The organism is Pseudomonas sp. yb_2, assembly GCF_043103905.1.
Lineage (GTDB): Bacteria > Pseudomonadota > Gammaproteobacteria > Pseudomonadales > Pseudomonadaceae > Aquipseudomonas > Aquipseudomonas alloputida.
Genome location: NZ_JBICKH010000052.1, coordinates 1 through 113,200, shown reverse-complemented (window position 1 = coordinate 113,200; position 113,200 = coordinate 1). Strand labels below are relative to the sequence as shown.

At 63.2% G+C, this 113,200-nt stretch carries 98 protein-coding genes, 1 tRNA gene, 2 pseudogenes and 2 riboswitches (1 of these 103 cut by a window edge); of the genes and pseudogenes, 48 read left to right on the top strand and 53 right to left on the bottom strand.

Annotated elements, in window-relative coordinates; translation table 11 throughout:
- On the top strand, window positions 1-201 hold the 3' end of the coding sequence (locus ACF8FB_RS12470; protein WP_162490568.1) for a DUF1289 domain-containing protein. Its footprint begins 282 nt before the window's first position; 201 of the gene's 483 nt are visible here — the last part of the coding sequence; its start codon lies off the left edge, out of view; the stop codon is at window positions 199-201.
- 10 nt (window positions 202-211) lie between these two features.
- On the opposite strand, the gene queD is transcribed toward ACF8FB_RS12470, so the two are convergent.
- Window positions 212-568 carry a 6-carboxytetrahydropterin synthase QueD gene (queD, locus tag ACF8FB_RS12465; protein WP_003250327.1) on the bottom strand — a complete coding sequence of 119 codons (357 nt, stop codon included), beginning with the start codon at window positions 566-568 and terminating at the stop codon, window positions 212-214.
- 53 nt (window positions 569-621) lie between these two features.
- Window positions 622-1,701 (bottom strand): patatin-like phospholipase family protein, encoded by a 1,080-nt coding sequence (locus ACF8FB_RS12460; protein WP_004573881.1) that lies wholly within the window; start codon window positions 1,699-1,701, stop codon window positions 622-624.
- Between the two features lie 237 nt (window positions 1,702-1,938).
- On the opposite strand from ACF8FB_RS12460, the gene ACF8FB_RS12455 reads away from it, so the two are divergent.
- From ACF8FB_RS12455 to ACF8FB_RS12435, 5 genes are all read left to right on the top strand, one after another.
- The gene (locus tag ACF8FB_RS12455; protein WP_010953306.1) at window positions 1,939-2,247 is read left to right on the top strand and encodes a PepSY domain-containing protein; all 309 of its coding nucleotides are present in this window, start codon (window positions 1,939-1,941) and stop codon (window positions 2,245-2,247) included.
- Window positions 2,247-2,561, top strand: a complete 315-nt coding sequence (locus tag ACF8FB_RS12450) for a PepSY domain-containing protein (RefSeq protein ID WP_003250344.1) — start codon at window positions 2,247-2,249, stop codon at window positions 2,559-2,561. The genes ACF8FB_RS12455 and ACF8FB_RS12450 overlap by 1 nt, the downstream gene beginning before the upstream one ends.
- Window positions 2,562-3,230: a response regulator transcription factor gene (locus ACF8FB_RS12445; protein WP_010953307.1), complete on the top strand. Its 669-nt coding sequence runs from the start codon at window positions 2,562-2,564 to the stop codon at window positions 3,228-3,230. It abuts the gene before it with no gap.
- Window positions 3,227-4,546: a sensor histidine kinase gene (locus ACF8FB_RS12440; protein ID WP_010953308.1), complete on the top strand. Its 1,320-nt coding sequence runs from the start codon at window positions 3,227-3,229 to the stop codon at window positions 4,544-4,546. Before ACF8FB_RS12445 ends, ACF8FB_RS12440 begins: the two co-directional genes overlap by 4 nt.
- Before the next feature lie 280 nt (window positions 4,547-4,826).
- Entirely contained in the window at window positions 4,827-5,981 is a 1,155-nt protein-coding gene (locus ACF8FB_RS12435) for an HPP family protein (RefSeq protein WP_010953309.1), read from the top strand.
- Here ACF8FB_RS12435 and ACF8FB_RS12430 read toward each other — a convergent pair.
- Window positions 5,955-6,821 (bottom strand): LysR family transcriptional regulator, encoded by an 867-nt coding sequence (locus ACF8FB_RS12430; RefSeq protein ID WP_010953310.1) that lies wholly within the window; start codon window positions 6,819-6,821, stop codon window positions 5,955-5,957. The two genes, ACF8FB_RS12435 and ACF8FB_RS12430, sit on opposite strands and share 27 nt — an antisense overlap.
- Window positions 6,822-7,001: 180 nt before the next feature.
- Between ACF8FB_RS12430 and ACF8FB_RS12425 the strand changes: the two genes are divergently transcribed.
- Complete coding sequence (locus ACF8FB_RS12425; protein ID WP_392511402.1) at window positions 7,002-8,891, top strand: propionyl-CoA synthetase; 1,890 nt, start codon at window positions 7,002-7,004, stop codon at window positions 8,889-8,891.
- 112 nt (window positions 8,892-9,003) lie between these two features.
- Here ACF8FB_RS12425 and zapE read toward each other — a convergent pair whose 3' ends face one another.
- Entirely contained in the window at window positions 9,004-10,074 is a 1,071-nt protein-coding gene (gene zapE, locus ACF8FB_RS12420; protein WP_049587571.1) for a cell division protein ZapE, read from the bottom strand.
- A 132-nt stretch (window positions 10,075-10,206) separates the two neighbouring features.
- Window positions 10,207-10,449, bottom strand: a complete 243-nt coding sequence (locus ACF8FB_RS12415) for a hypothetical protein (protein ID WP_020193386.1) — start codon at window positions 10,447-10,449, stop codon at window positions 10,207-10,209.
- Window positions 10,450-10,708: 259 nt separating this feature from the next.
- Here ACF8FB_RS12415 and ACF8FB_RS12410 point away from each other — a divergent pair.
- Window positions 10,709-10,783: transfer RNA gene (locus ACF8FB_RS12410), tRNA-Gln, on the top strand.
- 117 nt (window positions 10,784-10,900) lie between these two features.
- On the opposite strand, the gene ACF8FB_RS12405 is transcribed toward ACF8FB_RS12410, so the two are convergent.
- The 3 genes from ACF8FB_RS12405 to ACF8FB_RS12395 are packed head-to-tail and all read right to left on the bottom strand — an operon-like array spanning window position 10,901 to window position 16,025.
- Window positions 10,901-13,288, bottom strand: a complete 2,388-nt coding sequence (locus ACF8FB_RS12405; RefSeq protein WP_392511401.1) for a response regulator — start codon at window positions 13,286-13,288, stop codon at window positions 10,901-10,903.
- A 13-nt stretch (window positions 13,289-13,301) separates the two neighbouring features.
- The gene (locus ACF8FB_RS12400; RefSeq protein ID WP_003250360.1) at window positions 13,302-13,763 is read right to left on the bottom strand and encodes a response regulator; all 462 of its coding nucleotides are present in this window, start codon (window positions 13,761-13,763) and stop codon (window positions 13,302-13,304) included.
- Window positions 13,764-13,778: 15 nt separating this feature from the next.
- A complete protein-coding gene (locus tag ACF8FB_RS12395) occupies window positions 13,779-16,025 on the bottom strand; it encodes an ATP-binding protein (RefSeq protein WP_392511400.1) in 2,247 nt (748 codons plus the stop codon).
- Window positions 16,026-16,293: 268 nt separating this feature from the next.
- On the opposite strand from ACF8FB_RS12395, the gene ACF8FB_RS12390 reads away from it, so the two are divergent.
- The 7 genes from ACF8FB_RS12390 to ACF8FB_RS12360 all read left to right on the top strand — a co-directional run bounded on the left by ACF8FB_RS12390 (window position 16,294) and on the right by ACF8FB_RS12360 (window position 22,638).
- Window positions 16,294-16,821: a spore coat U domain-containing protein gene (locus ACF8FB_RS12390; protein ID WP_350297632.1), complete on the top strand. Its 528-nt coding sequence runs from the start codon at window positions 16,294-16,296 to the stop codon at window positions 16,819-16,821.
- A gap of 30 nt (window positions 16,822-16,851) precedes the next feature.
- Window positions 16,852-17,388, top strand: coding sequence for a spore coat U domain-containing protein (locus tag ACF8FB_RS12385; protein WP_010953317.1), 537 nt, complete (start codon window positions 16,852-16,854; stop codon window positions 17,386-17,388).
- 18 nt (window positions 17,389-17,406) lie between these two features.
- Window positions 17,407-17,940: a spore coat U domain-containing protein gene (locus ACF8FB_RS12380; RefSeq protein WP_010953318.1), complete on the top strand. Its 534-nt coding sequence runs from the start codon at window positions 17,407-17,409 to the stop codon at window positions 17,938-17,940.
- 3 nt (window positions 17,941-17,943) lie between these two features.
- The gene (locus tag ACF8FB_RS12375; protein WP_010953319.1) at window positions 17,944-18,447 is read left to right on the top strand and encodes a spore coat U domain-containing protein; all 504 of its coding nucleotides are present in this window, start codon (window positions 17,944-17,946) and stop codon (window positions 18,445-18,447) included.
- A 40-nt stretch (window positions 18,448-18,487) separates the two neighbouring features.
- Entirely contained in the window at window positions 18,488-19,264 is a 777-nt protein-coding gene (locus ACF8FB_RS12370) for a molecular chaperone (RefSeq protein ID WP_049587580.1), read from the top strand.
- A 108-nt stretch (window positions 19,265-19,372) separates the two neighbouring features.
- Complete coding sequence (locus tag ACF8FB_RS12365; RefSeq protein WP_350298816.1) at window positions 19,373-21,670, top strand: fimbria/pilus outer membrane usher protein; 2,298 nt, start codon at window positions 19,373-19,375, stop codon at window positions 21,668-21,670.
- Window positions 21,667-22,638 carry a spore coat protein U domain-containing protein gene (locus ACF8FB_RS12360; protein WP_392510365.1) on the top strand — a complete coding sequence of 324 codons (972 nt, stop codon included), beginning with the start codon at window positions 21,667-21,669 and terminating at the stop codon, window positions 22,636-22,638. Before ACF8FB_RS12365 ends, ACF8FB_RS12360 begins: the two co-directional genes overlap by 4 nt.
- 76 nt (window positions 22,639-22,714) lie before the next feature.
- On the opposite strand, the gene ACF8FB_RS12355 is transcribed toward ACF8FB_RS12360, so the two are convergent.
- The 5 genes from ACF8FB_RS12355 to dkgB all read right to left on the bottom strand — a co-directional run bounded on the left by ACF8FB_RS12355 (window position 22,715) and on the right by dkgB (window position 28,206).
- The gene (locus tag ACF8FB_RS12355; RefSeq protein ID WP_010953323.1) at window positions 22,715-23,863 is read right to left on the bottom strand and encodes a M14-type cytosolic carboxypeptidase; all 1,149 of its coding nucleotides are present in this window, start codon (window positions 23,861-23,863) and stop codon (window positions 22,715-22,717) included.
- Window positions 23,864-24,004: 141 nt separating this feature from the next.
- Window positions 24,005-24,778 carry an AraC family transcriptional regulator gene (locus ACF8FB_RS12350; RefSeq protein WP_392511399.1) on the bottom strand — a complete coding sequence of 258 codons (774 nt, stop codon included), beginning with the start codon at window positions 24,776-24,778 and terminating at the stop codon, window positions 24,005-24,007.
- A 36-nt stretch (window positions 24,779-24,814) separates the two neighbouring features.
- Window positions 24,815-26,047, bottom strand: a complete 1,233-nt coding sequence (locus ACF8FB_RS12345; RefSeq protein ID WP_392511398.1) for an MFS transporter — start codon at window positions 26,045-26,047, stop codon at window positions 24,815-24,817.
- 162 nt (window positions 26,048-26,209) lie between these two features.
- Window positions 26,210-27,382, bottom strand: coding sequence for an MFS transporter (locus tag ACF8FB_RS12340; RefSeq protein ID WP_049587587.1), 1,173 nt, complete (start codon window positions 27,380-27,382; stop codon window positions 26,210-26,212).
- A 20-nt stretch (window positions 27,383-27,402) separates the two neighbouring features.
- Window positions 27,403-28,206, bottom strand: a complete 804-nt coding sequence (gene dkgB, locus ACF8FB_RS12335; RefSeq protein WP_010953327.1) for a 2,5-didehydrogluconate reductase DkgB — start codon at window positions 28,204-28,206, stop codon at window positions 27,403-27,405.
- Between the two features lie 204 nt (window positions 28,207-28,410).
- Here dkgB and ACF8FB_RS12330 point away from each other — a divergent pair, with 204 nt between their 5' ends.
- A complete protein-coding gene (locus ACF8FB_RS12330; RefSeq protein ID WP_392511397.1) occupies window positions 28,411-32,598 on the top strand; it encodes an NEL-type E3 ubiquitin ligase domain-containing protein in 4,188 nt (1,395 codons plus the stop codon).
- 46 nt (window positions 32,599-32,644) lie between these two features.
- Here ACF8FB_RS12330 and ACF8FB_RS12325 read toward each other — a convergent pair whose 3' ends face one another.
- Both ACF8FB_RS12325 and ACF8FB_RS12320 read right to left on the bottom strand, forming a co-directional pair.
- Complete coding sequence (locus tag ACF8FB_RS12325; protein ID WP_003250391.1) at window positions 32,645-33,139, bottom strand: DUF934 domain-containing protein; 495 nt, start codon at window positions 33,137-33,139, stop codon at window positions 32,645-32,647.
- A complete protein-coding gene (locus ACF8FB_RS12320) occupies window positions 33,123-34,775 on the bottom strand; it encodes a nitrite/sulfite reductase (RefSeq protein ID WP_010953329.1) in 1,653 nt (550 codons plus the stop codon). Before ACF8FB_RS12320 ends, ACF8FB_RS12325 begins: the two co-directional genes overlap by 17 nt.
- A gap of 213 nt (window positions 34,776-34,988) precedes the next feature.
- Between ACF8FB_RS12320 and ACF8FB_RS12315 the strand changes: the two genes are divergently transcribed.
- On the top strand, window positions 34,989-36,065 hold the full coding sequence (locus ACF8FB_RS12315) for an ABC transporter substrate-binding protein (RefSeq protein ID WP_350297636.1): 1,077 nt from the start codon (window positions 34,989-34,991) through the stop codon (window positions 36,063-36,065).
- Between the two features lie 510 nt (window positions 36,066-36,575).
- On the opposite strand, the gene ACF8FB_RS12310 is transcribed toward ACF8FB_RS12315, so the two are convergent.
- Window positions 36,576-36,791, bottom strand: a complete 216-nt coding sequence (locus ACF8FB_RS12310; RefSeq protein ID WP_004573790.1) for a DUF2970 domain-containing protein — start codon at window positions 36,789-36,791, stop codon at window positions 36,576-36,578.
- A 169-nt stretch (window positions 36,792-36,960) separates the two neighbouring features.
- Window positions 36,961-40,668: a methionine synthase gene (metH, locus tag ACF8FB_RS12305; RefSeq protein WP_392511396.1), complete on the bottom strand. Its 3,708-nt coding sequence runs from the start codon at window positions 40,666-40,668 to the stop codon at window positions 36,961-36,963.
- Between the two features lie 182 nt (window positions 40,669-40,850).
- Here metH and ACF8FB_RS12300 point away from each other — a divergent pair, with 182 nt between their 5' ends.
- The 5 genes from ACF8FB_RS12300 (at window position 40,851) to ACF8FB_RS12280 (ending at window position 46,311) form a co-directional block, all read left to right on the top strand.
- A complete protein-coding gene (locus ACF8FB_RS12300; protein WP_010953334.1) occupies window positions 40,851-43,151 on the top strand; it encodes a fatty acid cis/trans isomerase in 2,301 nt (766 codons plus the stop codon).
- 194 nt (window positions 43,152-43,345) lie between these two features.
- Window positions 43,346-44,380: an acyltransferase gene (locus ACF8FB_RS12295; RefSeq protein ID WP_049587590.1), complete on the top strand. Its 1,035-nt coding sequence runs from the start codon at window positions 43,346-43,348 to the stop codon at window positions 44,378-44,380.
- 58 nt (window positions 44,381-44,438) lie between these two features.
- Entirely contained in the window at window positions 44,439-45,023 is a 585-nt protein-coding gene (nfuA, locus tag ACF8FB_RS12290) for a Fe-S biogenesis protein NfuA (RefSeq protein WP_003250416.1), read from the top strand.
- Window positions 45,024-45,219: 196 nt separating this feature from the next.
- Window positions 45,220-45,828: an SCO family protein gene (locus tag ACF8FB_RS12285; RefSeq protein ID WP_003250418.1), complete on the top strand. Its 609-nt coding sequence runs from the start codon at window positions 45,220-45,222 to the stop codon at window positions 45,826-45,828.
- Entirely contained in the window at window positions 45,829-46,311 is a 483-nt protein-coding gene (locus tag ACF8FB_RS12280; RefSeq protein ID WP_010953337.1) for a copper chaperone PCu(A)C, read from the top strand.
- Window positions 46,312-46,360: 49 nt separating this feature from the next.
- Here ACF8FB_RS12280 and ACF8FB_RS12275 read toward each other — a convergent pair whose 3' ends face one another.
- Complete coding sequence (locus ACF8FB_RS12275; protein WP_003250422.1) at window positions 46,361-46,588, bottom strand: hypothetical protein; 228 nt, start codon at window positions 46,586-46,588, stop codon at window positions 46,361-46,363.
- A 456-nt stretch (window positions 46,589-47,044) separates the two neighbouring features.
- On the opposite strand from ACF8FB_RS12275, the gene ACF8FB_RS12270 reads away from it, so the two are divergent.
- A complete protein-coding gene (locus ACF8FB_RS12270; RefSeq protein WP_049587591.1) occupies window positions 47,045-48,262 on the top strand; it encodes an MFS transporter in 1,218 nt (405 codons plus the stop codon).
- Window positions 48,263-48,310: 48 nt separating this feature from the next.
- On the opposite strand, the gene ACF8FB_RS12265 is transcribed toward ACF8FB_RS12270, so the two are convergent.
- From ACF8FB_RS12265 to ACF8FB_RS12235, 7 genes are all read right to left on the bottom strand, one after another.
- Entirely contained in the window at window positions 48,311-49,156 is an 846-nt protein-coding gene (locus ACF8FB_RS12265; protein WP_392511395.1) for an AraC family ligand binding domain-containing protein, read from the bottom strand.
- A complete protein-coding gene (locus ACF8FB_RS12260) occupies window positions 49,153-49,467 on the bottom strand; it encodes an AzlD domain-containing protein (RefSeq protein WP_010953340.1) in 315 nt (104 codons plus the stop codon). Before ACF8FB_RS12260 ends, ACF8FB_RS12265 begins: the two co-directional genes overlap by 4 nt.
- On the bottom strand, window positions 49,464-50,156 hold the full coding sequence (locus ACF8FB_RS12255) for an AzlC family ABC transporter permease (RefSeq protein ID WP_010953341.1): 693 nt from the start codon (window positions 50,154-50,156) through the stop codon (window positions 49,464-49,466). The genes ACF8FB_RS12260 and ACF8FB_RS12255 overlap by 4 nt, the downstream gene beginning before the upstream one ends.
- A 147-nt stretch (window positions 50,157-50,303) precedes the next feature.
- On the bottom strand, window positions 50,304-50,999 hold the full coding sequence (locus ACF8FB_RS12250) for a hypothetical protein (RefSeq protein WP_049587593.1): 696 nt from the start codon (window positions 50,997-50,999) through the stop codon (window positions 50,304-50,306).
- A 138-nt stretch (window positions 51,000-51,137) separates the two neighbouring features.
- On the bottom strand, window positions 51,138-52,220 hold the full coding sequence (locus tag ACF8FB_RS12245) for a hypothetical protein (protein WP_392511394.1): 1,083 nt from the start codon (window positions 52,218-52,220) through the stop codon (window positions 51,138-51,140).
- Between the two features lie 39 nt (window positions 52,221-52,259).
- Entirely contained in the window at window positions 52,260-52,886 is a 627-nt protein-coding gene (locus tag ACF8FB_RS12240) for a LysE family translocator (protein WP_003250434.1), read from the bottom strand.
- 2 nt (window positions 52,887-52,888) lie between these two features.
- Window positions 52,889-53,677: a YqcI/YcgG family protein gene (locus ACF8FB_RS12235; protein ID WP_392511393.1), complete on the bottom strand. Its 789-nt coding sequence runs from the start codon at window positions 53,675-53,677 to the stop codon at window positions 52,889-52,891.
- Between the two features lie 160 nt (window positions 53,678-53,837).
- On the opposite strand from ACF8FB_RS12235, the gene ACF8FB_RS12230 reads away from it, so the two are divergent.
- Window positions 53,838-54,758: a LysR substrate-binding domain-containing protein gene (locus ACF8FB_RS12230; protein WP_010953346.1), complete on the top strand. Its 921-nt coding sequence runs from the start codon at window positions 53,838-53,840 to the stop codon at window positions 54,756-54,758.
- On the opposite strand, the gene ACF8FB_RS12225 is transcribed toward ACF8FB_RS12230, so the two are convergent.
- On the bottom strand, window positions 54,739-55,029 hold the full coding sequence (locus ACF8FB_RS12225; RefSeq protein ID WP_232896363.1) for a LysR substrate-binding domain-containing protein: 291 nt from the start codon (window positions 55,027-55,029) through the stop codon (window positions 54,739-54,741). The two genes, ACF8FB_RS12230 and ACF8FB_RS12225, sit on opposite strands and share 20 nt — an antisense overlap.
- On the opposite strand from ACF8FB_RS12225, the gene ACF8FB_RS12220 reads away from it, so the two are divergent.
- The 8 genes from ACF8FB_RS12220 (at window position 54,960) to ACF8FB_RS12185 (ending at window position 70,722) form a co-directional block, all read left to right on the top strand.
- Complete coding sequence (locus tag ACF8FB_RS12220; protein WP_010953347.1) at window positions 54,960-56,162, top strand: MFS transporter; 1,203 nt, start codon at window positions 54,960-54,962, stop codon at window positions 56,160-56,162. The two genes, ACF8FB_RS12225 and ACF8FB_RS12220, sit on opposite strands and share 70 nt — an antisense overlap.
- Window positions 56,163-56,228: 66 nt before the next feature.
- Window positions 56,229-58,589, top strand: a complete 2,361-nt coding sequence (locus tag ACF8FB_RS12215; protein WP_064492426.1) for a DNA polymerase II — start codon at window positions 56,229-56,231, stop codon at window positions 58,587-58,589.
- A gap of 78 nt (window positions 58,590-58,667) precedes the next feature.
- Entirely contained in the window at window positions 58,668-63,089 is a 4,422-nt protein-coding gene (locus ACF8FB_RS12210; protein ID WP_392511392.1) for an NEL-type E3 ubiquitin ligase domain-containing protein, read from the top strand.
- 97 nt (window positions 63,090-63,186) lie between these two features.
- Entirely contained in the window at window positions 63,187-67,680 is a 4,494-nt protein-coding gene (locus tag ACF8FB_RS12205; protein ID WP_392511391.1) for an NEL-type E3 ubiquitin ligase domain-containing protein, read from the top strand.
- Window positions 67,681-67,908: 228 nt separating this feature from the next.
- Window positions 67,909-68,460, top strand: a complete 552-nt coding sequence (locus ACF8FB_RS12200) for a DUF4174 domain-containing protein (protein ID WP_049587595.1) — start codon at window positions 67,909-67,911, stop codon at window positions 68,458-68,460.
- A gap of 174 nt (window positions 68,461-68,634) precedes the next feature.
- Window positions 68,635-69,126, top strand: coding sequence for a hypothetical protein (locus ACF8FB_RS12195; protein ID WP_049587597.1), 492 nt, complete (start codon window positions 68,635-68,637; stop codon window positions 69,124-69,126).
- Window positions 69,127-69,200: 74 nt separating this feature from the next.
- Window positions 69,201-70,034, top strand: a complete 834-nt coding sequence (locus ACF8FB_RS12190) for a DUF692 domain-containing protein (protein WP_010953353.1) — start codon at window positions 69,201-69,203, stop codon at window positions 70,032-70,034.
- A complete protein-coding gene (locus ACF8FB_RS12185; RefSeq protein ID WP_392511390.1) occupies window positions 70,027-70,722 on the top strand; it encodes a DUF2063 domain-containing protein in 696 nt (231 codons plus the stop codon). Before ACF8FB_RS12190 ends, ACF8FB_RS12185 begins: the two co-directional genes overlap by 8 nt.
- 34 nt (window positions 70,723-70,756) lie before the next feature.
- Here the strand turns inward: ACF8FB_RS12185 and ACF8FB_RS12180 are convergent, their stop codons facing one another.
- From ACF8FB_RS12180 to ACF8FB_RS12165, 4 genes are all read right to left on the bottom strand, one after another.
- Window positions 70,757-71,245 (bottom strand): DoxX family protein, encoded by a 489-nt coding sequence (locus ACF8FB_RS12180; protein ID WP_350297646.1) that lies wholly within the window; start codon window positions 71,243-71,245, stop codon window positions 70,757-70,759.
- A gap of 14 nt (window positions 71,246-71,259) precedes the next feature.
- Window positions 71,260-71,877, bottom strand: coding sequence for a ferric reductase-like transmembrane domain-containing protein (locus ACF8FB_RS12175; RefSeq protein ID WP_392510378.1), 618 nt, complete (start codon window positions 71,875-71,877; stop codon window positions 71,260-71,262).
- 163 nt (window positions 71,878-72,040) lie between these two features.
- Window positions 72,041-73,327 carry a sensor histidine kinase gene (locus tag ACF8FB_RS12170; RefSeq protein ID WP_392511389.1) on the bottom strand — a complete coding sequence of 429 codons (1,287 nt, stop codon included), beginning with the start codon at window positions 73,325-73,327 and terminating at the stop codon, window positions 72,041-72,043.
- Complete coding sequence (locus ACF8FB_RS12165) at window positions 73,324-74,064, bottom strand: response regulator (RefSeq protein ID WP_014591607.1); 741 nt, start codon at window positions 74,062-74,064, stop codon at window positions 73,324-73,326. The genes ACF8FB_RS12170 and ACF8FB_RS12165 overlap by 4 nt, the downstream gene beginning before the upstream one ends.
- 220 nt (window positions 74,065-74,284) lie before the next feature.
- On the opposite strand from ACF8FB_RS12165, the gene ACF8FB_RS12160 reads away from it, so the two are divergent.
- Together ACF8FB_RS12160 and ACF8FB_RS12155 are read left to right on the top strand one after the other, a co-directional pair.
- Window positions 74,285-74,560, top strand: a complete 276-nt coding sequence (locus ACF8FB_RS12160) for a DUF2790 domain-containing protein (protein ID WP_010953358.1) — start codon at window positions 74,285-74,287, stop codon at window positions 74,558-74,560.
- Between the two features lie 10 nt (window positions 74,561-74,570).
- The gene (locus tag ACF8FB_RS12155) at window positions 74,571-75,086 is read left to right on the top strand and encodes a thioredoxin family protein (RefSeq protein ID WP_049587599.1); all 516 of its coding nucleotides are present in this window, start codon (window positions 74,571-74,573) and stop codon (window positions 75,084-75,086) included.
- A gap of 113 nt (window positions 75,087-75,199) precedes the next feature.
- On the opposite strand, the gene ACF8FB_RS12150 is transcribed toward ACF8FB_RS12155, so the two are convergent.
- Window positions 75,200-76,048, bottom strand: coding sequence for a shikimate dehydrogenase (locus ACF8FB_RS12150; RefSeq protein ID WP_010953360.1), 849 nt, complete (start codon window positions 76,046-76,048; stop codon window positions 75,200-75,202).
- Window positions 76,045-76,494 (bottom strand): type II 3-dehydroquinate dehydratase, encoded by a 450-nt coding sequence (gene aroQ, locus ACF8FB_RS12145; RefSeq protein WP_003250469.1) that lies wholly within the window; start codon window positions 76,492-76,494, stop codon window positions 76,045-76,047. Before aroQ ends, ACF8FB_RS12150 begins: the two co-directional genes overlap by 4 nt.
- A gap of 262 nt (window positions 76,495-76,756) precedes the next feature.
- Here aroQ and ACF8FB_RS12140 point away from each other — a divergent pair, with 262 nt between their 5' ends.
- The 3 genes from ACF8FB_RS12140 to ACF8FB_RS12130 are packed head-to-tail and all read left to right on the top strand — an operon-like array spanning window position 76,757 to window position 82,380.
- Window positions 76,757-78,010: a TolC family protein gene (locus ACF8FB_RS12140; RefSeq protein WP_239607863.1), complete on the top strand. Its 1,254-nt coding sequence runs from the start codon at window positions 76,757-76,759 to the stop codon at window positions 78,008-78,010.
- Window positions 78,003-79,217, top strand: a complete 1,215-nt coding sequence (locus ACF8FB_RS12135) for an efflux RND transporter periplasmic adaptor subunit (protein WP_392511388.1) — start codon at window positions 78,003-78,005, stop codon at window positions 79,215-79,217. The genes ACF8FB_RS12140 and ACF8FB_RS12135 overlap by 8 nt, the downstream gene beginning before the upstream one ends.
- A gap of 16 nt (window positions 79,218-79,233) precedes the next feature.
- Entirely contained in the window at window positions 79,234-82,380 is a 3,147-nt protein-coding gene (locus ACF8FB_RS12130; RefSeq protein WP_392511387.1) for an efflux RND transporter permease subunit, read from the top strand.
- A gap of 32 nt (window positions 82,381-82,412) precedes the next feature.
- Here ACF8FB_RS12130 and ACF8FB_RS12125 read toward each other — a convergent pair whose 3' ends face one another.
- The 4 genes from ACF8FB_RS12125 to ACF8FB_RS12110 form a co-directional block, all read right to left on the bottom strand.
- Window positions 82,413-83,750 (bottom strand): MFS transporter, encoded by a 1,338-nt coding sequence (locus ACF8FB_RS12125; RefSeq protein WP_350297651.1) that lies wholly within the window; start codon window positions 83,748-83,750, stop codon window positions 82,413-82,415.
- 180 nt (window positions 83,751-83,930) lie between these two features.
- On the bottom strand, window positions 83,931-84,707 hold the full coding sequence (locus ACF8FB_RS12120; RefSeq protein WP_049587603.1) for a ParA family protein: 777 nt from the start codon (window positions 84,705-84,707) through the stop codon (window positions 83,931-83,933).
- Between the two features lie 159 nt (window positions 84,708-84,866).
- Entirely contained in the window at window positions 84,867-86,438 is a 1,572-nt protein-coding gene (locus ACF8FB_RS12115) for a sensor domain-containing diguanylate cyclase (protein WP_350297652.1), read from the bottom strand.
- Window positions 86,439-86,497: 59 nt separating this feature from the next.
- The gene (locus tag ACF8FB_RS12110; protein WP_010953367.1) at window positions 86,498-86,977 is read right to left on the bottom strand and encodes a hypothetical protein; all 480 of its coding nucleotides are present in this window, start codon (window positions 86,975-86,977) and stop codon (window positions 86,498-86,500) included.
- A gap of 133 nt (window positions 86,978-87,110) precedes the next feature.
- Here ACF8FB_RS12110 and ACF8FB_RS12105 point away from each other — a divergent pair, with 133 nt between their 5' ends.
- Window positions 87,111-87,608, top strand: a complete 498-nt coding sequence (locus tag ACF8FB_RS12105) for a GNAT family N-acetyltransferase (RefSeq protein WP_392511386.1) — start codon at window positions 87,111-87,113, stop codon at window positions 87,606-87,608.
- A gap of 56 nt (window positions 87,609-87,664) precedes the next feature.
- On the opposite strand, the gene ACF8FB_RS12100 is transcribed toward ACF8FB_RS12105, so the two are convergent.
- The 8 genes from ACF8FB_RS12100 to lpxO all read right to left on the bottom strand — a co-directional run bounded on the left by ACF8FB_RS12100 (window position 87,665) and on the right by lpxO (window position 96,707).
- Window positions 87,665-88,453: an ABC transporter ATP-binding protein gene (locus ACF8FB_RS12100; RefSeq protein ID WP_392511385.1), complete on the bottom strand. Its 789-nt coding sequence runs from the start codon at window positions 88,451-88,453 to the stop codon at window positions 87,665-87,667.
- Entirely contained in the window at window positions 88,450-89,466 is a 1,017-nt protein-coding gene (locus tag ACF8FB_RS12095; RefSeq protein WP_392511384.1) for a FecCD family ABC transporter permease, read from the bottom strand. The genes ACF8FB_RS12100 and ACF8FB_RS12095 overlap by 4 nt, the downstream gene beginning before the upstream one ends.
- Window positions 89,466-90,476, bottom strand: coding sequence for an ABC transporter substrate-binding protein (locus ACF8FB_RS12090; protein ID WP_049587609.1), 1,011 nt, complete (start codon window positions 90,474-90,476; stop codon window positions 89,466-89,468). Before ACF8FB_RS12090 ends, ACF8FB_RS12095 begins: the two co-directional genes overlap by 1 nt.
- Window positions 90,477-90,586: 110 nt before the next feature.
- A riboswitch (cobalamin riboswitch) is annotated at window positions 90,587-90,785 on the bottom strand.
- 28 nt (window positions 90,786-90,813) lie between these two features.
- Complete coding sequence (locus tag ACF8FB_RS12085) at window positions 90,814-91,980, bottom strand: DUF1624 domain-containing protein (protein WP_060489001.1); 1,167 nt, start codon at window positions 91,978-91,980, stop codon at window positions 90,814-90,816.
- A gap of 117 nt (window positions 91,981-92,097) precedes the next feature.
- Entirely contained in the window at window positions 92,098-94,224 is a 2,127-nt protein-coding gene (locus tag ACF8FB_RS12080) for a TonB-dependent receptor (protein WP_392511383.1), read from the bottom strand.
- A gap of 108 nt (window positions 94,225-94,332) precedes the next feature.
- A riboswitch (cobalamin riboswitch) is annotated at window positions 94,333-94,541 on the bottom strand.
- Between the two features lie 156 nt (window positions 94,542-94,697).
- Window positions 94,698-95,267 carry a GNAT family N-acetyltransferase gene (locus tag ACF8FB_RS12075; RefSeq protein ID WP_049587612.1) on the bottom strand — a complete coding sequence of 190 codons (570 nt, stop codon included), beginning with the start codon at window positions 95,265-95,267 and terminating at the stop codon, window positions 94,698-94,700.
- Between the two features lie 78 nt (window positions 95,268-95,345).
- Complete coding sequence (locus tag ACF8FB_RS12070; protein ID WP_014591592.1) at window positions 95,346-95,690, bottom strand: carboxymuconolactone decarboxylase family protein; 345 nt, start codon at window positions 95,688-95,690, stop codon at window positions 95,346-95,348.
- A gap of 117 nt (window positions 95,691-95,807) precedes the next feature.
- On the bottom strand, window positions 95,808-96,707 hold the full coding sequence (lpxO, locus tag ACF8FB_RS12065) for a lipid A hydroxylase LpxO (RefSeq protein WP_004573732.1): 900 nt from the start codon (window positions 96,705-96,707) through the stop codon (window positions 95,808-95,810).
- A 158-nt stretch (window positions 96,708-96,865) separates the two neighbouring features.
- On the opposite strand from lpxO, the gene thpR reads away from it, so the two are divergent.
- A complete protein-coding gene (gene thpR / locus ACF8FB_RS12060; RefSeq protein WP_392511382.1) occupies window positions 96,866-97,411 on the top strand; it encodes an RNA 2',3'-cyclic phosphodiesterase in 546 nt (181 codons plus the stop codon).
- 7 nt (window positions 97,412-97,418) lie between these two features.
- On the opposite strand, the pseudogene ACF8FB_RS12055 reads toward thpR, so the two are convergent.
- Window positions 97,419-98,105: pseudogene (locus ACF8FB_RS12055) on the bottom strand (TonB-dependent siderophore receptor); the annotation flags it as partial.
- Between the two features lie 15 nt (window positions 98,106-98,120).
- Window positions 98,121-98,717 carry an NAD(P)H-dependent oxidoreductase gene (locus ACF8FB_RS12050; protein WP_129932516.1) on the bottom strand — a complete coding sequence of 199 codons (597 nt, stop codon included), beginning with the start codon at window positions 98,715-98,717 and terminating at the stop codon, window positions 98,121-98,123.
- Window positions 98,718-98,808: 91 nt separating this feature from the next.
- Here ACF8FB_RS12050 and ACF8FB_RS12045 point away from each other — a divergent pair, with 91 nt between their 5' ends.
- On the top strand, window positions 98,809-99,408 hold the full coding sequence (locus tag ACF8FB_RS12045; RefSeq protein ID WP_076403271.1) for a TetR/AcrR family transcriptional regulator: 600 nt from the start codon (window positions 98,809-98,811) through the stop codon (window positions 99,406-99,408).
- Between the two features lie 119 nt (window positions 99,409-99,527).
- Here ACF8FB_RS12045 and ACF8FB_RS12040 read toward each other — a convergent pair whose 3' ends face one another.
- A complete protein-coding gene (locus ACF8FB_RS12040; protein ID WP_392511381.1) occupies window positions 99,528-100,433 on the bottom strand; it encodes an AraC family transcriptional regulator N-terminal domain-containing protein in 906 nt (301 codons plus the stop codon).
- A gap of 181 nt (window positions 100,434-100,614) precedes the next feature.
- On the opposite strand from ACF8FB_RS12040, the gene calA reads away from it, so the two are divergent.
- Window positions 100,615-101,667 (top strand): vanillin reductase, encoded by a 1,053-nt coding sequence (gene calA / locus ACF8FB_RS12035; protein ID WP_010953379.1) that lies wholly within the window; start codon window positions 100,615-100,617, stop codon window positions 101,665-101,667.
- 109 nt (window positions 101,668-101,776) lie between these two features.
- Here the strand turns inward: calA and ACF8FB_RS12030 are convergent, their stop codons facing one another.
- Window positions 101,777-103,093 carry a hypothetical protein gene (locus ACF8FB_RS12030; RefSeq protein WP_392511380.1) on the bottom strand — a complete coding sequence of 439 codons (1,317 nt, stop codon included), beginning with the start codon at window positions 103,091-103,093 and terminating at the stop codon, window positions 101,777-101,779.
- A 205-nt stretch (window positions 103,094-103,298) separates the two neighbouring features.
- Here ACF8FB_RS12030 and ACF8FB_RS12025 point away from each other — a divergent pair, with 205 nt between their 5' ends.
- Window positions 103,299-104,498 (top strand): sugar transporter, encoded by a 1,200-nt coding sequence (locus ACF8FB_RS12025; protein ID WP_049587621.1) that lies wholly within the window; start codon window positions 103,299-103,301, stop codon window positions 104,496-104,498.
- A gap of 39 nt (window positions 104,499-104,537) precedes the next feature.
- On the opposite strand, the gene ACF8FB_RS12020 is transcribed toward ACF8FB_RS12025, so the two are convergent.
- Genes ACF8FB_RS12020 through ACF8FB_RS12010 form a run of 3 tightly spaced genes read right to left on the bottom strand, consistent with a single transcriptional unit; the run spans window position 104,538 to window position 106,975 of the window.
- The gene (locus ACF8FB_RS12020) at window positions 104,538-105,122 is read right to left on the bottom strand and encodes a LysE family translocator (RefSeq protein ID WP_010953382.1); all 585 of its coding nucleotides are present in this window, start codon (window positions 105,120-105,122) and stop codon (window positions 104,538-104,540) included.
- A 50-nt stretch (window positions 105,123-105,172) separates the two neighbouring features.
- A complete protein-coding gene (locus ACF8FB_RS12015; protein WP_003250518.1) occupies window positions 105,173-106,003 on the bottom strand; it encodes an AraC family transcriptional regulator in 831 nt (276 codons plus the stop codon).
- 48 nt (window positions 106,004-106,051) lie between these two features.
- A complete protein-coding gene (locus tag ACF8FB_RS12010; RefSeq protein WP_010953383.1) occupies window positions 106,052-106,975 on the bottom strand; it encodes a LysR family transcriptional regulator in 924 nt (307 codons plus the stop codon).
- Window positions 106,976-107,078: 103 nt separating this feature from the next.
- Between ACF8FB_RS12010 and nfsB the strand changes: the two genes are divergently transcribed.
- The 3 genes from nfsB to ACF8FB_RS11995 all read left to right on the top strand — a co-directional run bounded on the left by nfsB (window position 107,079) and on the right by ACF8FB_RS11995 (window position 108,758).
- A complete protein-coding gene (gene nfsB / locus ACF8FB_RS12005) occupies window positions 107,079-107,732 on the top strand; it encodes an oxygen-insensitive NAD(P)H nitroreductase (protein WP_350297660.1) in 654 nt (217 codons plus the stop codon).
- A 142-nt stretch (window positions 107,733-107,874) separates the two neighbouring features.
- Window positions 107,875-108,324 carry an antitoxin Xre/MbcA/ParS toxin-binding domain-containing protein gene (locus ACF8FB_RS12000; RefSeq protein ID WP_003250525.1) on the top strand — a complete coding sequence of 150 codons (450 nt, stop codon included), beginning with the start codon at window positions 107,875-107,877 and terminating at the stop codon, window positions 108,322-108,324.
- On the top strand, window positions 108,321-108,758 hold the full coding sequence (locus ACF8FB_RS11995; RefSeq protein WP_003250527.1) for an RES family NAD+ phosphorylase: 438 nt from the start codon (window positions 108,321-108,323) through the stop codon (window positions 108,756-108,758). Before ACF8FB_RS12000 ends, ACF8FB_RS11995 begins: the two co-directional genes overlap by 4 nt.
- A gap of 7 nt (window positions 108,759-108,765) precedes the next feature.
- Here ACF8FB_RS11995 and ACF8FB_RS11990 read toward each other — a convergent pair whose 3' ends face one another.
- Complete coding sequence (locus ACF8FB_RS11990) at window positions 108,766-109,920, bottom strand: cysteine desulfurase family protein (protein WP_049587669.1); 1,155 nt, start codon at window positions 109,918-109,920, stop codon at window positions 108,766-108,768.
- A gap of 194 nt (window positions 109,921-110,114) precedes the next feature.
- Window positions 110,115-111,041 carry a LysR family transcriptional regulator gene (locus ACF8FB_RS11985; protein WP_010953387.1) on the bottom strand — a complete coding sequence of 309 codons (927 nt, stop codon included), beginning with the start codon at window positions 111,039-111,041 and terminating at the stop codon, window positions 110,115-110,117.
- Between the two features lie 140 nt (window positions 111,042-111,181).
- Between ACF8FB_RS11985 and ACF8FB_RS11980 the strand changes: the two genes are divergently transcribed.
- The 3 genes and pseudogenes from ACF8FB_RS11980 to ACF8FB_RS11970 form a co-directional block, all read left to right on the top strand.
- Entirely contained in the window at window positions 111,182-112,411 is a 1,230-nt protein-coding gene (locus tag ACF8FB_RS11980; protein ID WP_049587623.1) for an acyl-CoA dehydrogenase, read from the top strand.
- A gap of 163 nt (window positions 112,412-112,574) precedes the next feature.
- Window positions 112,575-112,823 (top strand): annotated as a pseudogene (locus ACF8FB_RS11975) (PAAR domain-containing protein); the annotation flags it as partial.
- Between the two features lie 2 nt (window positions 112,824-112,825).
- A partial coding sequence (locus tag ACF8FB_RS11970; RefSeq protein ID WP_392511379.1) for a hypothetical protein occupies window positions 112,826-113,200 on the top strand: 375 nt, incomplete at its 3' end.

Here is a 113,200-nt window from a genome sequence, read left to right as displayed (position 1 = left end):
CTGATTGCCCGCGGGGCGCGGATGATCCGTGACCTGGAGGCCTATGGCATGGTGTTGCTGCCGGAGTTCCGTGACTGGGAACTGCCCCAATTGCGCGATGCGATCGATCGCGAGTTCTTCCTGCTTTCAGAGGCGCACTACCAGCGCTATATCGCCCCCAGCTTCCTGCGCGATGCCATGGGCAGCGCGCAGGGCCAGTGAGCCGGGCGAATCAGTCGCCGGTGTATTCGCAACCGCTGGTGCAGGTTTCGTGGATGCGAACCTTGGACAGCTCCGGCATCAGCGGCTTGACCTGGTCCCAGATCCACTTGGCGATCACTTCGCTGGTGGGGTTTTCCAGCCCGGGGATGTCGTTCAGGTAGTTGTGGTCCAGCTGATCATAGATCGGCTTGAAGATCGCCTTGACCTCGGCGAAGTCGCGGATCCAGCCCGTGTGCGGGTCGAGCGGGCCGGTCAGGTGCAGGCCGACCTTGAACGAGTGGCCATGCAAACGGCCGCATTTGTGCCCTTCAGGGACGTGGGGCAGGCGGTGGGCCGATTCGAATGTGAATTCCTTGAAAATTTCCACGCTGTCATAACTCTGTGTGAATCAATAATGCGCGCAGTCTACCAGCATGGCCGCTACAAGGCTTGCAGGCGTTCATGCAGCCGCCCGGTGGCGGTCAGTTCCAGAAGTTCATCCCCCAGGCGCTGGCTTTCGGCAATGGCTTTGTACCAATAGCGCTTGCGCCCTGGCGCATCGCCCATGAAGCGCTTGAAGTCGTTGCGGTCGGGCAGTTTGCCGTAGGGCAGGGCGGCCAGGTATTGCGGCGAAGGCGTCATCAGCAGCACGTTTTGCAGGCGGGTGGCATCGCCCTTGCGCCAGGGCAGGGCCTTGTCGAACCAGCCGGGTACGACCTTGTCGGTGAAGTGCGGGTACAGCACCAGGTCGTCGCCGCGATAGGGCAGGTCGAGGTGATAGTCGAGCAGGCCGCCGTCGCGGTAGGTGCCGGCACCGGCACCGGGGATGTCTTTCACGCCCTGCATGACCATCGGTATCGACCCGGAAGCGAGCAGGGCGTGGCGCAGGTTGGTCAAGTCCAGCGGCAGGTAGCGTGAGGGGAAGTCGGTCAGCGTGTCGAGCGGAGGCGCGGCGCGCCCATCGTGCAGAATGATGCGCTCGAAGTGACGGGCCAGGCGCGAACGGCCCAAAAGGTTACTGGCAACCACCGAGCCCAGCCCCAGCCCCAGGCGGCCGCGATGGTCGTGAGCGAGCTGGCCATGGCTTTTCACCACCAGGATGTTCAGGCGGTAGTGCGGGTTGGCCAGCAGCTGGCCGTCGCGGCCCTCCAGCAGGTCATCGAGCATGCGTTGGCAGCTGCGGCTGATTTCGGCCGGGGTGACGCCCTTGGCGAAATCCTGCTCGGTGTATAGCTCGCCCAGGCGACGGATGCCGGCGACCGGGTCGTCGAGGCAGGCGCTGGCGAAGCGCCAGGCACCGATCGATGCGCCGATCAGGGCACGCTGACGGGGTGCCGAGGGTAGCCACTCGCCGAACAGCGCCAGGTCCAGGCCCTGGATGCCCAGCGGCTTCGGCCCACCCGCCGCGCCCGGCAATACCCCGACATCGGCCGCCTGCAGGCCACGCTCGCGGATGTGTCGCAAGGCACGCTGGCCGGCCTTGAAGGTGAGGGCGGGGTATTTGATGTGGATGGCGCTCATGGCGGGTCTCTTGGGCATAGGAGCAGCCTTGTGCTGCGAGGGGCCATTACAGATAACACACCTGTAGGTGGCTGTATTGGCCCTTTCGCAGCACAAGGCCGCACCTTGCACTGGGCCGAGTCGGGTTGGCGGCGTAACTGCGCTATCATGCCGCCAGCTGTTTTCAGGTTGAATTAAGGACCGCTGGTTAATCTTAACCCCGTAGACAACTTGCACAGTTCTCAGGAGAGAAGAACGATGAAAACCATGACTGCCCTGATCACCGCCGCTGCCCTCGCCCTGGGTGCCAATGCCGCCTTCGCCAAGGACGTTCAGCCTGACGAAGTGGTCAAACTGGTCAACGCCAAGACCATCAAGTCGCTGGACGAGCTCAAGGCCGCTGCCGTGGCCAAGCACCCAGGCGCCACCGTCACTGACTCGGAACTTGAAGACGAGTACGGCCGCTACATCTACAAGGTCGAGCTGCGTGATACGCAGAACGTCGAATGGGACGTCGACATGGATGCCAAGACCGGTGAGGTGCTCAAGGACGAACGAGACAGCTGATGATCCATGTATCCCGGACGGCACGTTACCTGGCGCTCTCGCTGCTTGCCGTCTGCTCCCTGGCTGTTGCTCGCGACCTGGACCAGGATGAAGCCCTGAAGCTCCGTCAGAAGGGCATCATCCTGCCGCTCGAACAGCTGCTCGAGACCGCCCTGGGGCGTCACCCCGGGGCGCGTCTGCTGGAAGCCGAGCTGGAAGAAGACGATGATCGCTACGAATATGAAGTCGAGTTGCTGACGACTGAAGGTGTGGTGCGCGAGATCAAGCTCGATGCCAGCACCGGCGCCCTGCTCAAAGACGAGGAAGATGACTGAATGCGCCTGTTGCTTGTCGAGGACAACGTACCGTTGGCCGATGAACTGACCGCCGGCCTGCAGCGCCAGGGTTATGCCGTGGACTGGCTGGCTGATGGCCGTGACGCGGTTTACCAGGGGCAAAGCGAGCCTTACGACCTGATCATCCTGGACCTCGGCCTGCCTGGCTTGCCCGGCCTGGATGTGCTGGCCCAGTGGCGTGCCGCCGGCCTGGCCACACCGGTATTGATTCTCACGGCCCGCGGCTCCTGGGCCGAGCGCATCGAAGGGCTGAAGGCCGGGGCTGACGATTACCTGAGCAAGCCGTTCCATCCCGAAGAGCTGCAACTGCGCATCCAGGCGTTGCTGCGCCGCGCCCGGGGCCTGGCCAATCAGCCGAAGCTGGAAGCGGCCGGCCTGCACCTTGACGAAAGCCGTCAGTGCGTGAGCCGCGACGGGGTGGATGTGCAACTGACCGCCGCCGAGTTCCGCCTGCTGCGCTACTTCATGCTGCACCCGCAGCAGATCCTGTCCAAAAGCCACCTGGCCGAGCACCTCTACGACGGTGAAACCGAGCGCGACTCGAACGTGCTGGAGGTCCACGTCAACCATTTGCGCCGCAAGCTGGGCCGCAGTGTGATCGAAACCCGTCGCGGGCAAGGCTACATCTATGCCGGGAGCGGCGAGTGAAGTCGATCCAGGCGCGCCTGAGCCTGGGCCTGGTGGCGGTACTGGTGGTGGTCGGCGTGGTGCTGGCGCAACTGACCTTGTGGCTGTTCGAGGCCGGCCTGCAACGTTATCTGGAAAACGGCCTGCGCAACGAAAGCGAGAACCTTCTGGTGGCATTGGTGCGCGGGCCCTCCGGCCTGCAGTTGGATGAGCGGCGCATCTCGGCTGCCTATCAGCGGCCGTTTTCCGGTTACTACTTCCGCATCGATTTCGACCAGGGTACCTGGAGGTCTCGTTCGCTGTGGGACCTGGACATGCCCAAGCCCGCAGCGCCCGGGCTTTCCGATAGCCATGAACTCGGCCCGGAAGGCCAGCAACTGCTGGCCCTGCGTGCCGACTACCGGCGCCTGGGCCAGGACATCTCGATCAGTGTGGCTCAGGACTATTCACCGGTGCGCGAAGGTTTCCGACGCTTGCAGCAGATCGGCCTGGGCATGGGCCTGGTGGCGCTGATCCTGATTCTGGTGTTGCAGCGCATCACGGTTACCCGCTCGCTGCGGCCGCTGGAGCGGGCGCGCCAGCAGATCGCCCAGCTGCAGCAGGGGCAGCGCTCGCAGCTGGATGCCGAGGTGCCCAGCGAGTTGGTACCGCTGGTGGGGCAGATCAACCACTTGCTTAGCCATACCGAAGACAGCCTGCGCCGCTCACGCAATGCCCTCGGTAACCTCGGCCATGCGCTGAAGACGCCGCTGGCGGTGTTGCTGAGCCTGGCTTCCAGTGACCGCCTGCAGGGTCTGCCGGAGGTGCGCGCGCAAATGCGTGAGCAGTTGCAGCAGATTCAGGAGCGCCTGGCGCGCGAGCTGAACCGTGCACGTTTGGCAGGGGATGCGCTGCCGGGTGCGCAGTTCGATTGTGATGCCGAACTGCCGGGGTTGCTCGGCACCTTGGGCATGATTCATGGCGAGGGCCTGCTGCTGGCAAGTGATGTGTCGCCCGGGCTGTTGTTGCCATGGGACCGCGAGGACGTGCTGGAACTGTTGGGTAATCTGCTGGACAACGCCTGCAAGTGGGCTGACAGCGAGGTGCGCGTGGGTATCGCGTCGAACGCCGAGGGCTACCGGCTGTGGGTCGATGACGATGGCCCGGGTATTGCGCAAGACCAGCGGCAGCAGGTGCTGGAGCGAGGTTCACGGCTGGACGAGCAGGTGGCTGGGCATGGGCTGGGGTTGGGCATCGTGCGCGATATCGTCGACGCATGGGGCGGGCGACTGGCCTTGCTGGAGAGCCCGCTGGGCGGGTTGCGGGTGAGCATCGACCTGCCGCGCAAGGCTCGTTGATGCCGGGGCCGCTGTGCGGCCCATCGCGACACAAGGCCGCTCCCACAGGTACGCAATACCCTTTGGCCCTATCAGTACTGCAAAAAAATTGCAGTACAGCCGCAGTTTTTTGAATTAGCCCAAATTTCCCCCTCCCGGCAAAATCCCCCCACGAAACCCTGCGGTTTCCATCTCTCCACGGACGGAGCCCCTTGTGGTATTGCATGCGCAATACGAGGCCCAGGCCAACTCGGCTGGGCTTTCTTTTTAAACAGAAAAACCAAAGATCCCGATTGCCCAAATGTCTGCCTCGCGTTCCGAAAGTCGTCTGCAGCGGCTGTTGCCGGCCTCCCTCAACATCCCCCCGAAAGAATGGTTGCGTGCCGGTATCGGTGCGCTGCTTGGCCTGTTCCTCGCGGGCTGGCTGACCAGCCTGGCCTATGGTCCCAGCATCGCCCTGCACTTGCTCGGCCCGCTGGCTGCTTCGGCGGTACTGGTGTTTGCGGTGCATTCCGGCCCCTTGGCCCAACCTTGGCCGGTGTTGGGCAGCTACGCCCTGGCGGGTGCAGTGGGGCTGGCCATGCGCGAAGGCTTCGGCCCCGAGCTGTGGGTGGCTGCTGCGGCGCTCGGCATCTCGATCCTGGTCATGTGCCTGTTGCGCTGCCTGCACCCGCCGGGTGGCGGTGTGGCAGTGAGTGCGGTGCTGGCCGACCCGGGGTTGACCGCCCTGGGCGATCACCTGCTGGAGCCGGTGCTGCTCAATGCGTTGATACTGGTGACAGTGGCAATCGCCTACAACCGTTTGACGGGGGTGCGCTACCCGAAAGGCGCGCTGCCACGCAAAGACCTGCACCACACCCATGACCCACTGCCCGGCGAGCGGGTCGGCATCCGCAGTGAAGACCTGGACCTGGCCCTGGAAGAGCTGGGCGAGTTCGTCGACGTCAGCCGTGACGAGCTGGAGCGCATCATCCTCGCCACTGAGCAGCACGCCCTGCAGCGCAGCCTTGGTGGTATCACCGCGGCCTCGGTGATGTCCCGCGATGTGCAGTTCGCCACGCCTGATACCACACTGGAGCAGGCCTGGAAAATGCTCGCCAGCCATCACCTGAAAACCCTGCCTGTCCTGCAGCACGGCAAGCTTGTGGGCATCGTCAGCCTCAGCGACCTGGTTGGCCCGGCGATGCAGCGTGGGCGTTTCAGCTGGCGCGGTCTGTTCGGCCGCCAGGCGGTGCGCATGGCACAAGTGATGAGCAGGCGGGTTGTCAGTGTCAGCAGCCAGCACCCGTTGGAACGCCTGCTGCCCTTGTTGTGCGAACAAGGCCTGCACTGCTTGCCGGTGCTTGATGGCGACAAGCTGGTGGGGGTGATCACCCAGACCGACCTGATCGCCGGCCTCAAGCGTCAGTTGCTCAGCAAGATCGAGGCTTCAGATAACCGGGTCCCAGCGTTGTGACCAGTCGCTGGCGCCGGCAGCTACCAGCCGGCGCAGGATCGCGAAGGCCTGTTGCAGGGCTTCGCTGTCGCGTTTGCGTGGGTACACCAGGAAGGTCGGGTAGGTGAACTCCGGTGCCTGCGGTACCCGCTCGAACACGCCGCTGTCCAGATAGGCCTGCACCACCCGCGTGCGGAAGTAGCCACTGCCACCTTGGTCGAGTATGAACTGCAGGGCCAACGGACCAAGGTTGAAGCTTAGCGCCGGGCGCGCGCAGTCGGGCAGGGCCGCATCATGCTGGCGGCGGAAGGCCTCGCCCCAGTCGATGTAGATGTACGGCTCGGGCCGCTCGACCCGGCGCACGCGAATCAGCTTCTCTTCCATCAACTGCTCCACCTGCAGGCCTGGACCGTAGGTCGGCTGGTAGACCAGCGCGGCGTCCAGCAAGCCCATCTCGACCTTGCGCAGCAGCGATTCTCCGTCGCTGACCTCGCTGCGGATGGCATGGCTGGGCAGTTCACGGTGCAGGGCACTTACCCAGTCGAGCATCATCGGGTTGCCCAGGCTCACCTCACCGCCCACATGCAGCACCTGCTGGCAACCTTCAGGCAACGGCAGGTCGCGGCGCGCGGCTTCCCAGGTTTGCACCAACTGGTTGGCATAACTGACGAACGCTTCGCCATCGCTGGTCAGGCTGGCGCCGCTGCGGCTACGCACGAACAGCTGGCAACCCAGTTGCTGTTCCAGGCGCTGCACGCGCGCGGTGATCGCGGTTTGTGACACGAACAGGCGCTCGGCCGCGGCGACCAGGCTGCCGCAACGCACAATTTCCAGGAAGGTACGGGCCTGCTCGATGTCCATGGGCTGCTCGGTGGTTGAAGGGGAGGCCTATTCTAGAGGCTTTGCACCGTTATGGGGCGTAATTGCGTTGTCTGCAAATTTGCAGGTCGGTTGTGACTTTAGTCCCATGGCGGCGTGGGTATAGCGGTCCATACTCAAGTTTCGCCCTTCAATAACAACAAGTACCGGGTTTCTAACGACATGAGCTACCAGCACAGCTACGCCCATTCCATTTCCGACCCTGCCGCTTTCTGGTCGGAACAGGCCGCACACCTGGCCTGGCACCGCAAGCCTGCCCTGACCCTGCAAGATAACGCCGACGGTACCCACCGCTGGTTCGCGGATGGCCGCCTGAACAGCTGTTACCTGGCCCTCGACCACCAGATCGAGCAGGGCCGCGGCGAGCAGTTGGCGCTGATCTACGATTCGCCAGTGACCGGCGTGCAGCAGACCTACACCTACAACCAATTGCGCGACGAGGTGGCACGCCTGGCCGGTTTGCTGCGCCAGCTGGGGGTGAACAAGGGCGATGGCGTGATCATCTACATGCCCATGGTGCCGCAAGCGGCCATGGCGATGCTGGCCTGCGCGCGGATCGGCGCGGTGCATTCGGTCGTGTTCGGTGGCTTTGCCGCCAACGAGTTGGCCCTGCGCATCGATGACGCCCGGCCCACCTTGTTGCTGACGGCATCGTGCGGGCTGGAGTTCGACCGGGTCATTGCATACAAACCGCTGGTTGACCGTGCCCTGCAACTGGCCCGGCACCAGCCGCGCAATGTGCTGGTGCTGCAGCGGCCACAGGCGCACGCTGAGCTGCTGCCAGGCCGCGACCTGGACTGGCAGGCGGCCTTGGCCGACGCCGAGCCGGTGGCGCCCGTCGAGCTGGATGCCGGCGACCCGCTGTACATCATGTATACCTCAGGCACCACCGGTAAGCCCAAGGGTATCGTCCGGGAAAACGGCGGCAATGCCGTGGCGCTGTGTTACGCCATGCGCCATATCTATGGCATGCAGGCCGGTGATGTGTGGTGGGGCATTTCCGACGTCGGTTGGGTGGTCGGCCACTCACTGATCGTCTACGGGCCGTTGATGAGCGGCTGTACCACGGTGTTCTACGAAGGCAAGCCTATCCGCACCCCGGATGCTTCGGCCTATTGGCGGGTGGTGGAGCAGTACCGGGTCAACGCGCTGTTCTGTGCACCTACGGCCATGCGCGCCATCCGCAAGGAGGACCCGGAGGGCGACCTGATTCGCAAACATGACCTCAGCTCGCTGCGGCAACTGTTCCTGGCGGGGGAAAAGCTGGATTCCAGCACCCATGAATGGCTGGAACGGGTGAGTGGCAAGCCGGTGCACGACCACTGGTGGCAGACCGAGACCGGCTGGCCGGTCACCGCGCCTTGCGTCGGGCTGGAGGGCAGTGCGGCGAAGCCAGGGTCGAGCAACCGGGCGGTGCCGGGTTACAACGTTCGCGTACTGGATGACAAAGGCCACTTGCTCGGGGCCAACCATCAGGGTTCGATCGTGATTGCCCTGCCATTGCCACCCGGTTGCAGTCAGACGCTGTGGGGGGATCACGAGCGCTACCTGCAGGCCTACCTGCGCACGTATCCGGGGTACTACCACACGGGCGATGGCGGCTATCTGGACGATGATGGTTTCGTCTACATCATGGGGCGCACCGATGATGTGATCAACGTTTCCGGTCATCGTTTGTCCACCGGTGAAATGGAAGACCTGGTCGCCCGCCACCCGGCGGTAGCGGAGTGTGCTGTGATCGGTGTGCATGACGAGATCAAGGGCCAGGTACCGTTGGCGCTGGTGGTACTCAAGGATGGCGAGGGCATTGCCGAGGCGCAGTTGCTGGTGGAGCTGGTGGGCAGCGTGCGCGAGGAAATTGGCCCGCTGGCCTGTTTCAACCGGGTACGGCTGGTGAAGCGCCTGCCCAAGACCCGTTCCGGCAAGATTCTGCGGGCGGTGCTGCGCAAGATTGCCGATGGGCAGGATTATGTGCCGCCGTCGACCCTGGATGACCCGGCAGTGCTAGGGGAGATCGAAGCGGTGCTGGCAGATTTGCCCAGGGCGGGTTGATGGTTTGACCTCGATGGCCCTTTCGCGGGCGGCACGCGCATCGGTGGTTCGGCAGAGGCCGTCGTGTAGGAGCGGGTTTACCCGCGAAAGGGCCATCTCAGGCACTGCAGGCTCAGGGGGCAATCTGGTGCAGTTGCCCCAACCGGCTGCGGGTACGCATCAGGTCGGCCAGCGGGCCGCCCAGGCTCTCTTCCAGCGGACGTTTACCTATGACAATCACCCGTCGATCCTGGTCATACAGCACATCCACCAGGTTGACGAAACGCTGCTGAGCCGCCAGCGAACACGCCGAGAGGTCATCCAGCCCATCGATCACCCACTCGTCATACTCCCTGGCCAGCACCAGGTAGTCGATGACCGCAGTGGCCTTCTCGCACAGATCGTCAAAGCCCAGCACCACCCGCCGGCCATCGATGGCCAGCGCTCGCAGCGGGCGCTTGTTCACGTCCAGTATCACCGGTTGTTCGTTCGGCACGTTCAGCGCCTGGCGCTGCGCCGCATCACCCGGCCAGACATAATGGCCCTGGGTAAAACGCTGATGCTCGCGGTTGGCTGGCAAACTGCGAAAATCCGTGTCGCCACCGACTTCGAGCACGTGCATCGAGCTGTTGATCAGGCGAATGACCGGCAGAAAACGTTCGTGATACAGCGGGTTGGGCAACAGCCCTTCGGGCGCGTAGTTAGAGGTCACCAGCAGGTACACGCCACGGGCGAACAAGGCGTTGAACAGCCGGGTGAGCAGCATGGCATCGCCTATGTCATGCACGTGGAATTCGTCGAAGCACAGCACCCGGCAACCACCCACCAGCTCGTCCAGCGTTGCGCCCAGCGCGTCGTCCAGCGCCCGGTGGCGGTGCATGCCCTGGTGCAGGCGTGCAAAGAAATCATGAAAATGCAGGCGCAGCTTGGCGGCTATCGGCACGGCCTGGAAAAAGCCATCGAGCAGCCAGCTTTTACCCCGGCCGACCGAGCCGTACAGGTACAGACTGCGCGGTTGACCTTGTTCAAGCTGCGTCAGTTGTTCGGCCATGCAGTGGATTACCCGCCGCTGGCCGTCACTCAGCTGATAACCGCGGCTGTGCGCCTTGTCCTCGAACCAGCCGAGCAGCTCGCTCTGTTGATTGGCGGTGCCGCGCAAGCGTTGGCCAAGCTGGCGCAGCGGGGTAGGGATCCAGGCAGACAAAAGCAACGCTCCTTGGGCGATGGCGGGGCAGCCTGCAGCTTGCCCGAGAGCGGCCATTTTGACTAATAGAGAAAGTGCCGGGCAATCATCACTTCTTGCGATAGGTCTGGCCGCCTCTTGTGCCTGTGCGGGCTATGCCTTTCGCTCCAGCTGGCGTTCGATCATGTACTTCACCGCCAGGCGACGTTCCTTGAGGTGGCGCAGGTCTTCGTCGACGAAGTTACCGGCCGATATCGATTCGGCAGCCAGCACCTGGTTGTCGATGTCCACGTACTCGTCCAGCAGGCGATCCAGCGCCTTGTCCTGCTGGCGGCGCTGCTGGACGATTTCACGCGGGTAGTGCAGGTCCTGGTAGAGGTCGTGAGAGACAGGCATGGGGTCCTCCTTGGTCAATGCAATGGGCTTATCTGATTGGAAGTGCGGAATGCGATTGTGTTGAAGCGAGGCGGGCGGAAACCGACGGACGGTCGCTGCACCAGCACCGAAATGACTAACTCGCTGTTTTTTGGCAATTTTTTTTATCAGGGGGGTTCACAGACCGAAAGTTTGTTGTTAAAGTGCCGCGCATTCCAAGACAACGACCCAGTTGTCACTCAGTTGGAATTGTCAGAGCAGCAAATGCTGCATCCGATACAGGGGCGTCGCCAAGCGGTAAGGCAGCAGGTTTTGATCCTGCCATGCGTTGGTTCGAATCCAGCCGCCCCTGCCATTTTTCAAGATTAATACGTATTCAACCCGGTGCCAGGAAAGATGAGCACTGGGTTTTCGCGTTTTTGTGATTTTGCGCGCCTCCGCGCCTCCTGAGCGCGGGTCGTGCCGTACCGGGTTACCCGGAAATCCCCAGCATTTCGTTCAGCGCCCTGGCCAGTTCATCAGCCTGCACCGGCTTCTGGATCACCAGGCTGCCCGGCAGTTCCAGCCCCTGCAACTCCGCATAACCGGTAAGAAACACCACCGGCAGGCGGGGATACCGTTCGCGGGCAGCCAGCGCCAGTTGTGCACCATTGAACTCGGGCATGGCGAAATCAGTCAGCAGCAGGTCAATGTCGTCATCCAGCAAGGCCAATGCCTGCTCGCCGCTGTGCGCCTGGCGCACCTGGTAGCCGTATTGGCGTAACACATCGCCTAGCATGTCGCGCACCAGGTGGTCGTCGTCCACCAGCAGTACCGTGCGGTTATGGCCGCTTTCGCTGATCGACTGACTGAGCACTGCTGGCACGGGTTCGTTCACCATCTCCTCTTTTACCGCCGGCAGGTATACCGCCACTTCGGTACCGCGACCGAGTGTGGTGTCGATGCGCACGCCGCCACCGGACTGCTTGGCGAAGCCGAACACCTGGGCCAGGCCAAGGCCCGAACCTTTGCCGATGTCCTTGGTGGTAAAGAAAGGCTCGAATACCTTGGCCAGCACCTCTTCGCTCATGCCGCAACCCGTATCGCGGATGCTTAGCATCACGTATTCGCCCGGGTCCGGGTCTTCCGGACGTTGCGGGCGCTTGTCGATAAGGGTGTTGCGCGTTGTCAGGGTCAGCTGGCCGCCGTCGGACATGGCATCGCGGGCATTGATCGCAAGGTTGAGGATGATCATCTCGGTCTGGGTGGGGTCGGTCAGTGCCTGCCACAGGGCCAGGTCAAGGTCCAGCCGTACCGAGATGTTGCCACCCAGCGTGCGGCGCAGCAGCTCTTCCAGGCCGGCCAGGGTACGGTTGAGGTTCAGCGGCACCGGCTCCAGACGCTGGCGGCGGGAGAAGGCCAGCAACTGCGAGGTCAGCTTGGCACCACGCTCGCCCGCTTCGCGGATATGGGTGAGGCGAGTGCGGGCCTTGTCCAGGTCGGCCTTGGCCAGATCGCGCTCCAGAAAGCTGGCACCGGTGAGTATCACCGTCAGCAGGTTATTGAAGTCATGCGCCACGCCAGCCGTTAGTTGCCCAACCGCTTCCAGCCGCTGCATCTGCTGCAGAGCGGCCTCGATGCGCTCGCGCTCGTTGATCTGTTCGCGCAGCCGCGCGTTGGCGTCTGCCAGGCTCAGGGCGGCTTCGCGCTCGCTGGTGATGTCGCGTGCCACCACGTACAGCAAGGTGTCCTCCGGCACCACCACCCACGACAGCCAGCGCTGTTGGCCGCCGGCATGCAGGATGCGACCGACGAAGCGTGCGCTGGTGCGGCCGTGGGCGAGGGCGGCCAGTTCGGTGAGTAACTGTTCCTGGTCGTGCTCAGGCAGCAGGTGCAGCAAGGAGGACTGGCTCAGGCGTTCGCGTGAGAAGCCCAGGCTGGCTTCCCAGGCGGGGTTCAGTGCGACCGGGGTCAGGTCTTTGTTCAGCACGGCCAGCAAGTCTTGCGACAGCTCCCAGGCACGATCGCGTTCGCGGGTACGGCGCTCGACCCGCTCGCCAAGCATCTCGTTCAGCTGACGCAGCGCCTGGGTGGCCTGGCGTTGCGCGTGGATGTCCTGCAGTACGCCTGAGAAGCGAACGCACTGATCATCGACGAACTGGCTTTGGCCGCTGCTCAGCAACCAGCGGGGTTCCAGGCCATTGGGTTGCGCGATCCGAAACTCCACGCGGTAATGACCGTCACTTTCCGGGCGCATGGCATGTTCCACCGCCTCGCGCACCAGTGGCAGGTCGTCGGGGTAGATGCCGGCGTAGAACACTTCAAGGCTCATTTCGGTGCTGGTGGGCACGCCGAACAAGGTCTTGCAGCGGTCATCCCACAGCAACAGGCCCTCTTGCGGGCGCAGGTCCCAGGTGCCCATGCCGGCGGCGTCGATGGCGATGCGGGCACGTGCTTCGACGTCCGCCAAGGCCTCTTCGGCGCGGCGACGGCGCTGGCGTTCCTGTACTTCGTTCAGGGCCCGGCGCACGGCTTTGGGCAGCAGTGGCAGGTTCTTCTTCAGCACATAGTCGGTCGCGCCCAGGCGGATCATTTCCACCGCGTGCTCTTCGCCATAAATGCCGGATAGGAATATGAACGGGATGTCGGGTGCCAGGCGTTGGGCGATGGCCAGCACTTCTGTGCCGGACGAGCCTGGTAGCACGCAGTCACACAGGATCAGGTCGTAGCGGGCCTGGCGCAGGGCATGTTCGACACCCGCATGGTCGAACACCAGCTGCGACTGCACATGCAGCCCGCTGCGCTCCAGGCGCATCAGGGTAAGCTCAGCGTCCATCGAGCTGTCTTCGACCATCAGTAGTTTCAACGGCGTTTGCTGCATCGTTGCGGCGGCCTCAGTTGCTACCGCGACGGTTCAGTCGCAGTGAGCCGGGTGGCGGTTCGTTTAGCACTGCCCAGAATACCCCGAGGTCGGAGATGGCGGTGACGAATTCCTTGAACTCCACGGGTTTGACCACATAAGCGTTTACCCCCAGCTCGTAGGCACGCAACAGGTCGGGCTCTTCGCGCGACGAGGTGAGCATCACGGTGGGGATGCTGCGCAGCTCTGCGGTGGCGCGCACTTCCTTGAGCACTTCCAGGCCGTCGACCTTGGGCAGTTTCAGGTCGAGTAACAGCACGGCAGGGTTGCCGTCATCGCGCTCGGCATAGGCGTTGCGGCGCAGCAGATAGTCGAGCGCATCGGCGCCGTCACGCAGCACGATGACCTCGTTGGCCAACTGGCTGCGCTCCAGGGCCAGCAGGGTCAGCTCCAGGTCTCGGGGGTTGTCTTCGACCAGCAGAATGGGCTTGAGCATGATGGTTGCGGTGCCTCAGGTAACAATGTTACGGGGTAGGGTGAAGTGGAAGCTGGCGCCCTGGTCGACCTGGCCAGTGGCCCAGACTCGACCGTCGTGGCGCTCGATGATGCGGCGTACACTCGCCAGGCCAATGCCAGTGCCTTCGAAATCTTCCATGCGGTGCAGGCGCTGGAAGACGCCGAACAGCTTGTTGGCGTAGGCCATGTCGAAGCCCACGCCATTGTCGCGGATGCAGACCTCGGTTTCTTCAGGGTGCTGTACGGCACTGATCTCGATGCGAGCAGGCGTACGGCCGCGAGTGTACTTGATGGCATTGGCTATCAGGTTGTGCAAGGCCATGTTGATGAATGCCGGGTCGCCGATCACCTTGGGCAGTGTGGCGATGTCCCAAACGATTGCGCGGCCTTCGTAATCGGGGGCCAGCTCGCTGCGAATGGCCTCGACCAGGGCGTTGAGGTCGACATCAGACAGGCGCAAGGCCGAGCGGCCCATCTGCGAGAAGTTGAGCAGGTTGTCGACCAGGCTGCCGGCAAAGTGCGCCGCTTCACCGATATGCTGGAGGAAGCGCTTGCCGCGTTCGCTCAGGCCCTGGCCTTCGATTTCGCCAAGCAGTTCGGTATAGCCGGCGATGTGCCGCAGCGGTGCGCGCAGGTCGTGGGAAACACTGTAGGAAAACGCTTCGAGCTCCTTGTTGGAACGGCGCAACTCGCCAGCCAGTTGTGCCAGTTCTTCGGCCTTGCGCAGGACAATGCCCAGTACCGCGGCGCGCAACTCTATCACGCCCTCGATCACCAGCGGGTCCCACGCCTGGCTATAGCCGCGCTGTTCTTCCTGCCAGCGTTCAAAACTGTGCCGCGGGTCGAGGTTGCCCTGTGGCCCGACCTGCTTGGTCGGCTGGCCGGCCCAGTTGACCGTGCGTATCTGCTCGGGGCGGAACCACAGCAGGTAGTGCGAGTGGATCTGCGAGATGGCCACCGCCAGCACCCCGCCAGCATGGTTTGCCAGCTCGGGCAGCTCAGTGATGTCGCGGCGCAGGTTGTCGCTATGGAATACCTTGTCTTCGTCACGTTGGCCTAGCCAGTGCACCAGCGCCGTCACCTGGGCTTCAGGCGGGGTCTGGCCGATCAGGTCACAGCGCTCGGCCGAGATCACTGCCGCGCCCTGCGCGTCGGCGAAGGCCAGCAGCACTTCAGGCAGGTCGCGCAAGCCGTCACTTACGCTGTCGTGGTCGGCCATGGACGAGATCATGCGTACGATGTGCTGGCGCAGCGTCAACAGCTTGCGCGTACTGGCATGGGACTCGCGGGACTCTATCTGCAACGACAGCACGCTGGCCAACAGCTCGCAGGCCGTGCGGGTGCGCAGGTCCACCGGGCGTGGCTGCTGATGGTGGCAGGAAATCAGCCCCCACAGCTGGCCGTCAACCACGATCGACAGCGACATCGAAGCCAGCGTGCCCATGTTGCGCATGTACTGCAGGTGCACGGGCGATACGCTACGCAGCGCAGCAAAACTCATGTCCAGCGGCTTGCCGGTGCGCGGGTTGGTAGCGGGCAGCAGTGGCGAGGGCTGATAGTTGGCATCTTCGATCACGCGGATACGGTTGACCCGGTACAGCTCGCGCGCCTGGCGCGGGATGTCTGCAGCCGGGAAACACAGGCCTGCGTAGCTGGGGTAGCCGGGGTCGACTACCTCGGCCAGCACCTGGCCATTGCCTTCGGCATCGAAACGGTAGGCTTTGACCCGCCCAAAGCCGGTGATCCGCTTGAGCTGCAACACCGTTTGCTGCAGCAGGTCTTCGATACTGCTGGCTATCTGCAAACTGGCAACAAAGCTGCGCACCAACGGGTAGTAGTCGCCTTGCCCGACCAGGTCTGCTGGCAGTCGGGGTGGTTCGAACTCGGCAATCAGTACCTGATCGTGGCAATGTACCAGCATGTGCAGCATGGCACTGATGGGTGCGCCCTGGCGCAAGCGCACGTCGCCAATGTGGAAGGGGAAGACTTCATCTTCGGGAAGCCGTGTCAGGTGCGCGTGCAGGTCAAAGCCCTCGTGAACCAGGTCGGCGAAGTGGCAACCGATCAGTTCACGGGCTGGCAAGCCCAACCAGTGCTCGACATTTTCACTGGCCTGCAGCACGCACAGGTCGGTGGCATCCAGCACCAGCAGAAAGCCGTGAGGCTGGATGCTGCCCGGAACCTGGATCGGTTCCTGGGCACAGCGCTCCATGGCGTCTGCCAGTGAGTTGTCTGCAGTCATGATTGAAAAAGCTCCTGTCATGTCCGTCCGTGTACGGCACAGGTGTCTGGCGCGGGACGAATACGATTCACCCTAACAGAATCCCGGCAAATTTACCGGCTCCTGGCCATTGGAGGCACGGGGTGGCCACGGGTTCTGTGCGGTACAGGCTTTTTTTGATGCCACGGTATCGCTTTGTCGCTAATACAAAAAAAATGGCTTTATGCCACATCGGCTGCGCCGCCTCACTGCTACGCTCAGTTCAGGACGTTTCGATAAGGATAACAAGGTGACGGAGCGCATGCTGGCCGCGCTGTTCGGCCTGTTGTTCAGCGGCAGTACCGTGGCGGCGGATTTTCTCGTGGAAGTGCGGGTACTGGTGCAGCGTGGCTGCATGCTGGTCAACCAGACCCGCGATGCGGGAGCTCAGGCCCTGGGACGTATCGACCTAGGGGCGACGGCGCGCCTGGATGGCCCTGGCGCGCCCTTGAGTGGTGTGCTGCTGAGCCAGCGTCCGCCGCGCCTGGAGTGCAACCCGGATACGCCCTATCAGGTGCGCGTCGACGGTGGCCAGCATGGTGGCGTCGGCGAACTGCGCTACCTGGCCAGCGACGATCGCCAGGCGCGGCCCATTCCTTACCGCTTGTACCGTGACGCTGCCTGGCGTAAGCCGCTGGCGGTGGGGGTAGCCCAGTCGGCGCGTGTGCCGGGCAGCGGTTCGGTTGAATTGCCGCTATATGCACGTATCGACAAACTGGCCTGGGTGCCGGATGCAGGGGTTTATGCCGATCTGCTGAAAGTCACCGTCACCTGGTAAGGACGCCACCATGCACAAGGACGCCATGCCATGAGCCGCACTTCGATCCTGTTGCTCACCCTCGGCCCGCTGCTGGTCCCCGGCGGTGCCGTGCATGGCAGCACCACCGGTTTCATCCAGGCGCGACTGGTGATCAGCGCGTCTTGCCAGATCAGCAGCAACGAGACGCAACCGGCCGTGCTGGGTGACCCAGGCGTACTGGACTTTGGCGAGCGCGGTCCGAACTGGGACCAGCCGTTGCGCAGCCAGGTGGACGAAGTGGGCGGTCAGGGTAGCCTGCAGATCAGTTGCACGCCTGAGGTTCGGGCCTTCAACGTGCGTATCAATGGTGGCCTCAATGGCGACGATGGCATTCGCCGCCTGAGCAACGGCCGTGAGCTGATTCCTTATCAGCTGGCGGTCGACCCAGGCGGCAACAGCCGCTACGGCGTCGGCCAGGCACGGGCCTTCACCATTAGCAGCAGCCAGCAAGTACCGATTCCCATTTACGGTGTGGTCGTGGCGCAACCGCGTGCGCTGCCGGCCGGGCTTTACCGCGACACCCTCAGAGTGACCCTGGACTGGTAACCACGCAAGGAGACTCCGATGCGAACGAACCTTTCATATTGCGTCCTCGCAGGCCTGGGCCTGGCGTTGGCTTCCCAGGCCCAGGCGGCCACGGTGACAGGGAGTATCAGCTCGACCCTGACGCTGACTGCGGCCTGCCAGGTCAATGGCACGTCGGGCACGTCGGGGCTTGACTTCGGTGCCCTGGACTTCGGTACCGAGGATGCCTTGTTCGTCACCGCCGATGCCCAGGTGCTGGGAGGCGGGGGAGGCGCCATGAGCATCCTGTGCTCTGCAGGTACGGTACCTGTGATCAAAGTGAGTGCAGGCCTGCATGATGGCCAGTCGAGCGGTGGCACCCGTGCGCTCGCCGATGGTTCTGGCAACTTTGTACCGTACGACCTCTATACCGACGCGGGGCGTACGGCGCTGCTGGCGGTCGACGACACCATCACCCTGCCGACCAGTACCGGCGCCGCTCAGACGGTCAACCTTTATGGCAAGGCCGTCGGCAAGCCGGGCCTGCCCGCAGGGGTGTACAGCGACACGATCTCGGTCGAGCTGTCGTTCTGACCCATGCGCGGCTGGCTGGCAGGAGGCCTGACTGGCGTCAGCGTGTTGTTGGCCGCTCCTTTGGGGGCAGTGACTACCAGTACCTTCACTGTGACGGCGCAGGTTGTCGCCGGGTGCCTGGTGGTGGGGGGTGTCACCAGCTACGGCACGCTCGATTATGGCTCGCAGTCGGCGCTGTCCACGGGGCTGCTCAGCACATCGCTGGGTGGTTCTACCGTGACGTTCCAGTGCACCCCGGGCGTGGCCATGAGCATGAGCCTGGACGGCGGGCAAAACAGTGCCAGTGGCACACGCAACCTGAAGCGCACCAGTGGCACGCAAGTGCTGGCCTACCAGTTGTACCGGGACGCCGCCTATAGCCAGGCCTTGGGGATCGGTCAGAGCGTGGCGGTGAGCTATTCCGACCCGACGGCGATCAAGCTACCGGTGTACGGGCGGGTTCAGCTGACCGGCACGCAGCCGGCAGGGACCTACACCGATGTGGTGCAAGTGACGGTGACCTGGTAACGGCCAGCGCCACCCATGACAAGTGTCTAAGGAGAGCTGCATGCGGGCAGGCGCGAAGTGGACGCGTGGATTGACTGGATTATTGTCGCTGGCAAGCCTGCCGGCCTGGGCGGCCACTTCGGTGCTGATCTGGCCGATCGACCCGGTGCTGGAGGCCGACCAGAAGGCGGGTGCGTTGTGGCTGGAAAACCGCGGCACTGCGCCGGCAAACCTGCAGGTGCGGGTATTCGCCTGGCGCCAGGGTGATTACCAGGAGCAGTTCCAGGCGCAGCGCGAGATTATCGGCAGCCCGCCGGTCGCCAACATTGCACCCGGGCAGAAGCAACTGATCCGCCTGACCCGTACCGGCCCTTCACCCGCCGGCCAGGAGCAGGCCTACCGCATCATCATCGACGAGATTCCGCCCGCCATCCCGGTCGACAAGGCCGAGCCCGGCGCGACGGCGGCCATTCGATTGCAGATGCGCTATTCGGTGCCGCTGTTCGTCTATGGCGAAGGGCTGTGGGGCAAGGCCGACCCTGACGGCAGACGCAATGCCGAGGGCGTGGGCAAGCCGCAGCTCAGTTGGCGCCCGGTGACGGTGCAGGGCAAGCCCTACATTGAACTGCGTAACACGGGCCCGGTACATGCGCGGCTGACCGATGTGGTCGTGCAGCAAGGCAGCCAGAGCAAGCCACTGGCTGAAGGCCTGCTGGGTTATGTGCTGCCGGGGGCAAGCATGCGCTGGCCGGCTCCCGTGGCATCCGGCAACGGCAGCGTGCTCAAGGGCAGGGTCAATGGTCAACACTCGGCGGACGCCATCCGCCAAGGCCAATGAGCCAACGGCCGAATGAAGTGCAGGGGCCAGGGAGGACCCGGCAATGGTTGGAAACCGTGTGTGAAATGGCTCCCGGCGACGACGTGCCGCTGGTGCCTGGGGCTGGCCATGGTCAGCCCCGCGCTGGTACTGGCCGACGACTTGCCCCCACCGCCCACGGAGATGTCCGCCATCGCCGAGGCCACCCTTTACCTCGACCTGGTGGTGAACCAGATGCCCAGGGTTGACCTGATACCGGTGCAGCAGCGGGCCGGGCGGTTGTACCTGGACAGCGACGTATTGCGTGCAGCCGGCGTCTCGCTGCCGGGCAACCCCCAGGGGGAGGTGGCCCTGGACAGCATCGCGGGGCTGCACACCGACTACGACAGTCAGAACCAGCGCCTGCTGCTGCAGGTGCCGCCAGCCTGGTTGCCAGAACAGCAAGTGGGTGATCGCAACCTTTACCCGGCCAGCGATGCGCGCAGCAGTTTCGGCGCCTTGTTCAACTACGACCTGTATATCAACGACACCGATGAAGGCGGTACCTACCTGGCCGCCTGGAACGAGCTGCGCCTGTTCGACAGCTGGGGTACCTTTTCCAGTACCGGGCAGTGGCGTCAGTCTTTCAATGGCGCACAGGCGGACGATACCCGCCGTGGCTTCATGCGTTACGACACCACCTGGCGCTTTACAGACGAGCAGCGCCTGCTGACCTACGAAGCCGGTGACTTCGTGACGGGCGCCTTGCCCTGGAGCAGTTCGGTACGGGTGGGCGGAGTGCAGCTGTCACGCGACTTCGCGGCGCGTCCGGATCTTGTCACTTACCCGTTGCCTGCGTTCGCCGGCGAAGCGGCGGTGCCGACGTCGCTCGACCTGTTCATCAACGGTTTCAAGTCCAGCACCACTGAACTGCAGCCAGGCCCGTACACCCTCACCAACGTGCCGTTCATCAACGGTGCCGGGGAGGCGGTGGTGGTCACCACTGATGCCCTTGGCCGGCAGGTGTCGACCACCTTGCCGTTCTACGTCACCAGCAGCCTGCTGCAGAAGGGCCTGTCGGACTACTCGGTGGCCGCCGGCAGCCTGCGCCGTGATTACGGTGTACGCGATTTCAGCTATGGGCCGGGTATTGCCTCGGGCAGCCTGCGCTATGGGCTCAGTGACATGTTCACCCTGGAAACCCACGCCGAAACGGCGGAGTCGCTGATGCTGGGTGGGCTGGGCGGCAACATGCGCGTGGGCAACTTCGGCGTGCTCAACGCTGCCTTGGCGCAAAGCCGGTTCGAGGGCGACAAGGGCCACCAGGTCGCCCTTGGCTACCAATACAACAGCCAGCGCATCGGCTTCGGTTACCAACGCCTGCAACGCCATGGCGATTATGCCGACCTGAGCCGGGTGGGCTCCCCGGACATGCAACTGAGCAAAAGCAGCGAACAGGTCACCCTCAGTGTCAACCTGAACGAGTACGGCAGCATTGGCGCTGGCTACTTCGATGTGCGCGCCGGTGACGGTACGCGTACCCGGTTGATCAACCTGAGCTACAGCAAGCCGCTGTGGGGCAGCAGCAGTGTGTACCTGTCGGCCAACCGTGAAGTGGGGGACAGCCAGTGGGCGGTGCAGGCGCAGCTGGTGATCCCGTTCGACCTGCACGGCACCCTGGCGCTGAGCATGGAACGCAGCAATGAAGGCGAGACCCTGCAACGGGTCAACTACAGCCGTGCGGTGCCAGCCGGTGTCGGCGTCGGTTACAACCTGGGCTATGCCGCAGGCAGCGACCGTGATGCCTATCGCCAGGCCGACGTCACCTGGCGCCTGCAATCGGTGCAATTGCAGGCCGGTACGTATGGCAGCAGCGGCGAGATGACCCGCTGGGCCGACGCCAGTGGTTCTCTGGTGTGGATGGATGCCGGCGTGTTCGCCGCCAACCGTATCGATGATGCCTTCGTGGTGGTCAGCACCGCAGGTTACGCCGATGTACCGGTGCGTTATGAAAACCAGGAAATCGGCCGTACCGATGCCAAGGGGCACTTGCTGGTGCCTTACAGCAGCGGTTACTACCGGGGCAAGTACGAGATCGATCCGATGAACCTGCCACCGGATGTCCTCGCGCCGGACGTTGAGCAGCGTGTGGCGGTACGACGGGGCAGTGGCTACTTGCTGGAGTTCCCCCTCAAGCGCGTCATGGCGGCCAGTATCGAATTGGTGGATGGCAATCAGCAGGTGCTCAAACTGGGTAGCCGTGTTACCCACGCAGAGAGTGGCACCCAGGCGGTGGTGGGGTGGGACGGGTTGGTGTATCTGGAGAACCTGTCGTCGCATAACCGCCTTCAGGTGGCGCTTGAAGGGGGTGGGCATTGCGAAGTGGCGTTCGACCTGCCCGAGGCGCAAGGCTCGGTCCCTTTGATTGGTCCGTTGGTGTGCCGATGAATGCCTGGCGGCGGGGCCTGGTGGCGAGCGTGCTGCTGTTGCCGAGCGGCACGGCCTTGGCGCTTTGCTCGTCGGTGGCCACGTTGCCGGCAGCGTTTGGCAGCCTTAATTCAACGCAGGTTCGCAACACGGTACAGACGGCTTCCAGCCTCAACTCGGGGTTGCAGTGCACCGGTTCGCTGCTGACCTTGCTCAGCAGCGGTGATCATTTCTACGCCACGATCACGCCCGCCTCGGGTGGGCTGGTCGGCCCGACAGGCGATGTCATTCCCTACACGCTGTATGCCGACAACACCACCCGCTACCCGATTACCCGGGGTGTGGCCTACGACTTCGCCCGCAACGGCATCCTCGACTTGCTGGGGCTGCTCGGCGGTACCACGCCCAAGGCGGTGCCGATCTATATGCGCACCCAGATTGGCAGCAATGTCGCGGCCGGGTTGTATCAAGAGGCCCTGACCGTGGCCTGGAGCTGGGATTATTGTTCGGGGATTGGCGCGTTGGGGATATGCCTTGGGCGCGACATCGGCTCGGGTAGCCAGCTCTTGAACGTGAGCCTGACGGTGACCAACGATTGCCAGATCACCACGCCTGACATCAGCTTCGCCAGTGCGCCGGTGGTGGCGGGGTTCGGCACGGTGAGCCAGGGCATAAACGTGTCATGCACCAAGGGCAGCAGCTACACGGTAGGGCTGGGTGACGGGCAGAACGTGTCCGGTGGGCGGCGGCGGATGAAGTCTTCGGCCAACAACTACCTGGCCTATGACATTTTCAAAAGTGCCGGCACCGTGCGCTGGGGGGCGTCCGGGGCTGCCAGGCGTTCCAGTACGGATGCCGACATCAACCCCGGCGTAGGTACCGGCACGGGTAGCCAGGTGTTCAACTACAACGCCAAGGTCTATACCGATCAGGCGACACCGCCGGCTGCGAACTACACCGACAGTGTGATACTGGATGTGCAGTTCTGAACGGCGGTCAATACCCCCGAAGCAGCCGCCGCCTGTCGCGACGGGCTGCTCCCGCAGGGGCTGCGCAAGGCGAGGTTCAGCGCAAATCGCCAACCATGCTGGCCAAGGTCTCCAGCACCGCCCCGGCCAGTGCCTTGGAGCGCGCCCCCGACCACCCGGTGACGGCATCGGGCGCGTCGTCATGGTCCTTGAACGGCATTTCCAGCGTCAGTGACAGGCAGTCATGGGCCATGCCCACCGCATTGCAGGCCAGCGTCGTGTTCGCCTGTCCGGGCTCGTCACGGGTATAGCCATGCACCGTCTGGAAGTCGCGAGTCAGGCTGCACAAGGTGCTACGAAACTGCTCTTCGAGTTTGGCCAGCCGAGGGGTGTAACCCGGGTTGCCCTCGCATGCGGCCGTGAACACGTGGGGGATCTCTTCGTCACCGTGCACGTCGATGAAGGCATCCACACCGTACTGCTTCATCTGCGCCTGTGCAAAGAACACTTCCGGGCTGAATTCGACGCTGGCGTCCTGCCAGGCGCGGTTGAGGTCCTTGCCCTTGAAGTTGGTGCGCAGGTGGCCGAGGAAGGCGCCGTCGGGGTTCATGTTGGGGATCAGGTAAAGGTCGGCCTTGGCCAGCAATTGCTCGACCACCGTATCGTTGGCCTGCAGGCGGTCGATCACGCCTTCCATGAACCATTCGGCCATGTGCTCGCCCGGATGCTGCTGGGCAATCAGCCACAGCTTGCGCTTGCCTTCGGCACCGTCGCCTGCCCGCAGCAGGGGGATATCACGGCCCTGGACACTGCGGCCGCTGGCCAGCAACTCGACCCCCGGGAGTTGGCAGGCACGTTCGATCAGCTGGTTGTGGCGGGCACGCGGGTAGGGCTCGAAGTAGGCGAACCAGATCTGGTCCTGTTCAGCCTTCACCTCGAACGATAGCGCCGTACCGTCGAACTGGCTTGGCACACGGAACCAGCGCTGCTGGTCGTAGCTGGCCACAGCGTTGTAGCCGCTCCACGCATTCTTGTACGAGGAGCCAGAAGCGTTGTCCAGGCTGAAGCGATGGACCTGCCCCGGTGTGAGCCCGCTGACCTTGAAGTGGAACCACTGGTAGTGGCCGCTGTGGGTGTCCGGGCGAATGGCCAGGTGTACCTGGGCCGGGTTGCTGGCATCCAGTACCTGTATGTTGCCGGAGTCGAAATCGCAGTCGATCTGCAGGGGGGACAGCGTCACGGTCATGTGCCGGGCTCCTTTGCGGGCATTGTTGTAGGGGTACTGTATACGGCTTGGCGGGGATGCTGTGCAAGAACAGGCAGGGCGAGCCGTCAGCGGACAGCCCGTATGCGGCGGGCCAGTGCCGGCAAATGCGTGGACTTCAGGTTATCTGAAGAACTGACTGGGCGTGGTACCGAACTGGCGCTTGAACATGCTGGCGAAGGCACTTGGGCTGTCATAGCCCAAGGCCCCCGCCACATCGATGATTCGCTCGCCCAAGGCAATCCGGTCCAGTGCCTGCATCAGCCGCGCCTGCTGGCGCCACTGGCCGAAGGTCATGCCGGTTTCCTTGCGGAACAACCGCTGGATGGTCTTTTCGTCCACCCCCAGTCGCAGGCCCCAGTCGGCAACGGTGGCGTTATCCTCGGGCCGTTCATGCAATGCCGTGCAGATCACCCGCAGGCGCTGGTCGCTGGGCTGCGACAGCTTCAGCGGCAAGGTCGGCAGTACGCAGATTTCGTCGAGGATCAGGCGCATGACCCGGGCTTCGCGCGAGTCCTCGGCAAACGGTGCGGTGAACCCCACCGAGGCCTTGATCAGTTCGCTGAGCAAGGGCGAGATGCTGATGGCCTTGCTCTGCAGGGGCAGGCCGGTTGCCGCGTCGCTGCGCACGAACACACTGCGCATCTTCACGTCGCCGACACAGCGAATGGCATGCACCTGGCCGCAAGGCATCCACACACCTCGGCTGGGTGGCACCGTCCAGCATTCGTTTCCGGACTCGACGATCATCAGGCCTTTGATGGCATAGATCAGTTGATGCTTGGTGTGGCTATGGGGCTCGATGAACCAGTCGCTTGGGTAGTCGGTCGCACGGCTACCCACTTCCCAGGTCCACTCATCGACCTCCACCAGCAGTTCACGTTGCGGCTTTACCATCGTGACCTCGTATCGAAGCAGCCTGGCAGCGCCACTTTAGCAGCAACGGCCAGGGCGGGCCTGCGAGCGGGTGGCCGGTAGCAAGGCGGTGGCCAACCCGAGCAGCGGCAGGAACGCGATGGCTTGGTACACCCATTCGATGCCATGCCGGTCGGCCAGTGCGCCCAGGCCGGCTGCACCCACACCGCTGATGCCGAACATCAGCCCGAACATCACCCCCGAAACCATGCCGACCCGGCCTGGCACCGCCTCTTGGGCATACACCACCAGGGCAGCGAATGCCGAGGACATCACCAGGCCGATGGCCACCGCCAGTACGGCTGTCCAGGCGAGGTTGGCATGGGACAGGGCCAGGGCGAACGGTGCCACGCCGAGGAACGAGACCCAGATCACGGCCTTGCGCCCGATGCGATCACCCACCGGGCCGCCGGCAAAGGTGCCCAGCGCAACGGCTGCGAGGAACACGAACAGGTACAGTTGGCTGTGCTGCACACTCAGGCCGAAATGCTCGATCAGGTAGAAGGTGAAGAAGTTGGTGAACGAAGCGATGTAGACGAACTTGGCGAACATCAGCACGGCGATCACCGCCACAGCGCGCCACATGGCACCCTGCGACAGGCCGGGGGCCTGTTGGCCCGCGAAGGTCTTGAGCCGGGCCTGGCCGTGGCGCACGCTCCAGCCCGTCACCCGCAGTAGCACCAGAACAGCCAGCGCAGCGGCCAGCATGAACCAGGCAATGGCCGGTTGGCCGTGCGGAATGATAATGGCAGCAGTGAGCAGCGGGCCGAGGGCCGAGCCGGTATTGCCGCCGACCTGGAAGGTGGATTGCGCGGTACCGAAGCGCCCGCCGGAAGCCATTCTGGCCACCCGTGAGGCCTCTGGGTGAAAGGTGGCCGAACCCACGCCGACCACGGCGGCGGCCACCAGCAGCATTTCATAGCTGCCGGCAAAGGCGAGCAGGGCGATGCCCACCAGCGTTACCAACATGCCGGCAGGCAGCAGGTAGGGTTGTGGGTGCTTGTCGGTGAACATGCCGACCCAGGGTTGCAGCAGGGAAGCGGTCACCTGATAGACCAAGGCGATCCAGCCGATCTGGGCGAAGCTCAGCGCGAAATCGCTTTTCAGCATGGGGTAGATCGACGGCAGTACGGCTTGAATCAGGTCATTGAGCAGGTGGGCGAATGCAGCAGCACCGACGATGCGCACGACAAAGCCCTGAGGCTGGTCGGCAGGCGTGGCGGCGGCTACGGAGGCGGCGGAGGTTGTCATGGGCAAGGTTCTTCTATGGCAAGGGAGCAAGGCGTCGCCGCAGCAGGTTATCCAGTGCCGAGGTTGCCTGTCTCACGCCGAACAGGCAGCCAATGTCGCGTTTCGGGCATCCGTGCCCACAGCCTGTCAGGAGAACGGAGGCGCTCCTGCAGATGATTGCCTTCAGGCCATATCGGCTGCGGTCTTGCCGGCGACCTTGTGGCGCCCGCCCAGCCATACCAGCAACAGCCCCGCAGCTGCCAGCACACCTCCGGCCATCGGCACGGCGGCGTAGCCCAGGTTCAGGCTGATAACCGCACCACCCAGCGCCGCGCCCACGGCGTTACCCAGGTTGAACGCACCCACGTTGATCGACGACGCCAGGCCTGGCGCCTCGATGGCGGCAGTCATGACGCGCATTTGCAGCGGCGGTACCACGGCGAAGGTGAACATGCCCCAGACCAGCAGGGCGATGGCAGCGCCGATGTGGCTACCCAGTACCAGGGGCATCGCCAGCATGATCAGCGCCAGCACGGCGAGGAAGATCTTCGCCGCGCCATCCAGCGACCAGTCGGCCAGGCGGCCACCCAAGCTGTTGCCAAGGGTGAAGCCAACCCCGATCAGTACCAGTCCCAAGGTTACGAAGCCGTCCGAGGCACCGGTCAGTTCGGCCAGCACCGGCGCCACGTAGGTGTACAAGGTGAACATGGCACCGGCACCGAGCACGGTGGTGGCCATTGCCAGCAGCACGCTGGGGCGGGCAATGACCGCCAGTTCCTTGCGCACATGCGGCACGCTGCCGCGTTCACCCTTGGGCAGGGCGTACCACAGTGCGGCCATGGCCAGCAGGCCGAGTACGGCGGTACCGGCAAATGCCATGCGCCAGCCAATCTGCTGGCCGATCCAGGTGGCAGCCGGCACGCCGCCGATGTTGGCGATCGTCAGGCCCATGAACATGGTGGCCACGGCGCTGGCCTGTTTCTCCTTGGGCACCACGCTGGCTGCCACCACGGCTCCCAGGCCGAAGAACGCACCATGGTTGAGGCTGGTGACCAGTCGCGAGGCGAGCAGGGTGTAGTAGTCCGGCGACAGTGACGACAGCAGGTTGCCAAGGGTGAAGATGGCCATCAGCGCCATCAGCGCAGCGCGCTTCCCAAAGCGGCTGAACAGCAGGGTCATGATCGGCGCGCCGACCATCACGCCAATGGCATAGGCGGTGATCAGCATGCCGGCGCTGGGGATGCTCACCTCCACGCCCTGGGCGATGACCGGCAGCAGCCCCATCGGGGTGAACTCGGTAGTGCCGATGCCAAAGGCACCAATGGCCAACGCGAAGAGCACGCGGCCGGGTCTCATTGTTTGAGCAGTCATCGGTGTCAGTCCCAGGTTGGCGCCAGGCCGTCAGGGCTGACCTCGCGGCCGTTGCGCTCCAGCTTGGCGATGCGTGCCATGTCGTCGGTGTCCAGCGTCAGGCCACGGGCAAGCAGGTTGCTGGCCAGGTTTTCACGCTTGGTCGACGACGGGATCACGGCATAGCCCAGTTGCAGGGCCCAGGCCAGGGCAACCTGGGCGACGGTAGCCTTGTGCTTGGCGGCGATCTGGGCCAGTACCGGGTCTTTTAGCACTTTGCCGTAGGCCAGGGTCATGTACGAGGTCACGGTGATCCCTTGTTCCTTGAGGAACGCGGTCAGCTTGCTGTTCTGCAGATAGGGGCTGAGCTCGATCTGGTTGGTGGCGATTTCCCCTTTGCCGACCACGGCAATGGCTTGCCTGGTCAGCTCGATGTTGAAGTTGGAAACGCCGATCTGGCGAGCCAGGCCTTGCTGCTTGGCGTCGGCCAGGGCCTTCATGTACTCGGGCAGTTCTACGCCGTTGCCCGGCGCTGGCCAGTGGATCAGCAGCAGGTCGACGTAGTCGGTGCGCAGTTTCTGCAAGCTGTCACGCAGGCTGGGGATCAGCTTGTCGGCGGCGTAGTTGTCGACCCAGATCTTGGTGGTGATGAACAGCTCGCTGCGCGGCACGCCGCTTTCGGCGATGGCCTGGCCGACTTCGGCTTCGTTCTTGTAGATCTGTGCGGTATCGATGACACGGTAGCCGACTGCCAGGGCAGACTTGACCGAGTCGATGACGGTTTGGCCGGTGAGGCGGAAGGTGCCGAGGCCGAAGGAAGGAACGCTCATGGGGTTGCTCCTGAATAGGGGGAGGATCATGTGGTGCCCAGTGTGCAGGTTTGAACGGCAGCGAATAAGCCGCTATGGCGCCAAAGTCATTTGACCTGTAGGCACAAATACATTTTCAAGTTGTGCATTCACTACATAAATAGGGCCAGAGGGGATTGGAACCTTGTTCAGCTAGCGCTTTTTTATCAAGCGTTGAGGCTGCCCATGACCCCTTCCGTAATACCTGCCGACTCCATCGATGCGCTGATTGCCCGTCAGTTGCCAGGCTGGCTCAAGCGCGCGTCTGCCCAAGAGCTGACAGAGCTGCGCGCCGCTGCTTTGCGCCAACAGCGGGCGCAGGACCAAGTAGACGCCTGGTTAGGGGCCATAACCCCCTTGGATGAGTTCGCCGAGTCGTTGCTCAAACGTGCGCCCGAGGCCCGTTCGATCAAGCAGGTAGACCTGCGCCAGGCTCAGCTCAGGTTGGTGACCCTCCAGCCAAAACCGTCGATATCGCCTGCTTTACCTAGCACGTCAACACGCATCGTCAGCACCCAGACGCTTCTCTCGGCGGCACTGCATAACTTCCACGAAAAGGAAATGCAGCCTGGCTGGTTCGCGGCCGGGTCGCAGTTGGTCACTGCCAGCGGGCACCTGCTGCCGCTAAGTGCGCAAGCCTTTGTCCGCCTTTGCAGAGACATTGATATTGGCAGGCGTTATCAAAGCCATTTGCAATCGAAGCTTGAAGGCGAGGGGGTGGCCGTCGAGAGCACCCTGGAGGAGGCGTTGAGGGCCAACCTGGCGCTTGCTGCAATCGCCGCAAGGATCAAGGATGAAATCGATGAGCAGACCTGTCAGTGGATCAACCAGGTGGTGGGCACAGGGTCTTTCCTGCCAGCCGACAACACCGTATTGAAGTGTCACACCCTGCGGCTGTTGGGGAAGGAGGTCATTGGCGCACTGGTGATCGAAGTGCGTCAGAACGCCCGCCTGCTTGGTGTTATCGCGTGGTTCCCTGAGGACCCGTATGCCCCGGTGAGTTGGCACACCAGCTGGGAGCTGCTGTACATGACGCTTGGCATACGCTTGCGTAATGAGGCCTATCGGCGCTACTTCCAGCGCTTCGTCGCAGAGCGTGATCGCATCGCCTTCTGCGCGGCCCTGAACGCACTGCTCAGCCACGGTAATACTGTTCTTCCGCTTGAGCTGGATGGCCGCTGTTTTGCGATCGAGGGCGACGTGTTCGTCGCGCTGCGCCAAGCCCGGATCGAAAAAATGCTGGATGACGCACGGGTATTGGCGGTTTCGACAGAGGATGAAGATGTCGCCGACCGTCGCGCACGTTTGCAGGGCTATCTGGATTTGGGGTTGAGCGTGGCAGGCCTGGCAGCGCTGTTTGTGCCTGTGTTGGGGCAGGCCCTGCTGGGGCTTACGGTGGTGCAACTGGCGGGTGAGGTGTACGAAGGCTACCAGGATTGGCAGTTGGGTGATCGCGACGCCGCATTGGGCCACTTGTTCAACGTGGCCGACACGGTCGTGATGGCGGCGGTGACGGCGGCCGGAGCGACGGCACTTGGCAAGCTGGCACAGCGAGTGGCGCGGGTGGATGCCATGGTGCCAGTAAGCCTGGGCGATGGCCAGTTGCGGCTGTGTGATCCGTCCTTGTCGGGCTATCAGCGTGAGGGCGTCGATCTGATGGTAGGCCAGGCCGTGAATGAAACTGGCCGTTCGCTGAGGCGCCTGCACGATGCTGTCTATGAGGTGAGCGAAGGGGACGATGGCGCATGGCGTATTCATCACCCATCAAGGCCAGGGGCGTATTCACCAGCACTTGAGCACAATGGTGCCGGGGGATGGGTGCATGAGTTCGAGCAACCGCAGCGCTGGCATGACCCCGCCTACATGGTGCGCCGCCTTGCCAGCCGCACGGCGCAGGTGCCCGATGAGGCGGTATCTGTAGCGCTGCAGACCACCGGTTTCGAGGCTGACTGCCTGCGCCGTTTGCTGTTGGAAAATGCGCCCGCGCCGGCACGCTTGCTCGATGCCATCGAACGCCAGCAATTGCACCGTGATTTCCCGATGTTGCGGGGGGACGCTTTCGAGGAGGTCTTCAACGAGCGACAGATCAGCCCGCAAGCAGCGGACCGCGTATTGATGCGGGACTTCCCAGGCCTTTCCCACCGCTGCGCACGGGAAATCGTCGAGGGGGCCAGCAGCATCGAGATGGAGAGCCTGACGGGTGCAGGCCGGGTACCCCTGGCCTTGGCGGAGCGTGCCCGCTGGGCAATACGCGACAGCCGGATAGACCGTGCCTGCGCAGGGTTGCGCCAGGCCGCCGCAGAAAATGACGATACCGGTAAGCTCGCGCTGGGCCTGATCGATGCAATCGCCCCTTGGTCGGCTGGGGTCAACGTTGAGCTGCCTGCCGCGGGCAGGGGTGGGTTGCTGCAGATGTTGAGACGGCAGCTGGACAGCCGCCAGCGACAGTTGCTTGGTATTAGCCAGATGACGGATGACGCACTGGGTGAGCGGCTTGGGCGTGAGGCACTCGCTGACCGTGAAGCGGCGGCCCGAATGATTGGGCTGGCCCGTGTGGGGCAGGGGATTCGCCCTCCTGTACGGTTGTTCGATGGGCGGATGGGCTACCCGCTCAGTGGCCACCTGACAGGGACTCGCCAGGCACTACGGCGCACGTTGAACCACGTGTATCCGGTGATGAGCAGTGAGCAGCTGGAGGCCTATCTGCAAGACCTGGCTTGGCGGGGAGTGGACCCCTGGAACCATGTGAGCCAACTGCTACAGGCCAAGGTCAGCCTCAAGCAGGCATTGCAAGCCTGGCGAAATGACGCAGGACTGAACATTGTTCGCCGCCTGCGTCGTTTCAAGGTTGCCAGGCGCATTACGGCAAGCTGGCAGCGCTTTACCCCAGGGGAGGTGGCGGGTGACTACCACCTGACCCTCGTGGGTGAGCGGGTGGGTGAGTTGCCGACCTTGCCTGACAATGTGAGTTTCGACCACATCACGCACCTGACCCTGCGCGATATGCAGGTGACGAGCCTTGATGCGGGCTTTCTTGGTCGCTTCAGCAAGGTACGCAACCTGGACTTGCGGAACAACCAGCTGACGCGCCTTCCCGCAGGTATCGAGCAACTGACCGAACTGAGGACCCTGCGCCTTGGCGGCAACCAGATCGTGCTTTCCAGCGAGGATAACCTGCGTTTGAGCCAGCTTGGGGAACTGCGCCGCCTGGAGCTCAACGGCAACCCGGTCGGTTTGCTGCCACCCTTGGCGTCTTTCCCCCTGCTGCGCCGGCTGTCCTTGCGCAACACCGGGCTGGGCGAACTGCCCGCTGATCTGGCCAGGCACGGTAATCTGGAGTTGCTGGACATGCGTGACAACCAGATCCAGACGCTGCCTGAAGCGTTGTCTTTAGTGCCGCTTCGCCTGTGGCGGGGCCTGGAGCTGCACGACAATCCACTCTCGGACGAAACCCTGCAGCGCTTGCAGTTGGCCAGGGCGTCGGCCGGGGCCGCTGAGCGGCGACGTGTAGCCCATGCCACTGCGATCCCGAATGCTGCAGCCCCTTGGTTGTCAGGATTCACGCCGGCCCAGCGCGAGGTGCGATTGGCGAGCTGGAACCGCTTGAACCAGGAAGCCGGGGCGCAGGATCTGTTCCGCTTTTTCTCTGATTTACGCGCCCTGCGTGAATACGACGCACAACCGCGCGACCTGCAGGCCCGGGTGTGGCATATCCTCGAGGCCTGCGAGCAGCACGCTGAAGTACGCGCGAGCCTGTTCGAGCAAGTTGCCCGGCCGCGCAGTTGCAGTGACGAGTTGCTGCTGACGCTCAGCGAGCTGGAGGTTGGCGCGCTGGTCGCCAAGGCCGGTACAGCCGGTACCGGGTTACAGAAGGAGCGGGCGCTGGTCAGGCTGGGGCGTTCGTTGTTCCGCCTGGACAAAGTCAACGCAATTGCCGCGCGGCATATTGCGGATTACTTCTCGAACGATCCCGTTGAGGTTTACCTGACCTATCGCGTCAGGCTGGCAGATAGTCTCGACCTTCCCGTGCAGCCCAGCCATCTTTCGTACGAGAGTTTCAGTGGAGTTGGCCGTGAAGACCTGGACGCCGCGCGCAGCGAGGTGCTGCGGCAGGAAACGCCACAAGCCTTGGCGCAGGCGCTGGCAGATCGAACCTTCTGGCAGGACTACCTGCAGGAGCAGCAGGCGGCGCGCTTCAGCCGCCTGGACGAGCCTTTTCAGCAGCGCCTGGATGCGTTGCTCGAACAATCGAAAACGCTGAGTGATGGCGACTATTTTGCCCAGGTCGAGCATATCTGCGCAGCGCGTGAGGTCGCGAAACGGCAGCTTTTGCTTGAGTTGAGCCGTGAGGCAATCCAGCGCCACGGCCTGTGAACGAAACAGCCCGCCGAGAGGCGGGCTGTTCGCTGGGGCGGGACGATCAGCGGCGGCGGAACAGCGGCAGCGGTTCGTCGGTGGCGGCCTGGTAGGTCACCGAGAAGTCCTTCAGGCTTTGCAGCGCGTCTTCCGGGTCCTTGTCGGCACGGATGGCGAATGCGTCGAAGCCGCAGCGGGCCATGAAGAACAGCTGGTCGCGCAGCACATCGCCGATGGCGCGCAGTTCGCCCTTGAACTTGTAGCGGTCACGCAGCAGACGCGCATTGGAGTAGCTGCGGCCGTCGGTGAATGCCGGGAAGTTCAGGGCGATGACCTGGAAGTGGTGCACGTCTTCACCGATTTCCTCCGCTTCCTGGTCGCTGTCCAGCCATACACCCAGGCCGCCATCGCGGGCCTTGAGCACGTGGGCATGGTCGCGCCACATTTGCAGCGGCACGATGTAGTCGTCGCAGTTGGTCAGCTCGTCGAACGAGGTTTCCTTGGGCAGCAGGTGCCAGGTTTCGTCGACGATCTGGTTGTTCTTAATGATTCGCTGCATAGACGCGTTCCTTGAAGGGGTCGATGCCGATACGCTGGTAGGTGTCGATGAAACGCTCTTCCTCGGTACGTTGCTCGACGTACACGGCGATCAGCTTCTCGATCACATCGGCCATGTCATCCTGCGCGAAGGACGGGCCAAGGATCTTGCCCAGGCTTGCGCCGCGTGCGGCGTTGCCGCCCAGCGACACCTGGTAGAACTCCTCACCCTTCTTGTCCACGCCGAGGATGCCGATGTGGCCCACGTGGTGGTGGCCGCAGGCGTTCATGCAGCCGGAGATGTTCAGGTCGATTTCGCCGATGTCGAACAGGTAGTCCAGGTCGTCGAAGCGGCGCTGGATGGACTCGGCAATCGGGATCGACTTGGCGTTGGCCAGCGAGCAGTAGTCGCCACCCGGGCAGCAGATGATGTCGGTCAGCAGGCCGATGTTCGGGGTGGCGAAGCCGCTCTCGCGCAGTTCAAGCCACAGCGCGTGCAACTGGCGCTGCTCGACGTCGGCGAGGATGATGTTCTGCTCGTGCGAGGTGCGCAGGAAGCCGAAGCTGTAGCGTTCGGCCAGGTCGGCCACGGCGTCCAGCTGCTTGTCGGTCACGTCGCCCGGGGCAACACCGGTAGGCTTGAGTGACAGGGTCACAGCCACGTAGCCCGGGCGCTTGTGGGCGCGGGTGTTGCGCGAGCGCCAGCGGGCGAACCCTGGGTGCTCGGCATCCAGGGCGGTGTAGTCGACGTTGTCGAGTGCGAGGTACTCGGGGTCGACGAAGTGGCGCGATACGCGCTGCACTTCGGCTTCGGTCAGGGTGGTGGTGCCGCCACGCAGGTGGACCATTTCGGCCTCGACCTTTTCGGCGAACACTTCCGGGGTAAGGGCCTTGACCAGGATCTTGATCCGCGCCTTGTACTTGTTGTCACGGCGACCGTAACGGTTGTACACGCGCAGGATGGCGTCGAGGTAGCTGATCAGGTCCTGCCACGGCAGGAACTCGTTGATGAACGAGCCCACCACCGGGGTACGGCCCAGGCCACCACCTACCAGCACACGGAAGCCCAGTTCGCCGGCAGCGTTGCGCACCGGCTCAAGGCCAATGTCGTGCACTTCGATGGCGGCGCGGTCTTCCTGCGAGCCGTTGATGGCGATCTTGAACTTGCGTGGCAGGTAGGCGAATTCCGGGTGGAAGGTGGTCCACTGACGGACGATTTCACACCACGGGCGCGGGTCGACGATTTCGTCTGCGGCCACACCGGCGAACTGGTCGGTGGTGGTATTGCGCAGGCAGTTGCCGCTGGTCTGGATCGCGTGCATCTGCACGGTGGCCAGTTCGGCGAGGATGTCGGGGATGTCTTCCAGCGCCGGCCAGTTGAACTGCACGTTCTGGCGGGTGGAAATGTGGGCGTAGCCCTTGTCATAGTCGCGAGCGATCTTGGCCAGGGTGCGGACCTGGTTGGCGTTCAGCTGGCCGTACGGCACCGCGACACGCAGCATCGGCGCGAAACGTTGGATGTATAGGCCGTTCTGCAGGCGCAGAGGGCGGAATTCTTCTTCGCTCAGCTCACCGGCCAGGTAGCGGCGGGTCTGATCACGGAACTGCTTGACGCGGTCCTCGATGATCCGCTGATCGTACTCGTCGTATACGTACATAAAAGTCCTGTCTCAGGCATGCAGCTATTCGCGCGCACGGCCGCGCACTCCGGTACGGAGCCGGGGAACGATAGCAGGTTGCGGTTATGCGCTAAAGTGATGTTTTTGCATATGAAAAGAACCAAATGGACTATGTGAGATTGACTGCCATTTGTGCGCTGAGCATCGCCAGGCGTTTATAATCCGGTGTTTGCTTCGCAGAGATGTGACCCCATGCTCAAGGCCCTGTGCCAAAGCTTGTGCCTTGTCTTGCCACTGGTGGCAAATGCGCAACCGGCTTCGGTGGTGTTCCTCAACCCGGGGCTGTCCACCGAGACATTCTGGACCAGCTATACCCGCTTCATGCAGGCCGCCGCGGACGAGCTGGGCATGAACCTGCAGGTGCAATACAGCGAGCGCCGCGCCGACCTGACACTGACCCAGGCCCGGGCGATCCTGAGCGCGCCGCAGCGGCCGGATTACCTGGTGCTGGTCAACGAGCAGTACGTGGCACCGGAAATCCTGCGCCTGTCGCGTGGCACCGGGGTGAAGCTGCTGCTGGTCAACAATGGCCTGACCGCCAGCCAGCGCCTCAGCATCGAGGGCCAGCCCGACAAGTATGCCGAGCCACTGGGTACCTTGATGAGCAACGACGAGCAGGCAGGCTTCCAGATGTTGCACCTGATGCTCGCGCAGCTGCCTCGCGACGCAGGGCCGGTGGATCTGGTGGCTTTTGCCGGGGTCAAGACCACCCCGGCCTCGCAGTTGCGCGTTGAGGGCATGCGCCGCGCCCTGGCCGATTTCCCTCAGGTGCGCTTGCGGCAAGTGGTATACGGCGGCTGGAACCGCCAGCGCGCCTATGAGCAAGCGAAGCAGTTGCTGGAACGTTACCCGGCCACCCGGCTGGTGTGGTCGGCTAATGACCAGATGGCCTTTGGTGCCATGCAGGCGTTCGAGGAGGCCGGGCACACGCCGGGGCGTGACGTGCTGTTCGCTGCCGTCAACAGCTCGCCCGAAGCCTTGCGCGCGCGTATCGATGGGCGCCTGAGCGTACTGATGGGTGGGCATTTCACCCTTGGCGGTTGGGCCATGGTGATGCTGCACGATGATGCCCACGGGCTGGCGTTGAACCGCGACGGCGTGCGCGAACGCCGTATTCCGGTATTGCAGGAAATCGATCAGGCCAAGGCCAGGCGTTGGCTGAAGCTGTTGGAAAGGGACGACTACGGCGTCGATTTTCGGCGTTACAGTGCCGAAGGGCGGCCGCCCGGGTACCGTTACCCGTTTCTGGCGTCACCGGTCGAATATTGAATGACCCTGCTTGAGGGAAGGGCATTGCTCGTCTTAACTGCTGGTGGTGAAGTGCATTCCCATAACCACTACAAGAGGCAATGCAATGGGAAACTCAACCAAGGTCCGCAAAGCTGACAGCAGTGTCGATGCCTGGGCGATCCTCTGCCTGATCGTTCTGGTGGTGGTCACTGCCGTGTATTGGGTCAGCCACCAGTGACTTGCAACTCAAGACCGTGATGTAGCAGGGGCGTCTGCGGGAGGGAATCTCGCAGGCGCTTTCTTATTGCCTGTGGCCGCTTCTTCGCGGTGAAAACATATCCCTTGAGAATGGCGCAGGACCGTCGTAGGGGCAGGTTTACCCGCGAAAGGGCCGGGCCTGCTGGCCAATTTCCACCTGCCGTTCACCGTTGCCGCCGCTACCGTATTCGCGGGTAAACCCGCTCCTACGCCTGAACGAGGGTGGACACAGGTCGGGGGTTGGACAGGCCGCTGTAGGCGCGGGTTCACCCGCGAAGAGGCCGGCACAGGTTAGCGGGTCAGGTGCAGGGCCAACTGCACCAGCCCGATCAATACCGCAATGAACACCAGGGTGAACAGCGCCCCCAGCGCAATGAAGTGGCTGGCCTTGCCGTGGGTGAAGTCGCGTGCGCGGTTTTTGCCGCTTTGCACGCCGAAGGCGGCAGCGAGGATGCTGTGCAGCATCTGCCAGAAGGTCGGGGGTTTGCCCTGGCTGGAATCGTCCATGGTGGCTCCTGGGGAAATCAGAGGCAATCAGGGACAGTGTAGGCAATGGTTGTGAGGTTGCCCGTACCGGCCTCTTCGCGGGGAAACCCGTTCCAACAGGTAAATGACTGCCCTTGAGGGCTGTGTCATACCTGTGTGGGCAAGCCCGCGAAGAAGCCAGCGCAGTCGTTTAGCTGTCATACCCCAGGTTAGGCGCCAGCCAGCGCTCGCTCACGCTGATATCCTGGCCTTTGCGTGCGCTGTAACGCTCGATCTGGTCCTTGTCGACCTTGCCTACGGCAAAATACTTCGCCTGCGGGTGGGCGAAGTACCAGCCGCTGACCGCCGCCGCCGGGAACATCGCGAAGTGCTCGGTGAGGTACACCCCGCTCGGCCCGGTTTCACCGATAGCGGTGCCATCGAGCAGGCGGAACAGAGTTTCCTTTTCAGTGTGGTCGGGGCAGGCCGGATAGCCCGGCGCAGGGCGGATGCCGCTGTACTGTTCCTTGATCAGCGCCTCGTTGTCCAGGTGCTCGTCGCGGGCATAGCCCCAGTGCTCTTTACGCACCTGCTCGTGCAGCCATTCGGCACAGGCTTCGGCCAGGCGGTCGGCCAGTGCCTTGACCATGATCGAGCTGTAGTCGTCGCCCTTGTCCTGGTAAGCCTTGGCCACTTCCTCGGCACCGATGCCGGCGGTGGTGATGAAACCACCTACGTAGTCGGTAACGCCACTGTCTTTCGGTGCGACGAAGTCGGCCAGCGACCAGTTGGGCTTGCCGTCCGGCTTGATGGTCTGCTGGCGCAGGTGATGCAGGGTGGCCAGTGCCTGGCCGTCTTCGCCGTAGACTTCGATGTCGTCATCGTCCACCTGGTTGGCCGGCCAGAAGCCGAATACCGCGCGAGCGCTGATCAGCTTCTCATCGATCAGCTTGTCGAGCATCTCGCGGGCATCCTTGTACAGCGCCGTGGCGGCCTCGCCAACCACCTCGTCGGTGAGGATGCGCGGGAACTTGCCGGCCAGGTCCCAGGAGATGAAGAACGGCGTCCAGTCGATGTACTCGGCCAGGGTGCGCAAATCGATGTCCTCCAGCACCTTGACGCCGGTGAAGGAGGGCGCCGTCGGCTGGTAGCCGGCCCAGTCGTACTGCGGCTTGGCGGCGATCGCCTGGGCGTAGCTGAGGCGTTCGGTGCGGGCGCTGCGGTTGGCGGTACGCTCACGCACGTCCACGTATTCCAGGCGGGTCTTCTCGACGAAGCCTGGCTTGAGTTCTTTGGACAGCAACTGGGTGGCCACGCCGACCGCGCGCGAAGCGTCGGTGACGTAGACGACCGCGTCGTTGCTGTACTTGGGCTCGATCTTGACTGCAGTGTGCGCCTTGGAGGTGGTGGCGCCACCGATCATCAGCGGCAGTTCGAAGCCCTGGCGCTGCATTTCGCGGGCAACGTGGACCATTTCGTCCAGCGACGGGGTAATCAGGCCGGACAGGCCGATGATGTCGCACTTCTGCTCGCGGGCCGTTTGCAGGATCTTCTCCGCCGGTACCATCACGCCAAGGTCGACGATGTCGTATCCGTTACAGCCCAGCACCACGCCGACAATGTTCTTGCCGATGTCGTGCACGTCGCCTTTCACCGTGGCCATCAGGATCTTGCCCTTGGCTTCCGGCTTGTCGCCTTTTTCGGCTTCGATGAACGGGATCAGGTGAGCAACGGCCTGTTTCATGACGCGGGCCGACTTGACCACCTGCGGCAGGAACATTTTACCCGCGCCGAACAGGTCGCCGACCACGTTCATGCCGTTCATCAGCGGGCCTTCGATCACTTCGATGGGGCGCGCGCACTGCTGGCGGCATGCTTCGGTGTCTTCGACGATGAACGCGGTGATGCCCTTGACCAGCGCGTGCTCCAGGCGTTTTTCCACCGGCAGCGAGCGCCACTCTTCGTTTTCCACTTCCTTGGTTGCGCCGCCACCCTTGTAGTCGTCGGCGATGGCCAGCAGTGCATCGGTGCCATGCGGGGTGCGGTTGAGCACCACGTCCTCGACCTTTTCACGCAGCTGGGCCGGGATCTCGTCGTAGATCTCCAGCTGGCCGGCGTTGACGATACCCATGGTCAGGCCGTTCTGGATCGCGTGATACAGGAACACCGAGTGGATCGCTTCACGCACCGGGTTGTTGCCACGGAACGAGAACGACACGTTGGACACGCCACCTGAGCTCAGGGCGTGGGGCAGGTGGTCGCGGATATAGGCACAGGCCTCGATGAAGTCGACGGCGTAGTTGTTGTGCTCTTCGATACCGGTGGCGACGGCAAAGATGTTCGGGTCGAAGATGATGTCTTCTGGCGGGAAGCCCACTTCGTTGACCAGGATGTCATAGCTGCGCTGGCAGATTTCCTTCTTGCGCGCGGCAGTGTCGGCCTGGCCGACTTCGTCGAAGGCCATGACCACCACGGCAGCGCCATAGCGCTTGCACAGGCGGGCGTGGTGCTTGAACTGCTCGACGCCTTCCTTCATGGAAATGGAGTTGACGATGCCCTTGCCCTGGATGCACTTGAGGCCGGCTTCGATCACTTCCCACTTGGACGAGTCGATCATGATCGGTACGCGCGAAATGTCCGGCTCACCCGCGATCAGGTTGAGGAACCGGACCATGGCCGCCTGGGAGTCGAGCATCCCTTCGTCCATGTTGATGTCGATTACCTGAGCGCCGGCCTCGACCTGCTGCAGGGCGACTTCCAGGGCTTCGGTATAATTCTCTTCGCGGATCAGCCGGGCGAACTTGGCGGAACCGGTGATGTTGGTGCGCTCACCGACGTTGACGAACAACGACTGGCGGTCGATGGTGAACGGCTCCAGGCCCGACAGGCGGCAGGCCTTGGCGATTTCCGGGATCTCGCGCGGCTTGTACTTGGCCACGGCTTCGGCAATGGCCTGGATGTGCCCCGGCGTGGTGCCGCAGCAGCCGCCAATGATGTTGAGGAAGCCGCTGACGGCGAATTCTTCGACCACCGCGGCCATCTCGGCCGGGGTTTCGTCGTACTCACCGAAGGCGTTCGGCAGGCCGGCGTTGGGGTGGGCGGACACGTGGGTATCGGCCTTGGTGGCCAGCTCTTCCAAATACGGGCGCAGGTCCTTGGCGCCGAGGGCGCAGTTCAGGCCCACGGAAATCGGCTTGGCGTGACGCACCGAGTTCCAGAACGCTTCGGTGGTCTGGCCCGACAGGGTACGACCGGAGGCGTCGGTGATGGTGCCGGAGATCATGATCGGCAGTTCGACGTTGTCGTCCTCGAACACTTGCTGCACGGCGAAGATCGCCGCCTTGGCGTTGAGGGTGTCGAAGATGGTTTCGATCAGGATCAGGTCGGCGCCGCCTTCGATCAGGCCGCGGGTGGCCTCGATGTAGTTTTCTACCAACTCGTCGAAGGTGACGTTGCGAAACCCTGGGTCGTTGACGTCCGGGGAAATCGAGCAGGTTCGGCTGGTAGGGCCGAGCACGCCGGCAACGAAGCGCGGCTTGTCCGGCGTCTCCAGGGTCTTGGCATCGGCAACCTGGCGAGCGATGCGCGCGCCTTCGACGTTCAACTCGTAAACCAGCGACTCCATGCCGTAGTCGGCCTGGGAAATCTGCGTGGCGTTGAAGGTGTTGGTTTCGAGAATATCGGCACCGGCATCCAGGTAGGCCTTCTCGATGGCGGCGATCACGTCCGGGCGGCTGAGCAGCAAAAGGTCGTTGTTACCCTTCACATCGCTTGGCCAATCGGCAAAACGCGTGCCACGATAGTCGTGTTCCTCCAGGCGGTAGCTTTGGATCATAGTACCCATGCCGCCGTCGAGGATCAGGATGCGCTCTTTGAGTGCGTTCTGGAGTGCTTGGAGACGAGCGCTGCGGTCGGACATAGGAACTACCTGGTCGGGCGAATATCAGAAGGTGCCGAATCATAACAAAGCTGCGCGGTTTTTAGGCATGTCGCCCATTTGCATGAAAACTGCTCATGTTGGGCGGGTGGAGGCAGCGCGAAGCACCCAGGACGACCAGGCAACAAATCGTGATGGCTTTCAAGAACCAGGACTTTCCGCACATGGTGCATCGTATCCTTGCCGGCGCCTTCGCCCTGCTCATCAGCGGCGCGGTATTCGGGCAGGCCCCCCAGTCGAGCCCGGCTATTTCCTACACCCGGGACATTCAACCGATCTTCACCGAGAAGTGCGTGGCCTGCCACGCCTGCAACGACGCCGCCTGCCAGCTCAAGCTGGAAAGCCCTGAAGGCGCGGTACGCGGGGCCAGCAAGGTCCCGGTGTACCAGGGCGAGCGGAGCAAGGCAGTCCCCACCACGCGGCTGTTCTACGACGCACACAGCGAAGAGCAATGGCGCAAGAAGGGCTTCTACTCGGTGCTCGACAACCAGGGCGGTCAGGCCGCGTTGATGGCGCGCATGCTGGAGTTGGGCCACAAGACCCCGCTTACGCCCAACGCCAAGCTGCCCGAAGAGATCGTCCTGGGCCTGAGCCGCAACAACATGTGCCCGTTGCCCCATGAATTCGACGCCTATGCCGGCGCACACCCCAAGGAGGGCATGCCGCTGGCGGTGACCGGGCTGACCGACAAGGAATATGACACCATGCGCCGCTGGCTGGCCGCTGGTGCGCCGGTGGAGTACCAGCCGATCCAGCCGAGCGCGGCCGAAGCCAGGCAGATCGCAGAGTGGGAAGAACTGCTCAACCGCCCGGGTTCCACCGAGGCGCTGGTGGGACGCTGGCTGTACGAGCACCTGTTTTTGGCGCACATCCATTTCGCTGGCGGCGAGCAGGGCCACTTCTTCCAGTGGGTGCGCTCGCGCACGCCAAGTGGCAAGCCGGTCGATATCATTGCCACCCGCCGCCCCAACGACCCACCGGGCACGGACTTCTACTACCGGTTGATCCCGGTGCAGGGCGTGATCGTGCACAAGACGCACATCACCTACCCGATGGGGCCGCAGAAGCTCAAGCGCGTGAAGCAGCTGTTCTATGCCGGTGACTGGCATGCTGCCGCGCTTCCGGGCTACGGCCCGCGCCACCGGGCCAATCCGTTTGAAACCTTCGAGGCGATCCCGGCGGTGGCGCGCTACCAGTTCATGCTGGATAACGCCGAGTACTTCGTGCGCACCTTCATCCGTGGCCCGGTGTGCCGCGGGCAGATTGCCACCGACGTGATCCGCGACAACTTCTGGGCGCTGTTCCAGGAGCCGGCCTTCGATCGCTACATCACCGATGCCAAGTACCGCGGCGAGGCTACCCCGCTGCTGGCCATGCCTGGTCAGATCGATGACGTGGGCAGTGTGCTGAGCCTGTGGCACGCCTATCGTGACAAGCGCAACGACTACGAGAAACTGCGCCGTGAAGCCTATGCCGAAATGCCGGCACCGAGATGGTCGACGCTGTGGGCCGGTAACGACAATGCGCTGCTGAGCATCTTCCGTCACTTCGACAGCGCATCGGTGACCAAGGGCCTGGTGGGGGATGTGCCGCTGACCGTGTGGCTGTTCGACTACCCGTTGTTCGAGCGCACGTATTACCAGCTGGCGGTCAACTTCGATGTGTATGGCAACGTTTCGCACCAGTTGCAGACGCGCCTGTACTTCGACCTGATCCGCAACGGCGCCGAGGTCAACTTCCTGCGCCTGATGCCGGCCGACCAGCGCAAGGCGATCCTTGGCGACTGGTACCAGAACAGTGGCAAGGTGAAGATGTGGATGGATTATGAAGACATCGACACCGACACCCCGAGTGGCATCAAGCTCGACCCGCGCAACCCCAAACGCGACTTTGGACTGAAGCTGCTGCAGCGCACCGGCAGCCTGAATGCCGCACCGGACCCGATCAACCGCTGCCAGGGCGCGTTCTGCTCACGGCCGCAGATGAGCGAAGAATTCCGCAATGCCGAGCAGTCGCTCAGCCGACTGGTGTCACGCCCGGCGGCCGGGCTGAAGGTGATCAACCAGTTGCCCGAGGCGACCATGCTGCGTATCGAAGGGCAGGACGGCCAGCGTCAGGTGTACAGCCTGCTGCGCAACCGCGCGCACAGCAACGTGGCGTTCCTGCTGGGTGAGGCGTACCGCTATCAGCCGGGGCTGGATACCCTGACCCTGTACCCGGGGGTGCTCTCCAGCTACCCGAACTTCATCTTCAACATCCCGACCAAGGATGTGCCGGAGTTCGTCGAGGACATGGAGTACGCCAAAGATGACGCGGCGAAGTTCGAGCGCATTGTCATGCGCTGGGGTGTGCGCCGCAGTCACCCGGCCTTCTGGCGCTATTTCCATGACCTGAACAGCTATATCAAGGAGACCGAACCGGTCGAGGCGGGCGTGCTGGACATGAACCGCTACGAGAACCTCTGATCGGGTTGGCTGACCTTTCCGAGTACCTTGCGGTCGGAACGGGTGGGTGGTCTTGATCGATTGCAAAGGGGGCTGCTTTGCAGCCCTTCGCGGGTGAACCCGCTCCTACAACAGGTACGGCGCTGCTCTCAAGGCTGGCGCTGGCCTCTGCACTCGATACGGGCCTCAATGCACCGCCAAGCGCAGGGTATTCCATGCTGTATTCGCTTCAGGCACTGCGGGCGTTCGCCGCCTGGGTGGTGGTCTGCCACCATTTCATGCAGATCTTCTTCGACTTCCACGCCACCGGCCCCATCGGCCAACTGCTCACCGACCGTGGCGCCGTAGGCGTCGACATCTTCTTCGTCATCAGTGGGCTGGTCATCTACCTGTCGACCCGCGACAAAACCGTCGAGCCGCGCCAGTTCCTGCTCAATCGGGCGCTGCGCATCGTCCCTGCCTACTGGTTCTACACAGCCCTGATGGCCATATTGCTACTGGCATTCAGCCAATGGATGCCACATCAGTCGTTTGACTGGCGGCACCTGTTCCTGTCGCTGCTGTTCATCCCGGCGGAAAACCCAGGTGGCTATGGCCTGTACCCGACCCTGAACGTGGGCTGGACGCTGAACTTCGAGATGTTCTTCTACCTGCTGTTCGGCCTGGCCTTCCTGGTACGCCAACGGCATCACCTGCTGCTGGTGACTGCCGCTCTGTTGCTGGTCAGTGAGGTACTGGGGCGCATGGGCGTGGTCAGCCGCTTCTACAACAACGACATCATCTACGAGTTTCTGCTGGGCATTGGTGTCGGTGTACTGTACCGCCGCGGGCTGATCCGCCAGGGCCGGTGGTTGCCGCTGGCGTTGCTGGGTGTGGCGGGCATGGCGATCTACTGTCTGGACGCTTCCCAGCGCTTGCTGCACTGGGGGTTACCGAGTGCGATGATCGTCCTGGCCTTCGTGGCCATGGAGCCGCTGTTCCAGGGCAATCGGCTGCTCAAGGCCCTTGGCGACTGTTCCTACTCGGTGTACCTGATACATGTGCTGGTGCTGTATGCCGGTTGGTTCGCCAGTCAGCGCCTGCATCTGAACCCGTTCCTGACATTTGCCCTGTGCGTGCCGTCCATTGGACTAATGTCGTGGTTCAGCTACCAGTGGCTGGAGCGCGGCCTGTACCGGCGAATGCAGGCCTGGCTGGCGGCGCAACGGGGGCCGGCCCCTGAATATGCGCTTTCCCGAGTCAATTGCTAGGACTTTGTTCGAAGGCTGGGTTGGCGTACACTTGGCCGCAAGTCTGTGAGGAACCTACATGAGCGCTATAACCATTACCGACGCCGCCCATGACTACCTGGCCGATCTGCTCTCCAAGCAGAATACGCCCGGCATCGGCATTCGCATTTTCATCACCCAGCCGGGCACCCAGTACGCCGAGACGTGCATCGCCTACTGCAAGCCGGGCGAAGAGAAGCCTGACGACACCGCCGTGGGTCTGAAAAGCTTCACTGCTTACCTTGACGCCGTCAGCGTACCCTTCCTGGAAGACGCGCTGGTCGACTACGCCACCGACCGCATGGGTGGCCAGCTGACCATCAAGGCGCCAAACGCCAAGGTGCCGATGGTCAACGAAGACAGCCCGATCAACGAACGTATCAACTACTACCTACAGACCGAGATCAACCCCGGCCTGGCCAGCCATGGCGGCCAGGTGAGCCTGGTGGACGTGGTCGATGACGGCATTGCCGTACTGCAGTTCGGTGGTGGCTGCCAGGGTTGCGGCCAGGCCGATGTCACCCTGAAGGAAGGCATCGAGCGCACCCTGCTCGAGCGTATTCCGGAGCTGAAGGGCGTGCGCGACGTGACTGACCACAGCCAGAAAGAAAACGCCTACTACTGAGTTGAAGGCGGCTCCCTTAGCAACAAAGTGTTACGGTTTCAACCCCTGCGACAACAGGCCGCAGCCCGTATTCAAAGGGCTGCAGGCCATCCCCGCCATGGTCGGGTAGAACCCCTCTGGGTGTCATGCCAGAATGCCCCGGTTTTTCGACCGGCCCGTCCCGAGGGCCGGCACCTTCCCTGTAAAGGATGGTTTCATGAATGATCTTTTGACCCGGCGTGCGGTTGTCGCCGGCATGGGCGTTCTCGGGCTTGGCCTGCTGGCAGGCTGCAGCCCGGCCCGGGGGCTCGAGTTCAAGTACGGCAAGAACATGAGCAACGAAATCCTCGGGCGCAAGTTCAGCCTCAAAGACCCGCAAGGTAACGTGCGCACCCTGTCGAGCTTTTACGGCAGCATGCCGATGGTCTTCTTCGGCTTCACCCAGTGCCCGGCCGTCTGCCCGACCACGCTGGCGCGGGCGGCGCAGATTCGCAAGCTGCTGAGGGGCCGCGACCGCGACCTGTTCCAGGTGGTGTTCATCACCCTGGACCCGGAGCGCGACACGCCCGAGGTGCTCGATGCCTACGTCAAGGCCTTCGACCCGACGTTCACCGCGCTGACCGGCACCCCCGAGGAAATTGCCGCCGTGGCCAAGGAATTCAAGGTGTTTTACGAGAAGGTTCCGGCCGGAGACACCTACACCATTTCTCACTCGTCCACCAGCTACGTCTACGATACACGTGGCACCCTGCGCCTGAGCCTGGGCCATTCCCTGAACGCCAAGGAATGCGCCGAAGATCTGGTCACCCTGATGGAGATCTGCTGAATGTCGATGCAACCGATCAAACGTGGTCTGGCTGCCCTGGTACTGATGGGGCTGGCCCTGCCGGCCCTGGCCCAGACCACCGTGAGTGATGCCTGGGTGCGTGCCAGCGTGCCGCACCAGCAGTCCACCGGTGCTTTCATGGTCCTGACTGCCAGCAGCGACAGCAAGCTGGTGGGCGTGGCTTCGCCCGTGGCCAAGACCGTGCAGGTGCACGAGATGACCATGAACGGTGACGTGATGGGCATGCGTGAGGTCAAGGCTATCGAATTGCCAGCCGGCAAGGCAGTGACCCTGGACCCGAATGGCCTGCATGTCATGCTGATGGGCCTGCACAATCAGGTGAAGGAGGGTGACAAAGTGCCTCTGACCCTGACCATCGAGGATGCCAAGGGCGCCAAGGAAACCCTGGAAGTTCAGGCACAAGTGCGTGCGCTCAACGCCGACGCGGGTGGTGGGCATGATCACATGCACATGAACCACTGACAGATCAAAGGGCCGCGTTCAGCGGCCCTTTTCTTTTCAACTGCGCCTTTCAGCTACGAAAGCGCGGCAGCGGTCTGTCGAGGGTCAGCGACGTCAGGGTCTTGCGAACCTGGGCCTCATCGGCCTCCAGTGCCTTCAGGCTAGCGCGGATCTTGCCGGCGGCGGGCACATCGCCCTGCCGGTCGATCCAGTCGGCAATCTCCTTGCAGGCACTGCTCAGACAGGCCTGGCGCTGGTTCATCAACGACAGAAGGGTGGTGAGCTCTCTTTCGGACATGGCAGGATCCTCCATTCAGCCTTGTCAGTGTAGCAGAGGGTTGGCCAGGCTCTTGCGGCCTTTGCAAGGTGCGCTGCGGCAGCTGCCAGTGGCTGCTCTTGCGGCCCAGTAACAACTCGTTACTTATAAACAGCGTGTTTAAAGTTGATGCTCGTGCCGTGCAAGGGATTCAGGGCTCGATTTCTGAACGTGACCTGTTGAAGTGCTCAACTGCACAGTCGGGAAAATGCCGTCGGGTCTGCATTCAAAGAATGGTTGTTGTAGGAAAATTCCGGGTTTCTGATTTTCGCTTGCAGAAAGCATCGGCGTTGTTACAACTTTCATGTTGAGCTCAATCCTGGCCGAGTCTTAGATTGAGTTGGCCAATATTTGGCAATCTCAATCGGCTCAAAGGAGTGCCCATATGAATCTGCAATCCAAGTGTTCAGGAGCGATGTCGCCAGGAAGTACCCGCTAATGCTGACATTGCGCATTAACCCCGGAACGCGTTCGCTGTCGCTGGGCTACAGCTTTTCCAAATGTGGTGAATTTGCCTTCGAGGCTGCATTTGCCGTGGCGATCGTGTCCATCACAGATGCGGATATGCTTTTGATCGGCATCGCCTACTTTTTTCGTTACTTGCCAAGTGTGGTGTTTTCGCCATTGGGTGGCTGGCTGGCAGATAACGCCAACAAGAAACACACACTATTAGCAATCGAGGTGACAAAAGGCCTGCTGGCACTTTCCTTCTTTGCCTTGTTCAGCGTGTTCACGCCAGTATTACTTGCGTTGGTGGGCCTCGCAATGGTCATGACAGCGCTCGAATGCCTTTATGTGCCCACGTTTCGCGCGTACTTTCCGGACCTTGTCGAAAAGGATGAGTTAGCCACGGTGAACAGCGGTATCCAGGTAATCGAGGACGCCGCCTCGATCCTCGGGCCGCTGGTCTTTTCGGCCTGTGTGTTACTGCTGTCTCGAGAAGCCACTTTCTTGTTTTTTGCAATGTGCCTTATCGTGTCGGCCATTTGTATCGCTACCTTGACGCCTGCCAGGTGTAGTGTCCAACAGGCATTCGATGGGTGCGCCATAATCAGGGATGCGGCGGGCAGTGTGAGTCAGTTGAGGGCCGGCAATGCGCCGTTGTTCGCTGTCATTGGCTGCACCACACTCTGTGCGATGTTCGCCACGTCGGTGATTCGCTTTATCCTTCCAGCATCGGTGCTGGAGCACTTCGCCTCTGAAGCGGCGGTTGGATACGTGTTTTCACTGCTTGCGGCAGGCACGGTGGTGGGGGGCATGCTCTACACGCGCTTCAATCCGCGCACAACCGCAGGATTGGTGCTGCGTTACTGGATGCTCTATGGCGGGCTGTTTTTTGCTGCAGCAGTGGCGCTGCAATTCAATAACTGGCTGTTCCTGTTGATTCTGTTCCTGGTTGGTTTCATTGGTGCATTTGTCGATATCGCAATCGTGACCAACATCCAGTGCTTGTCGAGGGAGCATGAAGTGGGCAGGAATTTTTCCCTCTATTACTTCACCGCCGTGATGAGTGATGCCGTATCAGGGTTGATTGCCAGTTTGGTCTTCGTGCTTGCGGGGCCGGCAACCTTTATCTGGATGACGCTCATGTTACTCATCGCGCCAGTGCGCTGGAACATGAAAGGACGTGGCCCAGATGTCGACAGCCGTACATAGCTTGGGCCTGGCGTATAGATGCAAGTTCGAGAGGGCGCTGCCGCCCTTTCACGCGCGTAGAGCAGAATGAACGCAGGCTTGCCGATACGCCCCCGGGGTCACCCCATAGGCCTGCTTGAACTGCCGGCTCAAATGGCTCTGGTCGGCAAAGCCGAGGTCGAACGCCACTTGCGAAGCGGCCAGGCCGTGCTTCAGCATTTCGCGGGCGCGGGCCAGGCGGCGTTGCTTCAGCCAGGCATGGGGTGGCAGTCCGGTGGCCTGGCGGAACACCCGGGCGAAGTGGAACGGCGACAGGTTGACTGCTGCCGCCAGCGCTTCCAGTGAGGGCGGGTCGGCCAGTTGGCTTTCCAGCAGTTCGCGGGCGCGGGCTACGGCCAGGGGTTCGTGGCCAGGGGCCGAAGGCTCGGCGCACTGCCCGTGCCGCTGCACCAGGGCCAGCACCGCCTGGCGCCAGGCCGTCTGCTGCTGCAAGGCGCTGGCGCTGGCTTCGGACAACTGATGCAGCTGGCTGAACGCGAGGGCCAGGGCCGGGTCATGGATCACGCTGTCCTTGAAGCTGGGCATGCCGTGGCGGCCCAGTTCCAGTTCGTCAAGCACACCGGTCACCCGCTCGTGCTCGGGATAGAAGCCGCGATAACGCCAGCCGGCTTCATGGGCCGTAGCGCCGGTATGCAGTTCGTCGGGGTTGATCAGCACCATGCTGCCGACCGGTGCCAGGTGCTCGCTGCCGCGGTGCCAGAAGCGCTGGGCGCCCGACTCGATCACGGTGAATACATAGCCTTCGTGCACATGCGGGGCGAAGCGCTGCTGATAGTAGCGAGCGTGCAGCATCTCGACGTCGCCAAGGGCTGGCGCCTGCCAGAGGTGTGTCTGCTCGCGCAAGGCCGGGCTCATGCCAGCCAGCTGCGCAGAAGGAAGAAGATCAACATGCTCACCAGCATGCTCAGCAATACGCTGCGGGTCAACAGCACCAGGGCGATGGCTACAAGGGAGCCCAGCAGGTAGGGGTTGAGCAGGCTCAGGTTGAGCTGGTGGTCAGGCATGAAGATGATCGGGCCGCAGATGGCGGTGAGCATGCCCGGCACGGCAAAGCCGAGAAACTGCCGGGCATTCGAGCTCAGGCGCAAGGGCAGGCGCGGCTCCAGGAATGCGTAGCGGTTGAGAAACACGATGGCGCCCATGGCGAAAATCAGGATCCAGGTCATGCGCGGGCTCCGGCGAATTTCTGGCAGATGAACCCGGCGCTCATGCCCAGCAGGCCTGCGACCACCAGGGCGGTTTCCCAGTGCCAGTAGCTGAACAGCACCGAACAGAACAGCGACACGGCTACGCACACCACGGTGGCCAGGTTGCGCACCAGGGGCGCGATCAGGGCGACAAAAGTGGCGACAATGGAGAAATCCAGACCGAACTGGTCCAGGTGTGGAATGTTCTGGCCCAGCAGTATGCCGGCCAGGGTGAACAGGTTCCAGGCGATGTAGAAGGTCAGGCCCACCCCCAAGGCATACCAGCGGTTGAATTGCTGCCGGTCGTACTGGCTGGTCAGGGCGAAGAATTCGTCGGTCAGCAGAAAGCCCAGGCCCAGGCGCCAGCGCAGCGGCTGGCTGGACAATACCGGGCGCATCGACAGGCCATACAGCAGGTGCTGCGAGGTCAGCAGCAGGGTGGTGAGCAGGATCGATGCCAGGTTGGCACCCCCCTTGAGCATGCCAATGGCCACCAGCTGTGCGGCGCCGGCGAAGACGATGGCCGACAGCCCTTGCCCCTGCCAGGCGCTGAGGTTGGCCTCGATGGCCATGGATCCGGCCAGCAGGCCCCAAGGGGCAACGGCCAGGGACAACGGGAGAATGGCAATGGCGCCGTGAAGAAAGGCTTGGCGGGCGATGTGGGGCATGATGGCTGCATGACGGCTACGAGGCAGGCCAGCATGACAGACGGGGCAGGGGATGGCTTGAACGATCTTGCTGGTCGAGGCGTGTTCGTCTCAACCTCAGTGGCCAACTGACAACAGGGCCGCAAGGCGGCCCCGAATGACCCTGGGTTATGGGCGGCTGGTCAGCAGCTGTTGCGCCGTTGCGCAGCCATTGATGTCTACGGCTTTCTGCAGCAGGCTCGTGCGCTGCTGTGGGTCGAGGTCGCCAAGCAGGCGGTACACCTCGGCCTGGTAGTCGCGCTGACGCCCCCACAGCATTTCCAGGCCTTGTGGCCGGCTGCGGTTGCAGGCCAGGCGCGTGGCCGGTTGCGGGTAGTAGGGGGCGTACACGGTGGCCATGCTGGGGATGGCCTCCAGCGCTGTACGGTACTCGCTGCTGACGTTGTAGGGCCGGCACCAGGTGGCGATGGCGGGCGCCGGTGCGGCAAAACCCTGCTGGAGGCTGGCTTCGAGCAACGGGCAGGCGGCGTCCGGGATTTGCGCGGCGGGCAGGTACGTCATGTAGTACAGCGCCAGGCGGTACTGTGCGACCGGGTGGCCAAGCGCTACCGATTTTTTCAGCAGGGCAACCGCTGTCGGCAAGGTGTGAGCCATGGCCTGGCCCTGGCGGCTAAGCTCAGGGTCGCCGCCCACTGCGGTGTGCAGCGTGCTGGCAGCGTCGTCCTGGTTGTCGGCCTGCTCCAGTAGCGGCAAGGCCTGACGGTAGAGCAGGTCGGCATGAGGGTCGATGCGTACCTCCAGCGCTTGCGCGGCCAGCGGCATCAGCGCAGCCAATAGCGGGGGCAGGCGTCGCACAAGGCTCACAGGCAAACCCCATGGGTGGCCAAGTACGGATGGACGGCTTCGGTGTTCATGGCGGTCAAACGTGCGCCTCGGGCAAATCGTAACGACGACGTATTCTAGCCACCCAAGGGGGGTGGCCGAAAGACCACCCGACAACTGTCAGACGAGCTTGATCGGCGTGACCTTGCGCTGGGCATGTTTTTCCTGGGCCAGCCCAAGCTTGGCGGTGATCACCTTGGCCAAGGCATTGTTGCCCAGATCGTTCAGGTGCAGGCGGTCGATGAACAGGTCGGCGCCGAACACGGGCGAGCTGTCGAGCATGCAGTTCATGTCGTAGCAGGGCACCGGGTCGGCCTGGCTTTTGATGCGGCGGAAAAATGCCGAATGCAACTGTCTGTCGAATGCGCCCTCCAGCAGCCGGTCGAAGTTCGCCGGTTGTTGCTGCAGCGCGGTCAGCATGGCTTGCTCTCCGGCGGGCAGGGTATCCCGGCACCAGGGCAGCAAGGGTTGCAGGATGAAGGTGAGCGTGGCGTGGCTGTCTGCCAGCAGGCGATCCCATTGGCGCAAGGTGCGGCCAATGTTGTCGGCGGCACGGGCCAGCCGTTTTTCCGGGGGCGACAGTGGCCAGCTGACCGGGGGCGCGGCCACAGGAGGGGTCAGCGCTTGTCCGATGCGCCGCCACAGCGACTGCCGACGAGGTGGTGCGCAGGGCTGCATGCCTTCGCTAAAACTGTTGAGAAAGGCCTGGTAGGCCTTGGCGTGCTGCGGGTCGTTGGTACCTGCGAGGACTTCACACAGGGCTTCGTGGGCCAGGCTGTTGAGGCCACTGAGCACCACCACATGGCCGAGCTGGCCAAGGCGGTGCTGGTGGGTCAGGAACATCATCAATTCCTGGGTGGCGTTGAGCCCGCAGCCGGCCAGGCTCAGCCAGACTTCGCCCGTGAGCATCGACAGGTGCGAGGCCACTGTGTGTTCGTCGGAGCTGGCGCCGATGCCCAGGGCTGTGGAGCCGCCGACCAGCAGGTTGATGCGCGACGCACCAGCGTGCTCGGCCGCCGAAAAGCGCTTGCCGGCGCAATGGCTGTAGCGCAAGCCAAGGGCATCGGTGTTGATGGTGCCGGAGCGGTAGCCGGTTTCGTGCACATGCAGGGTATAGGGGGCACGGCGACTGCCCAGCAGGAGAAAGCGTTGGTAGTCCTGCTGCAGCGGCGAAGGAGACGGGCGCGTGTCAGTCGTGGTCATGGTCTCTCCTTCGCTTAAGCCGGGTACTTTGCAGCAGATTCAGGCCGCCAGTTCCTTGAGGTTGTACAGCAGGCCGCCGGCGGCGATCAGCAGCAGGGCGACGCCCGACGCCAGGCTGATGATGCGGTTGCTGCGCTGCGAGGCGATCTTGCCGATGGCGAAGATGTACAGGCTGAGCACGGCGAAATCGATGGCCACCCACAGCAGCGACAGCACCACCATGCTCTTGCCGAACGATTCGGTGATCTGAATGAACTGCGGGAAGAAGGCGATGAAGAAAATGATGTCTTTCGGGTTGGAAATGCCCACCATGAAGCCTTGCATCAGCCCACCGCGCCCAGCCTTGGGGGCCTCGCTCGCCGCGTCTGACGCGGGTGCCTGCAGGGCGTCCCTCAACGTGCCCATGGCAATGTAGCCGATGAACAGGCAGCCCAGCAGGCTCATGGTGCTGAGCCATGTTTTGTCGATGGCGGCACTGGTGAGGATGATCCACGCTGCCGCGCCGATCAGCACCAGTGATGCCCAGTTGGTGCCGACGGCGGTGAACATGGCCTTGCGCGAGCCGGAGGCGGCCGCAGTGTTGACGATCAGTGCCACCACCGGGCCGGGAGTGGCGATCAGTAGCAGCACGGTGAGGGCGTAGGTGGCGGTGAGTGCGGTATTCACGGTCAGTTCTCGATCAGTATGTCGGGTGTCGCCTGGTGTGCGGCATGGGCATGGAAGGGGCAGCGTGACGGGTTGAGCGAGCCTGCCTCCTGCAGTTGATACTGCTTCCACTCGTAGTTGTCGGTATCGCCGAAAAAGCCAAGGGTGTCGGGCACAACGCCGTCGTTGTAGTGGTGCACGCGCTCGCGAATCCGTTCGCGGATGCGCTTGCCACTCTCGGTGCTGGCGTTGGCCACTTCGTCGAAGTTCTCCCGCGGGTTGATGACGAAGGTGATGTGCTGGCCCAGATTGCGGCTTTTCATCTGCTGATGGCCGGGGAAGTTCATGTTGATGAACAGCGGCATGCCGGCATAGCAGAATGACCAGCCGGTATCGTCGGGATCGGTCGGGATGCCCTGCGGCCAAGGGTGAGGGTCGCGCGCATGCACGCCGCGCAGTACCTTCCAGGCCAAGGCCTGCTGCTCGGCCAGGCTGCTGCCGGCTGCGGTTTCGAGAAACACCACCAAAGGGCTGCCGATGCGCTGCTTGGGTGCGATCGGTGCGACGGTGCGCACATAGTTGGCCAGGCCCTGCGCGATATCATCGGCCAGTTGCTCGGCGCGGGCGAAGAGAATGTGGCAGGTTTCGCCGTTTACCGCCTTGCGGCCGAACAGGCAGGGGAATTCGGGGTTGGCGAGAATACTGCGAAAGTGTTCTATGGTTTTGAACGTCCAGTGTTGCATGGTGTGACCATGATCAGCGGCGAGCTCCAGCGCATCCAGGCGATAGCAATTTCCATATCCCGTAAACATGATTTCCCCAGGCGTTGATTTAAGTGAACGTTCCAGTCACATGCAGGCAGGATCTTGGTTATGTTTGTTATTTACCTGCATTTTCCGAGACGCTCTTGTCGTTGTAAAACGCGTGGAGTTATGACCTACTATTAGTCCTACTCATGCTCGGGACGCCGCCATGTCGGAACGGATTCAGGCCTTGCACGCGTTACGTGCCTTCGAGGTGGCCTCTCGCTATGGCTCTTTCACCCGTGCGGCTGAAGAGCTGGCCCTGACCCAGGGCGCCGTCAGCCACCACATCAAGACCCTCGAAGCCCTGTTCGGCTGCGACCTGTTCGAACGTCGGGGCCCGAAACTGAGCCTGACCGAGCACGGCCGCCTGCTGGCGCAAGAGCTGAAGGTCGGTTTCAAGATCATCGAGAATGCCTGCGCACTGCTGCGTCAGGATCGCTATGGCCTGCGCCTGAAGGCGCCGTCCACGCTCACGGTGCGCTGGCTGCTGCGGGCGCTGGATGCGTTCAAGAAGGTCGAGGACAACTGCAGTGTGCAGCTGTCCAGTGTGTGGATGGATATCGACAGCGTGGATTTCTATTCCGAGCCCTACGACTGTGCCATTCTCCTGGCCAGCGGGCGATTTCCCGCCGATATCGAGAGTTTCAAGCTGTTCGATGAATGGCTGATCCCGGTATGTCACCCGGATTACATGACGCAGGTGCAACCGCAACTGTCCGACCTGCCCCGATGCGAGTTCCTGCACCCGTCACCCGACCGGCGTGACTGGCGGCGTTGGCTGGCGCGAATGGATGCGCTGGACATCAGCATCGACCAGGGGCAGGTGTTCGATACCCTCGACCAGGGCATATCGGCCGCCCAGCAAGGCCTGGGCATTTCAGTGGTCGATCTGGTACTGGCCAGCACCGACCTGGCCGCCGGGCGCCTGGTCACGCCTTTCAAGCATGCCGTGGCCACCGGCGACGGTTACTACATGACCTGGCTCAAGGCCAGCCCAAAAGCGCGGCAGATGCACAAGCTGCGTGACTTCCTGCTCGGCCAGGTACCGCCGCTGGCCTACAAGGACATCAACTACCTGTACGGTTGAATACCCGAGCGAGCATGAAGTCGATGAATACCCGCAACTTTGGCGGCATCTGCCGCCCGGACGGCCACAGCAGATAGAAGCTGCCGCGCCGTTCCATGAAGTCGTCGAGGACACTGACCAGTGAGCCATCGGCCAGTTCGCGACCCACGTTGAAGTCCGGCAGACAGGTAATGCCGCGGTGGTTCAAGGCAAAGCAAACGCGTGTTTCGACGTGGTTGCAGACCATCGAGATGGGGATGTCATAGGCTTGCTCGGGATGCTCCTGGCGCAGCGGCCAGGTTTCCAGCTTGCCGTTGCTGGGGAAGCGATAATGCAGGCAGGTATGCGCCGGCGGGTCTGCTCGACCAGATCGCCGATGGCATGCACATCAGCCAGGCCATGGCTGGGCAATGGGTCACGGCGTATGCCTTGGGCTCGTTACTGACCGCCATCCCGTTGGTGACGTTGACCCAAGGCTGGTATCGGCGCCGGGCGCTGTTGCTGGCGATCATCGGCTTCGTGCTGTTCAACGGGCTGACGGCCTTGTCGAACTCCAACACGCTGACCCTGGTGCTGCGCTTTTTCACGGGGGCTGCGGCCGGCCTGGCATGGGGCCTGATTGCTGGCCATGCCCGGCGCATGGTGCCGGTGCCGTTGCAGGGCCGGGCCATGGCGCTGGCCATGCTTGGGCAGCCGATTGCCTTGTCGCTCGGCTTGCCGATTGCGACATGGCTGGGAGCGGGGCTGGGCTGGCGCGCGACGTTCGTGGTCGTCACGCTGGTGGCGTCGCAGCTGGTGGTGTGGGTGTTGCGATCCGTGCCGGACTACCCGGGGCAGGCTGCCGGCAAGCGCCCGGCGGCCATGCAGGTATTGCGCACGCCAGGGGTGTTGATCGTATTGCTGGTGATCCTCACCTGGATCCTTGGCCATAACATTCTCTACACCTATATCGTGCCGTTGCTGGCGGCGGCTGGCATGGCTGCGGACATTGGCCCGGTGCTGATGGTGTTTGGTCTGTCGGCGCTGGCCGGGATCGGCCTGGTAGGGCTGCTGGTCGACCGGCACCTGCGCAAGCTGGTGTTGCTGAGCCTGGCCGGTTTTGCCTTGGCCACGCTGGCATTGGGGCAGGCATCGTCGTGGCTTGTGTACCTGAGCATCGCCTTGTGGGGAATGACCTATGGCGGCGCCCCGACCCTGCTGCAGACAGCGTGCGCCGACGCCGCAGGCCAGGGTGGTGATGTGGCGCAGTCGATGCTGGTGACGGTGTGGAACTGCGCCATTGCTCTGGGCGGAATCATTGGCGGATTGTTGCTGGCTGGGGCCGGCGTGGCGTGGTTTGGCGGGGTAGTGCTGGGGTTGATCGCCTTGGCCTGGCTGCTGGCCGTGGCCGGGCGGGGAAGCGGTTTTGTGGCGGGGAGGCGCTAAAACACTCATGCCAGGCACGACACAGGTAGAATAACGCCATCTAAAGACAATCCAGAGGTCGACGCAGTGGAGTTGCAGCAGGGTTTTGTCCTGACCCGGCACTGGCACGATACGCCGGAAGGCACCTGCGTGGAGTTCTGGCTGGCCACCGATGACGGGCCGCGGCTGTTACGGCTGGCTGCGCAGGAGTCGGTGGCTTTCATTCCTCAGGCGCAGGCCGAGCACGCCCGTGTGCTGCTGGCCAACGAAACCGGGACGAAGCTCAAGCCACTGCGCCTGAAGGACTTCGAGCATCGCCCGATGCTCGGCCTCTATACCCGCCAGCATCGCCAATTGATGCAACTGGAGCAGCGTCTGCGCACGGCCGGTATCGACGTGTTCGAGGCCGATATCCGGCCGCCGGAGCGTTACCTCATGGAGCGCTTCATCACGGCACCGGTGCAGTTCACTGGCCAGCCGGATGCGCAGGGCGTTTACCGGGAAGCCCAGCTCAGGCCTCTGCCAGGCTATCGCCCGGCGCTGCGCCTGGTGTCGCTGGATATCGAGACCAGCGAGCGTGGCGAGCTGTACAGCATCGCGCTGGAGGGCTGTGGCCAGCGCCAGGTGTACATGCTCGGCCCGGCCAACGGCGATGCCAGCGGGCTTGACTTCGACCTGGAGTATTGCGCCGATCGCGCCGCCTTGATCACCCGGCTCAACCAGTGGATGGCCAGGCATGACCCGGACGCGATCATTGGCTGGAACCTGGTGCAGTTCGACCTGCGCCTGCTGCATGAGCACGCCAAGTCGTTGCAGGTGCCACTGGCCCTGGGGCGCAACGGTGCGGTCATGACCCTGCGCAGCCATGCCGGTGGTGGCCATGTTTTCGCCGATGCGCCGGGGCGGCTGCTGATCGATGGCATCGAGGCGTTGCGTTCGGCCACCTGGAGCTTTGCCTCGTTCAGCCTGGAGAACGTTGCCCAGACCCTGCTGGGTGAAGGCAAGGCCATCGACACGCCGTACCAACGCATGGACGAAATCAATCGCCGCTTCGCCGAAGACAAACCGGCCCTGGCACGCTACAACCTGAAGGACTGCGAACTGGTCACGCGCATTTTCGCCCATACCCGGCTGCTCGACTTCCTGCTCGAACGTGCCTCGGTGACGGGATTGGCCGTGGACCGCAGCGGTGGGTCGGTAGCCGCGTTCTGTCACCTGTACATTCCACAGATGCACCGCCTTGGCTTTGTCGCGCCCAGCCTTGGCAGCCGGCCGGACGAAGCCAGCCCCGGCGGGTTTGTCATGGATTCGCGGCCAGGGCTTTACGACTCGGTGCTGGTGCTGGACTACAAGAGCCTGTACCCGTCGATCATCCGGACCTTTCTCATCGACCCGGTCGGGCTGATCGAAGGCCTACGCCAGCCTGACGACGCACATTCGGTCGAGGGCTTTCGCGGTGGGCGGTTTTCACGCACACAGCACTGCCTGCCAGCCATCGTCGAACGGGTGTGGCAGGGCAGGGAAGCGGCCAAGCGCGAGGGCAATGCGCCGCTGTCGCAGGCCTTGAAAATCATCATGAATGCCTTTTATGGCGTGCTTGGCTCCAGCGGTTGCCGTTTCTTCGACCCGCGCCTGGCGTCGTCGATCACCATGCGCGGCCACCAGATCATGCGCCAGACCAGGTCCCTGATCGAGGCGTGTGGCTACGATGTGATCTACGGTGACACCGACTCCACCTTTGTCTGGCTCAAGGGTGCCCACGCCGAGGAAGACGCGGCGCGCATTGGCCGAGAACTGGTGGCAAAGGTCAACCAATGGTGGCAAGCCCATCTGCACGAGACCATGAACCTGCACAGCGCCCTCGAACTGCAGTTCGAGGTGCACTACCGGCGCTTCCTGATGCCCACCATCCGCGGCACCGACGAGGGCAGCAAGAAGCGCTATGCCGGCCTGGTGCAGCGGGCTGACGGTGCTGAAGAAATGGTTTACAAGGGCCTGGAGTCGGTGCGCACCGACTGGTCACCGCTGGCCCGGCAGTTCCAGCAGGAACTCTACGGCCGTGTGTTCCGCAGCGAGCCCTACCGTGATTATGTACGCGAGTATGTACGGCGCACGTTGGCGGGCGAGCAGGACGAACTGCTGGTTTATCGCAAGCGCCTGCGTCGCCCGCTGGCCGATTACCAGCGCAACGTGCCGCCGCATGTGCGTGCCGCACGCCTTGCCGACGACTACAACAAGCGCCTGCAGCGCCCTCTGCAGTATCAGCGTGGTGGCTGGATCAGCTACGTGATCACCACCGCCGGGCCTGAGCCGCTGGAAAACCTGCAGGCACCGATCGACTACGATCACTACATCAGCCGTCAGCTACTGCCGGTGGCCGACGCCATCCTGCCCTTTGTCGGCGATGATTTCGCGCGCCTTACCGACCATCAGTTACTGCTGTTCTGAACAGGTGGTAGATAGCTAGGCGTCAGCCTGACGCTACAGTCTTCAGACTCGGCCCTCCATGTCGTCGCGGAGGCAGAGATGCAGAACAATAGCCGTCAACCATCGGCTGCGGTCGATACCCTTGCCATGGCACAAGCATGCCAGGACCACTACATCGCACAGCGGCTGCCGGCCTGGATGAAGCGGCTGAGCATGGCCGAATTCACCCTGCTGAGCGAGGCGCTGCCTGAACTGCTGGCCTGCCGTGCAGGCTTGGCGTCAGCGCTGGCGCGGCTAAGCAACCTGAATGCATTTGCCCGGCCCTTGCTGCAGCAAGCGCTCGGTGCCCACGGCGACCTTGATGTCGATCGCCTGTACTTTCGCCAGTGGTACACCTTTCCCTCACACACGATCCATTATGTAACCAGTCGGTTTCCGGTTGTCGGCAGCGACTACTACGACATTCCTCTGCTCGAGGCCGCTTTGGGCAATTTCACCGCAGAACAGCAGCGCGACCAGCCACAGGGCAATTGCCTGGTCGATGTGCGCGGCGCAAGGCGTAGTGAACTGTCTGCACCGGGCTTCGCCAGGCTGTGTCGAGCGCTGGATCTTGGGCAGAAATACCAGGCGCATCTGGATTCGGTACTTCAGCCCGAAGTCAGGGGATTGCTGACGCGACGGCAACGCTACAGCATGCTGGTGGATGCCCTGCAGGCCAGGGCGCAGGGCATATTGAGCGCAGACGAACTGCAGTGGGTGGTGGCGCTGTGCACCAAGGACACGCTCGGCAAGCTCGAAGGCGCCTCGGTTCGCGTACGCCAGTTGGCGGTGTTCGGTTGCCGCTTGCAGCAAATCGTCGTGCTGGACGTGATCGACGCAGGCTTGCTGTTCAACACCAGCAAGCGCGTGCTGGTCTATGTACCGGGTGACCCGCACGGCCCCTGGAGCGTGCGCAGCGACCTGGAAGATTATGCCCGCCGGGTGCTTGGCAAACGCCTGCGCGAAGATGACTACCGGCGCTTCTTCAACCGCTTCGTGCGCCGACGCGATAGCCAGCGATTCTTCTCGGCCGTCAGTGAGCGCCTCGATGACGTGCCCAGCTGGGCTACCCGGGACCTCGATGAGCAGACCTTCGCCTATCGCCTGCCATTGTTCGAACACCTTGCTGACGACTGGGTCGCGCGGATCAAGGACGATGCTGCGATGATCGCGCCGCCCGTGGCCTTGCTTGATCGCGAGGTCCAGGCCGAACACGCCCGCCGTTTGCGTGCTGAAGGCTGGACCCTGTTGGGTGTTGCAGGGTTCTTCGTTCCTGGCATCGGCGCGGTGTTGTTGGGGGTGATGGCCTGGGAACTGCTTGAGCAGACGTTCCAGGCTGTAGGGGACTGGCAGGAAAACGAGCGCAATGCAGCGCTGGCGCACCTGCTGAATGTAGGCAAAGGGCTGCTGGCTGTCGGGGCAACCGTTGCCGTAGTCGCCACGGCCCGACGCGCCTGGAGTGTGGTGGACAACCTGGTACCGGCGCAGTTGGAAAACGGTGAGGAAAAACTGTGGAACGCAGACCTCGGCCCCTATCGCTGCGAAAGCCCGCCAGACACGGCGGTGCCGGACATGGAGGGTGTGCACCGTGTTGGCGAGCGCCGCTGGATCAGCATGGACGGGCACTGGTATGAGATGACCTGGCACAATGACGATGAACAGTGGCAATTGCTCCCTTACCAGGGCTATGCGCCGCAGCTCCGTCACAATGGGGCCGGTGCGTGGCGGCTGTGGTGCGAACAGCCCGCCGAGTGGGGCGACACACGCCAGTTGTTCCGCCGCCTGGGCGGGTCATTCAGCGACCTCGACGATGCGCAGATCGACCGGTCGCTGGCGATTCATGGCCTGGATGATCAGCATCTGCGGGCATGGCATGTGTATGGCCGACCGCCGGAGGCCGCGCTGCTCGACACCGTCACGCGCGTGCGGCTCGCCGGCAGGATTGGTACGTTGGTCAACCAGTTGCGCGAGGGCGGTGTAACCGCAGACCCGCAACTGCTGGAGCGGGTCATGCGCCTTCCACAAGCCGCCGGCAAGGAAGGAGCAGCGTTGGCCGATGTGGCTTGGGCCGGGCGACGAGAACTGCTTCAGGCGTTGTACGAAGAGCAGAATCCCGACACTGAAACTGGCCGCCTCTTACGACAGAACTTTGCCAGCCTGCACCGCTTGGCCGCGGATGAGGTGCTGCGCGATGCCAGCGAGGATGACCTGCAGCTTTTGCGTGAGACGGGGCGTGTGCCGTTGCTGATGGCCGAGGCAGCAAGGTTGCAGGTTGCGCGGATTCGAATGGCGCGGGTGTACGAGGCGCTGTGCATCGATACGCCGCAAAACCTCGACCTGGCGCGTGTGGTCCTGAATCTGCTGGTGCATGTGCCGGGGGCTGCCGGGCCGGGGTGGCGATTGTACGACGGTGATGCCAGCGAGCCGTTACTGACGGTCGAGGGATCGGCGCAGACGTTCGACCTGCTTCATCGTCATGGGCTGTTCCGCCTGCGTGCCCCAACGCACACGGTTGCCGGTGAGAGGGGGGAGTTGTTCGAGACCTTGGCAGCAGCCTATGACGACGCATCGCAAGCGGCCATCGGCCAAGGCCAGCCCTTCGTGCCTGCGTTGCGCCAGGCGCTGACCAACGTGGCTTTCGACCAACGCCAGACCGTGGTGAACCTGCTCAGGCTGGAACAGCCGAGCGGCTCGTTTCTCGCGCCGCAACGTCTTGCTGATGGCCGGATTGGTTACCCCATGGCGGGCGGCAGGCTCTGGGGGGCGTTAGGGCGAAACAGGCCAAGGGCGCTTCAGGCCCGGTTGCGAGACCTGTACCCGGCCTTTACCGACGAACAGATCGGGCGCTGGTTGGCCTCAAGTGACGCGCAGGCCAGGTTATCCATGCTGGAGCAGCAATATGGGGTGCTCAAAAGGCACTTGACCCAGTGGGCACGCAGTGCCTTGCTGTCACCAGAACTGGCCGCCCGGCGTGAGTTCAGGAAGGGGCTGATCAACTGCTGGCGCTGTCTTGTGCCGGAACTGCAAGGGCAAGCAGCACTGGACGACGGGCGCTTCATGCTGACCCAGACCATCAGCCGCTTGCGCCATCTGCCGGCCCTGCCCGCGCAAGTGGGCTTTCCCCACGTCTCGATCCTGGCCTTGCGCACCATGCGCGTGGAGCACGTTCCGGACGAGTTTCTGCGGGCGTTTCCCAACTTGCGCAACCTGGAAATCACCCATTGCCGACTCACGCGTTTGCCATTGCCTTTGATGCTTGCCCAGAAGCTGGAGGTACTCGACTTGTCTGGTAACCAGATCACGCTCGACCAAGGCCAGGCGTTGGTCCTGGCAGATTGCCGGTCCCTGGTGTACCTGAACCTTTCGGACAACCCGTTGCGCAGGGCATTTTCCGTCCAGGCAATGACCGAACTGAATGCCCTCTACCTGTCAAACACCCAGATGCCCGGGTTTCCCTACGGGCTGATGGACGCGCCAGAACTGCACACCCTGAACCTCAGCGACAACCGTATTTCTGAACTGCCCGAGGGTTTTCATCAGTCGCAGTTGTGGCGTTCGGGCAGGGTCGAGCTTTCCGGCAATCCGCTGGGGGGCGCGCATGACGGGGTTTCAACCTGGCATTTGCTTGAGGCCAGTCGCGTGCCTTACCGGTTGCGTATTCTGGATGCGTTGCCTGGCGAACGTCGAGATGAAATGGCTGCACTGTGGGCCCATCTGGAGGCCGAGCAGCAATCGGAAGAGTTTTTCAATACCCTGTCGATGCTGACAGAATCCGGCGCCTTCAGTTTCTCATCGACTGCATCCGCGTTGGCGGCCCGTGTGTTCGACATGCTCCAGGCGATGTCTGAGCATGATGTCCTCAGGCAAGAGCTGTTCGAGCACGCAGCTGCGACCGGTTGCCAGGATAACGCCACCGCACGTTTCGCCGACCTGGAACTGCGAGTGATGATATGGCGCACGAGGCACAGCGGATCTGCCCGGCCTGAGCGGGCCTTGCTGAAGCTCGGTGCCCGGATGTGGCGGTTGGCGGTGCTTGAGCAAATTGCCGCTGAACATGCTTATCGGGTGGGGGCGGGCGCTGAATCGATCGAATTCGCCTTGGCCTATCGAATCGGCTTGCGCAAGTCTCTGGACTTGCCTGGCCAACCCGATGAAATGCTCTATGCAGGGATCCCTGCCTTGAGTAACCAGGACCTTCTCCTGGCCCGTGAAAGGGTCCTGGCGCGACAGACCCGGGAGGGCATTGCTGATTACCTGTCACGCCAGTGGTTCTGGCAGGATTACCTGCACAAGACTTTCCCGGTTCGCTTGCAAGTGCCACCCTCCATGCACGCTGAACTGGAACGGCTGATGGCGTTGGGAAATCGGGAAGAGGATATCGCACGGCTGCAGACCAGCAACCAGCAACGCGAGCATGCGGTGTTGCTGCAGTTGACGCTGGAGGCGCTGGACCGGAATACGGTGCAGCGTCCGCTCAGCTAGCGGGTTGGCGGTTGTCTGAGCGCAGGCATTAGCTATATAGCGCCTGGCGGGGAGCAGGCAACTTAGTCTGGCCTCTTTTCATGAAGAGGCCCCCGCTATGGACACCACTTTGCCGTCAGATGCGCAGGCCGCCATCGATGCTTTCCAGGACGGCATCATCGGCAGGCGCCTGCCACCCTGGTTGCGTCATGCACCTGCTGAGCAACTGCCTGAGATCGGCAGGGCATTGTCAAACAGCCTTCGCTGCTGTGAGCAAGTGAACACGGTGCTGCGAGGCATCGAAGGCCTCGACAGTTTCGTCGCATCAGCCCTGGGAAAGGCCCTCGACGAGCGTTATGGGCTTGGCCGTAACCCGCACTTGCTCAGGTTCCTGGAGGGCCGCCGGGAAGCTGTGATCAACAGTCAGCCGGTGGGCGCGCACCTGACGGCCGTGGTCTATGAAGAAAAGCCGCTGCTCGAAGTGGCATTGCGCAACTTCACGGCCGCCCAGGCGCAGGAAGGTGGCCAGCCGCGCGGTAACCGCCTGCTGCTTCCCCGCCACGGCACGGTCAAACCCCCTACAAGCATCGAGTTTGCCGGACTGTGTCGTGAGCTGGACCTGGGTGAGCGCTATCAACGTCATCTGGATGCCATCCTCACGCCCGCTGGCAATGCCGAGCGCCTGGTGTCTCAGCTTGTAGATGCCAGGCGCTACACCATGCTTGTGGACGCCTACAAAGCCAGGCAGGAGGGAACGCTGGATGCCAGCGAACTCAATGTGATGGTGGCTGTGTGCGAGAAGGGGGAGCTGCCGCGCCTGGCGGGCGACCTTGTGCTGGCCAGGCAACTGAAATTGCTGGGTTGCCAGATTGAGCAGGTCACCGTGTTCGTTGTCATTGAGCAGGGCGTCCTGTTCAACACGACGCGGCGGGTTTTGCTTTACGTGCCTGGGGACCCTTTTTCGCCCTGGCGCGCGTTCGAGAGCGTCGACAAACTGAACCGCGAACTGGGCCGTTGCTTGCGAGACAAGGCCTATCAGCGTTTCTTCAGCCGCTTCGTGCTGCGGCGAGACAGCCAGGCTTTTTTCGCCCAGGTCGCGGAGCGCTTCGATGACCTGCCGAGCTGGGCTTTCCGCGATCTCGAACCGCGCTTGCAGGCTTACCCGCAGCCGTTGTTCATCAGCCTGGCACAGGCACATATCCACCAGATCAAGGACGATGCGGCGATGATCGCGGTCCCCGTGGCCAGGCTGGATCGTGAGGTTCAGCGCCAGCATGACCTGCGCCTTGCCGCTGAAGGATGGGCGCTGCTCAACTTGGCCAGTTTCTTTGTGCCTGGGGTTGGCCTGGCGCTGCTGGCCGTGACGGCCTGCGAACTGCTGGGCGAGGTCTACCATGGCGTCGAGGCCTGGCAGGAAGGCGATCGCCAGGAGGCGCTCGACCATTTGACCCATGTGGCGACAGACCTTGCTGTGCTCGCGACCACGGTAGCCGGGGTGGGTGTGGCTCGACGGGTTTGGGCACGCTCTGCGAAGGTCGATGCCCTGGTGCCGGCTCGGCTGGAGGACGGCACAGAGAAACTCTGGCAACAAGACGTGACTCCGTTTCAAAGCCAGGCACCCGTTGAAGCCTTAAGCCCGGACGCCTTGGGTATTCGGCATCAGGACGGGCTGGCCTGGATCGAAATGGACGGGCATCACTATCGCGTGACAGAGGCGGGTGATGATCAATGGCAGTTGTATCCGGTCGACGGCCACGGGCCGTTGCTGCGTCATAACGGCTCTGGTGCCTGGCGATTGTGGTGCGAGCAACCGGCTCGATGGACCGACAGATACCGCATGTTCCGGCGTCTGGGCGAGCCCTTCAGTGGGCTGAATGACGAACAGATCGATCAGGTTCTGCTGTTCCACGGCCTTGATGGCGACGACCTGCGTGGCCTGCATGTACACGCCCAGGCACCGAGCCCCGGGATGATCGACAGCGTGGCGCGGGTCAGGCTTGATCAACGCATCCGCAGCATGATTGGCCGTCTGCGCAGCGGCGAGCCGGTAGCAGATACAACAGTGCTCGATCACGCTCGGCGCCTGCCAGGTGCGAGTGGCCTGACAGATCAGGCACTGGCCGCGTTGGCCTGGACGCAGCGCCGAACACTGCTGCAGCACCTTTTCGAAGCCTTGCAGCCCAGCGACACCCCCGGCAGCGCGGCGCTGCGCCGGGTGTTCCCGGGGCTGAGCGCGCGCACTGCGCAAGCACTGGTACAGGCCGCCAGCAGCGTTGATCGCATGCGGCTGCTGTCCAGCGGAAGGGTTGCACTGGGGCTGGCCGAGGCGGCAAGGGGCAGCGTGCTGGCTACCCGCCAGGCTCGGGTATTTGAAGCGTTGTACCTTGATACGCCGCAGCATGCAGACCTGGCACGGGTGGCCTTGGGCTTGTTGCGGTATCTACCCGGAAGCGAACAAGGTGTGCGCTGGCGCCTGTACGAAGGCTCCCTGGGCGGGCCGATACTGGCGAAGACCGAGCAAGGGCCGCGGGCGTTCGATCTGGTGCACGTCAACGGTAGGTTTCAACTGCATGGCAGCCAGGGCACGGCGCTGGGTGAGGCAGGCGAGTTGTTCGATGTCATGGCGTCAGCCTATACCGAAGCGCAACGGCAGGCGATGGGGATCGGCGATCCATTCGCGCACAACCTCAGGGTGATACTGGCGCGCGAAGCGGCACGCCATCGTGATGAGATCAGTCGTTTGCTTGGCGCGGTACGCCCAGGTGCTGCCCGAGGGCCCATGCGCTTGGCCGATGGACGTATTGGCTATCCGCTGGGTGGTGGCGGAGTAGGGGGTTTTGCATCAAGGGGGAGTGCCCTGAGGGCAACGCTGCGCGATCTCTTTCCGTGGTTGAGTGATGAGCAGGTCGAGACCTTCGCCGATGACGCCAGGCGTTCAGGGCATCAGATTGAACACGTACTGGCTGACCTTCGCAATGAGTTCGCCATCCTGCGCATGACACTGAATACCTGGGTGGCACGAGGGCAGGGCGATGTCAGGGAAGATCGAGAGGCTCTACGCCAGACGTTGTTCAATTGCTGGCGGCGGTCGGTGGGCGTGGGGGAACTGCAAATCAATGCACAGGAAAACCTCCACGTCATGTTCTGCAATTTCAGATCGAGCGGCTTGCCCAACATACCCCCACAGGTCAGCTTCAGAGGTGTGACCAGCCTGTCGCTGCTGCACCTTGACCTTCTGGAGGTGCCCAGCAGCCTATTGCTGGCTTTCCCTAACCTGCAGACCCTCGATCTGGGAGGGAACCTGTTGACGCGCCTTCCGCAGCCGTTGCTGCAGATAGCGCAGCTGCGGCATCTGAGCCTGACCAACAACCGGATCGTCCTGAACATCGCACAAACCGCCACACTGGCCAGTTGCACGAGCCTGCAGTCTCTCGACCTGTCCCACAACCCCCTGGGGAGCCGGTTCACGTTGGCGGGTTTGGCTGAATTGCGTTGGCTGAACTTGCGCGACACACAGATCTCGCAGTTTCCACTGGGCGTGTTCGACAACGCTCAGTTGGTATCCATTGACTTGCGGGATAACCGGATCAGACACATTCCAGAGGGTTTCTACCAGTTGCCCGTGTGGCAGCGGCGGCGGTTCCGCTTGAATGCGAACCCCTTGGGCGAGGCCCAGACGTTACGCTTGCAGGCTTCGTTGAGCAGCGACGATCCTGCCCTCGACGAGGAGCAAGTGCTTCTGCGGCTGCAGCACGCGCGTGAAGTATGGGGGGATGCCGTGGCCCCGGAGCATCGCGGCTTGATGCTTGCTGCCTGGGACTCGCTGGATTCAGGGCAGGACGCCGAGCGTTTTTTCCGGGTGCTTCGCCAGTTGTTGCTGTCCGAAGACTTTCGTGTCAATGCGCGTGCACTGGGCAATCGGGTCATGGCGGTACTGCAGGCGATGGCCATTACGCCAGAGCTGCGGCAGAACTTGCTGTCGGTGGCCAATGATGAGTGGGGGTGCCAGGACGGTGCAACCTGGTGCTTGAGTAACCTTGAACTGAACTTGCTGGTTTGGCAGGTTGAGCACGCGGCTCAAGGAGAAAGCGAACGCGCTTTGCTAGACCTGGGCAGGCGTTTATGGCGCCAGGATGCAGTAGACCTGTTCGCTACCCGATGGGCGCTACAGCATGGCAGGGCGCTGGAAGGAAGCGAGGTGGGGTTGGCTTTCAGGATCGGGCTGAGGGAGCGTCTCGACCTGCCATTGCAGGTGGGAGAAATGAGCTTTCTTGCGATCTCAGGCGTTCTGGATGCGGACCTTGCACAAGCAGAGGCTGCGGTGCGGGATGCAGAAACCCCGGAAGAGGTTGCCCGCTCCATGGTTGACCGTGAATTCTGGCAGGCGCATCTGGAACGTTCCCACCCTGAGCGATTCGCTGCGGTCGACCTGCCGTTCAGAAGGCAGCTTGAAAGGGTCCTTGACGACGAAGCGCTGAGCGAAGGGGCCATGATCGACCAGGCGGATGCCATTCGTGATGCTCAGCGCGCTGCACGCAGAGGGCTGATGCTGGATTTGACGATTCAAGCGATGGAAATGGGACCCAAGGGGCCATCGATCGATGTACGTTGACATGCGCTCAGGGTAAGGGCTTGCCCGGCCCTGCCAAAGCGGCTTTGGGCTATGCTCAATCAAGCTGAATGTGGTTTGTACCAGCGCCGTAGTCTTGGCTTCAGATGGCTCGGAAATCGACAGTTACTTTTACACACCCCGTTCTGGAATGAAGTGGTTTAGGCTCCCTGTCGGATTTTTCTCCGTGATCTGTAGTCATTGGTTTATCGAGACAATAAGGAGATACGCATGCTTGTCCGGTCACTGACCCTCGCAACCTTGCTTGCTGTTGCCGGCCCCCTGTTTGCCGCAGACAGTGATGCGCCTCTAGCCAAGGAACTGGGCAAGGCCAGGCCATTGGTGGTTATCGCTCCCAGCAGTGCCGACCCGACGTTGCGAGGGCTGAACAAGGCGCTTGAGGACCCGGCCACCCAGGCCGCGTTCAAGGAGCGCAACCTTGTCCTGTACAGCGTCGCCAACATGATGGGCAAGCGAGAAGACAAGAACCTGGAGCAGCAGACCACAATGGCCCTGATTCGGGAACTGAAGCTGGGGGCGAGCAAGGGTACCAAGGTGATTCTGGTGGGCAAGGACGGTGAGCGGCACATGCTCAAGGACGACGACACCGGCGAGGCCATCGACCCGCAGGTGATCCTCAAGGCGGTCGATGATCTGCCTGCCAGCGAAAAGGCGGTGGCGGCACCCGAGCCCGTAGCGGCGGCCCCGCAAGCCAAGGAAAAGGACAGCAAGCCGGCCAAGCCCGCCAAGCCAGCGGCCCCGCCCAAACCGCTGGAAGACTGATCACGCCTCATGGCCCCAAGGCACCTTGGGGCCCGTTGCCGGGTGGTGTGTATCGCACTGTATCTGCCTGTGCTGCAGACCTACTGCCATACAAAAGCGCGCCTGGCACGATACATCCCCGACAAACCGCAACGGCCTAATGGCTCCACTTTCCAACCCCAGTGGAGCTGCATCATGACTCAAGCAAAAAACACCCTCGGCCTGCTCGGCGCCGCCCTGATCGGCAGCATGGCATTGAGCAACAGTGCGTTCGCCGTCGAGCCGCTGGCTCAAGGTTACCAACTGGCCTCGGCCAAAGTGGCCGGCGAGGGCAAGTGTGGTGAGGGCAAGTGCGGGGGGAGCGGCAAGGCTTCCCAAAGCGAAGGCAAGTGCGGTGAGGGTAAATGCGGCGCCGGCGCCAAGGCTGGGGCTGAGGGCAAGTGTGGTGAAGGCAAGTGTGGTGACGCCTCGTTCGCCGAAACCGACAGCAATCACGATGGCAAGGTCTCGCGCGATGAGTTTCTGGCGGTGGCCAAGGACCGTGCCGGTGATTTCGACACGATCGATCGCAACCATGACGGTTTCATCTCCGAGCAGGAAGCGGCCGATCACCTCAAGGCGATTTACCAGGCCAATGGCAAAGCCATGCCGGATGGCTTGTTCAGCCACCTGACCGGCAAACCCTGACGTTCTACCCCATGAAACGCCACAACGCTCCTCCTGCTGGCCAGGTGGGGCGTTGTGCCTGTTGGAGAACTTTTATGTTTCCTGCGATGTTGAACGTTGGCCTAGGCTTGCGTCGCGGCCTGTTGCCGGAACTGCTGGCCATGGAGGCGGGTGCAGTGGACTTTCTCGAGTGTGCGCCGGAAAACTGGATTGCCGTGGGCGGCGCCTATGGCAAGGGCTTGGCCCAGTTGGCGGAGCGCTTTGCTGTCACCTGTCATGGGTTGTCTTTATCGCTGGGTGGCAGTGCGCCGCTGGACCGCCATTTCCTCGAGCAGACCCGGCAGTTTCTCGACCGATACCAGGTGCGACTGTACAGCGAGCACCTGAGCTACTGCAGTGATGACGGGCACCTGTACGACCTGATGCCCATCCCGTTCACCGATGAAGCCGTACGCCATGTGGCCGCGCGCATACGCCAGGCTCAGGAGCAGCTGGAGCGGCGCATTGCCGTGGAGAACATCAGCTACTATGCCGCGCCGTATCAGGCGATGAGCGAGCTCGACTTCATCCAGGCGGTGCTCGAAGAAGCAGATTGTGACCTGCTGCTGGACGTCAACAATGTCTATGTCAACGCCTGCAACCATGGCTACGACGCCCAGCAATTCCTTGCAGGCTTGCCTCAGGCGCGCGTGGCCGGGATGCACGTTGCCGGGCATTACGATGAAGCGCCGGACCTCAAAGTGGATACCCATGGGGCAGCCGTGAAGGAGGATGTCTGGGCGCTGTACGCCAGCGCTTGTGCGCGCTTTGGCGTACAGCCGACGGTGCTTGAACGTGATTTCAACTATCCGCCCTTGGCCGAACTGTTGGCCGAGACGGCGCGTATGCGTGCCGTGCAATGCGCTGCCGGAGGGCAAGCAGATGAATGAGACCCTGCGTGCGCAGCAGTATGCCTTGGCCCGTCACCTGCGCGACCCACAGCGCCATGCCCCGCCGCCCGGCGTCGAGGCCCGGCGCCTGAAGGTTTACCGTGAGTTGTTCTATGGCGCCATCGAAGGCTTGCTGGCTGGCAACTTCCCGGTGATGCGCCAGGCGTTGGGCGAGCAGCGCTGGCATGCCCGAGTACGTGATTTCTACGCCAGTTACCGTTGCCAGACGCCTTTGTTTACCGAAATTGCCGAGACGTTCGTCGACTACTTGCAACATGTGGCGCTGGACACCCCTTGGCAGCTGGAGCTGGCGCACTATGAGTGGGTCGAGGCGCAACTGTACCTGAGCGATGCCGAGGACCCGGCGCATGACCCGAGTGGTGACCTGCTGGCTGGAGAGCCATTGTTGTCTTGTGTGGCGCGGGTCCTGGCCTATCGTTGGCCGGTGGAACGCATTGGCGTGGACTACCAGCCAACGGCTGCCCCAGCATCGCCGAGCTTGTTGCTGGTTTATCGCGATGCCCGGTTGCAGGTGCGCTTTGCCCGGTTGGCACCTATGGCGTATCGGTTGCTGGTGGAGCAGGGGACCGGAAGAGAGCGGCTGCAGGCATTGGGCGGGGATGTGCAGCAAGGGTTGGCATTGTTGGAGGTATTGCGCGAGCAGGGTGTCATTGTCGGAACAGTTTGAAGGCATTGGGGGGCTGCGCAGCAGCCCCCGATCCTCATCTGCCGAACCGCATGCCCAGCCAATGATCGAGGCTAAGGCGCCCGGCGCCCTTGAGCAGCAGTGGCAGCAACGCCACCAGGTAGATCAGCGGCAACTTGTAATTGCCGAAGCCCTGGTCGGTAATGGCATAGCCTTGGGCCAGTTCCGCCAGGCCCGACCAGTGCGCCGGCCAGTGCACTGCCACTATCGCTACAACGGTCACCACCATCAAACCCAATGATGCCAGCCGGGTACCCAGGCCCAGCAACAGCAGCAACGGCAGTACCAACTCGGCCCACATCGACAGCTGCCAGTTCAGCTCCGCGGGCAGCAGGTTGAAGGGGAACGGGAAGCTGGACTGCAGGTCGGCGAACCAGTTGCTGCCGTTGAATTTCTCCAGGCCGGATTCGAAAAACTCCCAGGCCAGAAATACCCGTAATGGCACGTCGGCGCTCCAGCTGCCGAGGCGATCAACGGTGGTCAGGGTACGGGTCAAGGTCGTCATGTGCGGTGCTCTCTTCAGGCAAGGGCGCGGGTGCTGCGGCGTTGTTTACGGGCCACTTTGGCGGTGAGCTTGACGGCGATGGCGCTGAACATCAGGGCGAACGCCAGCGGGTACCCCCCCCCCATGGGGATGCGCTTGTAGAACGACAGACAGAACACGGCAGCCAGCACCCACATGCCGCTGCTGTGCAGCGCTTGCCAGGCACGGCCGCCCAAGAGCCGCATGGGGGCCTTGAACGAGGTGGCGGTGAGCAGCAGCAAGAACAGGTAGCCGACCGTGCCGGGCAGGCTGGAAGTGAGCGTGCGGCCGGCCCAGAACAGCTCGGGGAATTGCTGGGCGTAGCGATAGATCAGCACGCCATGCACGGTGTGGGAGAACGCGAATGCCAACCCCAGGTAGCGTCGCTCCTGAAGGATGCGGCGGCTTGCTGTGCCAGGCAGCAAGGTCACCAGCGACGAGGCCAGGAATGCCAGCAGGAACAGTGCGAACGAGCTACGTGCGGTGGCACGAATGGCACTGCGCAAGCCGTCTGGGTCGGGTTGGCTGGCCAGGACTATGGCGGTCATCGCCAAGGTCAGGCCGGCGAGGGCGGCGAACAGCTTCCAGCCGGAGGGCAAGGTGAGGGCTTTCATCAGGGACTCCCGGGGTGTGGTTGTGTGACCGGGAGTGTCTCGAGGCGGGGTATCTGCAGTGTGTCAGGGGGATGCAGTTGTGTATCTGTTTGTAGAGGCGACCTCGCGCTTTACAGGAGCGGCCCGATCGAGATCCAAGGCCGTTCCTGCCAACGATCGCACTTCAGGTGAGTTCGATCTGCGCGCACAACCCGCCCTGTTCGCGGTTGCTCAGGGTCAGCCGGCCCCCCATGGCCCGGATCAGCTGGTGGGCAATGGCCAGGCCCAAGCCGGTGCCACCCGTGCTGCGATTGCGTGAACCTTCCACCCGGTAGAACGGCTTGAGCACTTCATCCAGTTCGTCAACGGGTATCCCTGGCCCGTTGTCGAGCACGCGGATGATGGTGGCACTGCCCTCGCGCGACACTTGCAGCTCGGCAGCACCTGCAAACTTCAGGGCGTTGTCGACCAGGTTCACCAGTACCCGGCGCAGCGCATGCGGGCGGGTTTCCAGCAGGGTATCGCTGCTGCCGTGGCGCTCGACCTGGGCGCCGCTGTCCTGGTAGTCGAATACCAGGCTGTCGAGAAAGGCATCAAGGTTGACCCGGCAGGTCGCTTCGGTGCTGCTGTCCATGCTGCGGGCATACGCCACGCCTTCGCGCACCAGGTGTTCCATTTCATCCAGGTCGCTCCCGAACTTGTCCCTTTCGACCCCCTCATCCATCACTTCGACCCGCAACTTCATGCGAGTGATCGGGGTTTGCAGGTCGTGGGAAATGGCCGCCAGCAACTGCATGCGTTCCTTGAGGTGGGCAGCAATGCGCGCCTGCAGGGCGTTGAAGGCCACGGCAGCGTAACGCACCTCGCGTGGGCCGCTTTCATCCAGTTGAACGCCGGGCTGGTCCGGGTCGAGGTTGTCCACTGCCTGGGCCAGACGGGTTAGCGGGCCGATGGCCAGGCGTACCGCCAGCCAGGTACACAGCAACAGCACAGCCAGCTGAATCAGCAGCACCACGGGCAACCAACGGGCTACCGGGACCGGTGCTGGCGTCACGTCGATGGTCAGTGGCGCGCCGTCGGCCAGCTTCAGGTGCGCCTGGAAGTGCGCATTGGGCCCCGGGATTTCCAGGAAGGTCAGGCGGTAGTCGCTGCCAATGGCCTTGACGATCGACGCGGCGGCCATCGGTGGGTCACTGCTGGGCATCGCTTCGCCTTCCAGGCCCTGGTCCAGGCGATAGCGGTAGGTGCGCCGTTCCAGGCGTGGCAGCCAGGCGGCACGCTCGGCTGCGGGCAGGCGGTCAAGGATGGCAACCGAGGTCGCCACGTCCTGTTCGAGGTTACTGAGCATCATCGAGCGGCTGCTGATATAGCGCTCGTAGGCCTGCAGGCCGAACGACAGACCATAAGCCAACACCAGGCCGGTGAAGAAGATCAGCGCCAGACGCGAGGCCAGGGTGCGCGGCCATTTCATGAGGGGGTCTCGAGCAATTGCACCGGCAGCGAAAACACGTAGCCCTCGCTACGCACGGTCTTGATGCAGCTGGGCTCGCGGGCATCGTCACCCAGGCGCTGGCGCAGGCGGCTGACCAGCAAGTCGATGGAGCGGTCGAAGATGTCGGCTTCGCGGCCCTGGGTCAGGTTAAGCAGCTGTTCGCGGCTGAGCACCCGCTGCGGGTGGTCGAGGAACACCCGCAGCAGGCGGTACTCGGCGCCGCTCAGGGCCACCAGGGTGCCTTCGCTGTCGAGCAGGTGGCGCGCGGTGGTGTCCAGGCGCCATTGACCGAAACCCAGCAGGCGGCTGCTTTCACTGATGGTCAGGTTGGGCGGCAGCATGCGTGTGCGGCGCAGCACGGCGTTGATGCGGGCGAGCAGTTCGCGGGCCGAGAACGGTTTGGTCAGGTAATCGTCGGCGCCCATTTCCAGGCCGATGATGCGGTCGGTTTCGTCATTGCGGGCGGTCAGCATCAGCACCGGCGTATTGCGGTGCTTGCCGGCGCGCAGCTCGCGGCACAACAGCAGGCCGTCGTCGCCAGGCATCATGATGTCGAGCACGATCAGGTCGACGCTGTTGGCTTCGAGAAAGGCGCGCATCTGCCGGCCGTCTGCAACGATGCTGGTGCGCAGGCCGTTCTTCTTCAGGTAATTGCCGACCAGTTCGCGGATCTCGCGGTCGTCGTCGACGATCAGGATGTGATCGACGTGTTCCATGCGCTGGGTTCCTGTGCAAAGGGGGTTGGGCGCAGTGTACCGAGCGCGTTCGCCCTTGCCTGCGGGAGTTTGTATTGCAGTGTATCTGGCACGGGTAGGGATACAGCAGGAGGCACATCACAACGTTGGGCGACACATGCGGGATACCTGGCTGACGTGAAATGGTTCTCGACCGGGGAGCAACACTCCTCACACCCAAGTGTTACCCAGGAGAGAAGCCATGAACCTCAAGACTATCGCCAGCGCCAGCCTGTTCGCCGTGCTCGGCTTCGGTGCCATCGCCGCCCAGGCCGCCACTGCCCCGATGCAGGATGGCGGGGTCATGCAGTACCGCTACGGTGAGCCTCTGGATGTGAAGAGAGTGCTGTCGGTGCAGGATGATCAGCGCAATGCCTGCGGCCTGGTGAATACCCGAATGGACTACCTTGACTCCCATGGCCAGCGGCAAAGCGTGCAGTACCTCACCTATGCCACGGACGGTTGCCATGAAAACTGATCGGCGCCGGATGCTCAAGGCCGGTGGTTTTGCGCTGGCGCTGACGGGGCTTGGGTTGGCTGGGCACCTGAAGGCACGCGACAGCTACGGCGCCATGCCATCGCTGGCGGGCGCCAGCCAGTGGTTGAATTCGCCGCCCCTGGATGCCCCGGGGCTCAAGGGCAAGGTGGTGCTGGTGGACTTCTGGACCTGGGACTGCATCAACTGCCGGCGCAGCCTGCCGCATGTGAATGATTGGGCGCGGCGCTATGCCGATCAAGGGCTGGTGGTGGTAGGGGTGCACACCCCTGAGTTCGACTACGAGCATGATGTGGCGACTTTGCGGGACAAGGTAGCCCGGTTGGGTATCGGGTATCCGGTGGCGGTAGATAATGACTACAAGGTGTGGAATGCCTGGGGCAACCAGTTCTGGCCGGCGCATTACTTTGTCGACCGCAAGGGGCAGGTGCGCCATGTGCACTTTGGCGAGGGGGATTATGGTGGGCAGGAACAGGTGATACAGGCTTTGCTGGATGAAAAAGGGTGATTCTCCTGTACCGGCCTCTTCGCGGGCATGCCCCACAGGGACAGTGCAATCAGTAACGTTTGCGCAGTACCTGTGGGAGCGGGCGTGCCCGCGAAGAAGCCAACACTTTTCTATCAGGTGAAACTGGCAAAGTGCGCCTGCATCCGCGCCGCATCCGCCTGCCGCCCGCTGAACAGCTCGAATGCCTTCACCGCCTGGAACACCGCCATGTTGCTGCCATCCAGCGTGCGGCAGCCCAGTGCCCGGGCCGCGCGCAGCAGTTCGGTCTCCAGCGGGAAGTAGATGATCTCTGCCACCCACAGGCGGGGATGCAACAACTCCACCGGCAGTGGCGTGCCCGGTAGCTTGGCCATGCCCACCGGCGTGGTGTTGACCAGCCCGTCCGCTTCGGCCAAGGCTGTGGCCAGGTCGGTGCCAAGCACGGCGCGCTCCGCGCCGAAATGGGTGTTCAGGTTGTCCACCAACGCCTGCGCACGGGTCGCATCCACTTCGAACAGCACCAGCCGTTCTACCCCTTCACCCAGCAGGGCATGGGCCACGGCCGAGCCAGCGCCACCGGCACCCATCTGCACCACCTGGCGCCGTGCAACGTCGGGCAGGCCACGGCGCAAGCCTTCGGCAAAGCCCAGGCAATCGGTGTTGTGGCCGACGCGCTTGCCGTCCTTGAGCACCACGGTGTTTACCGCGCCGATACCACGGGCCTCGTCGGACAGCTCGTCGAGCAACGGCAGGATCGCCTGCTTGAACGGGTAGGTAATGTTCAGCCCGGTGAAACCGGTATGTTGCGCGGCTTCGAGCAGGCCGGGCAGGGCGCTGTCGTCCAGTTGCAACTGGTCGGCGTCGATCAGCCGGTACAGGTAGCGCAGGGCCTGGGCGTCGCCTTCGTGTTCGTGCAGGGCCGGCGTACGTGACAGTTGGATGCCGCGGCCGATCAGGCCGGCGAGGATGGCTTGCTGGCTCATGCCGCACGCTCCTGCAACAGCTCGGCGAAGTGGCTCAGCGCCATGCGGTAGCCGTGGCTGCCCAGGCCGCAGATGACACCGACGGCGATGGACGATACGAACGACAAGTGACGGAACGGCTCGCGTTTGTGCACATTGGACAGGTGCACCTCGATCACCGGCAGTTCGCTGGCCACCAGGGCATCGCGGATGGCGACCGAGGTGTGCGTCCAGGCGCCAGGGTTGATCACAATGCCGGCGCAGCGGCCACGGGCGGCGTGGATCCAGTCGATCAGTTCACCTTCGTGGTTGGTCTGACGGAATTCGATTTCCAGGCCGTGGGCGTGGGCAGTGTCGGCACATCCCTGAGCCAGGTCAGCGAGGGTTTCGTGGCCGTACTGGGCAGGCTCGCGGGTGCCCAGCATGTTCAGGTTGGGGCCGTTGAGCACGAGAATAAGGGGCTTCATGACGGGCATCGCTTTGTTGTTGTTGAATGCACGTAGTTTTGTACTGACTGGTTAGTTCCGTCAATTGGCCAAGATCGTCGCACCGGGAAAGTGGGCGATTATCGAACTTATTGGGCGTTGAATGCTCTGTACCCAGCCGTGCAAAGCTGCCCCTGCAACGAACCGCAGGGCGTCATTACAAAATTGTAATCTTGCCGCCACCGCCCCGATAACCAGCCCTTTCTACAGTCCCTCGCCAATGCTTCGCCCAGAGGACTGTTTCGTGCCCATCCCCCGCAAGATCGCCTTGCTCTGTCTGCTGCTGGCCAGTGCCACCGGCGCCCAGGCCAGCCAGGTGCTGAGCCTGCCCCAGGCGCTTACCGCCGCTTTCGCCCAGAACCCGGAGCTGGCTGCAGCCGGCCGTGAAATTGGCATTGCCGATGGCGAGCGGCGCCAGGCCGGGCTGCTCCCCAACCCGGAGCTGGCCTGGGAGGTCGAGGACACCCGCCGCGACACCAGCACCACCACCGTCACCCTCAGCCAGCCGCTGGAGCTGGGCGGGAAGCGCGGCGCACGTCTCGCCGTGGCGGGTGCCGGCCAGGCCATTGCCCAGCTTGACCTGGAGCGCCAGCGCAACGCCCTGCGGGCCGATGTGGTGCAGGCTTTCCACGCTGCCTTGCGTGCACAGACCGCGCTGGAGTTGGCTCAGCAGTCGCAGGCGTTGACTGAACGAGGTCTGCGGGTGGTGCAAGGGCGGGTTACGGCAGGCCAGTCATCACCGGTGGAGGCCACCCGTGCCCAGGTGCAACTGGCCCAGGCCCAGGCCGAAGTGCGTCGCGCGAAAACCCAGCGCAGTGTGGCCTACCAGGCCTTGGCCCGGTTGACGGGCAGCCCGCTGGCAAGCTTCGACCGGTTGCAGGCAGCCAACCTTTCGCCAGGCATTGCGCCGGGTGCCGACACCTTGCTTGACCAGGTCGAAAAGACTGCCGAATGGCGCCTGGCCGCTGCCCAGGTCGAGCGCGGCGACGCCTCCCTGGGGGCGGAAAAAGCCCAGCGTATCCCCAACCTCACCGTCAGCCTTGGCAGCCAGTACAGCCGCGAAGACCGGGAGCGAGTGAACGTGGTTGGCCTGTCCATGCCGTTGCCGCTGTTCGACCGCAACCAGGGCAATGTTCTGGCAGCTGCGCGTCGCGCCGACCAGGCGCGTGACCTGCGCAATGCCGTGGCGCTGCGTCTGCGCAGTGAAACCCGTAGTGCCATCAGCCAGTGGGAGGCGGCGATGCAGGACGTTGAAGCCTATGACCGCACCATCCTGCCTGCTGCGCAGCAGGCCGTGGACACCGCCACCCGCGGTTTTGAAATGGGCAAGTTCGCTTTCCTCGATGTACTCGACGCCCAGCGCACGCTGATCGAGGCTCGCGGGCTGTACCTCGAGGCGCTGGCCTCGGCGACCGACGCGCGTGCACAAGTGGAGCGGATCTACGGCGATCTCGATGGCGTGAGCAACAAACCCAATAGCAGGAGCAACAATGACTAACCCACGCAAGCTAGCCCTTCTGGCTGCCGCCATTGCTGCGCTTGGCCTCACGGGCCTGGCCTGGACCGGCAACCTCGGCCAGGCGTCCAAGGCTCAAGCCCCCCATGACGACCATGGTGAAGACAGCCACGGCCATGCTGCAGCGCAGGCCGTCGAAGGCCATGCAGAGAAGGAGCACGGCGAAGAAGAAGGCCAGCTGCACCTGTCTATCGCGCAGATCGAATCGGCTGGCATACAACTGGCTGCCGCAGGCCCCCGTGAGCTGGGCATCGCCATCAGCTTCCCGGGTGAGATCCGCTTTGACGAGGACCGCACCGCTCATGTAGTACCCCGCGTGCCGGGTGTGGTCGAAGCGGTGCACGCCGAGCTGGGCCAGGCGGTCAAGCGCGGCCAGGTACTGGCGGTGATTGCCAGCCAGCAGATCTCCGACCTGCGCAGTGAGCAGCAGGCCGCTCAACGTCGCCTGGAACTGGCGCGGTTGACCTTTCAACGGGAACAACAGCTGTGGCAGGAGCGAATCAGCGCCGAGCAGGATTACCTGCAGGCACGTCAGGCGCTGCAGGAGGCCGAGATCGCCCTGGCCAATGCTCGGCAGAAGGTCGCAGCGGTGGGGCCGGCCGGTGCCGGCAACCGCTATGAACTGCGCGCCCCCTTCGATGCGGTCGTCGTGGAGAAGCACCTGACCGTGGGCGAGGTGGTCGATGAGACCAGCAACGCGTTCACCCTGTCCGACCTGAGCCGGGTGTGGGCCACCTTCGCCGTGGCCCCTCGTGACCTGGGCAAGGTGGTGACCGGCCGTGAAGTCACGGTCAGTGCGCCGGACCTGGGCGCCCAGGTTCTGGGCAAGGTCAACTACGTCGGCAGCCTGCTCGGCGAGCAGAACCGTGCCGCCACTGTGCGTGCCACACTGGCCAACCCCAATGGCGCCTGGCGCCCCGGGCTGTTCGTCAATGTGGCTGTCAGCGTCGACCGCTTCGATGCCGCCGTGGCGGTGCCGGAAAGCGCCCTGCAAACCTGGGAGGCGCAAACCGTGGTGTTCGCCCGCACGGAGGAAGGCTTCGAGGCGCGCCCGGTGAAGACTGGCCGTCGCGATGCTGGCCAGGTGGAAATCACCAGCGGCCTGGCCGCCGGTACTCAGGTTGCAGCCGCCGGCAGCTTTGTCCTCAAGTCGGAACTGGGCAAGGGCTCGGCCGAGCACAGCCACTGATCACGGGGACACCTGCATGTTCGAACGCCTGATTCAATTTGCCATCGAGCAGCGCCTGGTGGTGATGCTGGCCGTGGCCCTGATGGCCGCGGTGGGTATCCACAGCTACCAGAAACTGCCGATCGATGCTGTGCCGGACATCACTAACGTCCAGGTGCAGATCAACACCGCCGCCCCCGGCTATTCGCCGCTGGAGACCGAGCAGCGCATCACCTTTGCCATCGAGACCGCGATGGCTGGCCTGCCAGGGCTCAAGCAGACCCGCTCGCTGTCGCGCTCGGGCCTGTCGCAAGTCACGGTCATTTTCGATGATGGCACCGATATCTTCTTCGCCCGCCAACTGGTCAACGAGCGCCTGCAGGTGGCCCGCGAGCAATTGCCTGAGGGCATCGAGGCGGGCATGGGGCCGATCTCCACCGGGCTGGGGGAAATTTTCCTGTGGACGGTGGAAGCCCAGGAGGGGGCGCTCAAGGAAGACGGCACACCGTACACCCCAACTGACCTGCGGGTGATTCAGGACTGGATCATCAAGCCGCAGCTGCGCAATGTGCCGGGTGTGGCCGAGGTCAACAGCATCGGCGGCCATGCCAAGCAATACCTGATTGCACCAGAGCCCAAGCGCCTGGCGGCCTACAAGCTCACCCTCAACGACCTGATTGCAGCGCTGGAGCGCAATAACGCCAACATTGGCGCTGGCTATATCGAGCGCAATGGCGAGCAGTTGCTGATTCGCGCGCCGGGCCAGGTGGCCTCGGCCGAAGACATTGCCAACATCGTTATCTCCAGCGTCGACGGCACGCCGATCCGCGTCAGCCATGTCGCCCAGGTTGGCCTTGGCGAAGAGCTGCGCTCGGGGGCAGCCACCGAAAACGGTCGGGAAGTGGTGCTGGGCACGGTGTTCATGCTGATTGGCGAGAACAGCCGCACGGTGTCGCAGGCGGTCGCTGCAAAATTGGTCGAGATCAATCGCAACCTGCCCAAGGGCGTAGTCGCCGTGACGGTGTACGACCGCACCAACCTGGTGGAGAAAGCCATCGCCACGGTAAAGAAAAACCTGATCGAAGGTGCGATCCTGGTGATTGCCGTGCTGTTCCTGTTCCTCGGCAACATTCGTGCTGCGCTGATCACGGCCATGGTTATCCCGCTTTCGATGCTATTCACCTTTACCGGTATGTTCAGCAACAAGGTCAGTGCCAACCTGATGAGCCTGGGCGCGCTGGACTTCGGCATCATCGTCGACGGCGCGGTGGTGATCGTGGAAAACGCCATCCGTCGCCTGGCCCATGCCCAGCAGCGCCACGGTCGCATGCTGACCCGCGGCGAACGGTTCCATGAGGTGTTTGCCGCTGCCCGCGAAGCACGCCGGCCGCTGATCTATGGGCAGTTGATCATCATGGTGGTGTACCTGCCGATCTTTGCCCTGACCGGGGTCGAGGGCAAGATGTTCCACCCTATGGCCTTTACCGTGGTCATGGCCCTGTTGGGCGCGATGATCCTTTCGGTCACGTTCGTTCCGGCAGCCATTGCCCTGTTCGTCACCGGCAAGGTCAAGGAAGAGGAAGGCCTGGTGATGCGTACGGCACGGCAGCGCTATGCCCCGGTTCTGGCCTGGGTGCTGGGCCGGCGCAAACTGGCATGTGCCGCCGCCGCCGCCCTGGTGCTGTTGTCGGGCGTGATGGCCAGCCGCATGGGCAGCGAGTTCATCCCCAGCCTCAGCGAGGGTGACTTCGCCCTGCAGGCCCTGCGCGTGCCGGGCACCAGCCTGTCGCAGTCGGTGGACATGCAACAGCGCCTGGAGCAGGCGATCATCGCCCAGGTGCCGGAGGTGGAGCGGGTGTTTGCCCGCACCGGCACTGCCGAGATTGCCTCCGACCCGATGCCGCCAAACATTTCCGATGCCTACGTGATGCTGCGCCCGCGCGAACAATGGGTTGACCCGGGCAAACCGCGAGATGAACTGATCGCCCAGGTGCAACGCGCCGCTGCCAGTGTGCCGGGCAGCAACTATGAGCTGTCGCAGCCGATTCAGCTGCGGTTCAACGAGCTGATTTCCGGGGTGCGCAGTGATGTGGCGGTGAAGCTGTTCGGTGACGACATGGAGGTGCTCAACCGCACTGCCGCACAGATCGCTGCCAGCCTGCAAGGGGTGTCGGGCGCGTCCGAGGTGAAGGTGGAGCAGACGACGGGCCTGCCGGTACTGACCATCGACATCGACCGTGACAAGGCCGCCCGTCATGGCCTGAATGTGGGCGATGTGCAGGATGCCATCGCCATTGCCGTGGGCGGCCGCACCGCCGGTACGCTGTATGAAGGCGACCGCCGCTTCGACATGGTCGTGCGCCTGTCGGAGACCTTGCGGACCGATGTCGACGGGCTGGCCAGCCTGCTGATTCCGGTTCCGGCCAATGCCGCTGAGGGGGCCGGGCAAATCGGTTTCATCCCGCTGTCGCAGGTCGCCACGCTGAACCTGCAATTGGGCCCGAATCAGGTGAGCCGCGAAGATGGCAAGCGCGTGGTGGTGGTCAGTGCCAACGTGCGTGGACGCGACCTGGGCTCGTTTGTGCAAGAGGCTGAGCAGGCCTTGATCGACCAGGTGCAGGTACCACCGGGTTACTGGACGCGTTGGGGAGGGCAGTTCGAACAGTTGCAGTCGGCAGCCGAGCGCCTGCAGGTGGTGGTGCCGGTGGCCTTGCTGCTGGTCATGGCGCTGTTGCTGATGATGTTCAACAACCTCAGGGATGGCCTGCTGGTGTTCACCGGCATCCCCTTTGCCCTGACCGGCGGGGTGCTGGCGCTGTGGGTGCGTGATATTCCGCTGTCTATTTCTGCCGGCGTCGGGTTCATTGCATTGTCGGGAGTGGCAGTGTTGAACGGGCTGGTGATGATTGCCTTTATCCGCGGGCTGCGCGAGGAAGGGCGCACGCTGCGGGCGGCGGTCGAGGAGGGGGCGCTGACCCGCTTGCGGCCAGTACTGATGACGGCGCTGGTGGCCTCGCTGGGGTTCATACCGATGGCCTTGGCCACCGGGACCGGGGCAGAGGTGCAGCGGCCACTGGCGACGGTGGTGATTGGCGGAATCTTGTCTTCTACCGCGCTGACGTTGCTGGTGTTGCCGGCGTTGTATCAGTGGGCGTATCGGCGGGATGAGCAGCAGGAAGGCTGAGCATTTGGGGCTGCAAGGCAGCCCCAACAACCTCAAACGGCCCTTCGGGCACCAGCCCGTACACCGTCCACACCCAGGTCGTCATGCAAAGAAATCCGCGACGTTTCCGGCAACGCCAACCCGCCCACCAACGCCACCAGCGCAATCACCACCAGGTAGAACGCCGGTGCCAGGCTGCTGCCGGTCTGTGCGATGAGCCAGGTTGCCACCAGCGGCGCTGTGCCGCCAAATAGCGTGTAGGCCACGTTGTAGGTAATTGCCGAAGCGGTGTAGCGGGTACGGGTAGGGAAGCTTTCCGACAGCAAGGCTGCGGTAACCACGCCGCTGCACAATGCCCCCACCGCGAGCAGGATCACCCCCAGCAGCGCACCCGACATCGAGCCAGAGCTGGCCAGCCAGTACGCCGGGAACACGCACAGCATCACCCACAGGCAGGTAAAGCCGATGGTCTTGCGTCGCCCCACCCGGTCCGAAAATGCCCCGGCCAGCGGGCAGCCGACCGCAGCGAACAGCAGGGCCACGGTGGTTACCAGCAGTGACTGCGCGCGGGTCAGGTTGCCGACCAGTTGCAGGTAGGTGGCGAAGTAGGTGGTGAACATGTAGAACGACAATGCGGTCAGCGAAATGAACGCCCCCAGGTTGCGAATGACCCGGCCATGGTGGCGCAGGGTTTCCTTCAGCGGTGAATGCTCGTGCTCCTTGCCCTGGGCGACGGCTTCGCGGAACGCCGGGGTTTCTTCCATGCGCCAGCGCAGGTACAGGCCGACCAGGCCCAGCGGTGCTGCAATCAGGAACGGAATGCGCCAACCCCAGGCATTCATCGCCTCGGTCGACAGGCTGGCTTCCAGGCCATACGCGATCACCGCCGCACAGGCAAAGGCAGAAAAGGTCGACACAGGCACGAAGCTGCCATAAAAGGCACGCTTGCCGTCAGGCGCGTGCTCCATCAGATAGGCGCAAGCCCCGGCATATTCGCCGCCGGCAGAAAAACCCTGCAGGCAGCGGGCCAGGGTCAGCAGCGCCGGGGCTGCCAGGCCGATACTGGCGTAGGTCGGCAGCAGGCCGATCAACGTGGTGGAGCCGGCCATCAGCAAGATGGTCAGCGACAGGATGCGCTTGCGTCCCAGGCGGTCGCCCAAGGCGCCGAAGACGATGCCGCCCAAAGGGCGCAGCGCAAAGGCCACGGCGAACACCGCGAAGGTTTTGAGCAAGGCCACGCTGGCGTCTTCGCTGGCGAAGAACTGGCTGGCGATCAGCGTGGCGAGAAAGCCGTACACGGCGAAGTCGAACCATTCGACGAAATTGCCGATGGCCGAAGCGGCAATTACCCTGCGCAGGGTGGCGGGGGATACCTCATGATGTGCGGACATGCGGGTGCTCTCCGGTTTCCTTTGGCAGCCATGTTGAAAGTGGCGCAGTCGGGCCGCGCCATCGTTATTGTGCTTGCCAGTAGATAGCCGAGCGCTGCAAGGCGCTTTGTCGAGGGCGACCTCGGTATACCTGATTCGACCGGTGCAGCAGGTTACAGCCGGAGTGCCCCCAACGGCCTGTCAGGCCGCACGCTCAAGCACATCCAGCAAATCGATGAATTCCAGGGCCAGTTTATGCCGCGGCGCCAAATGCACCAATGGCACCGAGGCATGGTGCGATTCGCGCATCTTGATCGAACTGCTCAGGTACACCGGCAGCACCGGCATGCCTTCGTTGCGCAGTTGATCGACCAAGGTCTGGTGCAGCGCCGTGCGCCCGGCGAACTGATTGACTACCACACCTTCCACCACCAGCGCGGGGTTGTGGTCCTGACGCAGTTCTTCGACCTCGGCCATGACACTGTGCAGGGCCTGGCGCGAGAAACTGTCGCAGTCGAACGGAATCAACAGACGCTCGGCCGCCACCAGCGCGCTGAAGGTGTAGAAATTCAGTGCGGGTGGGGTGTCGATGTAGATCCGCTCATAGTCCTCTTCCAGTGCCACCAGCAACTTGCGCAGCTTGTTGATCTTGAACTTGCTCTCCAGCTTGCTTTGCAGGTCGCTGAGGTCTGGGCTGGCGGTGACCAGGTGCAGGTTGTTGTAGCGGGTTTCGGTGATTGCCACGCGGTGCTTCTTGCCGGCGGCGGTAACCGGCGACAAGGTCTGGCGGAAGAAGTCGGCGATGCCGGGTGGAATGGTGTCGTTGACCAGCCCGGTGAGGTAGAAAGTGGCATTGGCCTGCGGGTCGAGGTCGACCAGCAAGGTTCGGTAGCCCTCGGCGGCGCTGGCAGCGGCGAGGTTGCAGGCGATGCTGGATTTGCCGACGCCACCTTTCTGATTGAAAACCACACGACGCATGAGACGCTCATCCATGAAGTAAAAATGTCAGGTCGGGGTCAATCCTATGACTGAAACGCTGCAGTTTTATGACAGGAATTGTTACAAGCCTCCGAATCATCGTTGCCTGTACCGGCATTTTCACGGGCAAGCCTGCCCGATGGGTACAACACAAGACGTTCAGGCAAAAGCGACCCGGTTGCGCCCCTCTTGCTTGGCCCGGTAAAGCGCCCGGTCAGCCTCGCCCAATGCGTTCATGGGCTCGCCGTGAGTCTCTCCATCCCAGTGCGTCACCCCCAGCGAAATCGTCACTGCCCCCACCGGTTCCACCGGCATATCCTGTACGGTCACACGCAACCGTTCGGCCACCGCGGCCGCCACGTTCAGGGTGGCCCCAGGCAGCAATATCAGGAACTCCTCGCCACCGGTGCGACACAGCAGGTCGCCCTCGCGGCAACAACGGCGCATGAGCTCCGCCAGCTGGCGCAGCACCTGGTCGCCCACTTCGTGTCCATGGTTGTCATTTATCCGCTTGAAGTGGTCGATATCCAGCGCAATGGCTGCAAACTCCCGGTTTTCAGCCTCCAGTAACGACAGGCTGATTTCCAGGCTGCGGCGGTTGCCCAGGCCGGTCAGTGGATCGGTCTGGGCGTCCCGATTGAGCCGGCCGATACGCTCTTGCAGCAAGTTCAGGCTGAACAGCAACGCGCGCTTGAGCTCTGCTGCCTCGAAGTACCAGGCCCGCACCTGATGCAAGTGCTCGGCGGTAGCGGCGCGGTCCATCGTGCGGGCACCGGCGGCAAGCTTCCAGAGCGGTCGGGCGATGGTACGGGCCAGCCACCACAGCAGCAGGCTGCCAACCAGCGCCAAGGGCGCCGAACTGGCGATCACGTTCAGCACCAGATGGTGCAACGGCGCCACCGTCTGCACCAAGGGCTGCTGCGCTACCACGCCCCAGCCGGCGCTGGGGACGGTGGCGAAGCCTGCGAGCATTTCCACGCCCAGGCTATTGGTAAGCTGCCGGGTACCGCTGTCCAGTGTCGCCAACTGGTCGACCAGCGCATTGCCCTCCACCACCGTGCCTACCCGCTCGCTATGGGGGTGGTACAGCAGGCGTCGGTTGCGGTCGACCACATACAGGTACGAACCGTCCTTGTAGAAATGCTCGCCCAGCAGGCTGTTGAGGATGTTGCGTTCACGCAGGTACAGGCTGCCACCCACATACCCCAGGTAGCGGCCGTCGCGATCGAAAATGGGTTGCGACAGCGCGACCACCAGGTTGTCGGCCGCCGACAGGTAGGGCGTGGAAACCAGTGGACGGCGTTCGTGCAGGGCTTCCAGGGCGCCGGGAGACTGCACGTGGGTGCCGACCAGGTGGCGTAGCGGGGCGGGGGATACTGCCAGCAGTACACCGTTGGCGTCGATCACGAAGGTGGAGTTGAAGGCCATGCTCTGGCCCAGTACGCGATCGCTTTCCACCTGCAGCGCAGCGGCATCGCTCAACTGCCGGCTTTGTACGCTGGCGCTGAACATCAGTTGCTGCAAGGCGTTGCCAATGAAGGTTTCGGTGATGCTGGCCAGCTTGGTCGCATACACCCGGTTGGCTTCCAGGGCATTGTCGATCAATAGCTGGCGCTGCACCCGGTAGCTGGCGAAATAGCTGGCGCACAGCATGACCACTGCGGTGAGGGCGCAGAGCACCAGAATGAGTGTACGTAGATCCAGGCGCAATCCATGCTTGGTGTGTGTCAATCCTGACCTCGGGTGATCGTAAAGGGCGGCTGAACGGAAGTTACCTTGGCCGGCAGTGCTCAAGAGCCTGCATTGTCCAGCGCCTCAAGTTCGTCTTCCACCCGTTGCATGCGCTGCTCGACCAAGGCCTGCACGTTCACATCGCGGGCGGTTTCGCGCATCAGGGCGGTGAGTTTTTCGCTCAAGCGTTTGCCGGCTTCGGTGTCTTCCAGGGCGCGAGCTTTGGCTGGGTCCTGGGTGGCGGCGACGATGGTGGCGAATTCGGCGTCGCTGAAGTTCTTTTCGCTGTACAGGCGGAACAGGTCCCGGCGCTGGTCCTCGACAGTGAGGTGCTTGCGCAGTACGTCCTGGATGGTCGCTTGCGACAACTGCGGATGACTGCGGCCCAGCAGCGCGGACATGCGCTCGATGTTGTGCGTGTAGGCGTCCTGCAGCGGCAGCTGGCTGAGGATCTGTTCTTCACGGGAGGGTTTCTGGTCGCAGGCGGTGAGTGCAGCAGCCAGCAACAGGGGTAACAGCAACTTCGGGAGGCGAGGCATGGTGTGGCCTGGTCGGGCAGTGAAGACTGCTGATTATACCGATGTCCGCCTTGCCGCGACGAGCCCCGTGATTTGCCTTGAGCGGCACGCTGCGGTAGAACCGTACGCTCCCAACCACACTGGCAACAGCCCGATGCCGAACTGGACCCTGCAACCTGTGGCGCGTGACGCCATTGCCGAAGTGCTGGCGTTTGTCGACAGCGCCCGGCGTGCGCTTTTCCCGATGCTCGCCAACGCACCCTTGCCGCGTGACCTGGCGCATTTCGCCGACACTTACCTGGACGGTGCGGGCTGCTTTCTGGAAGCCCGTGAGGGTGGGCGGCTGGTCGCGGTGATCGGTTACTTGCCCTATGACCATCGCTTTGCCCAGCTTGATTACCACGCAGAGCGGGTAGTCGAGGTGGTGCGGCTGTTCGTGTTGCCGGCCTACCGCAGGCATGGCCTGGCTGCTGCCTTGTTTGGTGCCTTGCGCGAACGGGCGATGCAAGCGGGCTTGGACTGCCTTTACTTGCATACTCATCCGTTTCTGCCGGGTGCCATTGCGTTCTGGGAGCGGCAAGGCTTCACGGTGGTGGACGTGGAGCAGGACCCGGTGTGGCAGACCACGCACATGCAGTTGCGATTACGCTGACCTGTGGGAACGTGCCTGTTGGCGATGACGCAACAGCATGGGCAAGGCTACCAGGTTCAGGGGGCGCGAAAGCGCAGGATGCGCGCGCCGTCGAAAGGGTCGGTGAGGTAGTGGGCGTGGACGCCGAAGGTGCTCAACAGGCGCTCGGGGGTAAGGACTTTGAAGGGGTTGCCGAGGGCGACCAGACGGCCCTTGTCGAGAACCGCGACACGGTCGCAGGTCAGCGCCTGGTTGAGGTCATGCAGCGCTACCAGGGTGGTGACCGGCAGCGCCTGCACTTGTTGCAGCAGGCTTAGCTGATGCTGAATGTCCAGGTGGTTGGTCGGTTCGTCCAGCAGCAGCACCTGCGGCCGTTGGGCCAGCGCACGGGCGATGTGCACACGCTGGCGCTCGCCACCGGACAGCGACCCCCACAGGCGCGTACGCAGGTGCAGGGCGTCGAGGTCGGCCAGGGCTTGCTCGACGATGGCGCAGTCCTGCCGGGAGAACGGTGCCAGGGCCGAGAGCCAGGGCGTGCGGCCCAAGGCAACCGCGTCGAACACGCTGATCGCATCAAGTGTGTCGGCCTGTTGCTCGACCAGCGCCAGCGCCTGGGCAACACGGCGGCGGGGCATCTGTGCCAGTGGCTCACCCAGGAGCTGCACGCTGCCGCAGGCGGGTTTGCGCAGCCCTGCCAGCAACTTCAATAGCGAGGATTTACCCGAGCCGTTGGGGCCGACGATGCCCAGGGTTTCACCGGCGACAACGCGAAGGTCGATATCGCTGAGCACGGTATTTCCGGCCAGTTGCAGCCCCAGCCCATGGCAGGCCAGCGGAGGGATGCGAACAGCTGCCATGGCGGTCATGGGCGCCCCCGACGGCTGACCAGAATCAGTGCGAATACGGGGGCACCGATCAGCGCCGTAACCACGCCCACCGGGATCACCTGGCCGGTGATCAGCGTGCGCGAAAGAATGTCTGCCGCAATCAGGAACAGCGCACCGCCCAGTGCGCTGGCGGGCAACAGACGGCTGTGCCCGGGGCCGAGCAGAAGGCGCAGGGCATGGGGGATAACCAGCCCGACAAAACCGATGGCGCCGACAATGGACACCATCACCGCCGTCACCAGCGCTGCACAACTGATCAGCAGCAACTGGGTGCGCCGCACCGGAATGCCCAGCGAGGCGGCCGAATCGGCACCGAAGGTAAAGGCATCCAGCGCACGGCGATGCCACAGGCACACCAGCAAGCCGAAAACCGCCACCGGTACGGCCAGCCACACCGAAGGCCAGCGCACGCCGCTCAGGTTGCCAAGCAGCCAGAACAGGATGCCGCGCGCCTGTTCGGCGGTGGCCGACTTGGTGATCAGGAAGGCGGTCAGTGCATTGAACAGCTGCGAGCCGGCGATACCGGCAAGGATGACCTGTGCATTGTTGCTGCTGGGGCCGGCCGCGCGGGCCAGCACCAGCACCAGGGCGAATGCGGCACCGGCACCGATGAAAGCCCCTGCGGACATGCTTAATGCCAGGCTACCCAGGCCCAGCAGGCCGACCAGTACCGCGCCGGTCGAGGCACCGGCAGACAGCCCCAGCAGGTAGGGCTCGGCCAGTGGGTTGCGCAGCATCGCCTGCAGGATGACACCACAGGTGGCCAGCCCGGCGCCGCAAGCGGCCGCGACCAGGGTGCGGGTCAGGCGGTAGTTCCAGATGATGCCGGCGTCGATCGGGTCCACCGGGTAGGCGGCTTGCCACAGGTGGTTGGCCAGCACCTGGCCAACCACGCTGGGCGACAGGTTGGTTTCGCCAATGGCGGTACCGGCCAGCAGGGCGGCCAACAGAGCGGCCAGGGCAACCGCGATGCAGGGTAACAGGCGGATCATCACGGGGCTGCTTTACCGCTGGCGAAGGCCGTGGACAGCGTCTGCACGCCGCGGAACAGGCGGATGCCGGCCTGCATGGCGTCGGCGTCGAGGATAATGATGCGGTCGTGCTTCACCGCGTCCATGTTGCGGGTTACCGGGTCACTGCGCAGGAATTCGAGCTTTTTCTGGTAGTCGTCGGCGGGGAAACGGCGGCGGTCCATGCGCGCGATGATCAGCCAGGTCGGATTGGCCTTGGCCAGGGTTTCCCAGCCTACGCTTGGCCATTCTTCGCTGGACTCGACCACGTTGCGCACACCGAGGGTGCGCAGCATGAAGTCGGCGACACCCTGGCGGCCGGCCACATAGGGGTCGATGTCCAGGTCGGCGCTGGAGAACCAGAACAGCGCCGAAGTTGCCGACAGGTCCTTGCCGGCCAGCTGTGCCCTGGCGCTGTCGAGGCGCCCTTGCAATTCGGCGTTCAGTGCCGCGCCGCGGTCCTGAACGTCGAAGATCTCGGCCAGTTCGCTGACGCTCTTGTAGATGCTGTCTACCTGGAACGCTTGCAGGCGGGTGCCGTCTGCACCGACCAGGTTGTCCTTGCCCTCGCAGTCCGATGGCAGCACGTAGGTGGGGATCTTCAGCTCATCGAACTGCTCGCGGGTGGCGACCACGCCCTGGGCACCGACCATCCATTCGAACTGCGCCGCGACCAGTTGCGGGCGCTTGCCGACCACCGCCTCGAAGCTGGGGTCGTTGTCGGCCAGGCGCGGCACCTTGGCGTTCACCGCCTGGTATTCCGGCAATACGTTGTTAAACCACAGCGAGGTGCCCGCCAGCTTGTCCCCCAGCCCCAGGGCATAGAGCAGCTCGGTACCGGCCTGGCCGATGGTGACGGCGCGCTGCGGCGCCTGGGCAAAAACCTGCGGCTTGCCGCAGTTGTCGACCGTCAGCGGGTAGTGGGTGGCAGCGGCCTGGGCCAGGCCAGTGAGGCTTAGGCCCGCGAGCAGGGTGGCGAAACGGAGCAGCATGCTGGGCGATCTCCTATCGGACAGTTCTGGTGAGGAACGCACGGACAGGCATCGCCGAGCCCCAGCGGGTGGCCGGGGCAACACGGATGGCCAATCCCGGACACCCCGCCGGTTGGTGAATGTAGGCCGGCAGGTCTCCTGACTGGTGCGTCACGGCCCGGCTCCGGCCTTCCCGGGCGGTAGGCCCAGTGGCATCGATGGAGCAGGCTCGGCACCTACAGTTGCGGGGGCAGTTCCGATTGGCCTGTACTGGCAGGCCTGGGATTCCCTGTTAGTTCCGTGGTGGAAACCGGCGGCCCGCATGGTAGACCATCGCGCCGCCAGGTGAAAACGCTTTTCAGAAGTACTTCAGCCAACGGATGTCGCGGCGACGCTGCTTCAGGCGGGCGAACCCGCGCACCGGCAGGTACAGCGCAACCGCCAGCAGCACCGCGCCCAGCCACACCGCTGCAATACCGTCGAAACCGAAGTAGTCGCCATGGTTGAGCCCGAACAGCGCCACGCAGGCCAGGTACAGTAGCTTCAGCACATACAGGTGCAGCAGGTAGAAGAACATCGGTGCCGCACCGAACACCGCCAGGGCAGTGATCCAGCGCGCCTGGCCGGCCCGTTCGAACGCGCGCAACAACAACAGGCCGCAGCCCAGGGTCAGGGTCAGGAACAGCAGCGACGGTGGGTATTTGGTGATGTTGAAGAAGCTCATCAGGGTTTGCGTGAAGGTTGGGTAACCGCTCCACGGTGCCTCACCGTAACCGTTGAACATGCGCAGCAGGACGAAGCCAAGCAGCGCGAGCAAACCCGCCACCAGCAGGTATTGCTGGCGTTGGCCGGCATCGCTGCCGCGGGCGAACCAGGGGCCCAGGCCGTAGCCCAAGGCGATTACGCCGATCCACGGCAGCACCGGGTAAGACGTGCGCAGGTGCAGGTTTTCGGAAAACGCCAGCCAGCCGCGATCATGCAGGATTGCCCACGGCACATGCAGGGCTGAATCCACGCCAAAGTGCAGGCCGTCGAGCAGGTTGTGGCCGGCGACGATGCTGGCGCCCAGTGCGAGCAGCGCGGCGCGTGGCAGCCACACCAGCAGCGACAGGGCGATCATGCTGACGCCGATGGCCCAGATCACTTGCAGGTAGATCACGCTGGGGGGCAACTGGAAGGTCCAGGCAAAGTTGACCAGGGTGAACTCCAGCACCACCAGGAACAGCCCCCGTTTGAACAGGAACGCCGAGACGTCGCCACGGCCCTGATGCTTCTCGCCATACAGCCAGGCCGACAGGCCGGTCAGCAGGACGAACACAGGCGCACACAGGTGGGCGAGGGTGCGGCTGAAGAAAAGCGCCGGTTCCGTGGTGTCGATGGCCATGGGGTCGCTGACCTGGCGGTGCAGGAGGAAAGTCTCGCGGGCATGGTCCAGGAGCATGAACAGGATCACCAGGCCGCGCAGGGCATCGATGCTCTGCAGGCGCTGGGTGATCAGAGTGGGCGTGGTGATGGCGCTTGTCATGGGTTGTCTAATAGGAATGAATTTCATGTGAAACGTTATCGTATAACAAGGCGCTGAAAGGGAATAGAGGTTTTTGTGTGGACTGTGCCGGGCTCTTCGCGGCACAAGCCACCCAGATCAGAAGCTGTAATCCACCGTCGCGAAGTACGACCGCGGTATCCCCATCAACCACTGCTGCCCGCTGAACGCCGACTGTACATACTCGCGATCGAACAGGTTGTTCAACTGCAACCCCAACTTCACATCCGGCAACACCTGCCAGGCGATGTTGGCATCGACCACGGTGTACCCGGGGGCGCTCTGGGTATTGGCGGTATCGGCATAACGCTCATCCACATAGCGCGCCCCAATGCCGGCCTCCACCTGCTGGCCGAAACCTTTGCTCAGCCAAAGGTTGGCGGTACGCCGTGGCACGTTGGCCGGCCGGTTGCCTGCGCGGTCCTGCGGCAGGGCGCCGACCATTTCGTCGAAGTCGTCGTACTTGGCACGTACCAGCGATGCGTTGGCCGACACCTGCCACTGATGGGCCAGGGCCAGCTCCAGCGTCGCTTCCAGGCCATCGGAGGTCTGCTGCCCGGCTTGTTGCTTCTCGTGCGTGATCGGGTCGTCCACCAGCAGCTTTTTCTTGACGATGTGGTAGGCGGCAAGCGTCCATTCGCCACGTCCCTCCCAAAAGCGCTGCTTGAGGCCGACCTCGGTCTGCTTCGCCTCGGTCAGGTCATAGTTCATCTGCGCGGGGCTGAGGCTGATGAGGTTGTTGACCCCGTCCTCGCTGGTCGAGTACTGGCCGTACAACGACAGGTCGTCGTTGAGTGCGTACACCAGCCCGACGCGCCAGTTGCCCCCTTGCAGGCTGCGATCGCTGCGGCTGTCGTTGGTCAGGTTGTTGCGGTCGATGTGGTTCTGGTCGCGACGTACACCGGTAACCAAAGACAGGCGGTCGCTCAATTGCAGGCGGTTTTCGGCAAACAGGGCAAAGGTATGGGTGGTCGAGAGCGTTTGCGGCCGCAACGGCGAGGCGCTATGAAACCAGCCTGACTGTGGCTGCCACGGGTCGATGTAGTCGCCGCCGACATCGTTGTAGGGTGAATTGCTGTCGACGTTGAATCGCACCTTGTTGTACTCGGTACCGAGCACGGTCTTGCTGGCCAGGCCTAACAGGCTGTGGTCGAAGGTGAAGGTCTGGCGGTCACCGAACTGTTCCTGGTTGTGCTTGATCTCCAGGTAGCTGCCGCGCAGCAGTTGCTCACGCCCGGTGTCCCAGCTGTAGTCCTCGGCGTTGCGCCAGTGGCGGCGGCTTTTGATGTAGTACAGCTGGTTGCTGGCGCTGAGCTGGTCGTTCAGCGCCCAGTCGGTCGTGAGCCGGGTCCATTCATCAACGTACTGCTGCACGTCGTTCTGCACGTTGTAGTTCTTCTTGCGCAGGCTGCTGCGGTAGTGGCCGTCGATCAGCGGGGTACCGTAGTAGTTGGCAGGTTGTGCATCGCCGCGGTCATGGGCCAGGGTGAAGCTGAGATTGTCACTGGCATCAAAACGCAGCGCGGCGCTCAGGGCCAGGCTACGTGAAGCGGTGCGATCGACCCAGCCATTGCCGGCCTGTTGATTCAGCGTCAGGCGGTAGCTCAGGCGCTCGCTGAGGCTGCCGCCGCTGTCCAGACCGAGCTGCTGGCGGTCCCACGAGCCATAACCCAGGCGCAGGTGGTTGCGCACCTCGCCGGCAAAAGGTTTTTTCGGGATCACGTTGATCACTGCGCCGGTGGCGCCTTCGCCATGCAGTACCGAGGCCGGGCCGCGAATCACTTCGATGCGTTCGACCATCCACGGGTCGACCGGGAAGGTCTGGGTGCCGGCACCGGTGTACAGGCGCGCGCCGTCGAACAGGGTCATCACCGAGCTGTGGCCGGCAAAGCCGCGGGCAGACAGGCCAGTACCGCCGTCCCCCGGGGAGCCGACGAAGGTGATGCCCGGCGAGCGGGTCACTGCATCCTGCACCGTGATGTTGTTGCGCTGCTGAATCTGCCGTTCGCTGATGCTGCTGATGCTGGCCGGTGTTTCCAGGGCGCTGAGGCCAAGGCGCGAGCCGGCCTGGGTCGGCGTGGCCAGGTCGATGGTGCGGTTGTCCTGGGTGTCGGTGATGGCCGTGGAAGGCAGGGCCAGAGGCTGCGGGTCGTGGTCATCAGCCAGCGCCGGCAGGGCGACGGCCAGGCAGGCCGCCAGGGGGTGAAGCTTGAACATACGGGACATGTCGTTCCACTGCTGCAGGAATGAATGGATCCCGGTGGAAAACACGCAAAGGCGAACCATGCAGGCAGGCGCGCGCACGGATTCCGGCCTGCGCCCGCCCACCGCGGGTTGCCAAGTGAAGCTCCAGGCCGGTCTCCGGGCTTGCGAGGGGCATGAAACCTTCACCTTCCCATGCTTGAGCACAGTGGTATCTCGAAGGGTTCGCTCGCTTACCGTTGCGGGGGCAGCACCGGACTTGTCGTGGGCAACACGACGCACCGGTTTCCCGTTTCACCCTGCGCGCGGCGGCGCAGGGCACCTGAAACTGGCGCGCATCTGACCACTGAAATGCTGGGGCGTCAAATGTTGGTGTGCTGTGAATGCTGAGAAAAAACAACAGGTTGTGCGTTTTTGCGGCGCCGAGACCAAATGTGGCATGAACATCAGGCCCCAGCTTGACGAGCTTGGTGTGAAGGCAGGCTTGCCTGAAATGGCTAGCGCCCGCGGCGCCGCGATACCCGTGCCTCGATGTTCTTGCGCCCGATCAGCAGGGGTGGCTTTTCCACCACCGGCTCATCCGCCAGCCACTTGTACATCACCAGGCAGTCCACCAGCCCCAGGCGGGCATGACGGTAGGCCTTGGGCAAACGGCCGACTGTTTCAAAGCCCAGCTTGTGCCATAGCGCCACGGCCACTTCGTTGCTGGCTACCACCGAGTTGAACTGCAATGCCAGAAAGCCTTCCTGGCGCGCCAGCTTTTGCGAGTGCTCGCACATCAAGCGCGCCACGCCCCGGCCGCGCGCCTGTTCGCAGACCATGTAGCCGCAGTTGCCCACATGCGCACCAGGCCCGGCAGCATTGGGCTTGAGGTAATACGACCCCAGTAGCTCGCCATCTTCTTCGGCCAACAGCGTGTGCAAGGGCAGCTCCAGCCACAGCTGGCGGGCTTGCTCGAAGCTCAGCGCCGGGTCGAAAGCGTAGGTTTCACGGGCTTGGACAATGGCCTGGAAGGTGGGCCAAAAACGATCGAAATCGTCCGGCGTCATTGGGCGAATGTGGATCATGCGGGTTCCTGCGCGGGGTGAGCCGCCCAGTCTGGGTGGCGCGGCGCCGTCGCGCAAGGGCGACGACGCCGTTTGTGCTCAACCGTTGGCCTTGCCCACCGCGTCCATTGCGCGGGCCGAGTACACCAGCGCGGCACCGGCGTTCATGGCCACGGCCACGCCGAGGGCCTCGGCAATTTCCTCGCGGCTGGCACCCGCTTTGACGGCCTGCTGCGAATGCACGGCGATACAGCCGTCGCAGCGGGTGGTCACAGCCACGGCCAAGGAGATCAGCTCGCGGGTCTTGGCATCCAGGTGGTTGGTCTTGGCACCTGCACCGCTGGCGGTCATGTAGCCGGCTACGGTGTCGGGGGAGAGTTGCTTGAGATCGCCGATGCCGGCCATCAACTGCTTACGGTAGGCGTCCCAGTCCATCATGCTCATCGTCTTCACCTTGGGGGTTGCGAGTGGAGCTTTCAGGCTAGTCGAAGCGTGGCACGTGCGAGGCGGTACTTTGGTGGGTAAACGCAGGTCACTCGTACGGTGGCCTGCGTTGAGCCTTCAGATGTAGATGAACACCAGCACCAACGCCGCGACCACTGCCCATTTTTCCAGGTAGTAGCGCATGCGGTTGCGCTTCTTCAGCGCCTTGCCACGCTCGCGGATCTTGTAGATGCGGGTGAACAGGCGGTTGATGCCACCGGTCTTGTCGCTGGCGTCGTTGGGCGCAGCGGCAGCGGCCATCACGTTGCGGCTGAACCAGCGGTTGAACGCGGTTGCCCAGCGGTACTTGAGCGGGCGCTCGACGTCGCAGAACAGGATGATGCGGTTGTGCTCGGTGGTGTTGGCTGCATAGTGGATGTAGGTTTCGTCGAAGATCACCCCCTCGCCATCGCGCCAGGCGTATTTCTCGCCGTCCACGTCGATGTAGCAGCCGTCGTCATTCGGCGTGTCCAGGCCCAGGTGGTAACGGTACGAACCGGCATACGGGTCACGGTGGCGCACCAGCTTGGCTCCCGGAGGCAGGGTGGCGAACATGGCGGCCTTGACCGTGCCGATGCCTTGCAGCAGCTCGGTCGTGCGTGGGCAAAGGGCCATTGCCGACGGGTGGCTTTCGCCATACCACTTCAGGTAAAAACGTTTCCAGCCGGTCTTGAAGAACGAGTTGAAACCGACGTCATCGTAATTGTCGGATTTCTTGATTTCGCCTACGTGCAGCAACTGGCGGCCTTCCTCACGGATCTCCTGCCAGTGGTCCTGCAGCGGTTTCAGTTCTGGAAAGGCCTCGACCGGCAGGTAGGGCTTGGCCGGGTGTTTGGAGAACAGGTACAGGAAGCTGTTGATCGGGGCCAGGAAGCTGGAGTGGTCGCCCAGCTGCCGAGTCAGCTTGTGGCGAACCCGACCGCGCAGGTGAACATAGGCGATCGAGAAGACGAAGATAAGTACGAGTGCAATTTTCATGGACGTTTACTTGTCGAAAAATGGCCATGCGCCGAGGCATGAGCCCGCCAGCATAAACAATCATGGGGGCAGTTTGTACTTATTGTTATGAAACTGCGGGGCGACATTGGTGTAATACCCTACCGTCTTGCGCAAACGTTTCATGTCAGGGAGTTTGTATGGTTCAGGATATACGCCCCAGCGGTAGCCCGTTCAAGCGGCTGTTCTTCGCCTTGCCGGTCAGCGACGCGCAGCGCCGTGACCTGGCCCAGTGGCGGCGCGGGCTGAACCTGCGCAGCGGCAAACCGGTGCCGGCGGCCAACTTCCATGTCACGCTGCTGTTCCTCGGCGATGTAGATACCGCCCAGGTGCCTGCGATCTGTGCGGCAGTCGATCAACTGGCGCTGCCTCCCAGGGCACCGCGGCTTCTGCTTGACCGCTTGCAGGTGTGGCAGCGGGCCGGCGCGCTGGTGCTGGAGCCACAGCAGACACCGCCAGCCCTGTTGCAACTGGTATACGGCTTGCAGCAGGCACTGCTGCCGTTGGGGGTGGAGGCGGCCAACCGTGAGTATCGGCCACACTTGACCCTGTCCAGGGATTACCGCGGGCAACCACCCGAGGCCAGCAGCGCGCCGGAGTTCTACCTCAGCGCGCGCCACTTCACGCTTTACGAGTCACGCAAGGGCGCTTACCGGCCCTTGGCGCAGTGGCCGCTGGCAGGCTGACCCGAGGTCAGAGTTGCGGGGTGTATTTCACCGTCAGCATGAGGTTGCGTGGCTCGCCATAGTTGTTGCTGCCATTGAGCTGGTTGAAGCCTGCAACCCAGTACTTCTTGTCGAACAGGTTGTTGGCGTTGACGGCAAGGTTCACTTCGGGGGTTAGCTGGTACGCCACGCGTGCGCTCCACACGGTATAGCCAGGCACGGTGTAGGTACGCTCGTAGCCGAGGGTGTGGCTCTGGGTGGTGAAGCCCAGGCCGGTGCTCCAGCGCTGGCCGCCCAGTGGCAGGGTGTAATCGGCCCATGCACGCAGCATGTGCTTGGGTGTCCACTGGCTGAAGGTGCGGCCTTTCTCGTCAGGGTCATCGAGGAACTTGGTGGTGTTGTAGGTGTAGCCTGCGAACAGCTGCAGGCCATTCAGCACTTCGCCGCTGATTTCGGCTTCAACGCCTTGGCTGCGCACCTTGCCCGCTGCGCTGGAGCAGTACCAGTCATCGCAGGCGAAGCCCGAGGCTACGTCGGTGACGGCGCGGTTTTCCTGGTCGTAGCGAAACAGTGCGATCGAGGCGTTGACCCGGCCGTCGAGCAGTTCGCCCTTCAGGCCCGTTTCGTAGTTGCTGCCGATCACCGGTTTGAGCGGCGCATTGCCCACGGCGCGTTCGGTTTGCGGTACGAACACGTCGGTGTAGCTAGCGTACCAGGGTACTGTGCCGGTTCAGGCTGCGGCCTGGCAATCTGCAAACAGTTTTTTGCCCAAAGCGTGTGCGTGGTGCAAGTGGGGAAGTTGGTCAGCCCCTTCGCTGTCATCCAGCAATGTGGAACTGAGTACCTTTGCGCCGCAATAGTCGAAGATGCCGTGCTCGATCTGCACGCGCATCGCCTCGCCATAGCCATGCCGCTCGAAGGTGCCTGTATCGGCACCTGCAATGCCGACCAGGTGAACCTTCATGCCGCGCAATTTCTTGACCGTCGTGCCCCCTTCATAGTCGAACGCCCAGCCGTTGCTGAATACCCGCTCGACCCAGCCCTTGAGCAAGGCCGGCAGCGACCACCAGTAGATCGGATAGACCAGCACCAGGGCATCTGCGCGCTCGATGCGTGCCTGCTCGTTGAGTACATCGGCCGGCGGTGCTGCCAGCCGGCGATGCACGGCATGGTCTGCCAGGCTGAAGCGGGGGTCGAAGCCTTCGCTGGCCAGGTCGGCGATTTCGCTGCTGTGGCCGACGCTGGCCAGGCCGTCGGCAACCTGCCGGGCCAGCGCGTGGGTGAGGGATTGCGGGTCATGGTGACCGACGACGATCAGAGCGTGCATGGTGGCTCTCCGTTCAAGGATGCAGGGTAGCCTGAAGCGTTATATACTCCAGGTAAGTTACGCTTAGTAAGTTACTTTTGGTAGGTATACGATGTCAAGCGATGATCAAGCACGTTCCCGCAAGCGCCTGAGCCGCGACGACCGACGCAGGCAGTTGCTGGATATGGCCTGGCAATTGGTGCGGGAGGAGGGTACCGATGCCTTGAGCCTGGGCCGCCTGGCCGAACAGGCGGGGGTGACCAAGCCGGTGGTCTACGACCATTTCGAGACCCGCAACGGGCTGCTGGTGGCGCTGTACCAGGAATACGATGCGCGTCAGTCGCAGATGCTGGCGCGAGCCTTGGCCAGCTGTGAAGCCAGCCTGGCCAGCCGCGCCCGGGTGATCGCCGAGGCCTACGTGGACTGCGTAATGAGCCAGGGCCGGGAGATACCTGGGGTGTCGGCAGCGCTGGCCGGGTCGCCGGAAATGGAGGCGCTGAAGCGGGCGTACGAGCAGCCGTTCCTGGACAAGTGCCGCGAAGCCTTGGCCGGGTTTTCGCCCAGCGGCAATGTAGGGGTTGCCGGCATGCGCCTGCTGGTGGGGGCAGCGGATGCACTGTCCCAGGCGGCTGCAGCAGGGGAACTGGAGGCCGGGCAGGCCAAGGCTGAGCTCAAGGCCGCAATTATCGCCATGGTCGAGCGGCAAACATGAAGCGCATGAGACCATTGTGGGAGCGGGCGGGCCCGCGAACACCGGCATAGCCGGTGCCATCCACCGCGTTGTCTGCTTCGCGGGCGCGCCCGCTCCCACAGTGATCGAGCATGGCTTCGCTACACAGGCAAGCTTTGATAGGGCTGTTCATCCCCCGGGCTGCGTTCGAACTGGCGCTTGTACTCGCGGCTGAACTGCGAGGTGCTCTGATAGCCCACCCGGTGCGCAGCCTGTGCCACGCCCAGGCCTTCGCCAATCAGCATTTGCTGCGCCTTGAGTAGCCGCAAGCGCTTCAGGTACTGCATCGGCGCCATGTCGGTGCAGCGCTTGAAGTGTTCATGGAAGGTCGAAACGCTCATGTTGGCGCGCGCAGCCAGTGCCTCCACGCTCAGCGGCTCGGCGTAGTGCTCGCGCAGGTGGGCGAGGGCGGCGCCGATGCGGGCGAAGTGCCCCTGTTGCTCCACCAGTGCCCGCAACACACCGGCCTGCGGGCCGCGCAGCGCGGTATACAGCACCTCGCGTACGCGCGCCGGGCCCAGTACCTTGGCGTCCAGCGGGTCCTGCAGGCAGTGCAGCAGCCGTTCCACACTTTCGCGCATGGGCGCATCCAGTGCCGCCGACGTCATCGATTGCGGGGTTTGCGCCTGCACTTCAGCGTCCGGTGCCAGGCCCATGCTCTGCACCAACTCGCCCAGCACGCCACGGTCGATGCCCACCGCCACACCCAACAGCGGCGCCTCGCGGGTGGCAAAGGTTTCACACATGAACGGCACCGACAACGCCTGCACCAGGTAATGCCCTGCACCGTACTCCAGGGTACGCGGCCCCAGGCGCGCCAGTTTGCTGCCCTGGGCCAGGATCATGAGGCTGGGTTCGTAAATCTGTGGGCTGCTGGCCACATAGTGGTCCCAGCTCAGCACCTGCACCTGGGGCAGGAGGGTGGGCACGAAGCCCGGGCGCGTGGCGAGGCTGCGGATCAGTGAGCAGAGCGGCGCATTGGCATCGACGTGACGGGTCAGTTGCATGGTGGACCAAGGGCAGAGAATCAGACAGCTTGATCATCGCAGATTGAGGGCGTGGCGCCAGCTACGGGTTGGCATCTTCGTAGAATCAGGCATGCATGCCGGAGAATCAGCCGTGGGCGAGGCGGCGAACGACGCGCAAAATGCGTCGCCTGAATCGTTTCACTTCACTGCGAGGCCCTGCATGTATACCGCCATCGGTTACGCCGCTCAAACCCCCACCAGCCCCCTGGCCCCCATGACGTTTCAACGCCGCAGCCCGCGCCCGGACGACGTCGCCATCGACATCCTGTACTGCGGCGTGTGCCACTCCGACATCCACCAGGCGCGCAACGAATGGGGCATTGCCGTGTACCCGCTGATGCCGGGCCACGAGATCATCGGCCGGGTCACGGCGGTGGGCGACAAGGTCACCGCGCACAAGGTCGGTGACCTGGTGGGCGTCGGCTGCATGGTCGACTCGTGCCGTACCTGTGAAGCCTGCGCCAAGGACCTGGAACAGTATTGCCTCGAAGGCCCGACCATGACCTACGCCACCCCGGACCGGGTCGATGGCAGCAACACCATGGGGGGGTATTCCAGCAGCATCGTGGTCAGCGAGCACTTCGTGGTGCGCATACCGGCCGGCATGGACCTGCCCAGCGCTGCACCTATCCTGTGCGCCGGCATCACCACCTATTCGCCGCTCAAGCACCACGGCGTTGGCCCGGGCCACAAGATCGGCATCCTCGGCATGGGCGGCCTGGGCCACATGGGCATCAAACTGGCCAAGGCCCTGGGTGCGGAAGTGACCCTGTTCACACGCTCCCAAGCCAAGGCCGAGGAAGCGCGCCGCCAGGGGGCCGACCATGTGATCGTCTCCACCGATGCCGAGCAGATGCGTGCCGCTGCCGGTCGTTTCGATTTCCTGCTCGACACCATTCCGGTGCAGCACGACCTCAACCCGTACCTGGAAACGCTGAAGTTCGACGGTGTGCACATCCTGGTCGGCCTGATCGAACCGATCGACCCGGCATTGCATGCGGCCAATCTGGTGATGAAGCGCCGAGTGCTGGCGGGGTCGTTGATCGGGGGGATTGCCGAGACTCAGGAAGTGCTGGACTTCTGCGCCGAGCACGACATCCGTTGCGATATCGAGATGCTGGATATCCGCAACATCAACCAGGCCTATGAGCGGATGATTGCCGGTGATGTGAAGTACCGGTTCGTGATCGACATGGCCACGCTACAGGGCTGATTGATCGGTTGCCTGTACGGGCCTCTTCGCGGGCAAGCCCGCTCCTACACAGGGGTGATGTAGGGCTTGCGCGCGGTGGGGCCGTACAGGCAGCAACGATGCAGCCGTTTTACCAGGCCATTGGCTTGTCCCAGCCCTTCCAGAACAACCATCGCCGCACCTCGCCGTGCGCCCCGGTACCGATCTGCCACTCGGGCCGCCCGCTATCCAGCGCAATCACCGAAATAACCCCCGCATGGCTCGCCGCCACCAGCGTTTGCCCGTCGGCGCTGATATCCATCGCACTGATGGTCGAGCCCAGGTAATGCTGCCAATGCTCCGTACCCTCTTCGCCAAACGCCCGCAGGTAGCCATAGGCATCCCCTACGATGTACTCGCCATCGCGCGCAACCCCCGCATACACCCTTGCGCCATCCTGCACCAGCGGGGTACGCGGGTCCTGGCTGTAGTAATCGGTATCCAGCCCGTGCAGGTCTGCCACCCTCACGGCCAGCGTGGCACCGCTGTAGAAATGGCAGGCATTGACGATCAACTGGTCCCCCGCGCGGTTGAACAAGGCAAAGTGCGGGTATTCACTGCCCGGGCCGATGTGCGCCAGCGGCTTGAGTCGTTCGTCCAGAACAAGATGTCGGCTGCCTTGCTCACCCACGACGATCAGCCGGCCATCCGCCGACACCGCACCATGCTCCATGCTCAGCCCCAGGCTGATGTCGTCCGGGTCGGTGCCCTCGGCCAGCTCTTCGAGCACGCGTGCCTGCTGTGGCAGCAGGCGAGTCGCACCTTGAGTGGCCAGCACGAAGATACCTTCGGCGCTCACCAGCAGTACTCGCTGGCCATCGGGGAAGGGGATCAGCGCGGTCGGTGTGGGCGGCAGGTCGAACGGCTCGAACGGGTAACCTGGCGGCAACCCCTCCAGCCCCGTGGGCCAGGCCAGGCGTTGCACTTGCGGGCCGCCCCAGCCATCGGTCACACGCACGCCCTCGGCATTGGCCAGGGCGAAGTAGCGCCGCGCGGGGCAGCGGCCAAAGTGTTCGATGCCGATGACCGGGGTTACCCCATGGTGGTCGATACGCACCACCTGGCCCTTGTCGTAAGGCATGCCGATGCGGGCCAGCAGGCTGCCATCTTCCAGCAGCAGGACATGGCTGATGCCTTGGCCGTGGTCTTCGAGCAACGGTATCAAGGGGTGGTGTGCGGGTGGCCAGGCCTTGCGGAATGCCTGGCGCTGCTGTTCGTCGACGCCAGGACGGTTGGCTGCCTGCAGGGCTGACAGCCAGGCGTCGAGCAGGTGTTCGGTGGCGGGTGCCTGCGGCTCTTCGAGGTTGTCCCAGCCGTGCGCACGGCCCTGCGCGACGTAGTCGTTGACGGCCTGGGCATAGGCGATGACTGCCTGCTGCCACTGCTGCTGGGGGTGTTGCTTGTCCATGAGCGGATCGGGCTCCTTGTTGCACACGCGTTTCACACAAAGCGCGCATGGTACTCCTTCTGGCTGCCCTGCGGTTGTGAGGCCCCAGCTTGGCGCGTACCATGCCGGGCATTCCTATCCATAACAAAAACGTACGTTGGCCCCCTGCAAGCGGGTGGCTGGCGTGCGACCTGTTGCCTTGTCTGCGGAGAAGCGGTTTCCACCCATGAACGGACCCATACCCACACACCTGCCGCCCACAACGGGCAGCGGCAGCTGGCTGAGCGTCATCGCCCTGGCCTTGGCGGCCTTCATTTTCAACACCACCGAGTTCGTCCCGGTGGCCCTGCTCAGTGACATTGGCCGCAGCTTCGACATGAGCACTGCCCAGGTCGGCCTGATGCTGACCATCTACGCCTGGATCGTGGCACTGGCCTCGTTGCCCATGATGTTGCTGACCCGCAACATCGAACGGCGGCGTCTGCTGCTGTTCGTGTTCCTGGTGTTCATTGTCAGCCACTTGCTGTCCTGGCTTTCGCAAAGCTTCGCCATGCTGCTGGTCAGCCGCATCGGCATTGCCCTGGCGCATGCGGTGTTCTGGTCCATCACCGCCTCGCTGGCGGTGCGTGTGGCGCCGCCGGGCCAGCAGGCCAAGGCGCTGGGCCTGCTGGCCACCGGTACTACCCTGGCCATGGTCCTGGGCATCCCGCTGGGCCGTGTGGTGGGCGAGGCACTGGGCTGGCGTATCACGTTCCTGAGCATTGCCGGGGTAGCGCTAGCCACCATGCTTTGCCTGATCAAATCGCTGCCGCTGCTGCCCAGCCAGAACTCCGGTTCGTTGCGCAGCCTGCCGGTCCTGTTCAAGCGCCCGGCACTGGTCATTACCTACTTGCTGGTGACGCTGGTCATTACCGCGCAGTTCACGGCCTACAGCTATATCGAGCCGTTCGCCCTGCACGTAGCGCAGATCGGCGGCGACCGCACCACGCTGTTGCTGCTGTTGTTCGGCGGTGCCGGGGTTTTTGGTTCATTGTTGTTCAGCCGTTACAGCGAACGCTTCCCGCATGGCTTCCTGGTAGGTTCGATCGGGGTACTCGCCGCGTGCCTGTTGCTGATGTTGCCGCTGTCGGGCAACTTCTATGTGTTTGCAGTGCTGAGCATGTTCTGGGGCGTGGCCATTCTCAGCTTCAGCCTGGCGCTGCAGTCCAAGACCCTGAAGCTGGCGTCCGACGCCACCGATGTGGCCATGGCGCTGTTCTCGGGTATCTACAACATCGGCATTGGCGGTGGTGCGCTGCTGGGCAGTATCGTCAGCAGCCAGATGGATGTGGCGGATATCGGCCTGGTGGGCGGCAGCGTGGCAGTGGTCGGGCTGGTACTGGCCGTTGCCAGTACCCGGCGCTTTCGCGAGGCGTTGACACGTTGAGCCGAGGCCGCTCAGGCCCCTTGTCGGTCAAGTAGAGGCTCAGGCCAATACTGCAGCCCATGCCGATATCAACAAAACCCCCGCCAACACTTGGTTGAACACCCGCAACCGCCCCGGTGCCTGCAGCCACCGGGCGCTCCCCACCCCCAACACCGCCCAGGCGGCCATGCTCGGCAGAGCGATCAGCAAGAACACCAGCGCCAGCTGCCACACTGGCAACGACGGCGCGGCAAATACCCCGACCACCGCCACGGCCATCAACCAGACCTTGGGGTTCACCACCTGCAACGAGGCCGCACTGAGCGCACTGAAGCCTTGTGCCGTGGCCGCATGGAGCGGGGCGGCGGCACTGCGCAGCATCTTCCACGCCAGGCTGCTCAGCCACAGCACCCCGGCCCAGCTCATCAGCTGTTGCGCCAGGGGGTAGCGCAGCAGCAGTTCGCCTAGCCCCAGCCCGACGAGCAGCACAATGGCTGCAGCCGCGCCACACGCCGCCACGATCGGCGCCAGGCTTGCGCGCAGGCCCCGGCGGGCGCCATGGGCCAGGATCAACAGGTTGGTCGGCCCCGGGCTGATGCTGGACACCAGGGCAAACAGAATGAAGGGCAACAACGACTGTGACATGGTTCAGGGCTCCGTAACATCGAAGCACCATGCTCGCTGCCCGCCGGCACTCAGTCTGGAAGGTTTGAGCAGCGCCTGCGGTAGTCGGCCGGGGTCAACTGGTAGGCGCGGCGGAACCAGCGCCCCAGGTGGCTCTGGTCGGCAAAGCCCAACGCCACGGCCACTTCGGCAGGTGTCTGGCCTTGGGCAAGCAGGCGCCGCGCGCGGGCCAGGCGCAGCTGGATCAGGTAGGCATGGGGTGCAATGCCGAACGCTGCCTTGAACGCACGCGTCAGGCGAAAGCGGTCGATGCCGCAGGCCTGGGCCAGGTCCTCCAGGCCGATGTCGCGTTCCAGGTTGGCATGCAGGAAGTCCCGGGCGCGCTGTGCGGTCAGCGGCAGGCGCGGGTCGGGGTTGATGCGGCGGCGCCAGTGCAGGTGGCGGGTCAGGCAGGCCAGCAGATCGTCCATGGCCGTTTGCCTGACGATGCGCAAGTCCTGGTCATGCACGGCCCGGAAGGCCAGGGCGGTGGCCCGCGCCAGGCGTTCGTCGTGGCACAGGGTGTCGGCAAAGCTGGGCAGGCTGTCGCCCGGCGCGTGCTCGTACAGCGCGCGCAGCTGTTGGTCGAGCCAGGCGGGCTCCAGGTACAGCGTCGAATAGGTGAAGCCTTCTTCGGTGGGCGCCAGGCCATCGTGGATGTCGCCAGGCTCAAGTAAGAATACCTGCCCCGGCGTGCTGCGATGGCGTACCCGGCGGCAGTTGAACTGCTGCACGCCCTGCTCGGTCACGCCGACCAGGAAGCTGTCGTGCCAGTGGGGGTCATAGGCATGGCCGACAAAATGCGCACGGACCGACTCGATGCCGGTGTCGGCGTCCTGTTTGAAGTCGATCCAGTTGCTCATGGACGAGTACCGTGGGGTAAATGGCTACCTTAGCGCAACGCCCCCGGCTCAGTCTGGAACGATTGTGCAGCCGTTGGTCAGGGCCCGGGCGCGCAGGGCCTCGAAGCGTTCGCGTAGCCACAGGTGCAATTGCGTCACGGCAGGCGTGAGCTGCTTGCGATGAGGGCAGACCAAGGCCAGCGGGGTAGGCTCGCCGATCAATTCGGGCAGGACGATTTCCAGTTCACCGGCCGCGATGTTGGCGCTGACATCCAGCCACGACTTGTAGACGATACCTTCCCCCTGGATGGCCAGGCGGCGGATGACGTCGGCATCGTCACTGACCAGCGGCCCACGCACCTGCACGGTGCGGTTACCCAACTGCCACTTGTCGTACACCCGGCTGTGCTGCATGTACAGCAGACAGGCATGCTGTTGCAGCGCGTCGGGGGTGAGCGGGCGGCCGTGGCGGGCCAGGTAGTCGGGCGAGGCCACCAGCACGCGGCGGTTCCATTCGGCCAGTGGCAGGGCGATGTAGTTGGCATCCTGGTTGAGGCCATAGCGGATGGCCACATCCACAGGGTCGCGGTTGAGGTCGGCCATCTGGTCGGACAGGAAGAAGCGCAGTTGCAATGCCGGGTGGTCGCGGCGGAAGGCGCTGAGCCAGGGCAGCAGCATGTTGCGGCCCATGTCGGAAGGGGCCGATACCTGCAGGGTGCCGCGCAGGCTATTGGGGTTGCCATGCAGATCTTCATGGCCCTGGCGCAGGCTTTCCAGCACATTCAGCGCGGTTGGCAGGTAGCGCTCGCCCTCGGCGGTCAGGCGCAGGCTGCGGGTGGTGCGGGCGAACAGGCGTACATCCAGGTCGCGTTCCAGGCGTTTGATTGCGGCAGCCACCTGGCCCGGCAGCAGGCCTGCTTCATGGGCGGCGGCAGTGAAGCTCCCCAGCACGCTGCTGCGGGCAAACAGTTCGAGGTCGGTGATGCGCAGCATTTTCATTCCAGGGATGAAAGTGTTGTTACATTGTGCCGCTTTTTCTTTTTTGCTGGAAAGATAAGATGCCCGGCACATCCACTGTTCACTCTGGAGTTGTCGCATGGATACCGTATCGCTGGCCAAGCGCCGTTACACCACCAAAGCTTACGATGCCTCACGCCGCATTCCCCAGGCCACTGTCGACGCCCTGCTCGAACAACTGCGCCACAGCCCGTCGTCGGTCAATTCCCAGCCCTGGCATTTCATCGTCGCCGACACGGCCGAAGGCAAGGCCCGCCTGGCCAAGAGCACTGCTGAGGGTTACGCCTACAACACGCAGAAGCTTCTCGATGCCTCGCACGTGATCGTGTTCTGCACCCGTACCGAGATGACTGAAGAACACCTGAACGCCGTGCTCGATCAAGAGGCCGCCGATGGCCGTTTCCGTGATGAGCAAGCGCGCGCCGGGCAAAACCAGAGCCGCCGTCACTACGTCAACCTGCACCGCTTCGACCAGAAGGATGTGCAGCACTGGATGGAAAAGCAGACCTACCTGGCGTTGGGTACTGCCTTGCTGGGTGCGGCGGCGCATGGGCTGGATGCCACGCCGATCGAGGGCTTCGACAGCAAGGTCCTCGATGCCGAACTGGGTTTGCGTGAGCGTGGGTTCACCAGTGTGGTGATCCTGAGCCTGGGTTACCGCAGCGAGGAGGATTTCAACGCCGGGCTGAACAAGTCGCGGTTGCCGGCATCGCAAGTGTTCACCTTCCTCTGAAGTTTTTGGGGCCGCTTTGCGGCCCTGGCAATGCTGGCGGTCAACCTGGCAAAGCCCTGGCTTCGACCGCCCGACCCGGCAAACTGGCAATGACCCGGCATATACCGCATACTTGTCGGCAAATGCCGAAAAGGAGCATGCCATGCTTGCCGAAGTGCTTCGCGACAACGGTTACCACGAGTACCGGGCGCGCCTGCAGGCGCTGCTGGACATTCCCGAGCTTGCCAGCGATTTCGAAATCCACACCCGCATCACCGATGGTTTTGCCGCCACCTGGTTGGTAAAGCTGACCGAACGCGGTGTGCTCACCCCGGTGGAGCGCGACCAGATCATTCCGCTGCGCACCCTCAAATCCCGTATCGAGCGTGACCAACCGCTGACCGTGGATGAGAGCGATCGGCTGTTCCGCTCGGCCCACATCACCGCCATGGCCGAGGCCGTGTTCGGTGAAGCGGGCAAGGCCAAACGCTGGCTTTCCAAGCCCAAGGAACGCTTCTCGGGGCTGACGCCGATGCAGATGCTCACCACCCAGCAAGGCACCACGCAGGTCGAAGAAATGCTGCTGCAGATTGCCGAGGGCTATGGCCTGTGATTTTGTGGCGAATCAGCGCCTATGCAGACTTGAGCGGTACGGGGGGCTTGCGTGTAAGTGGCCGCTGGCACCAGGCGGGTCGGCCGGTGGTGTATGCCGCCACCAGCCCTCCTGGGGCGATGCTGGAAGTGTTGGTGCACCTGGAGATCGACCCCGAGGATTTCCCTACCACCATGCGCTTGCTTCGCATCGAACTGCCCGACACGGTTTCCCAGGCGCAGTTGCCCGCTTTGCAGCCCGGCTGGTCTGCTCAGCCTGAGTTGACCCGAACGCTGGGCAATCGCTTTCTGGATGACTGTTCGGCATTGCTGCTGCCGGTGCCAAGCGCGATCATGCCCAGCACCACCAATTACCTGTTCAACCCACGGCACCCGCAGGCGCAGAGCGCGAAAATCCAGGTTGAGGATTTCACGCCGGACAGCCGCCTGTTCTAGGGCGTGGTCACCACAGTGCTGCCGATGCTGCCGCCAGCACCCGGCCAAACACGTCGAGTGCCTTGTCCACGTCCGCCTCGGTGCTGAAACGGCCGATGCTCAAACGCACACTGTTGCGAGCCTGACGCTCATCCAGCCCCAGTGCCAGCAGCACATGCGAGGCAGCGTTGCTCGCCGAGTTGCAGGCCGAGGTGGTCGACAAGGCCAGCTCGCCGGCCAGCGCCGTGCTGTTGAAGCCCTTGCTGTCGATGCACAGGTTCAAGGTATGGGGAATGCGTTGCTTGGCGCAGCCGTTCAGGGTAACGCCAGGCATGGCCAGCAGGCCTGTGCGCAGGCGTCTTGCCAGTTGCTCAAGGCGCTGGTGCTCGCTGTCGCCAGGTTGGCCGGCCAAGGCAAAGGCACTGCCCATGCCCGCTATCTGATGGGTCGCCAGGGTGCCGGAACGCAGGCCCTGCTCATGGCCGCCGCCGTGCATCTGCGCACGCATCAGCACGCGAGCGCGCGGCCCGACATACAGCGCGCCGATGCCTTTCGGCCCGTAGACCTTGTGCGCCGAAAAAGACATCAGGTCCACGGCCATCGTACGCAGGTCGATAGCCAGCTTACCCACGGCCTGCGCGGCATCCACGTGCAGCAGGGCACCGTGGGCACGCACCTGCTCGCCGATCGCGGCAAAATCGGTGACCGTGCCCAGTTCGTTGTTGACCGCCATCAGCGATACCAGGCGGGTGTCAGCGCGCAACGCTGCCTGCACACTTGCAGGCTGAATCAGGCCATCGGCATCCGCTGCCAGGCGGGTGACGGCCCAGCCCTGACGTTCCAGCTCGGCCACGGTGTCGAGCACGGCCTTGTGTTCCAGCTGGCTGGTGATCAGGTGTCCGGGCTGGCCGATGCCTTGGGCAATACCCTTGAGCGCCAGGTTGTTGGACTCGGTCGCGCCCGAGGTCCATACCAGCTGCTCGGCGTGCGCGCCGACGCACTCGGCGACTTGCTGGCGCGCCTGCTCCACGGCGTGACGTGCAGCCTGGCCGAAGGCGTGGCCGCTGGACGCCGGGTTGCCGAAGTTGGCCTGGTTACCCAGGCAGGCGAGCATGGTTTCGATAACCCGGTCGTCGACGGGGGTAGTGGCGGCGTAATCGAAGTAGAGTGGGGCGCTAGGCATTGAGGGCAGGTCCGTGTCAGTGGCCGTGAAATCGGCGATCATTGACGTAAGCGTACCTGCCAACAGCGGTATTTTTTTCGTTTCCCTCAGGTCGATTCGCGATTATTTTAGAAAAAAATTCTCTATCGAAGAACTTTCATGGAATTTTCTACTTTGTCTGGTGAGGGGCTATTAATGGCACCTCACCGGCACCTTCAGGCGTGCTCCAGAGCCTTTTCTTCCTCTGCCACCACGCGCTCGCACAATTCGGTGATCTGTTCGCGCATCCAGCGGTTGGCCGGGTCCTGGTCGGTGCTTTCATGCCAGTACAGGTGCGTTTCCAGTGCAGGGACCTCCACCGGCAGCGCCTGATAACGCAGCTGATGGCGACGGGCGAAGCGCTCGGGAACCGTCATCGCCATGTCGGTCTGCTGCAACACCTGTGACGCCATCAGGTAGTGTTGCGAACGCAGGGCGACCTTGCGTTGAACACCCATCTTGCCCAGCGCCAGGTCGACGTAACCCAGGCCGTTGCGGCGGCTGGAGATATGGATGTGGGTCATGCCCAGGTAGCTGTCGAGGGTCAGCTTGCTGTCGGCCAGCGGGTGACCCTGGCGCAGGGCGCAGACATAGCGGTCCTGCATGAGTTTGATGTGGCGCACCTGCGGGTCGGTGTTCAGTGGCGCGTCGATGGCAAAGTCCAGGCGGCCGGCCGCGAGTTCCTTGGTGGTCTCGCGGCGCTTGCACAGGAAGCTTTCGATCATGACTGCCGGCGCCAGGCGGCGCAGGCGCTGGAACAGCGGCGGCAAGATGACCGCCTCGGTCAGGTCGGTCATGCTGATGCGGAAGGTCTTGTTGGCCTGCTGCGGGTTGAACGTGCGGCTTTCCTGCACCGATGTCCGCAACAGCGCCAGCGCGTTGCGCACAGGGCCGATGATGTTCTGCGCCATGGGTGTGGGCACCATGCCTTGCGCGGTACGCACGAACAGCGGGTCATTGAAGGTTTCGCGCAGGCGCGACAGGGCATTGGACACTGCCGGCTGGGTAATGCCGACGATCTGCCCGGCGCGGGTCAGGTTGGCTTCGGTGTAGATCGCATCGAACACGATGAACAGGTTGAGGTCGACCTTGCTAAGGTTCATGGGCGCCGCTCTTTGTTGGAATTATCGGTCGATCATATATCGGTTATGAATGTTTATACACGCGGAAAATAGACTAGGTGGATGGAGCAATGCTGCTCTAGGCTCTGGCCCACGTACTCCGAACTGTGAAGGTAGCCCAGATGGATTTCGCCTATTCGCCCAAGGTCCAGGCACTGCGCGAGCGTGTCACTGCGTTCATGGACGCTCATGTCTACCCCGCCGAAGCCGTGTTCGAGCGCCAGGTCGCCGAGGGTGACCGCTGGCAGCCCACTGCAATCATGGAGGAGCTTAAAGCCAAGGCCCGCGCCGAAGGGTTGTGGAACCTGTTCTTGCCCGAGTCGGAATACGGCGCTGGCCTGAGCAACCTGGAGTACGCACCGCTGGCAGAGATCATGGGCCGCTCGTTGCTCGGGCCGGAGCCGTTCAACTGCTCGGCGCCGGACACTGGCAACATGGAAGTGCTGGTGCGCTATGGCAGCGAGGCGCAGAAACGCCAGTGGCTGGAGCCACTGCTGCGCGGCGAGATCCGCTCAGCGTTTGCCATGACCGAACCGGACGTGGCCTCCTCGGACGCCACCAACATGGCTGCTACCGCCATACGGGACGGTGACCAGTGGGTGATCAACGGCCGCAAGTGGTGGACGTCCGGCGCCTGCGACCCGCGCTGCAAGGTCATGATCTTCATGGGCCTGTCTGACCCTGAAGGGCCACGCCACCAGCAGCATTCCATGGTGCTGGTGCCGACCGACACGCCGGGCGTGAAGATCGTCCGCCCGCTGCCGGTGTTCGGTTATGACGATGCGCCCCATGGTCATGCCGAAGTCCTTTTCGAGAATGTGCGGGTGCCATACGAAAATGTGATCCTTGGTGAAGGACGCGGCTTCGAAATTGCCCAGGGCCGCCTGGGCCCAGGCCGTATCCACCACTGCATGCGCTCGATCGGCATGGCCGAGCGCGCACTCGAGTTGATGTGCAAGCGTTCGGTGGAGCGTACTGCTTTTGGTCGGCCACTGGCCCGCTTGGGCGGCAACGTCGACAAGATCGCCGACTCGCGCATGGAAATCGACATGGCCCGGCTGCTGACGCTCAAAGCGGCCTACATGATGGACACCGTCGGCAACAAGGTGGCCCGTAGCGAGATCGCCCAGATCAAGGTGGTGGCGCCGAACGTGGCCTTGAACGTGATCGACCGGGCTATCCAGATACATGGTGGGGCAGGGGTAAGCGGCGATTTCCCGCTGGCCTATATGTATGCCATGCAGCGCACCCTGCGCCTGGCTGACGGGCCGGATGAAGTGCACCGGGCGGCGATTGGCAAATACGAGATTGGCAAGTATGTGCCGGTGGAGATGTTGCGTAGCGGGCGGTGAACGCGTCAGCCTGCGCCGGCCCATTCGCGATCAAACCCGCGCCTGCAGTGATTGCGCAAAATCCTGCAACTTGTAGGACGTATCTGAATTTTGGCTGAGGCCACTTGAATCTCCCTTGCTGGTGATAGGTTTCCAACCTGAATCAAGTACAGGGAGTTCATATATGCGCGTCAATCTAGAGGGGAAAGGTCAGGCGGTAGACGGCGATGTCACCACAACGGGTGCTGTCTGTATTGCGACGGGGGCCGGCTATCTAGACGAAGGCCGAATGGTGCTCCGTGAAGGCGACCACACCACCTTCAACCCCGAGCGCTTCTCCCAACCGATAATAGGAGTGCTGCCTGGTACGCTGGAGCCTGGTTTCTACGTAGTTTCACAACGCATGTCGTTTCCCCAGGTGCTGCTACAACTTGGATGATTGACTTTGACAATTGGTCCCCATTGTTGCAAATAGTATTCCTGATTGCGCCTTTCATCCTGGGCCTTGCGGGGATCGCTATCAATGTGAAAATTGCTTTGTCGAGTGATTTTGATGTCGCCCTTTCAGCGATCACGAGCAACCCCTATCTTGAGCAGATGAAACCCGTATGGGGCGGACGAAACCTAAGGCATCGATGCCTACTGATGAGTACAGTAAGCGCTTTGGTCACATTCCCAAGGTTACATTTACGCCTCGGTTGGTTGAACGAAGCGGAGCTTGACAATTTCCCCCCAAAGTTGAGGCGAGATATGGGAGCAGCCCTTTGGCTGATCTTGATTGCCTCACTTTGGGGAGCGGTTGGTTACTTC

Excerpts from the sequence above, each read along its gene's own strand:
- ACF8FB_RS12460 (WP_004573881.1), bottom strand. The coding sequence starts at position 1,701 with ATGAGCGCCATCCACATCAAATACCCCGCCCTCACCTTCAAGGCCGGC.
- ACF8FB_RS12455 (WP_010953306.1), top strand. The coding sequence starts at position 1,939 with ATGAAAACCATGACTGCCCTGATCACCGCCGCTGCCCTCGCCCTGGGT.
- ACF8FB_RS12450 (WP_003250344.1), top strand. The coding sequence starts at position 2,247 with ATGATCCATGTATCCCGGACGGCACGTTACCTGGCGCTCTCGCTGCTT.
- ACF8FB_RS12445 (WP_010953307.1), top strand. The coding sequence starts at position 2,562 with ATGCGCCTGTTGCTTGTCGAGGACAACGTACCGTTGGCCGATGAACTG.
- ACF8FB_RS12435 (WP_010953309.1), top strand. The coding sequence starts at position 4,827 with ATGTCTGCCTCGCGTTCCGAAAGTCGTCTGCAGCGGCTGTTGCCGGCC.
- ACF8FB_RS12430 (WP_010953310.1), bottom strand. The coding sequence starts at position 6,821 with ATGGACATCGAGCAGGCCCGTACCTTCCTGGAAATTGTGCGTTGCGGC.
- ACF8FB_RS12425 (WP_392511402.1), top strand. The coding sequence starts at position 7,002 with ATGAGCTACCAGCACAGCTACGCCCATTCCATTTCCGACCCTGCCGCT.
- ACF8FB_RS12415 (WP_020193386.1), bottom strand. The coding sequence starts at position 10,449 with ATGCCTGTCTCTCACGACCTCTACCAGGACCTGCACTACCCGCGTGAA.
- ACF8FB_RS12405 (WP_392511401.1), bottom strand. The coding sequence starts at position 13,288 with ATGCAGCAAACGCCGTTGAAACTACTGATGGTCGAAGACAGCTCGATG.
- ACF8FB_RS12400 (WP_003250360.1), bottom strand. The coding sequence starts at position 13,763 with ATGCTCAAGCCCATTCTGCTGGTCGAAGACAACCCCCGAGACCTGGAG.
- ACF8FB_RS12395 (WP_392511400.1), bottom strand. The coding sequence starts at position 16,025 with ATGACTGCAGACAACTCACTGGCAGACGCCATGGAGCGCTGTGCCCAG.
- ACF8FB_RS12385 (WP_010953317.1), top strand. The coding sequence starts at position 16,852 with ATGAGCCGCACTTCGATCCTGTTGCTCACCCTCGGCCCGCTGCTGGTC.
- ACF8FB_RS12380 (WP_010953318.1), top strand. The coding sequence starts at position 17,407 with ATGCGAACGAACCTTTCATATTGCGTCCTCGCAGGCCTGGGCCTGGCG.
- ACF8FB_RS12375 (WP_010953319.1), top strand. The coding sequence starts at position 17,944 with ATGCGCGGCTGGCTGGCAGGAGGCCTGACTGGCGTCAGCGTGTTGTTG.
- ACF8FB_RS12370 (WP_049587580.1), top strand. The coding sequence starts at position 18,488 with ATGCGGGCAGGCGCGAAGTGGACGCGTGGATTGACTGGATTATTGTCG.
- ACF8FB_RS12365 (WP_350298816.1), top strand. The coding sequence starts at position 19,373 with ATGGTCAGCCCCGCGCTGGTACTGGCCGACGACTTGCCCCCACCGCCC.
- ACF8FB_RS12360 (WP_392510365.1), top strand. The coding sequence starts at position 21,667 with ATGAATGCCTGGCGGCGGGGCCTGGTGGCGAGCGTGCTGCTGTTGCCG.
- ACF8FB_RS12355 (WP_010953323.1), bottom strand. The coding sequence starts at position 23,863 with ATGACCGTGACGCTGTCCCCCCTGCAGATCGACTGCGATTTCGACTCC.
- ACF8FB_RS12350 (WP_392511399.1), bottom strand. The coding sequence starts at position 24,778 with ATGGTAAAGCCGCAACGTGAACTGCTGGTGGAGGTCGATGAGTGGACC.
- ACF8FB_RS12345 (WP_392511398.1), bottom strand. The coding sequence starts at position 26,047 with ATGACAACCTCCGCCGCCTCCGTAGCCGCCGCCACGCCTGCCGACCAG.
- ACF8FB_RS12340 (WP_049587587.1), bottom strand. The coding sequence starts at position 27,382 with ATGAGACCCGGCCGCGTGCTCTTCGCGTTGGCCATTGGTGCCTTTGGC.
- dkgB (WP_010953327.1), bottom strand. The coding sequence starts at position 28,206 with ATGAGCGTTCCTTCCTTCGGCCTCGGCACCTTCCGCCTCACCGGCCAA.
- ACF8FB_RS12330 (WP_392511397.1), top strand. The coding sequence starts at position 28,411 with ATGACCCCTTCCGTAATACCTGCCGACTCCATCGATGCGCTGATTGCC.
- ACF8FB_RS12325 (WP_003250391.1), bottom strand. The coding sequence starts at position 33,139 with ATGCAGCGAATCATTAAGAACAACCAGATCGTCGACGAAACCTGGCAC.
- ACF8FB_RS12320 (WP_010953329.1), bottom strand. The coding sequence starts at position 34,775 with ATGTACGTATACGACGAGTACGATCAGCGGATCATCGAGGACCGCGTC.
- ACF8FB_RS12315 (WP_350297636.1), top strand. The coding sequence starts at position 34,989 with ATGCTCAAGGCCCTGTGCCAAAGCTTGTGCCTTGTCTTGCCACTGGTG.
- ACF8FB_RS12310 (WP_004573790.1), bottom strand. The coding sequence starts at position 36,791 with ATGGACGATTCCAGCCAGGGCAAACCCCCGACCTTCTGGCAGATGCTG.
- metH (WP_392511396.1), bottom strand. The coding sequence starts at position 40,668 with ATGTCCGACCGCAGCGCTCGTCTCCAAGCACTCCAGAACGCACTCAAA.
- ACF8FB_RS12300 (WP_010953334.1), top strand. The coding sequence starts at position 40,851 with ATGGTGCATCGTATCCTTGCCGGCGCCTTCGCCCTGCTCATCAGCGGC.
- ACF8FB_RS12295 (WP_049587590.1), top strand. The coding sequence starts at position 43,346 with ATGCTGTATTCGCTTCAGGCACTGCGGGCGTTCGCCGCCTGGGTGGTG.
- nfuA (WP_003250416.1), top strand. The coding sequence starts at position 44,439 with ATGAGCGCTATAACCATTACCGACGCCGCCCATGACTACCTGGCCGAT.
- ACF8FB_RS12285 (WP_003250418.1), top strand. The coding sequence starts at position 45,220 with ATGAATGATCTTTTGACCCGGCGTGCGGTTGTCGCCGGCATGGGCGTT.
- ACF8FB_RS12280 (WP_010953337.1), top strand. The coding sequence starts at position 45,829 with ATGTCGATGCAACCGATCAAACGTGGTCTGGCTGCCCTGGTACTGATG.
- ACF8FB_RS12275 (WP_003250422.1), bottom strand. The coding sequence starts at position 46,588 with ATGTCCGAAAGAGAGCTCACCACCCTTCTGTCGTTGATGAACCAGCGC.
- ACF8FB_RS12270 (WP_049587591.1), top strand. The coding sequence starts at position 47,045 with ATGCTGACATTGCGCATTAACCCCGGAACGCGTTCGCTGTCGCTGGGC.
- ACF8FB_RS12265 (WP_392511395.1), bottom strand. The coding sequence starts at position 49,156 with ATGAGCCCGGCCTTGCGCGAGCAGACACACCTCTGGCAGGCGCCAGCC.
- ACF8FB_RS12260 (WP_010953340.1), bottom strand. The coding sequence starts at position 49,467 with ATGACCTGGATCCTGATTTTCGCCATGGGCGCCATCGTGTTTCTCAAC.
- ACF8FB_RS12255 (WP_010953341.1), bottom strand. The coding sequence starts at position 50,156 with ATGCCCCACATCGCCCGCCAAGCCTTTCTTCACGGCGCCATTGCCATT.
- ACF8FB_RS12245 (WP_392511394.1), bottom strand. The coding sequence starts at position 52,220 with ATGACCACGACTGACACGCGCCCGTCTCCTTCGCCGCTGCAGCAGGAC.
- ACF8FB_RS12235 (WP_392511393.1), bottom strand. The coding sequence starts at position 53,677 with ATGTTTACGGGATATGGAAATTGCTATCGCCTGGATGCGCTGGAGCTC.
- ACF8FB_RS12230 (WP_010953346.1), top strand. The coding sequence starts at position 53,838 with ATGTCGGAACGGATTCAGGCCTTGCACGCGTTACGTGCCTTCGAGGTG.
- ACF8FB_RS12210 (WP_392511392.1), top strand. The coding sequence starts at position 58,668 with ATGCAGAACAATAGCCGTCAACCATCGGCTGCGGTCGATACCCTTGCC.
- ACF8FB_RS12205 (WP_392511391.1), top strand. The coding sequence starts at position 63,187 with ATGGACACCACTTTGCCGTCAGATGCGCAGGCCGCCATCGATGCTTTC.
- ACF8FB_RS12200 (WP_049587595.1), top strand. The coding sequence starts at position 67,909 with ATGCTTGTCCGGTCACTGACCCTCGCAACCTTGCTTGCTGTTGCCGGC.
- ACF8FB_RS12195 (WP_049587597.1), top strand. The coding sequence starts at position 68,635 with ATGACTCAAGCAAAAAACACCCTCGGCCTGCTCGGCGCCGCCCTGATC.
- ACF8FB_RS12190 (WP_010953353.1), top strand. The coding sequence starts at position 69,201 with ATGTTTCCTGCGATGTTGAACGTTGGCCTAGGCTTGCGTCGCGGCCTG.
- ACF8FB_RS12185 (WP_392511390.1), top strand. The coding sequence starts at position 70,027 with ATGAATGAGACCCTGCGTGCGCAGCAGTATGCCTTGGCCCGTCACCTG.
- ACF8FB_RS12180 (WP_350297646.1), bottom strand. The coding sequence starts at position 71,245 with ATGACGACCTTGACCCGTACCCTGACCACCGTTGATCGCCTCGGCAGC.
- ACF8FB_RS12175 (WP_392510378.1), bottom strand. The coding sequence starts at position 71,877 with ATGAAAGCCCTCACCTTGCCCTCCGGCTGGAAGCTGTTCGCCGCCCTC.
- ACF8FB_RS12170 (WP_392511389.1), bottom strand. The coding sequence starts at position 73,327 with ATGAAATGGCCGCGCACCCTGGCCTCGCGTCTGGCGCTGATCTTCTTC.
- ACF8FB_RS12165 (WP_014591607.1), bottom strand. The coding sequence starts at position 74,064 with ATGGAACACGTCGATCACATCCTGATCGTCGACGACGACCGCGAGATC.
- ACF8FB_RS12160 (WP_010953358.1), top strand. The coding sequence starts at position 74,285 with ATGAACCTCAAGACTATCGCCAGCGCCAGCCTGTTCGCCGTGCTCGGC.
- ACF8FB_RS12155 (WP_049587599.1), top strand. The coding sequence starts at position 74,571 with ATGCTCAAGGCCGGTGGTTTTGCGCTGGCGCTGACGGGGCTTGGGTTG.
- ACF8FB_RS12150 (WP_010953360.1), bottom strand. The coding sequence starts at position 76,048 with ATGAGCCAGCAAGCCATCCTCGCCGGCCTGATCGGCCGCGGCATCCAA.
- aroQ (WP_003250469.1), bottom strand. The coding sequence starts at position 76,494 with ATGAAGCCCCTTATTCTCGTGCTCAACGGCCCCAACCTGAACATGCTG.
- ACF8FB_RS12135 (WP_392511388.1), top strand. The coding sequence starts at position 78,003 with ATGACTAACCCACGCAAGCTAGCCCTTCTGGCTGCCGCCATTGCTGCG.
- ACF8FB_RS12130 (WP_392511387.1), top strand. The coding sequence starts at position 79,234 with ATGTTCGAACGCCTGATTCAATTTGCCATCGAGCAGCGCCTGGTGGTG.
- ACF8FB_RS12125 (WP_350297651.1), bottom strand. The coding sequence starts at position 83,750 with ATGTCCGCACATCATGAGGTATCCCCCGCCACCCTGCGCAGGGTAATT.
- ACF8FB_RS12120 (WP_049587603.1), bottom strand. The coding sequence starts at position 84,707 with ATGCGTCGTGTGGTTTTCAATCAGAAAGGTGGCGTCGGCAAATCCAGC.
- ACF8FB_RS12110 (WP_010953367.1), bottom strand. The coding sequence starts at position 86,977 with ATGCCTCGCCTCCCGAAGTTGCTGTTACCCCTGTTGCTGGCTGCTGCA.
- ACF8FB_RS12105 (WP_392511386.1), top strand. The coding sequence starts at position 87,111 with ATGCCGAACTGGACCCTGCAACCTGTGGCGCGTGACGCCATTGCCGAA.
- ACF8FB_RS12100 (WP_392511385.1), bottom strand. The coding sequence starts at position 88,453 with ATGACCGCCATGGCAGCTGTTCGCATCCCTCCGCTGGCCTGCCATGGG.
- ACF8FB_RS12095 (WP_392511384.1), bottom strand. The coding sequence starts at position 89,466 with ATGATCCGCCTGTTACCCTGCATCGCGGTTGCCCTGGCCGCTCTGTTG.
- ACF8FB_RS12090 (WP_049587609.1), bottom strand. The coding sequence starts at position 90,476 with ATGCTGCTCCGTTTCGCCACCCTGCTCGCGGGCCTAAGCCTCACTGGC.
- ACF8FB_RS12085 (WP_060489001.1), bottom strand. The coding sequence starts at position 91,980 with ATGACAAGCGCCATCACCACGCCCACTCTGATCACCCAGCGCCTGCAG.
- ACF8FB_RS12080 (WP_392511383.1), bottom strand. The coding sequence starts at position 94,224 with ATGTCCCGTATGTTCAAGCTTCACCCCCTGGCGGCCTGCCTGGCCGTC.
- ACF8FB_RS12075 (WP_049587612.1), bottom strand. The coding sequence starts at position 95,267 with ATGATCCACATTCGCCCAATGACGCCGGACGATTTCGATCGTTTTTGG.
- ACF8FB_RS12070 (WP_014591592.1), bottom strand. The coding sequence starts at position 95,690 with ATGAGCATGATGGACTGGGACGCCTACCGTAAGCAGTTGATGGCCGGC.
- lpxO (WP_004573732.1), bottom strand. The coding sequence starts at position 96,707 with ATGAAAATTGCACTCGTACTTATCTTCGTCTTCTCGATCGCCTATGTT.
- thpR (WP_392511382.1), top strand. The coding sequence starts at position 96,866 with ATGGTTCAGGATATACGCCCCAGCGGTAGCCCGTTCAAGCGGCTGTTC.
- ACF8FB_RS12050 (WP_129932516.1), bottom strand. The coding sequence starts at position 98,717 with ATGCACGCTCTGATCGTCGTCGGTCACCATGACCCGCAATCCCTCACC.
- ACF8FB_RS12045 (WP_076403271.1), top strand. The coding sequence starts at position 98,809 with ATGTCAAGCGATGATCAAGCACGTTCCCGCAAGCGCCTGAGCCGCGAC.
- ACF8FB_RS12040 (WP_392511381.1), bottom strand. The coding sequence starts at position 100,433 with ATGCAACTGACCCGTCACGTCGATGCCAATGCGCCGCTCTGCTCACTG.
- calA (WP_010953379.1), top strand. The coding sequence starts at position 100,615 with ATGTATACCGCCATCGGTTACGCCGCTCAAACCCCCACCAGCCCCCTG.
- ACF8FB_RS12030 (WP_392511380.1), bottom strand. The coding sequence starts at position 103,093 with ATGGACAAGCAACACCCCCAGCAGCAGTGGCAGCAGGCAGTCATCGCC.
- ACF8FB_RS12025 (WP_049587621.1), top strand. The coding sequence starts at position 103,299 with ATGAACGGACCCATACCCACACACCTGCCGCCCACAACGGGCAGCGGC.
- ACF8FB_RS12020 (WP_010953382.1), bottom strand. The coding sequence starts at position 105,122 with ATGTCACAGTCGTTGTTGCCCTTCATTCTGTTTGCCCTGGTGTCCAGC.
- ACF8FB_RS12015 (WP_003250518.1), bottom strand. The coding sequence starts at position 106,003 with ATGAGCAACTGGATCGACTTCAAACAGGACGCCGACACCGGCATCGAG.
- ACF8FB_RS12010 (WP_010953383.1), bottom strand. The coding sequence starts at position 106,975 with ATGCTGCGCATCACCGACCTCGAACTGTTTGCCCGCAGCAGCGTGCTG.
- nfsB (WP_350297660.1), top strand. The coding sequence starts at position 107,079 with ATGGATACCGTATCGCTGGCCAAGCGCCGTTACACCACCAAAGCTTAC.
- ACF8FB_RS12000 (WP_003250525.1), top strand. The coding sequence starts at position 107,875 with ATGCTTGCCGAAGTGCTTCGCGACAACGGTTACCACGAGTACCGGGCG.
- ACF8FB_RS11990 (WP_049587669.1), bottom strand. The coding sequence starts at position 109,920 with ATGCCTAGCGCCCCACTCTACTTCGATTACGCCGCCACTACCCCCGTC.
- ACF8FB_RS11985 (WP_010953387.1), bottom strand. The coding sequence starts at position 111,041 with ATGAACCTTAGCAAGGTCGACCTCAACCTGTTCATCGTGTTCGATGCG.
- ACF8FB_RS11980 (WP_049587623.1), top strand. The coding sequence starts at position 111,182 with ATGGATTTCGCCTATTCGCCCAAGGTCCAGGCACTGCGCGAGCGTGTC.